The sequence below is a fragment of the Streptomyces sp. CB01635 genome (assembly GCF_002803065.1).
GTDB lineage: Bacteria > Actinomycetota > Actinomycetes > Streptomycetales > Streptomycetaceae > Streptomyces.
Genome location: NZ_NNBL01000018.1, coordinates 55,990 through 169,206, shown reverse-complemented (window position 1 = coordinate 169,206; position 113,217 = coordinate 55,990). Strand labels below are relative to the sequence as shown.

The 113,217-nt window shown below is 71.2% G+C and carries 102 protein-coding genes (1 of these 102 only partly in view); 79 read left to right on the top strand and 23 right to left on the bottom strand.

Annotated features, from left to right (window positions below; all coding sequences use genetic code 11):
• The 4 genes from CG723_RS32800 to CG723_RS32785 all read left to right on the top strand — a co-directional run.
• Nucleotides 1-965, top strand: a 965-nt coding sequence (locus tag CG723_RS32800; protein WP_324905762.1) for a vitamin B12 dependent-methionine synthase activation domain-containing protein, incomplete at its 5' end; no start/stop codon positions are given.
• Nucleotides 966-1,107: 142 nt separating this feature from the next.
• Nucleotides 1,108-1,803, top strand: coding sequence for an HAD family hydrolase (locus CG723_RS32795; RefSeq protein WP_100597129.1), 696 nt, complete (start codon nt 1,108-1,110; stop codon nt 1,801-1,803).
• Between the two features lie 369 nt (nt 1,804-2,172).
• Nucleotides 2,173-3,777, top strand: coding sequence for an ABC transporter substrate-binding protein (locus CG723_RS32790; RefSeq protein WP_100597128.1), 1,605 nt, complete (start codon nt 2,173-2,175; stop codon nt 3,775-3,777).
• Nucleotides 3,778-3,854: 77 nt separating this feature from the next.
• A complete protein-coding gene (locus CG723_RS32785) occupies nt 3,855-5,444 on the top strand; it encodes an ABC transporter substrate-binding protein (RefSeq protein ID WP_100597127.1) in 1,590 nt (529 codons plus the stop codon).
• A gap of 66 nt (nt 5,445-5,510) precedes the next feature.
• Here CG723_RS32785 and CG723_RS32780 read toward each other — a convergent pair whose 3' ends face one another.
• Together CG723_RS32780 and CG723_RS32775 are read right to left on the bottom strand one after the other, a co-directional pair.
• Nucleotides 5,511-6,182, bottom strand: coding sequence for a response regulator (locus CG723_RS32780; protein WP_018535046.1), 672 nt, complete (start codon nt 6,180-6,182; stop codon nt 5,511-5,513).
• Between the two features lie 38 nt (nt 6,183-6,220).
• On the bottom strand, nt 6,221-7,078 hold the full coding sequence (locus CG723_RS32775; RefSeq protein ID WP_100597126.1) for a RecB family exonuclease: 858 nt from the start codon (nt 7,076-7,078) through the stop codon (nt 6,221-6,223).
• A gap of 206 nt (nt 7,079-7,284) precedes the next feature.
• Here CG723_RS32775 and CG723_RS32770 point away from each other — a divergent pair, with 206 nt between their 5' ends.
• From CG723_RS32770 to CG723_RS32760, 3 genes are all read left to right on the top strand, one after another.
• Nucleotides 7,285-8,811, top strand: a complete 1,527-nt coding sequence (locus tag CG723_RS32770; RefSeq protein ID WP_199841988.1) for a site-2 protease family protein — start codon at nt 7,285-7,287, stop codon at nt 8,809-8,811.
• A gap of 61 nt (nt 8,812-8,872) precedes the next feature.
• Nucleotides 8,873-9,778 carry a tRNA (adenine-N1)-methyltransferase gene (locus CG723_RS32765; protein ID WP_100597125.1) on the top strand — a complete coding sequence of 302 codons (906 nt, stop codon included), beginning with the start codon at nt 8,873-8,875 and terminating at the stop codon, nt 9,776-9,778.
• Nucleotides 9,779-9,997: 219 nt separating this feature from the next.
• Nucleotides 9,998-10,576: a hypothetical protein gene (locus CG723_RS32760; protein ID WP_100597124.1), complete on the top strand. Its 579-nt coding sequence runs from the start codon at nt 9,998-10,000 to the stop codon at nt 10,574-10,576.
• A 100-nt stretch (nt 10,577-10,676) separates the two neighbouring features.
• Here the strand turns inward: CG723_RS32760 and CG723_RS32755 are convergent, their stop codons facing one another.
• Nucleotides 10,677-10,991 (bottom strand): ferredoxin, encoded by a 315-nt coding sequence (locus CG723_RS32755; protein ID WP_100597123.1) that lies wholly within the window; start codon nt 10,989-10,991, stop codon nt 10,677-10,679.
• Between the two features lie 254 nt (nt 10,992-11,245).
• Here CG723_RS32755 and arc point away from each other — a divergent pair, with 254 nt between their 5' ends.
• The 6 genes from arc to prcA all read left to right on the top strand — a co-directional run bounded on the left by arc (nt 11,246) and on the right by prcA (nt 17,364).
• Nucleotides 11,246-13,012: a proteasome ATPase gene (arc, locus tag CG723_RS32745; RefSeq protein WP_100597121.1), complete on the top strand. Its 1,767-nt coding sequence runs from the start codon at nt 11,246-11,248 to the stop codon at nt 13,010-13,012.
• A gap of 278 nt (nt 13,013-13,290) precedes the next feature.
• Entirely contained in the window at nt 13,291-14,802 is a 1,512-nt protein-coding gene (gene dop, locus CG723_RS32740) for a depupylase/deamidase Dop (RefSeq protein WP_351256679.1), read from the top strand.
• Nucleotides 14,803-14,922: 120 nt separating this feature from the next.
• Nucleotides 14,923-15,141: a ubiquitin-like protein Pup gene (locus CG723_RS32735; RefSeq protein ID WP_016325855.1), complete on the top strand. Its 219-nt coding sequence runs from the start codon at nt 14,923-14,925 to the stop codon at nt 15,139-15,141.
• A 5-nt stretch (nt 15,142-15,146) separates the two neighbouring features.
• Nucleotides 15,147-15,749, top strand: coding sequence for an endonuclease VII domain-containing protein (locus tag CG723_RS32730; protein ID WP_100597119.1), 603 nt, complete (start codon nt 15,147-15,149; stop codon nt 15,747-15,749).
• Entirely contained in the window at nt 15,701-16,543 is an 843-nt protein-coding gene (gene prcB / locus CG723_RS32725; RefSeq protein WP_100597118.1) for a proteasome subunit beta, read from the top strand. The genes CG723_RS32730 and prcB overlap by 49 nt, the downstream gene beginning before the upstream one ends.
• 62 nt (nt 16,544-16,605) lie before the next feature.
• Nucleotides 16,606-17,364: a proteasome subunit alpha gene (prcA, locus tag CG723_RS32720; RefSeq protein ID WP_100597117.1), complete on the top strand. Its 759-nt coding sequence runs from the start codon at nt 16,606-16,608 to the stop codon at nt 17,362-17,364.
• Nucleotides 17,365-17,430: 66 nt separating this feature from the next.
• On the opposite strand, the gene CG723_RS32715 is transcribed toward prcA, so the two are convergent.
• Nucleotides 17,431-18,465, bottom strand: coding sequence for a LacI family DNA-binding transcriptional regulator (locus CG723_RS32715; protein WP_100597116.1), 1,035 nt, complete (start codon nt 18,463-18,465; stop codon nt 17,431-17,433).
• A gap of 124 nt (nt 18,466-18,589) precedes the next feature.
• On the opposite strand from CG723_RS32715, the gene CG723_RS32710 reads away from it, so the two are divergent.
• From CG723_RS32710 to CG723_RS32625, 17 genes are all read left to right on the top strand, one after another.
• Nucleotides 18,590-19,849 carry an MFS transporter gene (locus tag CG723_RS32710; RefSeq protein WP_100597115.1) on the top strand — a complete coding sequence of 420 codons (1,260 nt, stop codon included), beginning with the start codon at nt 18,590-18,592 and terminating at the stop codon, nt 19,847-19,849.
• Between the two features lie 9 nt (nt 19,850-19,858).
• Nucleotides 19,859-21,220, top strand: coding sequence for a Pup--protein ligase (gene pafA, locus CG723_RS32705; RefSeq protein ID WP_100597114.1), 1,362 nt, complete (start codon nt 19,859-19,861; stop codon nt 21,218-21,220).
• A 143-nt stretch (nt 21,221-21,363) separates the two neighbouring features.
• A complete protein-coding gene (locus CG723_RS32700) occupies nt 21,364-22,380 on the top strand; it encodes an FKBP-type peptidyl-prolyl cis-trans isomerase (RefSeq protein ID WP_100597113.1) in 1,017 nt (338 codons plus the stop codon).
• Nucleotides 22,381-22,439: 59 nt separating this feature from the next.
• Nucleotides 22,440-22,814: an FKBP-type peptidyl-prolyl cis-trans isomerase gene (locus tag CG723_RS32695; RefSeq protein ID WP_100597112.1), complete on the top strand. Its 375-nt coding sequence runs from the start codon at nt 22,440-22,442 to the stop codon at nt 22,812-22,814.
• A 172-nt stretch (nt 22,815-22,986) separates the two neighbouring features.
• Nucleotides 22,987-23,940, top strand: coding sequence for a helix-turn-helix transcriptional regulator (locus tag CG723_RS32690; protein WP_100597111.1), 954 nt, complete (start codon nt 22,987-22,989; stop codon nt 23,938-23,940).
• Between the two features lie 15 nt (nt 23,941-23,955).
• Nucleotides 23,956-24,912 (top strand): helix-turn-helix transcriptional regulator, encoded by a 957-nt coding sequence (locus CG723_RS32685; protein ID WP_100597110.1) that lies wholly within the window; start codon nt 23,956-23,958, stop codon nt 24,910-24,912.
• Between the two features lie 138 nt (nt 24,913-25,050).
• Nucleotides 25,051-25,296, top strand: a complete 246-nt coding sequence (locus tag CG723_RS32680; RefSeq protein ID WP_199841987.1) for a hypothetical protein — start codon at nt 25,051-25,053, stop codon at nt 25,294-25,296.
• A 9-nt stretch (nt 25,297-25,305) separates the two neighbouring features.
• Nucleotides 25,306-25,503 carry a hypothetical protein gene (locus tag CG723_RS32675; RefSeq protein ID WP_100597108.1) on the top strand — a complete coding sequence of 66 codons (198 nt, stop codon included), beginning with the start codon at nt 25,306-25,308 and terminating at the stop codon, nt 25,501-25,503.
• Between the two features lie 255 nt (nt 25,504-25,758).
• Nucleotides 25,759-26,046, top strand: coding sequence for a Sec-independent protein translocase subunit TatA (gene tatA, locus CG723_RS32670; RefSeq protein ID WP_100597107.1), 288 nt, complete (start codon nt 25,759-25,761; stop codon nt 26,044-26,046).
• A gap of 50 nt (nt 26,047-26,096) precedes the next feature.
• Nucleotides 26,097-27,041, top strand: coding sequence for a twin-arginine translocase subunit TatC (gene tatC / locus CG723_RS32665; protein WP_100597106.1), 945 nt, complete (start codon nt 26,097-26,099; stop codon nt 27,039-27,041).
• A 30-nt stretch (nt 27,042-27,071) separates the two neighbouring features.
• Nucleotides 27,072-27,962 carry a diacylglycerol kinase gene (locus tag CG723_RS32660; protein WP_100597105.1) on the top strand — a complete coding sequence of 297 codons (891 nt, stop codon included), beginning with the start codon at nt 27,072-27,074 and terminating at the stop codon, nt 27,960-27,962.
• 138 nt (nt 27,963-28,100) lie between these two features.
• A complete protein-coding gene (locus CG723_RS32655) occupies nt 28,101-30,926 on the top strand; it encodes a DEAD/DEAH box helicase (protein ID WP_100597104.1) in 2,826 nt (941 codons plus the stop codon).
• 627 nt (nt 30,927-31,553) lie between these two features.
• Nucleotides 31,554-33,176: a sensor histidine kinase gene (locus CG723_RS32645; protein ID WP_100597103.1), complete on the top strand. Its 1,623-nt coding sequence runs from the start codon at nt 31,554-31,556 to the stop codon at nt 33,174-33,176.
• On the top strand, nt 33,173-33,580 hold the full coding sequence (locus tag CG723_RS32640) for a roadblock/LC7 domain-containing protein (protein ID WP_100597102.1): 408 nt from the start codon (nt 33,173-33,175) through the stop codon (nt 33,578-33,580). Before CG723_RS32645 ends, CG723_RS32640 begins: the two co-directional genes overlap by 4 nt.
• The gene (locus tag CG723_RS32635) at nt 33,577-33,975 is read left to right on the top strand and encodes a DUF742 domain-containing protein (RefSeq protein ID WP_100597101.1); all 399 of its coding nucleotides are present in this window, start codon (nt 33,577-33,579) and stop codon (nt 33,973-33,975) included. The genes CG723_RS32640 and CG723_RS32635 overlap by 4 nt, the downstream gene beginning before the upstream one ends.
• Entirely contained in the window at nt 33,956-34,588 is a 633-nt protein-coding gene (locus tag CG723_RS32630; RefSeq protein WP_100597100.1) for a GTP-binding protein, read from the top strand. Before CG723_RS32635 ends, CG723_RS32630 begins: the two co-directional genes overlap by 20 nt.
• A 76-nt stretch (nt 34,589-34,664) precedes the next feature.
• Nucleotides 34,665-36,161 carry a cytochrome P450 gene (locus CG723_RS32625; RefSeq protein WP_100597099.1) on the top strand — a complete coding sequence of 499 codons (1,497 nt, stop codon included), beginning with the start codon at nt 34,665-34,667 and terminating at the stop codon, nt 36,159-36,161.
• 18 nt (nt 36,162-36,179) lie between these two features.
• On the opposite strand, the gene CG723_RS32620 is transcribed toward CG723_RS32625, so the two are convergent.
• On the bottom strand, nt 36,180-37,154 hold the full coding sequence (locus tag CG723_RS32620; RefSeq protein ID WP_100597098.1) for an RluA family pseudouridine synthase: 975 nt from the start codon (nt 37,152-37,154) through the stop codon (nt 36,180-36,182).
• A gap of 78 nt (nt 37,155-37,232) precedes the next feature.
• Here CG723_RS32620 and CG723_RS32615 point away from each other — a divergent pair, with 78 nt between their 5' ends.
• The 4 genes from CG723_RS32615 to CG723_RS32600 all read left to right on the top strand — a co-directional run bounded on the left by CG723_RS32615 (nt 37,233) and on the right by CG723_RS32600 (nt 40,682).
• Nucleotides 37,233-37,829 (top strand): GNAT family N-acetyltransferase, encoded by a 597-nt coding sequence (locus CG723_RS32615; RefSeq protein WP_100597097.1) that lies wholly within the window; start codon nt 37,233-37,235, stop codon nt 37,827-37,829.
• 174 nt (nt 37,830-38,003) lie between these two features.
• The gene (locus CG723_RS32610; protein WP_234374647.1) at nt 38,004-38,684 is read left to right on the top strand and encodes a PadR family transcriptional regulator; all 681 of its coding nucleotides are present in this window, start codon (nt 38,004-38,006) and stop codon (nt 38,682-38,684) included.
• A gap of 196 nt (nt 38,685-38,880) precedes the next feature.
• Nucleotides 38,881-39,909 (top strand): ATP-binding cassette domain-containing protein, encoded by a 1,029-nt coding sequence (locus CG723_RS32605; RefSeq protein ID WP_100597096.1) that lies wholly within the window; start codon nt 38,881-38,883, stop codon nt 39,907-39,909.
• Nucleotides 39,906-40,682 carry an ABC transporter permease gene (locus tag CG723_RS32600; protein ID WP_100597095.1) on the top strand — a complete coding sequence of 259 codons (777 nt, stop codon included), beginning with the start codon at nt 39,906-39,908 and terminating at the stop codon, nt 40,680-40,682. The genes CG723_RS32605 and CG723_RS32600 overlap by 4 nt, the downstream gene beginning before the upstream one ends.
• A gap of 32 nt (nt 40,683-40,714) precedes the next feature.
• Here the strand turns inward: CG723_RS32600 and CG723_RS32595 are convergent, their stop codons facing one another.
• On the bottom strand, nt 40,715-41,548 hold the full coding sequence (locus tag CG723_RS32595) for a siderophore-interacting protein (protein WP_100597094.1): 834 nt from the start codon (nt 41,546-41,548) through the stop codon (nt 40,715-40,717).
• A gap of 51 nt (nt 41,549-41,599) precedes the next feature.
• The gene (locus tag CG723_RS32590; RefSeq protein WP_234374646.1) at nt 41,600-42,538 is read right to left on the bottom strand and encodes a 5'-3' exonuclease; all 939 of its coding nucleotides are present in this window, start codon (nt 42,536-42,538) and stop codon (nt 41,600-41,602) included.
• Nucleotides 42,539-42,814: 276 nt separating this feature from the next.
• Here CG723_RS32590 and CG723_RS32585 point away from each other — a divergent pair, with 276 nt between their 5' ends.
• The 4 genes from CG723_RS32585 (at nt 42,815) to CG723_RS32570 (ending at nt 48,023) form a co-directional block, all read left to right on the top strand.
• Nucleotides 42,815-43,939, top strand: coding sequence for a quaternary amine ABC transporter ATP-binding protein (locus tag CG723_RS32585; protein ID WP_100597136.1), 1,125 nt, complete (start codon nt 42,815-42,817; stop codon nt 43,937-43,939).
• On the top strand, nt 43,932-46,550 hold the full coding sequence (locus CG723_RS32580; protein WP_100597093.1) for an ABC transporter permease/substrate binding protein: 2,619 nt from the start codon (nt 43,932-43,934) through the stop codon (nt 46,548-46,550). The genes CG723_RS32585 and CG723_RS32580 overlap by 8 nt, the downstream gene beginning before the upstream one ends.
• Before the next feature lie 160 nt (nt 46,551-46,710).
• Entirely contained in the window at nt 46,711-47,286 is a 576-nt protein-coding gene (locus CG723_RS32575; RefSeq protein WP_100597092.1) for a helix-turn-helix domain-containing protein, read from the top strand.
• Nucleotides 47,283-48,023 (top strand): helical backbone metal receptor, encoded by a 741-nt coding sequence (locus tag CG723_RS32570; protein ID WP_100597091.1) that lies wholly within the window; start codon nt 47,283-47,285, stop codon nt 48,021-48,023. Before CG723_RS32575 ends, CG723_RS32570 begins: the two co-directional genes overlap by 4 nt.
• Here CG723_RS32570 and CG723_RS32565 read toward each other — a convergent pair.
• Entirely contained in the window at nt 47,950-49,107 is a 1,158-nt protein-coding gene (locus CG723_RS32565; RefSeq protein WP_100597090.1) for a TDT family transporter, read from the bottom strand. The two genes, CG723_RS32570 and CG723_RS32565, sit on opposite strands and share 74 nt — an antisense overlap.
• 70 nt (nt 49,108-49,177) lie before the next feature.
• Here CG723_RS32565 and CG723_RS32560 point away from each other — a divergent pair, with 70 nt between their 5' ends.
• Nucleotides 49,178-50,119 (top strand): LysR family transcriptional regulator, encoded by a 942-nt coding sequence (locus CG723_RS32560; protein WP_100597089.1) that lies wholly within the window; start codon nt 49,178-49,180, stop codon nt 50,117-50,119.
• Between the two features lie 15 nt (nt 50,120-50,134).
• Here the strand turns inward: CG723_RS32560 and CG723_RS32555 are convergent, their stop codons facing one another.
• The 3 genes from CG723_RS32555 to CG723_RS32545 form a co-directional block, all read right to left on the bottom strand.
• Nucleotides 50,135-50,830: a gamma-glutamyl-gamma-aminobutyrate hydrolase family protein gene (locus CG723_RS32555; protein WP_199841986.1), complete on the bottom strand. Its 696-nt coding sequence runs from the start codon at nt 50,828-50,830 to the stop codon at nt 50,135-50,137.
• Between the two features lie 23 nt (nt 50,831-50,853).
• Nucleotides 50,854-52,302 carry an ethanolamine permease gene (gene eat / locus CG723_RS32550; RefSeq protein WP_100597088.1) on the bottom strand — a complete coding sequence of 483 codons (1,449 nt, stop codon included), beginning with the start codon at nt 52,300-52,302 and terminating at the stop codon, nt 50,854-50,856.
• A gap of 111 nt (nt 52,303-52,413) precedes the next feature.
• A complete protein-coding gene (locus CG723_RS32545; protein ID WP_100597087.1) occupies nt 52,414-53,139 on the bottom strand; it encodes a FadR/GntR family transcriptional regulator in 726 nt (241 codons plus the stop codon).
• Between the two features lie 86 nt (nt 53,140-53,225).
• On the opposite strand from CG723_RS32545, the gene CG723_RS32540 reads away from it, so the two are divergent.
• From CG723_RS32540 to CG723_RS32520, 5 genes are read left to right on the top strand one after another with little or no spacing between them, the layout of a single operon-like run.
• Nucleotides 53,226-54,596 (top strand): glutamine synthetase family protein, encoded by a 1,371-nt coding sequence (locus tag CG723_RS32540; RefSeq protein ID WP_100597086.1) that lies wholly within the window; start codon nt 53,226-53,228, stop codon nt 54,594-54,596.
• Nucleotide 54,597: 1 nt separating this feature from the next.
• A complete protein-coding gene (locus tag CG723_RS32535) occupies nt 54,598-55,962 on the top strand; it encodes an aldehyde dehydrogenase family protein (protein WP_100597085.1) in 1,365 nt (454 codons plus the stop codon).
• A 6-nt stretch (nt 55,963-55,968) separates the two neighbouring features.
• Nucleotides 55,969-56,748: a 3-oxoacyl-ACP reductase gene (locus CG723_RS32530; RefSeq protein ID WP_100597084.1), complete on the top strand. Its 780-nt coding sequence runs from the start codon at nt 55,969-55,971 to the stop codon at nt 56,746-56,748.
• A 33-nt stretch (nt 56,749-56,781) separates the two neighbouring features.
• The gene (locus CG723_RS32525; RefSeq protein ID WP_100597083.1) at nt 56,782-58,071 is read left to right on the top strand and encodes a hypothetical protein; all 1,290 of its coding nucleotides are present in this window, start codon (nt 56,782-56,784) and stop codon (nt 58,069-58,071) included.
• 28 nt (nt 58,072-58,099) lie between these two features.
• Entirely contained in the window at nt 58,100-59,059 is a 960-nt protein-coding gene (locus CG723_RS32520; protein WP_234374645.1) for a DUF2510 domain-containing protein, read from the top strand.
• Nucleotides 59,060-59,074: 15 nt separating this feature from the next.
• Here the strand turns inward: CG723_RS32520 and CG723_RS32515 are convergent, their stop codons facing one another.
• Nucleotides 59,075-60,277, bottom strand: a complete 1,203-nt coding sequence (locus CG723_RS32515; RefSeq protein ID WP_100597081.1) for an amino acid deaminase/aldolase — start codon at nt 60,275-60,277, stop codon at nt 59,075-59,077.
• 148 nt (nt 60,278-60,425) lie between these two features.
• Between CG723_RS32515 and CG723_RS32510 the strand changes: the two genes are divergently transcribed.
• Together CG723_RS32510 and mycP are read left to right on the top strand one after the other, a co-directional pair.
• Nucleotides 60,426-61,766 carry a hypothetical protein gene (locus CG723_RS32510; protein WP_234374644.1) on the top strand — a complete coding sequence of 447 codons (1,341 nt, stop codon included), beginning with the start codon at nt 60,426-60,428 and terminating at the stop codon, nt 61,764-61,766.
• Nucleotides 61,763-62,932 carry a type VII secretion-associated serine protease mycosin gene (gene mycP, locus CG723_RS32505; RefSeq protein ID WP_100597080.1) on the top strand — a complete coding sequence of 390 codons (1,170 nt, stop codon included), beginning with the start codon at nt 61,763-61,765 and terminating at the stop codon, nt 62,930-62,932. Before CG723_RS32510 ends, mycP begins: the two co-directional genes overlap by 4 nt.
• A 3-nt stretch (nt 62,933-62,935) precedes the next feature.
• Here mycP and CG723_RS32500 read toward each other — a convergent pair whose 3' ends face one another.
• On the bottom strand, nt 62,936-63,817 hold the full coding sequence (locus CG723_RS32500) for a serine hydrolase (RefSeq protein ID WP_100597079.1): 882 nt from the start codon (nt 63,815-63,817) through the stop codon (nt 62,936-62,938).
• 95 nt (nt 63,818-63,912) lie between these two features.
• On the opposite strand from CG723_RS32500, the gene CG723_RS32495 reads away from it, so the two are divergent.
• Nucleotides 63,913-64,644: an SseB family protein gene (locus CG723_RS32495; RefSeq protein ID WP_100597133.1), complete on the top strand. Its 732-nt coding sequence runs from the start codon at nt 63,913-63,915 to the stop codon at nt 64,642-64,644.
• A 13-nt stretch (nt 64,645-64,657) separates the two neighbouring features.
• On the opposite strand, the gene CG723_RS32490 is transcribed toward CG723_RS32495, so the two are convergent.
• Nucleotides 64,658-65,020 carry a DUF1844 domain-containing protein gene (locus CG723_RS32490; RefSeq protein ID WP_100597078.1) on the bottom strand — a complete coding sequence of 121 codons (363 nt, stop codon included), beginning with the start codon at nt 65,018-65,020 and terminating at the stop codon, nt 64,658-64,660.
• A 350-nt stretch (nt 65,021-65,370) separates the two neighbouring features.
• Here CG723_RS32490 and infC point away from each other — a divergent pair, with 350 nt between their 5' ends.
• From infC to CG723_RS32440, 10 genes are all read left to right on the top strand, one after another.
• Nucleotides 65,371-66,096: a translation initiation factor IF-3 gene (gene infC / locus CG723_RS32485; RefSeq protein WP_100597077.1), complete on the top strand. Its 726-nt coding sequence runs from the start codon at nt 65,371-65,373 to the stop codon at nt 66,094-66,096.
• 116 nt (nt 66,097-66,212) lie between these two features.
• Nucleotides 66,213-66,407 carry a 50S ribosomal protein L35 gene (rpmI, locus tag CG723_RS32480; RefSeq protein ID WP_100597076.1) on the top strand — a complete coding sequence of 65 codons (195 nt, stop codon included), beginning with the start codon at nt 66,213-66,215 and terminating at the stop codon, nt 66,405-66,407.
• Nucleotides 66,408-66,504: 97 nt separating this feature from the next.
• Nucleotides 66,505-66,891 carry a 50S ribosomal protein L20 gene (rplT, locus tag CG723_RS32475; RefSeq protein ID WP_100597075.1) on the top strand — a complete coding sequence of 129 codons (387 nt, stop codon included), beginning with the start codon at nt 66,505-66,507 and terminating at the stop codon, nt 66,889-66,891.
• 165 nt (nt 66,892-67,056) lie between these two features.
• The gene (locus tag CG723_RS32470) at nt 67,057-67,902 is read left to right on the top strand and encodes a TrmH family RNA methyltransferase (protein WP_100597074.1); all 846 of its coding nucleotides are present in this window, start codon (nt 67,057-67,059) and stop codon (nt 67,900-67,902) included.
• Between the two features lie 55 nt (nt 67,903-67,957).
• Nucleotides 67,958-69,112 (top strand): sensor histidine kinase, encoded by a 1,155-nt coding sequence (locus CG723_RS32465; RefSeq protein WP_100597073.1) that lies wholly within the window; start codon nt 67,958-67,960, stop codon nt 69,110-69,112.
• A gap of 140 nt (nt 69,113-69,252) precedes the next feature.
• Complete coding sequence (pheS, locus tag CG723_RS32460; RefSeq protein ID WP_100597072.1) at nt 69,253-70,377, top strand: phenylalanine--tRNA ligase subunit alpha; 1,125 nt, start codon at nt 69,253-69,255, stop codon at nt 70,375-70,377.
• The gene (gene pheT, locus CG723_RS32455) at nt 70,377-72,887 is read left to right on the top strand and encodes a phenylalanine--tRNA ligase subunit beta (RefSeq protein ID WP_100597071.1); all 2,511 of its coding nucleotides are present in this window, start codon (nt 70,377-70,379) and stop codon (nt 72,885-72,887) included. Before pheS ends, pheT begins: the two co-directional genes overlap by 1 nt.
• 170 nt (nt 72,888-73,057) lie before the next feature.
• Nucleotides 73,058-74,191, top strand: coding sequence for a PP2C family protein-serine/threonine phosphatase (locus tag CG723_RS32450; RefSeq protein ID WP_100597070.1), 1,134 nt, complete (start codon nt 73,058-73,060; stop codon nt 74,189-74,191).
• A gap of 286 nt (nt 74,192-74,477) precedes the next feature.
• Complete coding sequence (locus CG723_RS32445; protein WP_100597069.1) at nt 74,478-75,818, top strand: transcriptional regulator; 1,341 nt, start codon at nt 74,478-74,480, stop codon at nt 75,816-75,818.
• Nucleotides 75,819-75,892: 74 nt separating this feature from the next.
• The gene (locus CG723_RS32440) at nt 75,893-76,447 is read left to right on the top strand and encodes an NUDIX domain-containing protein (protein WP_100597068.1); all 555 of its coding nucleotides are present in this window, start codon (nt 75,893-75,895) and stop codon (nt 76,445-76,447) included.
• On the opposite strand, the gene CG723_RS32435 is transcribed toward CG723_RS32440, so the two are convergent.
• Entirely contained in the window at nt 76,444-76,701 is a 258-nt protein-coding gene (locus CG723_RS32435) for a hypothetical protein (protein ID WP_100597067.1), read from the bottom strand. The two genes, CG723_RS32440 and CG723_RS32435, sit on opposite strands and share 4 nt — an antisense overlap.
• 226 nt (nt 76,702-76,927) lie before the next feature.
• Entirely contained in the window at nt 76,928-77,788 is an 861-nt protein-coding gene (locus CG723_RS32430; protein WP_100597066.1) for a 3-hydroxybutyryl-CoA dehydrogenase, read from the bottom strand.
• Nucleotides 77,789-77,963: 175 nt separating this feature from the next.
• On the opposite strand from CG723_RS32430, the gene CG723_RS32425 reads away from it, so the two are divergent.
• A complete protein-coding gene (locus CG723_RS32425) occupies nt 77,964-79,172 on the top strand; it encodes a glycoside hydrolase family 10 protein (RefSeq protein ID WP_100597065.1) in 1,209 nt (402 codons plus the stop codon).
• A gap of 18 nt (nt 79,173-79,190) precedes the next feature.
• Here the strand turns inward: CG723_RS32425 and CG723_RS32420 are convergent, their stop codons facing one another.
• Nucleotides 79,191-79,385 (bottom strand): DUF1918 domain-containing protein, encoded by a 195-nt coding sequence (locus CG723_RS32420; RefSeq protein WP_100597064.1) that lies wholly within the window; start codon nt 79,383-79,385, stop codon nt 79,191-79,193.
• A 71-nt stretch (nt 79,386-79,456) separates the two neighbouring features.
• Nucleotides 79,457-80,425, bottom strand: coding sequence for a DMT family transporter (locus tag CG723_RS32415; protein WP_100597063.1), 969 nt, complete (start codon nt 80,423-80,425; stop codon nt 79,457-79,459).
• Here CG723_RS32415 and CG723_RS32410 point away from each other — a divergent pair.
• From CG723_RS32410 to CG723_RS32400, 3 genes are all read left to right on the top strand, one after another.
• Nucleotides 80,424-81,860: an aminotransferase-like domain-containing protein gene (locus CG723_RS32410; RefSeq protein ID WP_100597062.1), complete on the top strand. Its 1,437-nt coding sequence runs from the start codon at nt 80,424-80,426 to the stop codon at nt 81,858-81,860. The genes CG723_RS32415 and CG723_RS32410 overlap by 2 nt on opposite strands.
• A 70-nt stretch (nt 81,861-81,930) precedes the next feature.
• Nucleotides 81,931-82,380, top strand: a complete 450-nt coding sequence (locus CG723_RS32405) for a GNAT family N-acetyltransferase (protein WP_100597061.1) — start codon at nt 81,931-81,933, stop codon at nt 82,378-82,380.
• A gap of 79 nt (nt 82,381-82,459) precedes the next feature.
• Nucleotides 82,460-83,035, top strand: coding sequence for a histidine phosphatase family protein (locus CG723_RS32400; protein ID WP_100597060.1), 576 nt, complete (start codon nt 82,460-82,462; stop codon nt 83,033-83,035).
• Nucleotides 83,036-83,044: 9 nt separating this feature from the next.
• Here CG723_RS32400 and CG723_RS32395 read toward each other — a convergent pair whose 3' ends face one another.
• Nucleotides 83,045-83,491, bottom strand: a complete 447-nt coding sequence (locus CG723_RS32395) for a DUF6314 family protein (RefSeq protein WP_100597059.1) — start codon at nt 83,489-83,491, stop codon at nt 83,045-83,047.
• 170 nt (nt 83,492-83,661) lie between these two features.
• On the opposite strand from CG723_RS32395, the gene CG723_RS32390 reads away from it, so the two are divergent.
• From CG723_RS32390 to CG723_RS32360, 7 genes are all read left to right on the top strand, one after another.
• Nucleotides 83,662-84,909, top strand: a complete 1,248-nt coding sequence (locus CG723_RS32390; protein WP_100597058.1) for a DUF6745 domain-containing protein — start codon at nt 83,662-83,664, stop codon at nt 84,907-84,909.
• A 75-nt stretch (nt 84,910-84,984) separates the two neighbouring features.
• Entirely contained in the window at nt 84,985-85,470 is a 486-nt protein-coding gene (locus CG723_RS32385; RefSeq protein ID WP_199841985.1) for a hypothetical protein, read from the top strand.
• Between the two features lie 81 nt (nt 85,471-85,551).
• A complete protein-coding gene (gene argC / locus CG723_RS32380; RefSeq protein WP_100597057.1) occupies nt 85,552-86,580 on the top strand; it encodes an N-acetyl-gamma-glutamyl-phosphate reductase in 1,029 nt (342 codons plus the stop codon).
• A gap of 88 nt (nt 86,581-86,668) precedes the next feature.
• A complete protein-coding gene (gene argJ / locus CG723_RS32375; RefSeq protein WP_100597056.1) occupies nt 86,669-87,820 on the top strand; it encodes a bifunctional glutamate N-acetyltransferase/amino-acid acetyltransferase ArgJ in 1,152 nt (383 codons plus the stop codon).
• Entirely contained in the window at nt 87,817-88,752 is a 936-nt protein-coding gene (gene argB, locus CG723_RS32370) for an acetylglutamate kinase (RefSeq protein WP_100597055.1), read from the top strand. The genes argJ and argB overlap by 4 nt, the downstream gene beginning before the upstream one ends.
• Nucleotides 88,749-89,951: an acetylornithine transaminase gene (locus CG723_RS32365; RefSeq protein WP_100597054.1), complete on the top strand. Its 1,203-nt coding sequence runs from the start codon at nt 88,749-88,751 to the stop codon at nt 89,949-89,951. The genes argB and CG723_RS32365 overlap by 4 nt, the downstream gene beginning before the upstream one ends.
• 17 nt (nt 89,952-89,968) lie before the next feature.
• Nucleotides 89,969-90,508: an arginine repressor gene (locus CG723_RS32360; RefSeq protein WP_100597053.1), complete on the top strand. Its 540-nt coding sequence runs from the start codon at nt 89,969-89,971 to the stop codon at nt 90,506-90,508.
• 88 nt (nt 90,509-90,596) lie between these two features.
• Here the strand turns inward: CG723_RS32360 and CG723_RS32355 are convergent, their stop codons facing one another.
• The 3 genes from CG723_RS32355 to CG723_RS32345 all read right to left on the bottom strand — a co-directional run bounded on the left by CG723_RS32355 (nt 90,597) and on the right by CG723_RS32345 (nt 93,005).
• Nucleotides 90,597-91,577: a bile acid:sodium symporter family protein gene (locus tag CG723_RS32355; RefSeq protein WP_199841984.1), complete on the bottom strand. Its 981-nt coding sequence runs from the start codon at nt 91,575-91,577 to the stop codon at nt 90,597-90,599.
• A 126-nt stretch (nt 91,578-91,703) separates the two neighbouring features.
• A complete protein-coding gene (locus CG723_RS32350; RefSeq protein WP_100597051.1) occupies nt 91,704-92,414 on the bottom strand; it encodes a L,D-transpeptidase family protein in 711 nt (236 codons plus the stop codon).
• Nucleotides 92,415-92,417: 3 nt separating this feature from the next.
• On the bottom strand, nt 92,418-93,005 hold the full coding sequence (locus CG723_RS32345; protein ID WP_100597050.1) for a pyridoxamine 5'-phosphate oxidase family protein: 588 nt from the start codon (nt 93,003-93,005) through the stop codon (nt 92,418-92,420).
• 253 nt (nt 93,006-93,258) lie between these two features.
• Between CG723_RS32345 and argH the strand changes: the two genes are divergently transcribed.
• From argH to CG723_RS32305, 8 genes are all read left to right on the top strand, one after another.
• Nucleotides 93,259-94,686 carry an argininosuccinate lyase gene (gene argH / locus CG723_RS32340; RefSeq protein ID WP_100597049.1) on the top strand — a complete coding sequence of 476 codons (1,428 nt, stop codon included), beginning with the start codon at nt 93,259-93,261 and terminating at the stop codon, nt 94,684-94,686.
• 189 nt (nt 94,687-94,875) lie between these two features.
• Nucleotides 94,876-95,733 (top strand): DUF4132 domain-containing protein, encoded by an 858-nt coding sequence (locus CG723_RS32335; RefSeq protein ID WP_100597048.1) that lies wholly within the window; start codon nt 94,876-94,878, stop codon nt 95,731-95,733.
• Entirely contained in the window at nt 95,730-100,904 is a 5,175-nt protein-coding gene (locus tag CG723_RS32330) for a hypothetical protein (protein ID WP_100597047.1), read from the top strand. Before CG723_RS32335 ends, CG723_RS32330 begins: the two co-directional genes overlap by 4 nt.
• 283 nt (nt 100,905-101,187) lie before the next feature.
• The gene (locus tag CG723_RS32325; protein ID WP_100597046.1) at nt 101,188-102,372 is read left to right on the top strand and encodes an ATP-binding protein; all 1,185 of its coding nucleotides are present in this window, start codon (nt 101,188-101,190) and stop codon (nt 102,370-102,372) included.
• A 6-nt stretch (nt 102,373-102,378) separates the two neighbouring features.
• Nucleotides 102,379-106,092 carry a vWA domain-containing protein gene (locus tag CG723_RS32320; RefSeq protein WP_100597045.1) on the top strand — a complete coding sequence of 1,238 codons (3,714 nt, stop codon included), beginning with the start codon at nt 102,379-102,381 and terminating at the stop codon, nt 106,090-106,092.
• Nucleotides 106,089-107,897, top strand: a complete 1,809-nt coding sequence (locus CG723_RS32315) for a hypothetical protein (RefSeq protein ID WP_100597044.1) — start codon at nt 106,089-106,091, stop codon at nt 107,895-107,897. Before CG723_RS32320 ends, CG723_RS32315 begins: the two co-directional genes overlap by 4 nt.
• Nucleotides 107,898-108,032: 135 nt before the next feature.
• Nucleotides 108,033-108,584 carry a TetR/AcrR family transcriptional regulator gene (locus tag CG723_RS32310; protein WP_234374643.1) on the top strand — a complete coding sequence of 184 codons (552 nt, stop codon included), beginning with the start codon at nt 108,033-108,035 and terminating at the stop codon, nt 108,582-108,584.
• Nucleotides 108,581-110,131 carry an MFS transporter gene (locus tag CG723_RS32305; protein ID WP_100597042.1) on the top strand — a complete coding sequence of 517 codons (1,551 nt, stop codon included), beginning with the start codon at nt 108,581-108,583 and terminating at the stop codon, nt 110,129-110,131. The genes CG723_RS32310 and CG723_RS32305 overlap by 4 nt, the downstream gene beginning before the upstream one ends.
• A 133-nt stretch (nt 110,132-110,264) precedes the next feature.
• Here CG723_RS32305 and CG723_RS32300 read toward each other — a convergent pair whose 3' ends face one another.
• The gene (locus CG723_RS32300; protein ID WP_100597041.1) at nt 110,265-110,954 is read right to left on the bottom strand and encodes a lysophospholipid acyltransferase family protein; all 690 of its coding nucleotides are present in this window, start codon (nt 110,952-110,954) and stop codon (nt 110,265-110,267) included.
• Between the two features lie 267 nt (nt 110,955-111,221).
• Between CG723_RS32300 and CG723_RS32295 the strand changes: the two genes are divergently transcribed.
• The 3 genes from CG723_RS32295 to CG723_RS32285 all read left to right on the top strand — a co-directional run.
• On the top strand, nt 111,222-112,403 hold the full coding sequence (locus CG723_RS32295; RefSeq protein ID WP_100597040.1) for a glycerophosphodiester phosphodiesterase: 1,182 nt from the start codon (nt 111,222-111,224) through the stop codon (nt 112,401-112,403).
• A gap of 102 nt (nt 112,404-112,505) precedes the next feature.
• Nucleotides 112,506-113,024, top strand: coding sequence for an RNA polymerase sigma factor (locus tag CG723_RS32290; RefSeq protein ID WP_100597039.1), 519 nt, complete (start codon nt 112,506-112,508; stop codon nt 113,022-113,024).
• 37 nt (nt 113,025-113,061) lie between these two features.
• Nucleotides 113,062-113,217, top strand: the 5' end (the start) of a protein-coding gene (locus tag CG723_RS32285) for a GNAT family N-acetyltransferase (RefSeq protein ID WP_100597038.1). 342 nt of this gene lie beyond the right edge of the window; only the first 156 of its 498 coding nucleotides appear in the window; its start codon is at nt 113,062-113,064; its stop codon lies off the right edge, out of view.

Sequence of the window (113,217 nt, the reverse complement as noted above, 5' to 3'; positions counted from 1 at the left end):
ACGCGTTCGAGGGCCTGCGTCTGATGGATGCCCTTATCGCCGTCAAGCGGGGCGTGCCGGGTGCGACACTGCCGGAGCTCAAGCAGCGCCGGGTGAAGGCGGGCAGCGTACAGATCGAGGAGCGGCCCGAAGAGGGGCCCGCACGCTCCGACACGTCCACCGACAATCCGGTCCCCGAGCCGCCCTTCTGGGGCACCCGCGTCATCAAGGGAATCCAGCTCAAGGAGTACGCGTCCTGGCTGGACGAGGGCGCCCTGTTCAAGGGCCAGTGGGGCCTCAAGCAGGCGCGCACCGGTGACGGGCCCACGTACGAGGAGCTCGTGGAGACCGAGGGCCGCCCCCGCCTGCGCGGCTGGCTCGACGAGTTGCACACCAAGAACCTGCTGGAAGCGGCCGTCGTCTACGGCTACTTCCCGTGCGTGTCCAAGGGCGAGGATCTGATCATCCTCGACGACCAGGGCAATGAGCGCACCCGCTTCACGTTCCCGCGCCAGCGCCGCGGCCGCCGCCTGTGCCTCGCGGACTTCTTCCGTCCGGAGGAGTCGGGCGAGACCGATGTCGTGGGCCTCCAGGTTGTCACCGTCGGCTCCCGGATCGGCGAGGCGACCGCGGGGCTCTTCGAGTCGAACTCGTACCGCGACTACCTCGAACTGCACGGCCTGTCCGTCCAGTTGGCCGAGGCGCTCGCCGAGTACTGGCACGCACGCGTCCGCTCCGAGCTGGGCTTCTCCGGCGAGGACCCCTCCGAGATGGAGGACATGTTCGCGCTGAAGTACCGCGGCGCCCGCTTCTCGCTCGGCTACGGAGCGTGCCCGGACCTCGAGGACCGCGCCAAGATCGCTCAGCTCCTGGAGCCCGAGCGCATCGGTGTCCAGCTCTCCGAGGAGTTCCAGCTCCACCCGGAGCAGTCCACGGACGCGATCGTCATCCACCACCCGGAGGCGAAGTACTTCAACGCGCGGTAGCGCGGCGCGGCGGGCGCCCCGGAGACGTCGTCGCGCGCATTGATCCGTATGCGACGTACACTGGTCGGTCCAGTGCAGGCCGGTTGCCTTCCCGTCAAAAGGAGGCAGCCGGCCTTCTCGTCCCTCACGGAGGTGTGCCCGGATGACCAGTACGGTCCCCGCTCTCGGTACCCGAACGGCCGAAGGCTCCGCCCTGCAGGCTGTGCTCCTCGACATGGACGGCACTCTGGTGGACACCGAAGGCTTCTGGTGGGACGCCGAGGTCGCCGTCTTCGGGTCGCTGGGGCACGCGCTCGACGAGGCGTGGCGCGAAGTCGTCGTCGGTGGCCCCATGACCCGCAGTGCCGGCTTCCTCATCGAGGCGACCGGCGCGGACATCACGCTCCCAGAGCTGACCGTGCTGCTCAACGACGGCTTCGAGGAGCGCATCAGCAGCGTCCTGCCGCTCATGCCGGGCGCCGCGCGGCTGCTCGCCGAACTCGCCGCCCACGAGGTGCCCATGGCCCTCGTGTCCGCCTCCCACCGGCGCATCATCGACCGGGTCCTGACCTCGCTCGGTCCCGAGCACTTCGCGCTCACCGTCGCAGGTGACGAGGTCGAGCGGACGAAGCCGTACCCCGACCCGTATCTGCTCGCGGCCGCGGGTCTTGGTGCGGATCCGGCCAGATGTGCCGTCATCGAGGACACCGCGACCGGTGTCGCCGCCGCCGAGGCGGCCGGCTGTCATGTGGTCGCCGTACCCTCCGTCGCCCCGATCGCACCCGCCCACCGGCGCACCGTCGTCCCCTCGCTCGAACACGTCAACCTGCCTTTCCTACATGGCCTGATGGGCTACTGAACCTTCGGTAACACCGCTCGCGCGTGGCCGAAATGCAGCGCCCATCAACCCAGTTGAGCATGTGACCTTTCCCACTCGATGTGGGGTCGACAGGTACACGGACCTGTGCTGCGGCCCCACCCCCCACTCCACCCCGAGTGACCTTGTGTCCCGATTGGTCGGACCCTGAGCCGAAGAGACCCCTGTGGGGTTATCGGTGTGTCCACGCCCGGTTTCGCAGCGTGATGAAGTCGTGGCTCCGGCCCCTTCGGGACCCTTCGCCATGCGCACTAATCTCGTGGCGAGAACATCGCCGTAACCCCTCGTGTCCCGTCGACACCACCCCCGTTGCCGGGCCCACGGGATCGACAGCTCTGGAGAACTTCGAGCATGAACCGCAAGACTTTGGTGTTGCCGGCCGTCATCGGCCTGCTCGCGCCTGTGCTCGCCGCCTGCGGCGGGTCCGACAGCGGGGGCAAGGACGGCAACCCGATCGCCGTCGGTACCACCGACCGGTTCGTTGCCTCGAAGGCGGTCCCGGCCCCGTTCGACCCCGCGTACGCCTACGACGCGGGCTCCTGGAACGTGCTGCGCCAGACCGTCCAGACCTTGATGGCCATGCCGCGCGGCGGCGGCGAGCCGGTGCCCGAGGCCGCCCAGACCTGCGGCTTCACCGACACCGGCAACGAGCGCTTCTCCTGCACCCTGCGCAAGGGCCTCGCGTTCGCCGACGGCACCCCCGTCACCGCCTCGGACGTGAAGTTCTCCATCGACCGTGTGCTCGGCATCAAGAGCGACAGTGGCTCCTCCGCGCTGCTCTCCAGCGTCGACACGATCGAGACCAAGGGCCGCAACGAGGTCATCTTCCACCTGAAGAGCCCCGACGCCACCTTCCCGTACAAGCTGGCCACACCCACCGCCGGCATCGTCAACCCCGACGACTACACGAAGGGGAAGCTGCGCAACGGCTTCTCGGTCGACGGCTCCGGCCCGTACACCCTCGACGCCCAGGTCAAGAACAACACCCTCGTCAAGGCCGTCTTCACCAAGAACCCCCACTACAAGGGGCAGTTGAAGCCGAAGAACGACAAGGTGGAGCTGGTCTCCTTCGCGGATGCCGACGCCATGGGCAAGGCCCTCGAAAAGGGCGACGTCGACATGATGACGCGCACCATGTCGCCGGAGCAGATCAAGCGGCTCTCGGACAACCCGAGCAAGAACATCAACCTGGTCGAGATGCCGGGCATGGAGATCCGCTACCTCGGATTCAACACCAGCGCCCCCGTGGTCAAGAGCAAGGCCGTCCGCCAGGCCATGGCCCAGGTCGTCGACCGCGGCCAGCTCACGGCCGACGTCTACGGCACCTCCGCCGAGCCGCTCTACTCGCTCGTGCCCGCCGGCATCACCGGCCACACGAACTCGTTCTTCAACAGGTACAGCGAGCCGAGCCGCTCCAAGGCCGCCTCGATCCTTTCCCGGGCCGACATCACCACGCCGGTGAAGCTGACCCTGCACTACACGACCGACCACTACGGCTCCGCCACCAAGCGGGAGTTCGAGTTGCTCAAGCAGCAGCTCAACTCCAGCGGCCTGTTCAAGGTCGGCATCAAGGGCGACGCCTGGGACACGTACCGCGCCGCCGAACTCAAGGGCAAGTACGACGTCTACGGCCTCGGCTGGTTCCCCGACTTCCCCGACGCCGACAACTTCATCGCGCCGTTCCTCGACAAGGACAACTTCCTCGCGTCCCCGTACGCGAACAGCACGATCCGGGACCAGCTCATCCCCGAGTCCCGTCGTGAGGCCGACCGGCTGACCGCCTCCAAGAGCCTCACGAGCATCCAGAACATCGTCGCCGACGACGTGCCGGTCCTCCCGCTCTGGCAGGGCAAGCAGTACGTCGCCGCCCGCGACGACATCACCGGAGTCGAGTGGGCGCTGAGCTCCTCCTCGATCCTTCAGCTCTGGGAGCTCGGCCGCGGAGTGAGCGGCTGATCCCAGCGCGAGCCGGCCTTCCCGTCAAGGGCGGCCGGCTCGCCCGATTTCCGCACCACTGACGACAAGGCACGTACGTGAGAATGCGCAACCAGTGGCTGGTCCTGCCCCTCGGGACGGGACTCACCGCGGCCCTGCTGGCCGGCTGCGGCACCGACCAGGGCGATGCCGCCGGGCAGGGCGGGGCCGTGGTCATGGGAATGTCCGACGACATCCAGGCCACCGATCCGGCGTCCGGCTACGACCCGGGGTCGTGGCTGCTGTTCAACAACGTGTTCCAGTCGCTCCTGAGCTTCCCCAAGGGCAGCACGGAGCCGGAACCCGAAGCCGCCAAGGAGTGCTCCTTCACGGACTCCGGCACCCGCGTCTACTCCTGCACCCTGCGCGACGGCCTCACGTTCAGCAACGGCCACAAGCTCACCTCGAAGGACGTCAAGTTCTCCTTCGACCGCATGATGAACATCGGTGACGACGCCGGCCCGGCGATCATGTTCCCCATGCTCGACAAGGTCGAGACGCCGAACGCCAAGACGGTCGTCTTCAAGCTGAAGCACGCGGACGCCACCTTCCCCAGCAAGATCGCGTCCGGCGCCGGATCCATCGTCGACCACGCCGCCTACTCCATGGACGGCTTGCGCACGGACGGCAAGGCCGTCGGCTCCGGCCCCTACAAGCTGGACTCCTTCGACAAGAAGAAGGCCGTCTTCTCGGTCAACCCGGACTACAAGGGCACCGCGAAGGTCCAGAACTCCGGCATGACCATCAAGTTCTTCCACGGCGACCAGGCGGGACTGAAGAAGGCCCTCGTCGGCGGCGACATCGACCTCGCCTACCGCGGACTCGCCGCCAAGGACATCGCCGGCATCGAGAACTCCACCTCGACGAGCAAGCCCATGGACGTCGTCGAGGGCACCAGCGCCGAGGTCCAGCACCTGGTCTTCAACATGAAGGACCCCGTCGCCGGACGCCTGTCCGTGCGCAAGGCCATGGCCTACCTGATCGACCGGGACGCCCTGGTCGACGAGGTCTACCAGGACACCGCCACCCCGCTGTACTCGATCATCCCGGCGGGCATCAGCGGCCACAACACGGCCTTCTTCGACACCTACGGCGCCCACCCGTCGCCCGCCAAGGCCCGCGCCGCGCTGCGTGCCGACGGCATCACCGGCAAGGTGAAGATCACCCTCTGGTCGACGCCCTCGCGCTACGGCCCCGCCACCGACCAGGAACTCGCGGCCGTCGCCAAGCAGCTCAACGCGAGCGGCCTGTTCGAAGCCGACATGAAGTCCATCGAGTTCGGCCAGTACGAGAAGGACATCAAGACCGGCAAGTACGGCGTGTACGTGAAGGGCTGGGTCCCGGACTACCCGGACCCCGACAACTTCACCCAGCCGTTCTTCGGCGCCGGCAACGTGCTCGGGAACAACTACACCAACAGCACCATCACCGGGAAGATCATCCCGGAGACCGGGGCGCAGAGCGACCGGGCCTCCACCGACCGGGACTTCGAGCAGCTCCAGAACATCGTCGCCGACGAGCTGCCGGTCCTGCCCGTCTGGCAGGCCAAGCAGTACGCCGTCGTCCGTGACAGCGTCTACGGCCTGGAGTCGTGCCTCGACGCGTCGACCGTGTTCCGCTTCTGGGAGATCAGCAAGGGCACCGAGTAACAGAACGGTGGCCGCCTCCTTTCGCGGGAGGCGGCCACCGGCCTGGTCATTGAGCTGTTGCCGTTCCTACTGGGCGCCGGGACGCACCAGACCGCTCTCGTACGCGTACACCGCCGCCTGCACGCGGTCGCGCAGCCCCAACTTCGTCAGCACATGGCCGACATGGGTCTTCACCGTCGTCTCACTGACGAACAGATCCGCCGCGATCTCCGCGTTCGACAGGCCACGGGCCACGAGCTTGAGGACCTCGACCTCACGCTCGGTCAGCGTGTGCAGTGTGTCGGGCACCGGCTCGTCGCCGGACGGCAGATGGTCCGCGTACTTGTCGAGCAGCCGACGCGTGATGCTCGGCGCGAGCATCGCCTCGCCCGCCGCGACCACCCGGATCGCCTGCACCAGCTCATTGGCCGGAGCGTCCTTCAGCAGGAAGCCACTGGCGCCGGCGCGCAGCGCCTCCACCACGTACTCGTCGAGGTCGAACGTCGTCAGGACGAGCACCTTCGCCGGACCGTCCCGTCCGGGGCCCGTGATCTGCCGGGTCGCCTCGACACCGTCCATCCGCGGCATACGGATGTCCATCAACACCACATCGGGCTGCAGGGCACGTACCTGGTCGAGCGCCTGCAGGCCGTCTCCGGCCTCGCCGACGACCGCGATGTCCTGCTCGGCCTCCAGAATCATCCGGAACCCGGTACGGAGCAGCGGCTGGTCGTCGACCAGTAGGACGCGGATCGCCACGTAACTCTCCTTAGGTAGTCCCGGCCCATTCTGCCCTGCTAGCTGCTCTCCGACCCGGGCACCCCGATCTGAAGCGGATACGGCGGGGGAGTCCCACCGAACTCCGGGCAAACCGCCTGATGGTCACACCAACCGCACAGCTTCGTCGGGCGCGGCCGCCACTCGCCCGTCTCCGTGGCCAGCTGGATCGCCTCCCAGAGCGCGTGCAGCTTGCGCTCCACCCGCTCCAGGTCCGCCACCACCGGGTCGTACGTCAGTACATCACCGCTGCCCAGATAGACCAGCTGGAGCCGCCGCGGCACGACCCCCTTCAGGCGCCACACCACCAGCGCGTAGAACTTCATCTGGAAGAGCGCGCCCTCCGCGTACTCGGGGCGCGGGGCCTTGCCCGTCTTGTAGTCGACGATCCGGACCTCGCCCGTCGGCGCCACGTCGACCCGGTCGATGATGCCGCGCAGCTTCAGGCCCGAGTCCAGCTGGGCCTCGACGAACAGCTCCCGCTCGGCGGGCTCCAGACGCGTCGGGTCCTCCAGCGTGAACCAGCGCTCGACGAGCTGCTCCGCCTCGCCGAGCCAGCGCGCCATCCGCTCGCCCTCGCCGTCGTCCGCGAACAGCTCGGCCAGCTCCGGCTTCACCTCACGCAGCCGATCCCACTGGCCGGGAATGAGCGACTTGGCCCGCGGGGCCGTCCGCTCGCCCGCGGGCGCGTCGAACAGTCTCTCCAGCACGGCGTGCACCAGCGTGCCGCGCGTCGCCGCCTCGCTCGGCTTCTCGGGCAGCTTGTCGATCACCCGGAACCGGTAGAGCAACGGGCACTGCATGAAGTCGCTCGCGCGCGACGGCGAGAGCGACGCAGGGCGAGCGGCCGCGGCGGCCCCTTCGGTGCTGGTTTCCATGACGACAGACCTTACGGGCAGCCACTGACAGTCAGGTACGAACGCGTCACGGGCGTCCTGGGAAGCGGAGCCCTGCGGCGCCGCAGGGGAGTCGGCGAGGGCCGCGCCACACCGGACGCATACCATCGACGGCAGACCCCCTCGCCCTGCATGATCGTGCAACGGCAGGAGCGAGGGATTTCTAACGAGGGGACCGAGGGATCACCGTGGACGACAGCGGCCGGCCGCAGCCCGGCAGCGGCACGACGGACGACCACCAGGCCGCCCGCCCCGGCCCCACGCCCCCCGTGCCCCCAACACCCGTGAACGGCGCGGCCCGAGCGAACTCCGTGCCGCACGCGCCCCAGGACCCGGAAGAGCCCCCGCACACGGAACACCCCGACCCCGCCGCCCCGGCCGACGGCGAGGACACCACCCCGGCCGACCCGAGCGAGACCTCCGACAGCGCGCCTGACACCGCCCCCGGCCCGGACCCGTTCACCGAGCCCGCCTCCGCCGACGGCGACGACACGCGCCCGGCCGACCCCGAGCCCCCGGCCCGGACCCCCGCGACAAGCGGCCGCCGCCCCACCAAGGCACCCGAACCCCGAGGCGGACTGCTCATGGGCCGCCCCTTCGGCGTCCCCGTCTACGTCGCGCCCAGCTGGTTCCTCGTCGCCGCCCTCATCACCTGGGTCTTCGGCGGCCAGCTCGACCACGTCCTGCCCGAACTCGGCGCCGCCCGCTACCTCGTCTCCCTCTTCTTCGCGGTCGCGTTCTACGCCTCCGTACTCGTCCACGAACTCGCGCACACCGTCGCCGCGCTCCGCTTCAAGCTGCCGGTGCGCCGCATCCAGCTGCAGTTCTTCGGCGGCGTGTCCGAGATCGAGAAGGAGTCCGAGACACCGGGACGCGAGTTCGTGCTCGCCTTCGTCGGACCTCTGCTCTCCCTCGTCCTGGCCGGCGTCTTCTACCTCGGCATGCTCGCCGTGGAACCCGGCACCGTGCCCGGCGTCCTGCTCGCGGGACTGATGATCTCCAACCTCATCGTCGCCGCGTTCAACCTGCTGCCCGGCCTGCCCCTCGACGGCGGCCGCATGCTGCGCGCGATCGTCTGGAAGATCACCGGCAAGCCCATGAGCGGCACCGTCGCCGCCGCCTGGGTCGGCCGCGCCCTCGCCGTCACCGTCCTCCTCGGACTGCCCCTGCTCACCCAGTCCGGCGCCCTCGGCGAAGGCCCCGCGGACGTCAGCGGCATGGACACCGTCACCGACGCCCTGCTCGCCGCCATCCTCGCCGCGATCATCTGGACCGGCGCCGGCAACAGCCTCCGCATGGCCCGCCTGCGCGAACACCTCCCGGAACTGCGCGCCCGCACCCTCACCCGCCGCGCCGTCCCCGTGGAGAGCGCCACCCCACTCTCCGAGGCCCTGCGCCGCGCCAACGAGGCGGGCGCCCGCGCCCTCGTCATCGTCGACGCCGACGGAGAACCCAGGTCCCTCGTCCGCGAGGCCGCCATCGTCGGCGTACCGGAACACCGCCGCCCCTGGGTCGCGGTGAGCGGCCTCGCCCAGGACCTCACCGACGGCATGCGCGTCTCCGCGGAACTCGCCGGCGAGGAACTCCTCGACACCCTCCGTGCCACCCCCGCCACCGAGTACCTCGTCGTCGAGGAGAGCGGCGCCATCTACGGCGTCCTGTCCGCCGCCGACGTGGAGCGCGCCTTCGTCAAGGCCATGGCCCGCCCCTCCTGACCGGGCCCGCACCCCCGCGCCCCTGGTCCGCGGGCCCCCAGCGGACCGGTAGGCTGGTCACATGTCCGAACCGACCGGTGCCGCCCGCCGACGCGGGCCCTTCAAGGTCGGGGACCAGGTACAGCTGACCGACCCCAAGGGCCGCCACTACACGTTCACGCTCGAGGCCGGGAAGAACTTCCACACCCACAAGGGTTCCTTCCCGCACGACGAGCTGATCGGTGCTCCCGAGGGCAGCGTTGTCCGCACCACCGGAAACGTCGCCTACCTCGCGCTGCGCCCCCTGCTCCCCGACTACGTCCTGTCCATGCCCCGCGGCGCCGCCGTGGTCTACCCCAAGGACGCGGGGCAGATCCTGGCCTTCGCCGACATCTTCCCCGGCGCACGCGTCGTCGAGGCAGGCGTCGGCTCCGGCTCGCTGAGCAGCTTCCTGCTGCGCGCCATCGGCGACGAGGGCATGCTGCACTCCTACGAGCGTCGCGAGGACTTCGCCGAGATCGCCACGCAGAACGTGGAGCGCTACTTCGGCGGCTCGCACCCCGCGTGGCAGCTCACCGTCGGCGACCTCCAGGACAACCTGAGCGACGCCGACGTGGACCGCGTCATCCTCGACATGCTCGCCCCCTGGGAGTGCCTCGAGGTCGTCTCCAAGGCCCTCGTCCCCGGCGGCATCCTCTGCTGCTACGTCGCCACCACCACCCAGCTCGCACGGACCGTCGAGTCCATCCGCGAGATCGGCTGCTTCAACGAGCCGACGTCCTGGGAGTCGATGATCCGCAACTGGCACGTCGAGGGCCTGGCCGTCCGGCCGGACCACCGCATGATCGGCCACACCGGCTTCCTCCTCACCGCCCGCCGCCTCGCGGACGGCGTCGAGCCGCCCATGCGCCGCCGTCGCCCCGCCAAGGGCGCGTACGGCGAGGACTACTCGGGCCCGAACGCGGACGGCGGCAACGCCGGGCGCTGACCCGAACACCCGAGACAACGCACAGGCGCCGCCGTCGAGTTCCCCGCATATCGGGGGAACTCGACGGCGGCGCCCGTTCGTTGAGAAGTGGCGCGCACGATACGGCAAGGACACGTGAGGAAGCTGAGAATCAGCGGACCCTGACGTTCCCCCACGGTGTGAGGTATGGCACGATGCTGGCCACCCCCACCGGCACAGCCCTCACAGGAGACACTCCTAGTGCAGCACCCCGCCGTCCCGGAACTGGCGCACACAACCACCCGCCCCATCCACTGGCTCGCGACCGCCGCGGCCGTATCGGCCGTCGTCGCGGTCTCCTCGTTCCTGCAGCCCGGCGCGGCCACCGCGGCCCAGCCGGCAACACAGTCCGTCGGCACCAGAACCACCGCCGCACCGCCCGACCCGGCCGCCGTCCACTTCCCGCTCGAGTGCGGCCCCGCCAAGATCCTCGTGGTGAAGAAGGCCACCGGGGACCTCGACGGTGACGGCAGGCCGGAAACCGTCGCCGTGGTCCGCTGCGACGCCGGCTCCGGCACCCCGCCGAACGGCGTCTACGTCCTCACCCAGCCCCACGAGGCCAACGCCGCGCCGCGCATCGTCGCCACCCTCGTCGACCCGAAGGACCGGCTCACCGCCGACGACGTAGCGGTACGCGACAAGGCCGTCACCGCCACGCTCCTCGGCTACTCCAGCGCCGCCGTCCCCAGTTGCTGCCCCGACACCCAGGACAAGGCCAAGTGGCAGTGGAAGGGCGACGCGTTCGTGCGCTCCACTCCCGCGGAGGCCCGCAGCATCTGACGCGCACCATACGAAAGGGGCCCGTGCCCGCCGGGAACGGCGGCACGGGCCCCTTTCGTTGGCCCTTCCCTACGTCGAGTGACGCCCAGGAACCTCGCGGTCACTCCGCGTCAGGACCGTAGACCTCCACCCTGTCCGAAACACGACGTACATGAATGCAGTCGCCCGGGCACTCCTTCGCGGAGTCCACGACATCGTTCAACAGCGGCAGCGGCACCGGGGTGGTGGCCCCCTGCGCCTGCAACAGCTCGTCCTCCGCGCCCTTCACATAGGCCAGTCCGTCGATGTCCAGCTCGAAGACCTCCGGCGCGTACTGCGCGCAGATCCCGTCGCCGGTGCAGAGGTCCTGGTCGATCCACACCTCAAGGGCGACACCGCTGTCGATGCCGGATCCGGCCTCCTGCTGCACGCTCATATCTCCTGCCGTTTCCTGCCTCGAACCGCCCCGCGTACCAGCAAGTCGGGCCAGCTCCGACGGGTGTTGAACACTTCGACCCTACAACCGCCCGCTTCCCAATCATGTTGGGTGGGTATTCCCCTGGCGTGAGGGAGAGCGCAAGGGTGAAGATCGGACACACCCCCATCGTCTTTTTGATCTAGGGGTTTCAATCGACACCCACCCAGGTAGGGTCTGGAAGCGTCCAGCTCCCCTTGGAGGAGGTGAGGACCGTGGCAGCCCACGACGACGACATGAACCGCGGCATCCGCCCGGGAAGAGGGTCCGACGACCCCGCCGGTCAGATTGCCTATCTTGAGCAGGAGATCGCCGTCCTGCGACGCAAGCTCGCCGACTCTCCGCGTCATACGAGGATTCTCGAAGAGCGGATCGTCGAGCTGCAGACCAACCTGGCCGGCGTGTCCGCACAGAACGAGCGGCTCGCCAACACGCTCAGGGAGGCCCGCGACCAGATCGTGGCCCTCAAGGAGGAAGTCGACCGGCTCGCACAGCCGCCGGCCGGCTTCGGAGTCTTCCTCGTGGCGAACGAGGACGGTACCGCCGACATCTTCACCGGCGGCCGCAAGCTCCGGGTGAACGTGAGCCCCAGCGTGGAGCTCGAAGAGCTCAGGCGCGGCCAGGAAGTGATGCTCAACGAAGCGCTCAACGTGGTCGAGGCCATGGAGTACGAGAGCGTCGGCGACATCGTCACCCTCAAGGAGATCCTCGAGGACGGCGAGCGCGCCCTGGTGGTGGGGCACACCGATGAAGAACGCGTGGTCCGGCTCGCCGAACCTCTCCTCGACATCAACATCCGCCCCGGCGACGCCCTCCTGCTCGAACCCCGATCCGGCTATGTCTACGAAGTCGTACCCAAGAGCGAAGTCGAAGAGCTCGTCCTCGAAGAGGTCCCGGACATCGGCTACGAGCAGATCGGCGGCCTGGGCAACCAGATCGAACTGATCCGCGACGCGGTCGAGCTCCCCTACCTCTACCCGGACCTGTTCAAGGAGCACGAGCTGCGGCCGCCCAAGGGCGTCCTGCTCTACGGGCCTCCCGGCTGCGGCAAGACCCTGATCGCCAAGGCAGTGGCCAACTCCCTTGCCAAGAAGGTCGCGGAAGTGACCGGACAGGCCACGGGCAAGAGCTTCTTCCTCAACATCAAGGGTCCCGAACTGCTCAACAAGTACGTCGGCGAGACCGAGCGGCAGATCCGCCTCGTCTTCCAGCGAGCGCGTGAGAAGGCCAGCGAGGGCACACCCGTCATCGTCTTCTTCGACGAGATGGAATCCCTCTTCCGCACCCGTGGATCCGGCGTCAGCTCGGACGTGGAGAACACCATCGTCCCCCAGCTGCTCGCCGAGATCGACGGCGTGGAAGGCCTGGAGAACGTGGTCGTGATCGGCGCCTCCAACCGTGAGGACATGATCGACCCCGCGATCCTGCGGCCCGGACGACTCGACGTGAAGATCAAGATCGAGCGCCCGGACGCCGAAGCGGCCAAGGACATCTTCGCCAAGTACCTGACCGCCCGCCTCCCGCTGCACTCCGACGACCTCGGAGAGCACGGCGGCGACCGCGCCAGCACGGTCCACGGAATGATCCAGACCGCCGTGGAGCAGATGTACGCGGAAAGCGAGGAGAACCGCTTCCTCGAGGTCACGTACGCCAACGGCGACAAGGAAGTCCTGTACTTCAAGGACTTCAACTCGGGCGCCATGATCGAGAACATCGTCGGACGCGCCAAGAAGGCAGCCATCAAGGCCTTCCTCGAACACAACCAGAAGGGCCTCAGGGTCTCCCACCTCCTCCAGGCTTGCGTGGACGAGTTCAAGGAGAACGAGGACCTGCCGAACACCACCAACCCGGACGACTGGGCTCGCATCTCCGGTAAGAAGGGCGAACGGATCGTTTACATCCGTACGCTCGTCACCGGAAAGCAGGGCGCAGACACCGGCCGCTCCATCGACACGGTGGCGAACACCGGGCAGTACCTGTAAAAGGCAGGGCGGCTGCGGGTGCCTCTACCGGGTACCCGCAGCCGACTGTTTTCCAGGCAACAATTCCGGCCGACTTTCCGGTTTCCCGGCAACGGCCGACTCGCAGGCACAGCGACAGCAATGACGGTAATGATCTCCCCACCGGCGCATAGGCGTTCTAGGCTCTTCGGTACCGCCGAGTCGCGCAGCGCGGGGACGGGCACCGCACGCGCACTGGAGAACCAGCGGTACTTGAGCGCCGCCCCCGAACGGGGGCGCCGCCGGGCAAGGAGGGCCGCATGACCGTACGGCGAGTAATGGGCATCGAGACGGAGTACGGGATCTCCGTCCCCGGCCACCCCAACGCCAATGCCATGCTCACCTCATCCCAGATCGTCAACGCCTACGCGGCGGCGATGCACCGGGCGCGCCGCGCCCGCTGGGACTTCGAGGAGGAGAATCCGCTGCGCGACGCGCGAGGCTTCGACCTCGCCCGTGAGGTCGCCGACTCCAGCCAGCTCACCGACGAGGACATCGGCCTGGCCAATGTCATCCTCACCAACGGTGCCCGCCTGTACGTCGACCACGCACACCCCGAATACAGCGCCCCCGAGGTCACCAACCCGCGGGACGCCGTCCTGTGGGACAAGGCTGGCGAGCGCATCATGGCCGAGGCCGCCGAGCGCGCCGCCCAGCTCCCCGGCGCCCAGCCGATCCACCTCTACAAGAACAACACCGACAACAAAGGCGCCTCCTACGGCACGCACGAGAACTACCTGATGAAGCGGGAGACCCCCTTCTCGGACATCGTGCGCCACCTGACGCCCTTCTTCGTCTCCCGCCAGGTCGTCACCGGCGCGGGCCGCGTCGGCATCGGCCAGGACGGCCACGAGCACGGCTTCCAGCTCAGCCAGCGCGCGGACTACTTCGAGGTCGAGGTCGGACTGGAGACGACCCTCAAGCGCCCCATCATCAACACCAGGGACGAGCCGCACGCCGACGCGGAGAAGTACCGCCGCCTGCACGTGATCATCGGCGACGCGAACCTCTCCGAGATCTCCACCTATCTCAAGCTGGGCACGACGGCCCTGGTCCTCTCCATGATCGAGGACGGATTCATCGCCGTCGACCTGGCCGTGGACCAGCCCGTACGCACCCTCCACCAGGTCTCCCACGACCCCGGCCTGCAACACCTGGTCACCCTCCGCAGCGGCCGCACACTCACCGCGGTGCAACTCCAGATGGAGTACTTCGAGCTGGCCAGGAAGTACGTCGAGGAGCGCTACGGAGCGGACGCCGACGAGCAGACCAAGGACGTCCTGACCCGCTGGGAGGACGTACTCGGCCGCCTGGAGACCGACCCGATGAGCCTGGCCGGAGAGCTCGACTGGGTCGCCAAGCGGCAGCTCATGGAGGGCTACCGCCGCCGCGACAACCTCGACTGGGACGCCGCCCGGCTCCACCTCGTCGACCTGCAGTACGCCGACGTACGGGCCGAGAAGGGCCTGTACAACCGTCTCGTGGCCCGCGGCAGGATGAAGCGGCTCCTGGACGAGTCGGAGGTCGAGAGGGCCCGTACGAAGCCACCGGAGGACACCAGGGCGTACTTCCGAGGGCGCTGCCTCGAGCAGTACGCGGACGACGTCGCCGCGGCCTCATGGGACTCGGTGATCTTCGATCTCCCCGGCCGTGACTCCCTGCAGCGCGTCCCAACCCTCGAACCCCTTCGCGGAACGCGTAATCACGTGAAGGAGCTGCTCGACCGGTGCCGCACGGCCGAAGATCTGGTCCGGGTGCTGTCCGGAGGCTGAAAAGCCGGCGGCAGGGGAATCACATGGGTGGGCCTCGCACGTTGGACGAACTGCGGGGCCGATGTCGGACCCGGCTTGTAGGGTCTGATCAAGAACGTCGAACCGAGCGGGGTGAGGTAGATGGCGACCAAGGACACCGGCGGCGGACAGCAGAAGGCGACGCGTTCCACCGAGGAGGTCGAGGAGCAGGCGCAGGACGCGCAGGCTTCCGAGGACCTCAAGGAACGCCAGGAGAAGCTGAGCGACGACGTGGACTCCGTGCTGGACGAGATCGACGATGTACTCGAGGAAAATGCCGAGGATTTCGTGCGCTCATTTGTGCAAAAAGGCGGTCAATAACGGGCATGCCGGACTCGCTCGACAAGTGGTGCAGCGGGTGCAGGCGAACGCTGCCGCATAAGTCGTTCGCCGCAGACAGGAACCGACGGGACGGACTCCAGCCGCGCTGCCGGGAATGCGTAGCCGAATACAGTGCCGCGCATTACCGGCGCCGCCGGGAGGCCATCGGCAAGACGGTGCGGGAGAGCGTGCATGTCCCGCCCGGGCACAAGCTGTGCCGGACGTGCGGAGTGGTCGAACCGCACAGCGATTGGCATCGCAACGCCACTGCTTCTGACGGCCTTTCGACGCGCTGCAAGGCGTGCCGCGCCATCCAGGGGCGGGGGGACCATCTCAAGCGCAAGTACGGCATCACCGAAGTCGAGCGAGATGAGTTGATCGCCTCACAGATGGGCATCTGTTGCATCTGCCTGGCCGCACCGGCGGCACATGTGGATCACTGCCACGAGACGGGTAGGGTCCGTGGCGTACTGTGCTTCAGCTGCAACGCAGCCCTGGGGCAGTTCAAGGATCGGCCCGATGCCATAAGGCGGGCCGCCGCCTACGTGGAAGGAATCGCGTGGAAGCCAACACTCGTAGCACCGGGCGTCTACCAGCTGCCTTCCTGACGCCCGGGTCGTCGTCCTTTGTGGACTTTCTGGCCGTGCACCAGCCTGAAATCCTGCCCGGGAACCGCGCGTTGCCGGTGAAGGGTGCGATCGAGGCGCCGCACGGGACGACGATCGTGTCCGTCACGTTCCCCGGCGGTGTGGTCCTCGCCGGTGACCGCCGGGCCACCATGGGCAACATGATCGCTCAGCGCGACATCGAGAAGGTCTTTCCGGCGGACGAGTACTCGGCGGTGGGCATCGCCGGTACGGCCGGTCTGGCCGTGGAGATGGTGAAGCTCTTCCAGCTGGAGCTGGAGCACTTCGAGAAGGTGGAGGGCGCCCAGCTGTCGCTGGAGGGCAAGGCGAACCGGCTCTCGACCATGATCCGGTCGAACCTCGGCATGGCCATGCAGGGCCTGGCCGTGGTGCCGCTGTTCGCGGGGTACGACGTGGACCGCGGCAAGGGCCGCATCTTCTCGTACGACGTCACGGGCGGGCGGAGCGAGGAGCACGGGTACGCGTCGACGGGTTCCGGTTCGATTTTCGCGCGTGGGGCCATGAAGAAGCTCTACCGCGACGATCTGACGGAGTCGGAGGCGACGACGCTGGTCGTGCAGGCGCTCTACGACGCGGCGGACGACGACTCGGCGACGGGTGGTCCCGATGTGGCGCGCCGGATCTATCCGATCGTCACGGTGATCACGGACGACGGGTTCCGCAGGATCACCGATGAGGAGGGTTCGGAGATCGCCCGTTCCATCCTGGAGCGCCGGCTGGAGCAGCCCGACGGCCCGCGGGCCGCGCTTCTCTGACTGGCCCGTATTCGCCGCAGACTTGAGTCACTGAGTCACTGACAGAAAGGGACGGTCAGCCGGTGTCGACGCCGTTCTATGTCTCACCCCAGCAGGCCATGGCCGACCGGGCGGAGTACGCCCGTAAGGGCATCGCCCGCGGTCGCAGCCTGGTTGTGCTGCAGTACGCCGATGGCATCGTGTTCGTCGGCGAGAACCCGTCCCGTGCGCTGCACAAGTTCAGCGAGATCTATGACCGGATCGGTTTCGCGGCCGCCGGTAAGTACAACGAGTACGAGAATCTGCGGATCGGCGGTGTGCGCTACGCCGACCTGCGGGGTTACACCTACGACCGCGACGATGTGACGGCGCGTGGCCTGGCGAATGTGTACGCGCAGACGCTGGGCACGATCTTCTCGAGCAGCGCCGAGAAGCCGTACGAGGTGGAGCTGGTGGTCGCCGAGGTCGGGTCCGAGCCCGAGGGCGACCAGATCTACCGCCTTCCGCACGACGGCTCGATCGTCGACGAGCACGGCTCGGTCGCGGTCGGGGGTAACGCGGAGCAGATCAGCACCTATCTGGATCAGCGCCACCGGGACGGGATGACTCTCGCGGAGGCGTTGAAGCTGGCGGTGCAGGCGCTGTCGCGGGACACCAATGGCAGTGAGCGGGAGATCCCCGCGGAGCGGCTCGAGGTGGCGGTTCTTGACCGCACGCGCCCGCAGCAGCGGAAGTTCAAGCGCATTGTCGGGCCGCAGTTGTCGCGGCTGCTCGAGGCCGGTGCGGCGACGTCCGCGGAGCCGGTGGAGAGCGGGGACGCGGAGTCCGACGACGAGGAGTGAGCAGGGTTTCCTGCTGAAGTGTGCGGCGCCCCGATCGCAGTAGTGGTCGGGGCGCCGTTCGTTGTATCAGCGGGCGGGCGCGGCTGTGGAGCCGCGGACGACCAACTCGACGGGGAGTGCGGTGGTTTCCGGGGCGCGGCCGTCCAGGACGGCGAGGAGTGCGGCCATGCCTCGCTCGCCGAAGAGTTCCGCGGGGAGCCGGACGGTGGTGAGTTCGGGTTCGACGGCGGTGGCGAGGGAGAGGTCGTCGAAGCCGGTGACGGAGAGGTCGTCGGGGATGCGCAGGCCCAGTGTGCGGGCGGCTTTGTAGGCGCCGGTGGCGAGTTTGTCGTCGTCGCAGACGATGGCGGTGGGGCGGGGGCCGGGGGCGGTGAGTGCGGCCTGTGCGGCGGTGCGGGCTGCCTCGACTGTCAGGTGTGAGTGCACGGTGTGGACGTGGGTGTCGGGGACGCGGGCGGTGCGGTCGGCGAGTTCGTGGGCGCGTACGTCGAAGGTCCAGGAGGGCACGGCGGACGCGAGGTGCAGGAACCGGCGGTGGCCGAGGGCGAGCAGATGGTCCGTCACCTGGCGCATTCCGTCGGCGATGTCGAGGTTGACGGTGGCGGCTCCGGTGGTGGCCGTGTCGTCGGGGTCGCTGTCGAGCATGACGAGGGGGAGTCCGTCGCCGCGGATGGCGGTGACGGCGTCGGAGGCCATGGAGGAGGCGAGTACGCCGTCGAGGGCCGCGCGTGCGGAGTCGAAGGGGTCGCGGGCGGGGCCGATGCCTTCGGGGGAGGGGTAGAGCACGACGCCGAAGCCGTGCTGGGCTGCGACGCGGGCGGCGCCGGTGTAGACGCCGGCGAAGAACTCGTTGGTGAGGGCGGGGACCACGAGGAGGGCGGTGCGGGTGCGGCCGAGGCGCAGGTTGCGGGCGGCGAGGTTGGGGCGGTAGCCGAGGTCGCGGGCGGCGGTGCGGACCCGTTCGGCGGTGGCTTCGGCGACGCGGCCGCGCCATTTGTCGCCGAGCACGAGGGAGACGGCGGCCTGGGAGACTCCGGCGGCGCGGGCGACGTCGCGGCTGGTGGGGCGCGCGGGGGCCGTCTCGTCTGACCCGGTCGTCACTTATGCCTCCGTGGGGTGTGTGGCGGGGCCTTCGGGTGGACCCGTGGCCTGCGGACATGGTACGTATGACCCTCGAAGTTATACGTAAAACTTAGGGCGCCTCGGGGCGGCGAGAGGGCGGGCGATGGCCGCGGGATATGCGGAGATCCTCAAGGCGCGGCACGCGACGCGGCTGCTGGTGGGCACCCTGGTGGGGCGGCTGCCGAACGCGACGGCCGCCATCGCGATCGTGCTGTTCGTCCGCGCGGAGGGCGGCACGTACAGCCTGGCCGGGGCGCTCGCCGCGGTGTACGGCGTCGCCAACGCGGTGGGGCAGCCGCTGCTCGGCCGGCTCGTGGACCTGCGGGGGCAGCCGAGAGTGCAGCTCCCGGCGGCGCTGGCGTCGGCACTCGCCATGACCGTCTTCGCCTTCGCCGGGACCGGATCACCGGCGCTCGCGTACGTCGCGGTGGCTGCGGCCGGCCTGTTCACGCCGCCGCTCGAGGGCGGACTGCGCGCGCTGTGGCCGAATGTGCTGCCGCGCGAGGATCAGGTGCACACCGCGTACGCGATGGACGCCGTGGCGCAGGAAGTCATGTTCACCGTCGGGCCGTTGCTCGTCACTGTGTGCGTGTCCCTGTGGTCGGCGCAGGCCGCGCTCGTCGTCCTGAACGTCGTCGGTGTGCTCGGCGCGCTCTCGGTGGTGGTGTCGCAGCCGTCGCGCGCGTGGCGCTCGGCGCCGCGTGAGGCGCACTGGCTGGGCGCCCTGCGCTCGCCGGGACTCCTGGCGCTCCTCGGTGCGTTCCTGTTCATCGGGACGGCGCTGGGCTCGATCACGGTGGCGGGTGTCTCGTACGCGGACGGGCACGGCGGTGACGTGACGTACGGCTGGCTGATGGCGGCGCTCGGGCTGGGCGCGCTGGCCGGTGGCTCCGTGTACGGGGCGCGGCAGTGGGCCGGCGTCCCAGAGCGGCGGCTGCGGTGGCTGGTGGCCCTGCTGGCCCTCTTCTACGTGCCGCTGGTGCTGATGCCGGGCGTCGTGGCGATGACGGCGCTGACGGCGCTCGCGGGTGTGTTCCTCGCCCCGTCGATCGCGTGCGCGTTCATCATCGTGGACCGGCATGCGCCGCGGGGCACGGTGACGGAGGCGTTCTCGTGGCTCGTGACGACGTTCACGGTGGGTACGTCGGTCGGAACCGCCGTGGCCGGACCGGTCGTCGAGTGGGGCGGTACGGTGTGGGGCTTCGCCGTTCCGGGAGCGGCCGGGGTGGCCGCGCTGCTCGTGCTCCTCGCCACCGGAGGGGTCCTCGCAGCTCCCCGTGGCGCCGGGCGTGTCGCGGGCTCATCGGAAAATGATCGAAACGGTGCTGTCGAACCCGGTTTCAGCACAGGGCATCAGGCGTAATGTTCACTCATGGACCGCCGCATTTTCGGGCTGGAGAACGAGTACGGCGTCACATGTACGTTTAGGGGACAGCGCCGCCTGTCTCCTGACGAGGTGGCGCGGTACCTCTTCCGCCGTGTCGTGTCATGGGGCCGCAGCAGCAATGTCTTTCTGCGGAACGGCGCCCGCCTCTATCTCGATGTCGGGTCACATCCGGAATACGCAACTCCTGAATGTGACAACGTGACCGAGTTGGTCACGCACGACAAAGCGGGCGAGCGCATTCTGGAAGGCCTGCTCGTCGACGCCGAACGCCGCCTGCACGAGGAGGGAATCGCGGGCGACGTCTATCTCTTCAAGAACAACACCGACTCGGCGGGAAACTCCTACGGCTGCCACGAGAACTATCTGGTGGCCCGTCACGGGGAGTTCTCGCGACTCGCGGACATCCTCATTCCGTTCCTGGTCACGCGGCAACTGCTGTGTGGCGCGGGCAAGGTGCTGCAGACTCCGCGCGGTGCCGTGTACTGCGTGAGCCAGCGTGCCGAGCACATCTGGGAGGGCGTGTCCTCCGCGACCACGCGTTCCCGCCCCATCATCAACACCCGCGACGAACCGCACGCGGACGCCGAGCGCTACCGGCGCCTGCACGTCATCGTCGGCGACTCGAACATGTCCGAGACGACGATGCTCCTCAAGGTGGGCGCGACCGACCTCGTGCTCCGCATGATCGAGGCGGGCACGGTCATGCGTGACCTCACACTGGAGAACCCGATCCGGGCCATCCGCGAGGTCAGCCACGACATCACCGGTCAGCGCAAGGTGCGTCTGGCCAGTGGCCGCGAGGCATCCGCCCTCGAGGTGCAGCGCGAGTACTACGAGAAGGCCGTGGACTTCTGCGAGCGCCGCGGGATCCGCACCGGCACCGTCGAGCAGGTCCTCGAACTGTGGGGCCGCGTTCTCGACTCGATCGAGGCCGAGGACCTCGACCGGATCGGCACCGAGATCGACTGGGTGATGAAGTACAAGCTCATCGAGCGGTACCGGGCCAAGCACAACATGACCATGTCGCATCCGCGGGTCGCGCAGATAGACCTCGCGTATCACGACATCCACCGCCGCAGGGGCCTCTACTACCTTCTGGAGAGGAAGGGACAGGCGGCCCGCATCTGCAATGACCTCAAGATCTTCGAGGGCAAGTCGGTGCCGCCGCAGACCACGCGCGCGAGGCTGCGGGGCGACTTCATCCGCAGGGCCCAGGAACAGCGCCGTGACTTCACGGTCGACTGGGTGCACCTGAAGCTGAACGACCAGGCGCAGCGGACGGTGCTGTGCAAGGACCCCTTCCGGTCGGTGGACGACCGGGTGGAGAAGCTGATCGCCGGAATGTAGGACGACCGGCTCACCGTCGCCCGGGGCCCCGTACATGATCCGTGTACGGGGCCCTTTGGTGCGTGTGCGGTACCCCGGGTGAGGGACGGGAGGGCCTACAGTGGCTGAACCGTACTCACGTAACCCGCAACCTGAGGATCACTGTGCGACGCCGACTTGCTGCTCTGCTCATCGTCCCGGCTCTGGCGCTGACCGCGACGGCGTGCGGGGGTGATGACAACAAGAAGAGCGACACGGACAAGGCGGATTCGGCGTCCGCCTCGCCCAAGGCCGAAGCGGCCGCGCCCAAGCCCGTCGACTCGGCGTCGCCCATGCCGGAGATCAGCGGCGACTTCGGCAAGCAGGCCACGATCACCGTGCCGAAGGCCGAGCCGAGCGGCAAGTTCGTCGTGCACACGCTGTCGCAGGGTGACGGCGCCGTGGTCAAGAAGGACGACCTGGTGTCGATGAACTTCACCGGCAAGGTCTGGAAGAGCGGCAAGGACCTCGGCAGCTCCTACCAGTCGGGCGGCAGCCCGCAGCTGATCACCGCGGGTTCGAAGTCCGTCATCCCGGCGTTCGCGGACGCCCTGGTCGGTCAGAAGGAGGGCAGCCGCGTCCTCGTCGTCGCGCCGCCCGCCGCCGGTTTCGGCAGCCAGGGCAACCAGCAGGCGGGCGTCACCGGCACCGACACGCTGGTCTTCGCGATCGACGTCGGCAAGGTCACCCCGAAGATGGTGACGGGCACGCAGGCGCCCATCCCGTCGAACCTGCCGCAGATCAAGGCCGACAAGCCGGAGCCCGCGACGATCTCCGTGCCGAAGAACGACCCGCCGAAGAAGCTGGTCGACCAGGTCCTGATCCAGGGCAAGGGCGCCGAGGTCAAGAGCGGCAAGACGGTCACCATGCAGTACAGCGGTGCCGCCTGGAAGATCAACGAGGGCAAGCCGAAGGCGACGCTCTTCGACTCGTCGTGGAACACCGGCCAGCCCTTCACCACGGTGATCGGCCAGGGCCAGGTCATCCCGGGCTGGGACAAGGGTCTCGTCGGCAAGCACGTGGGCGACCGCGTCCTCCTGGTGATCCCCGCCGACCAGGCGTACGGCAAGGAGGCCAAGGGCGACACGCTCCCGGCCAACTCGACGCTCGTGTTCGTCGTCGACATCCTGGCCACGTCCTGACCCTGCGGGATGCAAGACTGTCCGGGTTGCCCAACCGTTTAGCAGCAGGAGCAAGAGACGTGAGCATCGAGAAGCCCGAGATCGACTTCCCCGAGGGCCAGCCGCCGGCTGACCTGGAGATCAAGGAGATCTGGGAGGGTGACGGCGCTGTCGCCAAGGCCGGCGACTACGTCAAGGTCCACTACGTGGGCGTGGCCTTCTCCACCGGTGAGGAATTCGACGCCTCCTGGAACCGCGGCAACCCGCTGGAGTTCCAGCTCGGCGCCGGCCAGGTCATCACCGGCTGGGACAAGGGCATCCAGGGCATGAAGGTCGGCGGCCGCCGCCGGCTGACCATCCCCGCCCACCTCGCCTACGGCGAGCGCGGTGCCGGCGGCGGCGTGATCGCCCCCGGCGAGACGCTGATCTTCGTCTGCGACCTGGTCGCGGTCTGATCGTCACCGACGCGGTCGCACTCTGATCAGGCTGTGACCGCAAGCGGTCAACCCTGGGCCCATGCCTTCTGGCATGGGCCCTCGGCTTTTGCCACGACACCCCGGAGCGGTACGGTCGACGTTCGGATGGGGGAGAGCCAGGGGGCTCTCGAAGAGAGGACGTAGGGCGTCGATGGCCATTGCGAAGGCCGAGCGGCTGATGAATCTGGCGCTGTGTCTGCTCGGGACGGGACGCCCGCTCAGCAAGCGTGAGCTGCGCGGTTCCATCGAGGCCTACATGGAAGCGGGCTCCGACGACAGCTTCAACCGGATGTTCGAGCGGGACAAGGACGACCTGCGCGAGCTCGGCCTGGTCATCGCGACCGTGGAGAGCCTCGACGGCGAGATCGGCTACCTCGCCCGCCGCGACAGCAACCGGCTGCCGCCCGTCACCCTCGACGCCGAGGAAGCCGCAGCGCTCGGCCTCGCCGCGAAGGTCTGGCAGCAGGCCCGCCTCGCCGGCGCCGCCAGCGGAGCCCTGCAGAAGCTGCGGGCCGCGGGCCTGCCCGAGGACGTCGACCCTTACGAGGCGCACTCCGCCCTCGAACCACGCATCCCGGCGCACGAGGCGTCGTTCGAGCCGCTGATGCTGGCCTGCCGCGACCGCCGGCCCGTCGTCTTCGACTACCGCAAGGCCACCGCTGCGCGGCCCGAGCAGCGGCATGTCGAGCCGTGGGCGCTCGAATGCTGGCGCGGCCACTGGTATCTCGCCGGCTGGGACCGCGACCGCGGTGCCGAACGCGTCTTCCGGCTCTCCCGCATCACCGGCAAGGTCCGCTCCCGCGCCGGCCGTTTCACCGCCGACGTGCCCGACGTCGTGACCGTCCGCGAGACCGTCGCGAGCTGGGCCGGCGAGACCGCCGACCGCACGGCCCTCATCAGGCTGCGCTCCGGCTCCGGCTATCCGCTGCGCGCCAAGGCCTCGGCCGTACGCGATCTCGGCGACGGCTGGGACGAGCTGGAGATTCCCTACGGGCACGGGCTCGACGCCTGGCTGGTCGAGTTCGGACCCGACGTGGTCGTACTCGAACCCGCCGAGCTGCGGGCCGAGGTCGTCGACCGGCTGCGCGCCGTGGCCAAGGGCTGAGGGGAACGAGGACCAATGGCCACGAACGCCATCGACCAGACCCGGCGGATGCTGTCCCTCGTGACGTATCTGCGGGAGCGCCCCGGAGCGCGCGTCGGGGATGTCGCCCGCGCCTTCGGGATCACCGAGGACGAGCTGATCTCGGACCTCGACATCCTGCCGCTGTGCGGGACGAGCTTCCGTGGGGGCGACCTCCTCGACATCGACACGGACGGCGACCGCATCTGGTGGCACAACCCGGACGACGTTGCCGCGCCGCTGCGGCTCGCCGCCGACGAGGCGACGGCGCTGCTCGTTGCCGCGCGCGCCGTGTCCACGCTGCCCGGCCTCAGGGAGAGCGACCGGCTCGCGCTGCTTCGGGCCACCGCGAAGCTGGAGGCCGCGGCCGGCGAGGCGGCCGGGGCCAGCGCCCGGCTGTCCGTGACCTTCGAGTCCGAGGGCGGCGTCTTCGCCGACGTCGACCGGGCCATCTCGGAGCGGCGCCGGCTGTGGATCCGCTACTACTCCCCGGCCCGTGACGAGCTCACCGAGCGGGAGATCGACCCCATCCGCCTGGTGAGCGTCGGCCACACCTACGTGGAGGCCTGGTGCCGGCGCTCCGAGGCGCGGCGCACCTTCCGCCTCGACCGGGTCGCCGAGATCCGGATCCTGGACGAGGCGTCCGCGCCGCCGCAGATCGAACTGCGGGACCTGTCCGAGGGGCTCGTGCAGCCCGCGGCCGAGGACCCCGAGGTCGTGGTCGAGGTCGGTCCTGGCGGACGCTGGGTCGCGGAGTACTACCCGCACGACAGCGCCGAGGAGTTGGCGGGCGGCGGCCTGCGGATCACGCTGCGCACGCCGGACCCCTCCTCGCTGAAGCGGCTGGCGCTCCGGCTCGGCCGCGACGGGCGCATCGTCTCGCCGGTCGGGGTCGCCGAGAGTGCGCGGCAGGCCGCCGGGGAGGCGCTGGCCGCGTACGACGGGCAGGGGTAGGGCCGTTGGCCGCGGGCGGGGTCTGTGGCGACCCTCATGCGCGCGGTCCGGTGAGAAGGGTGGGCGTGCCGTTGACCGCGGTGCGGCCCGGGGGGTGCCAGAAGTTCGGGAAGTTCTGAAAAGTCTGGGATGGTCGAAATGGGTGGATTGTCTGCGGTGGTGGGCCCGGTGCTGTTCAAGGCCGCCTGCCCCGACTGCCGTGAGCGCTTCGAACTCTCCGCAGGGGCCCTGCGCCTGGCGATCGGCGCCACCCGCCGCACCACGTTCTACTCGTTCACCTGCCCCGAGTGCGGCGCCTCCGTACGCAAGCCGGCCGGGGAGCGCATCATCGAACTCCTCACCGGTGGAGGGGTGAGCACGCTCCGCCTCCATCAGACCGTCTAGGCTCGGCGCATGTTCTGGGCGATGCTGGCGATTGCTGTGGGGTTCGTGGGACTCGCCGTGCTCGGCGTACTCGCGGTCAAGGTCTTTGTCGAGGCCCAGCGCCTCGGGCGCCAAGTCGCCGACACCACACAGCAGATCAACCGCGCGGCGGAGGACCTGGAGCGGGCGGCGACCAGCGCGGCCCGCACGAGCCGCGAACTGCTGTAAGCCGCACCGCGTGTGACGTGCGCAACGGGATGGTAAGCGCTTTACCCGTGTGGCCTGTCCGGTTGTCGGGGCGGGCGGGTACGCTGCCAGACGCGGCCCGAAGAGCGAGGCGCGGCCCGCAACTGGGAGTACGCAGAGGGATTGCCCCCTGTTCACCCCCACGGGATACGATCGCTGCCAGCACGGTGGTCGGACATCAGTCCGACCTGTACCGGCAGCCCCGCCCCTGCCGCCTCGGTGAGAAGGTAAACGCATATGTTCGGAAAGATCGGCGCCCCTGAGATCATTCTGATCCTCGTCGTCATCGTCCTGCTGTTCGGCGCGAAGAAGCTTCCCGACATGGCGCGCTCGCTGGGCAAGTCGGCCCGCATCCTCAAGAGCGAGGCCAAGGCGATGAAGTCCGACGGTCAGCAGACCGCGCCCACGGACCCGCCGAAGAACGACGAGCAGCCCCCGGCTCAGCGCACCATCAAGGCCGCCCCCGGCGACGTGACCAACGCGCGCCCGGTCGCCGAGCCGACCGACCAGACTTCGCAGCGCTGATCCCGGGCCGCCCCGCGAAGGCGGCCTGTCGCACGAGATGAGGACGTGGGTTGCTCAAGTCTGCCCGCAAGACGGAGAAGGATCCCGAGGGGCGGATGCCGCTCGCGGAACACCTGCGTGAGCTTCGCAACCGGCTCACGAAGGCCCTGCTGGCCATCGTCGTCGTCACGATCGTCGCCGCCTTCTTCTACAAGGACATCATCGAGTTCTTCACCAACCCGGTGCTCGACTCGGTGGGCTGCAAGTCGAGCTTCGCCGAGCTCGCCGAGCAGGCGAACAAGGGACAGCACGACGAGACGTGCGCGCGGATCGTGCTCAACGGTCTGCTGACGCCGTTCACGCTCGCGCTGAAGATCTCGCTGATGGCGGGTGTCGTCCTCGCGTCGCCGGTCTGGCTCTACCAGCTGTGGGGCTTCGTCGCGCCGGGCCTGCACCGGCACGAGAAGAAGTACGCGACCGCCTTTGTCGCGACCGGCTTCCCGCTGTTCCTGTGCGGCGCCTTCTTCGCGTACAAGACCCTCCCCACGATGGCGAGGGTGTTGCTCGACTTCTCGCCCGGTGGAGTCGACAACCAGCTGCCGCTGGACGATCTGCTCGACCTGATCACACGCATGGTGGTCGTCTTCGGGCTCTCATTCGAGCTGCCGCTGCTGCTCGTGATGCTCAACCTCACCGGGGTGATCACGGGCAAGCGGATGATCGGCTGGTGGCGCGGCATGATCATGGGCATCACGGTCTTCGCGGCCGTGGCCACGCCCAGCACCGACCCGCTGAGCATGTTGGCGCTCGCCGGACCCATCTGGGTCCTGTACTTCGCGGCCGCCGGTTTCTCCTTGCTCAACGACCGCCGCAAGGCCAGGGACCGCGAAGACCTCGACGACGACGAGGCCTCGAACGTGGACCTCACGCCCGAGCCCGTCTCGGCCAGCCGCGCGCTGCCCGAGCAGGCGAGCTCGGACCATGACCGGGTCAACGGTTATGACGACGTGACCTGACAGGGCGGCACGATCTTGTAAGGTCCGCCCGTGACCAGCGAGATCACCCTCTTCGTCAATCCCACCGCCGGACGCGGCCGGGGCGCCCAGGCGGCGCAGCCGGCCGCTTCCGCGTTGCGGGCGGCCGGCTTCTCCGTGCGTACGGTCGTGGGGGAGGACGCCGATGATGCCCTCACGCGCGCGCGTGCCGCGGTCCGCGACGGCACCGGAGCCCTCATTGCCGTCGGCGGTGACGGCATGGCCAACCTCGCGCTTCAGGCCGTCGCGGGCACCCGCACCCCGCTCGGCGTGATCGCCGTCGGCACCGGCAACGACTTCGCCCGCTCCCTCGGACTGCCCGTACGGGACCCGGCTGCCGCAGGCGCCCTCATGGCCGACGCTCTCAAGGGGGCGCGGATCCGCGAGCTCGACCTGGGGCGGGCCGGAGGACACTGGTTCGGCACCGTCCTGGCCTCGGGTTTCGACTCCCGGGTCAACGACCGGGGCAACCGGATGCGCTGGCCCGGCGGCCGCTTCAAGTACGACCTCGCGATCCTCGCCGAGCTCGCCGCGTTCAAGCCCATCCCGTACCGGATCACCCTGGACGACGGCCCCGCGCTGGAGGTCGAGGCCACGCTCGTCGCCGTGGGGAACGGGACGTCGTACGGGGGTGGCATGAAGATCTGTGCCGGCGCCGACATGACGGACGGGCTCTTCGACATCACGGTCGTCGGGGACTGCTCGCGTACGACGCTGCTCAAGGTCTTCCCGCGCGTCTACAGGGGGACTCACCTCGACCACCCCGTGGTCACCGTCCACCGCGCGAAGAAGGTCGAGCTGGCCGCCGAGGGGATCACCGGCTACGCCGACGGGGAGCCGCTCGGAAGCCTGCCCCTGACCGCCGAGTGCGTGCCGCAGGCCGTCCGGGTCATAGGGCCCTGACCCCCTGAGATCCTGGGGCCCAGACCCCTGAGATCATGGCGCCCCGACCCCGGAAATCATGGGCCCCCGGCCCTGGAAGGGGCCGATCACAATAAAGATCGTCCGTTGTCAGTGGTGGCCGGTAGTCTCGAAAGCACGATGACAGAGGACCTCTCACCGGCCGAGCGGTACGCGGCAGCACGTAAGCGCGCTGCCGAGCAGGCCACCGCGCTCGCCGACTTCCGCGAGATGTACGACTTCGGCCTCGACCCCTTCCAGATCGAGGCGTGTCAGGCTCTCGAGACGGGCAAGGGCGTCCTGGTGGCCGCGCCCACCGGCTCCGGCAAGACGATCGTCGGCGAATTCGCCGTCCACCTGGCCCTCCAACAGGGCAAGAAGTGCTTCTACACGACACCCATCAAGGCGCTGTCGAACCAGAAGTACGCCGACCTCGCCAAGCGGTACGGCGCCGACAAGGTCGGCCTGCTGACCGGCGACAACAGCGTGAACGCGGACGCTCCGGTGGTCGTCATGACCACCGAGGTCCTGAGGAACATGCTGTACGCGGGCTCACAGACCCTCCTCGGCCTCGGCTACGTGGTCATGGACGAGGTGCACTACCTCTCCGACCGCTTCCGCGGCGCCGTCTGGGAAGAGGTGATCATCCACCTCCCGGAGTCCGTCACCCTCGTCTCCCTCTCGGCGACGGTGTCGAACGCGGAGGAGTTCGGCGACTGGCTCGACACCGTGCGCGGCGACACCGAGGTGATCGTCTCCGAGCACCGGCCCGTGCCCCTGTTCCAGCACGTGCTCGCCGGGCGCCGGATGTACGACCTCTTCGAGGAGGGCGAGGGCCGCAAGAAGGCCGTCAACCCGGATCTGACGCGCATGGCCCGCATGGAGGCCAGCCGTTCGTACAACCCGCGCGACCGCCGCAAGGGCAAGATGGTGCGCGAGGCGGACCGCGAGCGCGAGCGCAGACAGCGCTCCCGGATCTGGACGCCCGGCCGCCCCGAGGTCATCGAGCGCCTCGACAGCGAGGGGCTGCTGCCCGCGATCACGTTCATCTTCAGCCGCGCCGCCTGCGAGGCCGCCGTACAGCAGTGCCTGTACGCGGGCCTGCGGCTCAACGACGAAGAGGCACGCGCCCGCGTCCGCGAGATCGTAGAGGAGCGCACGGCCGCGATCCCCGACGAGGACCTGCACGTCCTCGGCTACTTCGAGTGGCTCGAAGGCCTGGAGCGCGGCATCGCCGCCCACCACGCGGGCATGCTGCCGACGTTCAAGGAGGTCGTCGAGGAGCTCTTCGTACGGGGCCTCGTGAAGGCCGTCTTCGCGACGGAGACCCTCGCCCTCGGCATCAACATGCCGGCCAGGTCCGTCATCCTGGAGAAGCTCGTCAAGTGGAACGGCGAGCAGCACGCCGACATCACACCCGGCGAGTACACCCAGCTCACCGGCCGGGCCGGCCGGCGCGGCATCGACGTCGAGGGCCACGCGGTCGTCCTGTGGCAACGCGGCTTCAGCCCCGAGCACCTGGCGGGACTCGCGGGCACGCGCACGTACCCGCTGCGCTCCAGCTTCAAGCCGTCGTACAACATGGCGGTGAATCTGGTCGAGCAGTTCGGCCGGCACCGCTCGCGCGAGCTCCTCGAGACGTCCTTCGCGCAGTTCCAGGCCGACAAGTCGGTCGTCGGGATCTCCCGCCAGGTCCAGCGCAATGAGGAGGGCCTGGACGGCTACAAGGCCTCCATGACCTGCCACTTGGGGGACTTCGAGGAGTACGCGCGGCTGCGCCGCGAGCTCAAGGACCGCGAGACGGACCTCGCCAAGCAGGGGGCGGCCCAGCGGCGCGCCGCGGCGGCGGCCGCCCTGGAGAAGCTCAAGCCGGGCGACGTCATCCACGTCCCCTCCGGCAAGTTCGCCGGCCTCGCCCTCGTACTCGACCCCGGCATCCCGGCCGGCCGGTCGAACGGACACCGTGGGTTCGAGCAGCACGACGGCCCGCGCCCGCTGGTCCTGACCGCCGAACGCCAGGTCAAGCGGCTCGCGTCGATCGACTTCCCGGTGCCCGTCGAGGCGCTGGAGCGGATGCGGATCCCCAAGTCGTTCAACGCGCGCTCGCCCCAGTCGCGGCGGGACCTCGCGTCCGCGCTGCGCACCAAGGCCGGCCACATCGTGCCCGACCGGCACCGCAAGAACCGCGCGGCGGCGGCCGACGACCGGGAGATCACGCGGCTGCGCGCCGAGCTGCGCGCCCACCCCTGTCACGGCTGCGACGAGCGCGAGGACCACGCCCGCTGGGCCGAGCGCTACTACCGCCTGCGGCGTGACACGCAGCAGCTGGAGCGCCGCATCGAGGGCCGGACGAACACGATCGCCCGCACCTTCGACCGCATCGTGGCCCTGCTGACCGAGATGGACTATCTGCGCGGCGACGAGGTCACGCAGAACGGCAAGCGCCTCGCGCGCCTCTACGGCGAACTCGACCTGCTCGCCAGTGAGTGCCTGCGCGACGGGATCTGGGAAGGCCTCAGCCCGGCCGAACTGGCCGCGTGCGTCTCGGCGTTGGTGTTCGAGGCCCGCGCCGCCGACGACGCGCTCGCACCCAAGCTACCGTCCGGCAAGGCCAAGGCGGCGCTCGGCGAGATGGTCCGCATCTGGGGCCGGCTCGACGCCCTGGAGGAAGAGTTCAAGATCAGCCAGACCGAGGGCGTCGGCCAGCGCGAACCCGATCTGGGCTTCGCCTGGGCCGCGCACCAGTGGGCGTCCGGCAAGGGGCTCGACGAGGTCCTGCGCGAGGCGGACATGCCTGCCGGTGACTTCGTGCGCTGGTGCAAGCAGGTCATCGACGTGCTCGGCCAGATCTCGGCCGCGGCGCCGGCCGTCTCCGGCGCGGGGGGCGGGGACACGGTCGCCAAGAACGCCCGCAAGGCGGTGGACGCGTTGCGGCGCGGCGTGGTGGCGTACTCGTCCGTCGGGTAGGTTGCGGCCGCTTGTGGCCGGTCGGCCGGTGTCCCCGCGCCCCTGACGGATGCGGGGACACCGGCCGCCGTGCTGCATGCCGCCGAACTCAGGGACATCCTCGGGCAGTTGCAGCTGTCAATCGACCAGGTCCTGCGCTCGCCGAGGGTGAACTCTCCCCTCGTACCGATCTGCTCTCCGGCGTGACCGAAGGCGTCATTCTCGTGCACCGCTGCGATCCCGAACGCTCCGTACCGGTCGGCGCCCCGGTCCTCGCTGCGGCGGCTGCGCACCCGGCCTCGCGCATCGCGGGCCTCTGACCTCACACACGTCACGCGCCGAGGGCCCAACGGCCCCGCAGCGACGGGGATTTCGCACGGGCGGACGTGATCACTCCATGTGTGCGAACCGCCGCTGAGCGTGCAAATGGAGCCGAGTGTATTCCTCCCGTCCGGCCATTTCAGGTGCTTGCGGAATATGACACAGCGGTGATTCCACGGGACTAAGCTCGCCCGCAGCGCACCGAGTTGGCACATATTCGTGCGTTTGTTCCCAATCTTGCAGATGGTTCTAGTTCACCCCCACGCGTACGTCAGCACGTATCCCGTAACGCACATTTCCCCCGATCCGACCGTTCAGAGGGCATACATGGTGAGTGTTCAATCGCCTCCCGGTGGCCGAGAAATCCCCTACACACGCGTGCTGTTGCTGCCCGCCGTGGCCATGGCCGCGGCGACCGGAGCCGCCGTCGCGGTGGTGGCGCAGCCCGCGCGGCTCGCCGTCGCCCTGTGCGGCGGCCTCGCCACGCTTCTGCTGATCCTGGTGGCCGCCGAGGCGGTACGCCGCGGTCGCACGATCAAGTGGGAGCGCGCCCAGTCCGCCCGGCATGTCGAGCACCTGGAACGCAGCCTCGCCGCCCGTGACGACGAGGCCCAGTGGATGGCCAGGTATCTGCTGCCCGAGTCCCTGTACCGGCTGCGCTCCGGCGACACGGCCTCCGAGGCCGTCAAGGTCGTGGTCGAGGCCGACCCCGCGCACTCCCAACTCCCCGACGCGCAGCGCAGGTTGATGGCCGAGGTGCTCAACGTCATCGACCGCGAGGAGAACATGCGCGACGCCGCGCAGCGCGCCTTCGTCTCCATCGCGCGCCGCGTCCAGTCCATCGTGCACAAGCAGAACGCCGAACTGCGCGAGATGGAGGAGGACCACGGCCGCAATCCCGAGGTCTTCGACGACCTCCTGCGCATCGACCACGGCACCGCGCTGATCGGCCGCCTCGCCGACTCCATCACCGTCCTCGGCGGCGCCCGGCCCGGCCGCCAGTGGCCCCGGCCCGTGCCGCTCTACAGCGTGCTGCGCGGCGCCATGTCGCGCATCCTCGAATACCCCCGCATCGAGCTGCACTCGATCGCCAAGATCGCCATCCGCGGCATCTCCGTCGAGCCGCTCATCCACGCGCTGGCCGAACTCATGGACAACGCGACGCGCTACTCGCCGCCCCAGACCAAGGTGCACGTCACCGCGGTCGAGGTGCAGACCGGCATCGCCATCGAGATCGAGGACGGCGGCGTCAGCCTCAGCGAGGAGGCCCGCGGCCGCGCCGAGGAGATGCTCGCCCGCGCCAAGGCCGGTATCGACCTCAACGACCTCGGCGAGAACCCCCGCCTCGGCATGGCCGTCGTCGGCCGGCTCTCGCAGATGTACGACATGCAGATCGCGCTGCGCCAGTCCGCGTACGGCGGTGTCCGCGCCGTTCTCATCGTGCCGCGGGTCATGGTGACGAGCGACGCCGCGCCCGGTCTCGCCCACGGCATCGGCGCCTCCGGTGTGCCTCGCGTCAACAACGACGGCGAGCCCATCGTGGAGGAGCCCCGTAAGAAGAAGCTGCGCCGCCCCACCACGGGCCCCCGCCCCTCCGCGCCGCTGGTGGCCGCCATGGAGGACGACGTCCCCGTCGTCACCGAGTGGCGCGCCAACGGACTGCCGCAGCGCCGCAGGAAGGTCGACACGAAGGTCATCGACCAGCAGATCATCGTGACGCCCAGGGCGCCCGAGAACGGCAGCGGGGCGGCGCCCCGTGCGGACCAGCCCCCGCAGTGGACGCCCATCCCGGTGCCGGCCTCCGAGGCCGAACCCGAGAAGCCGGACCAGCCCGAACCGGGCCTGTGGGTCGAGGCGTTCATGAACGGGCTCAAGGGTGACGGGCAGGGCGACGCGTCGGGCAAGACCGGCGAGACCAATCAGCAGGTCGACGAGGGAGACCGCCAGTGATCCAGCAAAGGGCAAACTTCGACTGGATGCTCAAGGAGCTCGCCGACGGCGTGCCCCAGACCCGGCAGGTCGTGGTGCTCTCCGCTGACGGCCTGCGCATCGCCCGCTACGGCGGAGACCCCGACGCCGCCGACCGCATCGCCGCCGCCTGCGCCGGACTCCAGAGCCTCGCCACCGCCGTGGCCAGCGAGATCCCGGACAGCGACGGCCGGATGAGCATGGTCATCATCGAGGTCAGCGGAGGGTTCTTCTACCTCATGGCCGCGGGCAAGGGCGCGTACCTCGCGGTCCTCGCCGACGCCCACGTGGACGCCGGACTCATCAGCAACCGCATGCGCGACCTCGTCGTACGCATCGGTGCGCACCTCACCAGTCCGCCCCGGCGCAACGGGCAGACCGTATGACACACCCCCCGCAACCCTCCCGAGAGCAGCCGCCGCAGCGCGAGCGCCGCGGGCCGGACGGCAAGGGCGCCAACCCCGAACGCCTGTACACCATCACGGGCGGCAGCGAGGGGGCCGAGCGCGCGCCGCTCGACCTGGTCACCTTGATCATCGCGCGCGCCGACCCCCCGCCCGCGGCGCCGCCCGAGCAGGCAGCCCTGTTACGGCTGTGCAAGTCACCCCTGTCCACGGCCGAGATCTCGGCCTACCTCAGTCTGCCGTTCAGCGTGGTCACCGTGCTGCTCGGCGAACTCCTCGCGGCTGAACTGGTTCAGGCGCGCGCCCCCGTCATCCGCGGCGCCGTCGCCGACCGTTCCCTCCTCGAAGCGGTGATGCATGGACTTCAAAAGCTCTGACACCCTCCGGGACGGACCCCGCATGCCGGGGCCCCGGAGCGAGGACCACCTGCCCGACACGGTCTCGGCCGCCGTGAAGGTCGTCATCGTCGGCGGATTCGGCGTGGGCAAGACCACGATGGTGGGATCCGTCAGCGAGATCAGGCCGCTCACCACCGAAGAGACCATGACCCAGGCGGGCATCGGAGTCGACGACAACTACGGCTCCGAGACGAAGACCGCCACCACGGTCGCCATGGACTTCGGACGCATCAGCATCACGGACGAGCTGGTGCTCTACCTCTTCGGTACCCCGGGCCAGGAGCGCTTCTGGTTCCTGTGGAACGGCCTGTTCGAGGGCGCACTCGGCGCCGTCGTGCTCATCGACACCCGCCGCCTCGAAGTCAGCTTCGACGTGATCGGGCGCCTGGAGGAGCGCGGCGTGCCGTTCGTCATCGCCAACAACGCCTTCCCCGACGGCCCACGCTACCCCGCCGACGAACTGCGCCAGGCCCTCGACCTCGACCCGGACGTCCCGATCCTCGAGTGCGACGCCCGGCGCCGTGCCTCCAGCCGGGACGTCCTGATGACGCTGATGAGCTATCTGCACGAACTGGCGCTCGCCCGCGTCTGACCCGGCCGGTGCCGGCCCCCTCTGCGTCAACACAGCCTTTTCCACACAGCCTTTCCACACCACCGGAGCGATCACCGTGACGACTCCCTCCCACTCACACGCCGGCACGGACGAGGCCGCGCTCAGTCCGCCGCCCGGCTGCCCGGCCCACGCCCTGGGCCCCGGCGGCCTGCGCCGGCTCTACGGTCCCGAGGCGGACGACGACATCGCGGCCGTGTACGAGAAGCTGCGCGCCGAACACGGCCCCGTCGCCCCCGTCCTGATCCACGAAGACGTGCCGATGTGGGCGGTCCTCGGGCACGGCGAGAACCTGCACATGGTCCGCTCGACCTCGCAGTTCAACCGCGACGCGCGCCACTGGAACGCGGTCCTCGACGGCAGCGTCACGCCCACCAACCCCCTCGCGCCCGTCTTCAGCTGGCAGCCCATCTGCAGCTTCGCCGAGGGCGCCGACCACCAGCGGCTGCGCGGGGCGGTCACCGGGGCGATCGGCACCATCGAGTCCCGTGGCCTGCGGCGCTTCATCAACCGCGCCTCGAACGAGCTGGTCAACAAGATCTGCGAGATCGGCGAGGCCGACGTCGTCAGCCAGTTCGCGGAGCATCTGCCGATGATGGTGATGTGCCGGATCTTCGGCATGCCCGAGGAGTACAACGAGCGGATGGTGCAGGCCGCCCGCGACATGATCAAGGGCACCGAGACCGCCATCGCCAGCAACGAATACATCATGGGCGTCCTCACCAGGCTCACCGCCCGTCGCCGTGCCAACCCCGAGGCCGACTTCACCAGTCACCTCATCGCCCAGCCCGCCGCACTCGGCGACGACGAGGTGGCCCAGCACCTGCGTCTCGTCCTGATCGCCGCGTACGAGGCCACGGCCAACCTCATCGCCAACGTGCTGCGCGTGGTCCTCACCGACCCCCGCTTCCGCGCCCAGCTCAACGGCGGCCAGATGACCGTGCCCGAGGCGGTCGAGCAGTCCCTGTGGGACGAGCCGCCGTTCAGCGCCATGGTCGGCTACTTCGCCAAGGAGGACACCGAGCTCGGCGGCCGGCACATCCGGCGCGGCGACGGCCTGATCTTCGGCATCGCGCCGGGCAACGTCGACCCCGTCGTACGCCCCGACCTGTCCGCCAACATGCAGGGCAACCGCTCGCACCTCGCCTTCGGCGGCGGACCGCACGAGTGCCCCGGACAGGACATCGGCCGCGCCATCGCCGACATCGGCGTCGACGCGCTCCTGATGCGCCTGCCCGACGTCGAACTCTCGGTGCACGAGCACGAGTTGCGCTGGCGCTCCTCGATCCTCTCGCAGCACTTGGTGGAGCTGCCGGTCAAGTTCGAGCCGCGCCCGCCGCAGGACGTCGTCGCCAAGCCCGGCCACCGGCCGATCCCGGAGCAGCGCGACGAATGGCAGGTGTCGACGCACGCCCCGCCGGCCCCGGCCCCGCAGCCCGCCCCCGTTCCGGCCGGCGCCCCGGCACCGGAGCAGCGGCCCGCCGCGTTCCCGGAGCCCGCCGCACCGCCGCAGGGCGCCTGGCGTCGCTTCCTGCGCTGGTGGCGCGGCTACTGACCGTGCCGTATCCAGGCGTTACGAGGGGTGCGCGGGCGCCGTCGGACTGCCGCCCGCCCACTCCTCGTGCGCCGACCAGGCCTCCAGCACCCGCCCGCTGTCGAACCGGTGCTCCCGGCCCGTCATCGGGTCCCTGAACTCCAGGGTCCGCGCGAGGAGTTGGAGCGGGCGGCGGAAGTCGTCGGGCGCCACCGCGTCGGCGACCACGGGGTAGATCGGGTCGCCGAGGATCGGCAGGCCGAGCGCGTTCATATGGACCCGCAGCTGGTGGGTGCGGCCGGTGTGGGGGAGCAGCCGGTAGCGGCCGAGCCCGCCGCGCTCCTCGACGAGCTCGATCCGGCTCTCCGCGTTCGGCTCGCCGCCCGGCACCTCGCGCGCGGCGAGCACCCCGCGCTCCTTCTCGATCCGGCTGCGCACGGTCCTCGGCAGCGCGACTCCGGGGTCGTGGGCGGCCACCGCCTCGTACTCCTTGCGCACCAGCTTGTCGCCGAACAGCGTCTGGTACGCGCCGCGTTCCGCGGGTCGGACGACGAACAGGACGAGGCCGGCGGTGAGCCGGTCGAGCCGGTGCGCCGGCCCGAGCGCGGGCAGGTCCAGCTCCTGCCGCAGGCGCGCCAGCGCGGTCTGCGTGACATGGCTGCCGCGCGGCGTCGTGGCCAGGAAGTGCGGCTTGTCGGCGACCACGATGTGCTCGTCCCGGTACACGATCCCGATCGGGAACGGCACGGGCACCTCGGGCGCGAGGTCGCGGTGGAACCACACCCAGGCGCCCGGGACATACGGCGCGTCCGACGTCACCGCGGCCCCGTCCGCGCCCACGATCCGCCCGTCGCGCAGCATCGCGTCGATCACCCCGGGCCCGGCCGCGAGCCGTTCCACGAGGTGGTCGCGCACCGTGCTCCAGGCGCCGTCGAGCGGCAGCATGACCCGGAAGGCGTCGATGCCGTCGCGCTGCGGCAGCGGGGAGGGCGGAATGCGCCGCTTACGTCTCATCGCGGCCCAGCCTACGGGCGGCCGCCTGCCCCCATGAACCACGGACGGAGGCCGGCCGCCGGGGGCAGGATGGGGCGCATGCCGATGACGATTTCGCAGGTCCTGGCCGCCGGCACGCTCGCCCGCGGCCCCCAGCCCACCATCGAGGCCGAGGGCGGCCTCCTCCTGCGGCCCTGGCGGGACGAGGACATGCCGGCCGTGTATGCGGCGTTCCGTGACCCGACGATCCAGCACTGGCACGTGCGGGTCGCGGAGTCCGAGGACGAGGCGCGCGGCTGGATAAGGGAGTGGCGGGACGGCTGGGACGGCGAGCAGAGGGTCGGCTGGGCGGTCGCCACGGCGGACACCGACGAGGTGGTGGGCCGCATGGGGCTGCGCTCCCTCTCGCTGCACGAGGGGGTGGCCGAGGTCGCGTACTGGGTCCTGCCCGCGGCCCGGGGTGCCGGTATCGCCCCGCGAGCCGTCGCCGCACTGTCTCGCTGGGCGCTGGACGAGGTCGGCTTCCACCGTCTCGAACTCCAGCACGCCGTCGGCAACATGGCGTCGTGCCGGGTCGCCCTCAAGTCGGGTTTCGCCCTGGAGGGCACGAAGCGCAGCGCGCTCCTGCACGCCGACGGCTGGCACGACTCCCACCTCCACGCGCGCGTGCAGGGCGACCCCCTTCCGGGGGCGTGACGCTGCCGTATCGGGCCCGCCGAAGTCCCACCCCTTGCGCGTCCACATCATTCGCGATACATCGTGTGTTGACGCGTTGTCGTCTATCGCGATATGTTCGGCTACGGATATTCGGATACGAGGTGCGGCGCTTCCAGGTGAGGGGCGCAAGGTCCGAGGGGAGAGGTGAGTTCGGTGGCCACCAAGCGGCGCAAGCTGGGCAATCCGCTGGCCCTCGCGGTGATGGTGCTGCTCATGGAGAAGCCCATGCACCCGTACGAGATCGCGCAGACTCTGCGCCGGCGTGGCAAGGACACCACGACGAAGATCAACTACGGCTCGCTCTACACGGTCGTCCAGAACCTGGAGAAGCACGGCTTCGTCGAGGTCGCGGACGTGCAGCGGCAGGGGAACCGGCCGGAACGCACGCTCTACGGGATCACCGACGACGGCAGGGAGGAAGCGCTCGAGTGGCTCTCCGACCTGCTCGCCGTGCCCGCGCGCGAGTATCCGATCTTCGAGACGGCGCTGTCCCTCATGGGGGTCATACACCCCGACGAGGTGACGCGGCTGCTGGAGGAGAGGCTCGCCTCGCTGGAGGTCCAGGCGGCGAGCGTGCGTGGCGGACTCATGAAGCTGTACGAGACGCTGCCGCGGATCTTCCTCGTGGAGACCGAGTACCAGCTGCACATGGTCGAGGCGCAGGCCGAGTGGATCCGGGGCTTCCTGCGGGAGGTCAAGGAGGACACGCTCGACGGCGTCGAACAGTGGCGGACGTTCCAGGAGACCGGTGAAGTCCCGCCGGAATTCGCGGAGTTGGAAGACGCTCGCCCCGACGAGAAGAGAACCAAGAGGGAATCAGACCGAGAGAAATAAACAGACCCTGGCAGGACTGTTGCACCAGTCCCGCCAGGGTCTCGAACCCCGGACCGACCCACCGTGCGGCGAGCCAGGCGATCGAGGTGCGGCACACCCAGGATAGCCCGGCGCTCTTCACGTGGATCTCGGCCGTCGTCCGCTCACACCCGCGAGCGGATCCACCGTCGTCCGCTCACACAGGAGAGCCGTCGTCATGAGCACCCGTGCGCCCGCAGTGCAGGCGCGTCAACTCGTCAAGACCTATCCCGGCGATGTCACCGCCCTCAGCGGCATGGACATCACCGTGGAACCCGGCACCGTCTTCGGCCTTCTCGGCCCGAACGGCGCAGGCAAGTCCACCACCGTCAAGATCCTCACCACCCTCGCCCGCCCCGACTCCGGGACCGCCACGGTCGCGGGCCACGACGTACTGCGGCACCCCGACCGCGTGCGCCGCGCCATCGGCGTCGTCGCCCAGAAGTCCGGCGCCGACCCCGTCGCCACCGGCCGCGAGAACCTCCAGCTCCAGGGCCGGCTCTACGGCCTGCGCGGAGCGGACCTGAACCGACGTGTCACCGAACTCCTCGACCGCTTCCGCCTCACCGACGCCGCCGGACGTCAGGTCAAGGGCTACTCGGGCGGCATGCAGCGCCGCCTCGACGTGGCGCTGGGCCTCGTCCACCGGCCCGAGGTGCTCTTCCTCGACGAGCCGACCACGGGCCTCGACCCGGAGGCCCGCACCGCGATGTGGGACGAGATCGCGCGCCTCGCCGGCGACGAGGGTCTGTCCATCCTGCTCACCACGCACTACCTCGAAGAGGCCGACCGGCTCGCCGAGCGCGTCGCCGTCGTCGACCGCGGACATGTCGTCGTCGAGGGCACCCCCGACGGCCTCAAGGGTGAACTGCGCGGGGACGCCGTCCACTTGGAGCTGCGCGCCGCCGTCCAGGACGCCGGCCGCACGCTCCTGGAAAGCGCGCTCGCCGCGCTGCCCGGAGTGCGCGAGACCCAGTTCGACGGCCGGCGCGTCAGCGTCCGCGCCGACGACGGGGCCGCCGCCGTACCCGCCCTGCTCGCCGCGCTGGAGCGGGCGGGCGTGGCGGTCACCGCCGCCACCGTCGCCCGTCCCTCGCTCGACGACGTCTATCTCCGCTACGCCGGCCGCCGCTACTCCGAGGCGCAGGCCGCCACCCTGGACGAGTCCGCCGCCGACACCCTCGCCCCCGCCGGAGGTGCCCGATGAGTACCGCGATCCCGCAGACCTGGTACATGACGCAACGTCAGCTCATGGTGTTCCTGCGCCAGCCCGCGTATCTCCTGATCACCCTGATCCAGCCGGTGGTATGGCTGTTCCTGTTCGGCAACCTGTTCAAGAAGGTCGTCGAGCTCGGCGGCTTCGGCACCACGACCTATCTCGACTACCTGATCCCCGGCGTCGTCGTGATGAGCGCGCTCAGCTCCAACATGTGGGCGGGCATGGCGACGCTCGACGAGATCCAGCGGGGCACGCTCAACCGGTTCCTCACCACACCGGTGAGCCGCGGGGCACTGATGAACGGCAACGTGGTGAGCAACGGTCTGGTCACCGCGCTCCAGTCCGTCGTCATCGTGCTGCTCGGCCTCCTCGGCGGGGCCGAACTTCCGGGCGGGGCGGGCGGAGTGCTGATCCTCGTCGTCGCCGCGGTGCTCCTCGGCACCGTGTTCGGGGCGCTGTCGAACGCGCTGGGCATGCTGGTCAGGGAGCGGGAGTCGATCATCGGGATCAACACGTTCCTGCTGCTCCCGCTGACCTTCCTGTCCTCGGCGTTCATGGCCCCGTCGCAGATGCCGTCGTGGATGCGGCACATAGCCGACTTCAACCCGCTCAACTGGGCCATGGTCGCGGGCCGTTCGGCGATGTCCGACGACCCGGACTGGGGTGACGTGCTGACCCGCGGCGGGGCGCTCCTGGTGCTGGCCGTCGCCGCGGTGTGGCTGTCGACCCGCACCTTCCGCTCGTACCAGCGATCGGTCTGAGCGCCACGCCGCAGCGGAGCGGGAGATGGCTGCTACGCCGTCTCCTGCTCCGCCTCCACCTGCGCGTTCCAATCCCGCTTCGAGGCCTGCCAGCCGTCCTCGTTGTGACCGAGGCGCCAGTAGCCGGAGATCGAGAGGTCCTCGCGCGGGATCTCGCGCTCGGTGCGCAGATGGCGGCGCAGCTCCTTCACGAAGCCCGCCTCGCCGTGCACGAAGGCGTGCACCCGGCCGGCCGGGAACGCGAGCCCGCGTACGGCCTCCACCAGGGCCTCGCCCACCGGCCGGCCGCCGCGGTGCAGCCAGACGACCTGCGCGGCGGAGTCGATCTTCTGCTCCTCGGTGGCGTCGGAGACCTCCACGAAGGCGTGGGCCACGGCGTCCTCGGGCAGCGCCTCCAGGGCGGCGGCGATCGCGGGCAGGGCGCTCTCGTCACCGGCGAGCAGGTGCCAGTCGGCGGTCGAGTCCGGGGCGTAGGCGCCGCCGGGACCGGCCAGGTGCACGCTCGCGCCGGGCTGTACGTCGCGTGCCCAGGGACCGGCGATGCCCTCGTCGCCGTGCACCACGAAGTCGAGCGTCAGCTCGCGCGCCACCGGGTCCCAGGCGCGCACGGTGTACGTACGCGTCACGGGCCACTGGTCGCGCGGCAGCTCCTCACGGATCCGGCCGAGGTCGAACGGCTCGGGGTAGGTGACCCCGTCGAGCGGGAACTGCAGCTTCACGTAGTGGTCGGTGCAGCCGCCCGCGGCGAAGGCGGCGAGGCCGTCCCCGCCGAGGACCACGCGCTGCATGTGCGGGGTGAGCCGCTCGGTGCGCAGGACCTCGCCCCGGTGTGCCGTCGGCTTCCTGCGTTCCGGACGTTCCGCCATGGCGGCCTCCCCTGAAGATCACTGGCTACTTAGGTTTACCTAAGTTAACACTCAGCGCTCCAGGGTGGTGAGTAGCCGCTGCAAAGATCCGCCCAAGCCCCAGCGCTCCGCGAGCTTCTCGAGGGCCTCGGGGTCGCGAGCCTCGCGCGGCAGCGCCGTGTCCACGTCCGGCAGGGGCACGTCCCCGGCGACCCGCACGACCGTCGGCGCCACAGCGATGTACGGCCGCGACTCGTCCAGGCGCTTGCGCTGCGACGGGGTCAGCTTCGACTTCGGGTCGTCGACGGCGGCCATGATCCCGGCCAGGTCCCCGAACTGCGCGAGCAGCTTCGCGGCCGTCTTCTCGCCGATGCCGGGCACGCCCGGCAGGCCGTCGCTCGGGTCGCCGCGCAGGAGGGCCAGATCCACGTAACCGGAGCCGTCGACACCGTACTTCTCGCGCAGCAGCTCCTCGTCGGTGATCTGGAGGGTGCCGACGCCCTTGAGGGGGTAGAGGACGCGGCGCTCGCGCGCGTCGTCGACGAGCTGGTAGAGGTCACGGTCGCCGGTGACGATGTCGACCGGACCGGTGGCCCGCCCGGTGAACGTGCCGATGACGTCGTCCGCCTCGTACCCCTCGACGCCCACGCGGGCGATGCCCACCGCGTCGAGCACGTCCTCGATGATCGGGACCTGGGGGGAGAGGGTGTCGGGGATCTCCTCTTCGTCCGGCCCGGTCTCCGTCTCCTGCGCGACGCGATGCGCCTTGTACGAGGGGATCAGGTCGACCCGCCACTGGGGGCGCCAGTCCGCGTCCATGCAGGCCACGAGGGAGTCGGGGTGGTGGTCGTGCACGAGCCGGGTGATGAATTCGAGCAGGCCGCGCACCGCGTTGACCGGCGTCCCGTCCGGGGCCTTCACGGAGTCGGGGACCCCGAAGTAGGCCCGGAAGTACAGGGACGCGGTGTCGAGCAGCATCAGGCGATCGGTTCGCTGGGTCACGTCGCACATCCTGCCGCACGGCACCGACAGTCACGGCCGCTCGCGGATGTGGCGGACGGGCCGGCACGGAGGGATGTGGCGGATCCAGTTCCGGAAGTGAATGCGATGTGAACTGGAACACTCTTCCGTTTGATCTGCATAAGCGAGGGCAGGCGCGCCCCCGGAGCGAACCCGGTCCCTCATTCAACCAATGGATGTGTTTCCGGCCTGCGAGCGGACCTCGCATCGCTCCACGGCCCGCCGGCGGGGGAGGCGGGCCGTCATGGTTCTACCCGAGAGGTGTATGTGTCCACGCTGCAAGCCGAAGACCTGTACAAGGTGTTCGGCAGACGACCCGATGAAGCGGTGGAGAAACTCCGCCACGGAGCAGACCGTGAGGAACTGCGCGCAGGCGGCACCACCGCTGCCGTGATCGACGCTTCCTTCACCGTCGAGCCGGGCCAGATCTTCGTCGTGATGGGTCTGTCGGGCTCCGGCAAGTCCACGCTTCTGCGCATGCTGAACGGACTGCTCGAGCCCACAGCAGGGCATGTCCGCTTCGACGGCCAGGATCTGACCGCACTCAGCCCCCGCGAGCTGCGCGCCGTGCGCTCCAAGAAGATCAGCATGGTCTTCCAGCACTTCGCGCTCTTCCCGCACCGCAGTGTGCTCGAGAACGCCGCGTACGGTCTCGAGGTCCAGGGCATTCCGCGCAAGGAGCGCGAGAAGCGCGCCGTCGAGGCGCTGCGCCTGGCCGGTCTCGCCGGCTGGGAGAAGTCCTGGCCCGACGAGCTCTCCGGCGGTATGCAGCAGCGCGTGGGCCTGGCCCGCGCGCTCGCCACCGACGCGGACCTGCTCCTCATGGACGAGTCGTTCAGCGCGCTCGACCCGCTGATCCGCCGCGACATGCAGGACCAGCTCCTGGAGCTCCAGAAGACCCTGAAGAAGACCATCGTCTTCATCACCCACGACCTGAACGAGGCCATGCGCCTGGGCGACCGCATCGCCGTCATGCGCGACGGCCGCATCGTCCAGATCGGCAGCGCCGAGGACATCCTCGTCACGCCGGCCAACGACTACGTCGCCTCGTTCATCCAGGACGTGGACCGCTCCCGCGTGCTGACCGCGGGTGCGATCATGACCTCCCCCGACAAGGGGTACGACCCGTCCGACGCGCCGGCGACGGTCACCGAGGACACCCCGGTCATCGAGCTGTTCACGCCGTGCTCCACGGGTGGCGTCGCCGTCGCCGTGACCGACAAGAGCGGCAAGCTCACCGGCGTCGTGACGCGGGAACGGCTCCTCGCCGTGCTCGGTGAGCCGATGAAGCCCGGCGCGCAGACCTCCATGACGAAGACTCCGACGGACGCCGTCCCGACGCCGCGTGGCGAGGGCGACGAGCCGGTGAAGAAGGTGAGCACCGGTGCCTAGGATTCCCTTCGGTGACTGGGTCAACGACGTCGTCGAGTGGCTGCTGAGCAACGCGGCCTGGCTCTTCGACTTCTTCAAGAACGTCTTCAACGGTGCCTACGACGGCATCAACTGGGTCCTCCAGGCCCCGCAGCCGCTGATCCTCGCGGGCATCTTCGCGGTGATCGCCTTCTGGCTGCGCGGCACGGTGGCCGGTGTCCTGACCTTCGTGGGATTCGCGTTCATCGACTCCCTCGAACTGTGGGACCACGCGATGATGACGCTGTCGCTCGTCCTCGTGGCGACGATCATCGCGCTGGTCATCTCGGTGCCGGTCGGCATCTGGGCGTCGCGCTCCAACCGGGTCAGCGCGGTCGTGCGCCCGGTCCTGGACTTCATGCAGACGCTGCCCGCGATGATCTACCTCATCCCGGCCATCCTGTTCTTCGGCTCGGGCGCCCCCGCGGGCATCGTCGCGACCCTGATCTTCGCGCTGGCCCCCGGCGTCCGTATGACGGAGCTGGGCATCCGGCAGGTCGACAAGGAACTGGTCGAGGCCGCCGACGCCTTCGGTGACACCCCGCGCAACACGCTGTTCCGCGTCCAGCTGCCGCTCGCGCTCCCGTCGATCATGGCCGGTGTCAACCAGGTCATCATGCTGGGCCTGTCCATGGCCGCCATCGCGGGCATGGTCGGCTCCGAGGGCCTCGGCGCCGACGTGAACGAGGCCATCGGCCAGCTGAACATCGGCCTCGGCTCCGAGTCCGGCGTCGCCATCGTGATCCTCGCGATCTACCTCGACCGCATGACCAGTGCGCTCGGCACCCAGTCGTCCCCGATGGGCCGCCGCGCGCTCGCCAAGGTGCGCGCCGCGCACGGTCTGACGGTCTGGAACTATCGTCCGCAGGCCGCGGTCGCGGTCGTCGGTGTCGTCATCCTCGCGCTCGTCGCGGGCGGCATGGGCATCTTCGGCGGCTCGAAGAGCGAGAACCCCGTGGCCGACGCGTCCGACGTCGGCCAGGGCAAGAAGATCTCCATCGGCTACATCCCGTGGGACGAGGGCGTCGCCTCCACCTTCCTGTGGAAGGAGATCCTCGAGCAGCGCGGATTCGACGTGCAGGTCAAGCAGCTCGAAGCCGGGCCGCTGTACACGTCGCTGGCTTCCGGCCAGATCGACTTCGAGACCGACTCCTGGCTGCCGACCACGCACGCCCAGTACTGGAAGAAGTACGGCAAGCAGCTCGACGACATGGGTTCCTGGTACGGCCCGACGTCGCTGGAGCTCTCCGTGCCCGCGTACATGAAGGGCATCGACTCGCTCGAGGACCTCAAGGGCAAGAGCGGCACGTTCGGCGGCAAGATCACCGGCATCGAGTCCAGCGCCGGAATGATGGGGATCCTCAAGGACAAGGTCCTCAAGGAGTACGGCCTCGACAAGGAGTACAAGGTCGTCGACAGCTCCACGCCGGCGATGCTGGCGCAGCTGAAGCGCGCGTACGCCAAGAAGCAGCCGATCGTCACGACGCTCTGGTCCCCGCACTGGGCGTACAGCGACTACAAGCTGAAGAAGCTCAAGGACCCGAAGGGCGCCTGGGGCAAGGGCGACGGCGTGCACACGCTGTCCCGCAAGGGCTTCGCCGACGACAACCCCGAGGTCGGCAAGTGGCTCAAGAACTTCAACATGACCGAGAAGCAGCTCACGAGTCTTGAGGCCGAGATCAACAAGGCCGGCAAGGGCAAGCAGCAGGACGCCGTCAAGACCTGGCTGAAGTCCAACCCCGGCGTCGTCGACAAGCTGGCCCCGGTCAAGAAGTCGTCGACGGCCGGCGGCAAGGGCGAGGCCGCCCGTCCGGTGAACGTCGCCTGGTTCCCCTGGGACGAGGACGTCGCGGTCACCTATCTGTGGAAGCGGGTCCTCGGCGACCGCGGCTACAAGCTCAACCTGAAGCAGATGGACGTCGGCCCGGTCTACACGGGTCTCGGCTCCGGCGACCTGGACGTCAACTTCGACGCCTGGCTGCCCTATGCCCAGAAGAACTACTGGGACAAGCACAAGGACAACCTGATCGACCTGGGCTCCTGGTACAGCCCGACGTCGCTCGAGATCGCCGTGCCGTCCTACGTGAAGGGCGTCAAGTCCCTCGAGGACCTCAAGGGCAAGGGCTCCACCTTCGACGGCAAGATCATCGGAATCGAGCCGGGCACCGGCGAGATGAACCTGCTGAAGAAGAACGTCCTGCCGGGCTACGGCCTGGACAAGGAGTACAAGGTCGTCGACGGCTCCACGCCCGCGATGCTCGCCGAGCTGAAGCGCGCGTACGCCAAGAAGCAGCCGGTCGCCGTCGTGCTCTGGTCGCCGCACTGGGCGTACAGCGAGTACAAGCTCAACAAGCTGACCGACTCCAAGAAGCTCTTCGGCGAGGGCAACACGATCCGCACCATCGCCAACAAGAGCTTCCCCTCGAAGTACCCGCAGCTCACGAAGTGGTTCAAGAACTTCAAGCTGAGCGAGAGCGAGCTGGGCAGCCTCGAGGCGGAGATCAAGAAGCGCGGTCAGGGCCATGAGGAAGAGGCCGTGGACGCGTGGCTGAAGACGCACAAGGGTGTCGCGGACCGGATGGCTCCGCAGTAGTTCCCGAGTACGTTCCGAAGCAGTACCAACGCGCGTGGGCGGCCGGTGTTCAGCACCGGCCGCCCACGCGCGTTCCGCCGCTCACGTGAAACCGTCCGGTGAACCTGCGTAGGGTGCAAGGAACCGAACAGGTGACGACGCGCGGGAGGGAGCCGGAGGGATGGACGAACACAAGGAGACTCTTCGGGTGGGCGCGGCCGTGCGGCGCAGGCGCCGGGGCCAGGAGCTCACCCTTGCCACCGTGGCCGAGCGAAGCGGCCTGTCCGTCCCGTTCCTGAGCCAGGTCGAGAACGAACGCGCCCGGCCGAGCCGGCGCTCCCTGGAGAAGGTCGCCGACGCGCTCGGCACCACGGCGGTCGAGCTGCTTGCCGCCGCGGACCCCGCCCACACCGTGGACCTGGTGCGCGCCGACGACACCACGGTCGTCGAGGAAGCGTCCCCCGACTCCGTCGTGCGCTCCCTCGTGCGAGGTCATCACCAGCTGCACGCCGAGGAGTTCATCGGCGACCACGACCCGGGCCGCGAGTTCCAGCTCCGCAACGACGTGCTCATGTACGTCACCGAAGGGGCCGTCGAGGTCGAGGCCGAGGGCCGGGCCTATCGCCTGGGCCGCGGTGACACCCTGTATCTGACCGGTGGCGTACGGCACCGGTGGCGGGCCACCGGTGCGGACGCCCGCGTGCTCGTCGTCGCGGTGGCCGAACACATCGAGGCACTGGACGAACCCGGGCGGTGACCGTTCCCCGCGGCCCGCGCGTCGTCTCCCTCGTCCCCTCGCTGACCGAGGCCGTTGCCGTCACCCTGCCCGGAGTGCTCGTCGGGGCCACGGACTGGTGCACGCACCCGGCGGACCTCGGCAGCGGCCTCGTCCGGATCGGCGGCACGAAGAACCCCGCCGTGGAACGGATCGTCGCCCTCGCCCCCGATCTGGTCATCGCCAACGAGGAGGAGAACCGCGCGCCCGACCTCGCGGCCCTGCGCGCCGCGGGACTCGATGTCCTCGTCACCGAGATCCGCGATCTGCCGGGCGCGCTGCGTGAGCTGGAGCGGGTCCTCAGGGCCTGCGGTTCGCCACGCCGGCCCGGCTGGCTGGACGAGGCCGCGGCGGCCTGGGACGGGCTGGAACCGCCCTCCCGGCGGCTGCGGGCGGCGGTGCCGGTGTGGCGGCGCCCCTGGATGGTGCTCGGCAGGGACACCTTCGCCGGTGACGTGCTCGCCCGGCTCGGCGTGGACAACGTGTACGCGGACCACGGCGAGCGCTATCCGCGCCTGGCGGCCGACGAGTTGCGCTCGGCGGACATCGACCTGGTGGTGCTGCCCGACGAGCCGTACCGCTTCACGCACGACGACGGGCCCGAGCAGTTCCCGGTGCCCGCCGCGCTCGTCAGCGGGCGTCATCTCACGTGGTACGGGCCGTCGTTGGCGCGGGCGCCGGAGGTACTGGGCGCGGCGCTGCGAGCAGCTCTCCGCTGATCAGGCCGCGAACCGTGGGCGCGGCGGCGAAGGCCCAGGCCGCGACGAGCACGGCGTACAGGACGACCGCGAGCACGTCGTACACCGCGAGCCCCGTGTGTGTGGCGAGGCCCTCCGCGCCGGTGACACACGTGCCGATGGGGAAGGTGAACGCCCACCACGTCATCGAGAACCGCATGCCGCGGCGTCGGGCCCGCACCACGAGCGCCGCCGCGAGCGCCAGCCACAGCAGCGCGAACCCCATCACGGGGACTCCGTACAGGACGGCGAAGACGCCGAACCCCTCGGCGTACGGGGCCGGCAGGACGCCCGGCGCGGTGTCCGCGAACTTGTTGACGGCGGTCGTCGACTGGCCGAGGGGGCCGAGCACGAGGAACAGCGCCGGCGTGAGCATCAGCGGCAGCGGTCCCGCCGTCACCAGGCGCGCGAAGATCACCGGAAGCATCACCGCGGTGGCGATCAGGCTGAGCCCGAACATGGCGACACAGGCGAGGAGCAGTGTCTGCTGCCACTGGCCCGACGGGAGATGCGGCACCAGGAGCGGACCGACGGCCGCGGACACCATGGGCGCCACGACGGGGAGCAGCCACACGGGGGACGCCTGGCCCGGCTCGATCCGGTGCCTGGCCACCATCAGGTACGGGACGGTCACCGCCGCGGCGAGCCCGATCACCGTCCCCGCCGTGAAGAGCACCGTGTCCAGGGCGACCGCCGCCTGCGTACCGATCCAGTCCTGGCCGACGAGCATCGTGCCGCCGCCGACAGCGAGCAGGGCCATCGCGAGGCAGCCGTAGAAGGGGGCCACGGCCGGGTCGAGCAGATGCTCCTTGGCGCGGTCGCTGTGGTGCGTCCAGTGCAGGGCGCGGGCCGTGAGGAGGGCGAGGAGCGCCACGAGGGACAGCGCCCACATCGCGGTGCACAGGGCCCGCAGGCCCGGAACGTGTACGGGAAGCGCGGCGCCCGCGTTCGCGATGATCGCGGTTCCCATCACGGACGCGTACCAGTTGGGGCCGAGATGGCGGACGGCGGGACATCGAAGGGACGGGATGCGGGCGGCCGTGAGCGGCTGGGCGGCGGTGACCATGACACCACGGTCGCGGCGGGCGGCTCCCCCCACCAGGGACCATGTCTCTATGAGGGCATAAGCTGGATTTATGAGTGGCGATACGGCGGGTGCGGCGGACGGTTCGACGACGGGGGCGGGGCTCGCCCACCGGGTCCCCGACCTCGGCGCCCTCGAACTCCTCCTCGCCGTGGCACGACTCGGCAGCCTCGGCCGGGCCGCCCGCGAGATGGGCATCACGCAGCCCGCGGCCAGCAGCCGTATCCGCTCCATGGAACGCCAGCTCGGGGTCGCCCTGGTCGACCGGTCGCCGCGCGGCTCACGGCTCACCGACGCGGGCGCGCTCGTCACGGACTGGGCGCGCCGGATCGTCGAGGCGGCGGCGGCCTTCGACGTGGGGGCGCAGGCGCTGCGCGACCGCCGTGACTCGCGGCTGCGGGTCGCCGCGAGCATGACGATCGCCGAGTACCTGCTGCCGAACTGGCTGCTCGCGCTGCGCGCGGAGCGCCCCGACACGGCCGTGTCGCTCCACGCGGGCAACTCGGCGGCGGTCGCGGAGCGCCTCCTGTCCGGCGACGCGGACCTCGGCTTCGTCGAGGGCCTCGCGGTGCCCGCGGGCCTGGACGCCACCGTCATCGCCCACGACCGGCTCATCGTGGTCACCGCCCCCGGACACCCGTGGGCCCGGCGCAGGAAGCCGCTGGCGGCCGACGAGCTGGCGGCGACCCCGCTCATCCTGCGCGAGCGCGGCTCGGGCACCCGCCAGGTCCTCGACGCCGCGCTCGGCGGCCTGGCCCGCCCCCTCATCGAGCTGTCGTCGACGACCGCGGTGAAGGCGGCCGCGGTGAGCGGCGCGGGCCCCTCCGTCCTGAGCGAGCTCGCAGTCGGCGAGGAGCTCGCCGCCCGCAGGCTCGTCGAGATCCCGCTCGAAGGCGTACGGCTGCGCAGGGACCTGCGCGCGGTCTGGCCGACCGGTCACCGCCCGGTGGGGCCGGCCAGGGAGCTGCTCGCGCTCACCCGCGGACCGGCCTGAGCCTCACCCGTAACGTCAGGAGCCGCCCCGCGCCGCCGCGTGTATCAGGCCGCCCATGACGCGCGCGTCCTCGCCCATCTCAGGGTGCCACTGCACACCGAGCACCCAGGTGAGGCCCTGGAGTTCGACCGCCTCGACCGTCCCGTCCGCCGCGTGCGCCGACGCGACCAGACCCCGGCCGAGACGGTCGACCGCCTGATGGTGGTACGTCGGAACGTCCGACTCCTCGGGCACCAGCTCGCCGTACCGCGTCCCGGGCACGGGCGTCACCGCGTGCTTCCCGAAGACGCCGATGTCCTTGACGTGTCCCTCGATGTGCTGGGTGAGCGTGCCGCCGAGCGCCACGTTCAGGAGCTGCATGCCCCGGCAGATGCCGAGCAGCGGCTTGCCGGACGCCAACGCCGCACGGATCAGGGCCAGTTCCCACGCGTCCCGCTCCACCGCGGGCGGCCCCGTGCGGTCCTCGCGCTCGGCGCCGTAGCGGCCCGGCTCCACGTCGGGCCCGCCCGAGACGACGAGCCCGTCGAGCCGCGCGACCACCGAGGGCGCGTACTTGGGGTCGTCCGGCGGCACCATCGCGGCGAGGCCGCCCGCGGACTGCACGAGCCGCGGGTACCCGGCGGGCAGCAGCGCGGCGGGCAGCTCCCACACACCCCAGCTCGCCTTCTCCTCCAGGTAGGTGCTGACCCCGATCAGCGGCCTGCTCAACATCTGCCCGTGCTCCCTCACCGTGGTCAATCCCGTTCCAGTTCGGCCTCTGCCGCCGCGAGCGCCGCGAACTCCTCCTCGGGGGCCCGCGCCACCAGATGCCTGCGGCTGTAGGCCCCGAAGTACCCGATCGCCACCGCGTACACCCCGAGCGCGATCAGCGCCGCCGTGACGTCCACCAGGAAGGTGGCGACCAGCGCCGCGCACGCGAGGACCAGCGCCACGGAGGACGTGAGCACGCCGCCCGGAGTGCGGTACGGCCGCTCGAGGCCCGGTTCCCGGCGCCGCAGCACGATGTGCGACAGGGACATCAGAGCGTACGAGATCGTGGCGCCGAACACCGCGACGTTCAGCATGCGGGCACCGTCGCCCGTCGCGGCCGCCAGCGCGAAGCCGATCGCGCCCGGCACGAGCAGGCCGAGGTAGGGCGCCTTGCGCCGGTTGGTGAGCGACAGGAAGCGGGGGAGGTAGCCCGCGCGGGAGAGCGCGAAGAGCTGGCGCGAGCCCGCGTAGATGAGCGAGAAGAACGACGCCACCAGGCCCGCGAGCCCCGCGTAGTTCACGATGCGGCTCAGCGCGGTCGCCTTGCCGCCGGGCTGGAGCGCCTCGACGAGCGGGTTACCCGCCTCCTGGATCGCGGCCGAACCGCGCGCCCCCGACGAGGCGAGGAACGTCAGGACGGCGAGCACGACGAGGATCGCCATGGACCAGCGGATGGCGCGCGGCAGGGTGCGCGCCGGGTCCTTGGTCTCCTCGGCCGCGAGCGGCACGCCCTCCACACCCAGGAAGAACCACATGCCGAACGGGAACGCCGCCCAGATGCCCAACAGGCCCATCGGAAGCCAGGAGTTGGCGCCGAACGCTCCGGTGTCCACCGGGATGTCGTTGAGCCTCGACGCGTCGAAGTCGGTGAACGCGGCGACCGCGAAGACGAGCAGCGCCGCGACCGCGATGCCGGTGACCACGAAGCTGAAGCGCAGCGCCTCGCCCACGCCCCACAGGTGGATGCCGATGAAGACGACGAAGCAGGCCAGGTGGACGGGCCAGCCGGAGGTCAGGCCGAACAGGCCGAGCGACTCGACGTAGTCGCCGATGAAGATGGAGATGGCGGCCGGCGCGAGGACGTACTCGATGAGGATCGCCGTGCCGGTGAGGAAGCCGCCCCAGGGGCCGAGGGCGCGGCGGGCGAAGCCGTAGCCGCCGCCCGCCGTGGGCAGCACCGAGGACAGCTCCGCCAGCGAGAACACCATGCACGCGTACATGACGCCCATCAGGGCCATCGCGATCCCGAGGCCGCCGAAGCCGCCCTGCGCCAGGCCGAAGTTCCAGCCCGAGTAGTCGCCGGAGACGACGTACGCGACGCCGAGCCCGGTCAGGAGCAGCCAGCCCGCGCTGCCGCGGCGCAGCGTTCTGCGTTCCAGATAGTCGTCCCCCGTATCACCGGTGGGGCGGGTGTTCTGGGTGTCCAAGGTCATGGCGCGGGCTCCCCGTCGTGCGGTGGATGCTCAATGGAGTGGATCCATACCTTTGCGGGGAGCGTGCGAAGAAATCAAGACCCCTGCGTTACGCGCCGGTTAATCACGGGCTCAGGTCAGGAAGCCCCGCAGGAGGGCGGCCGTGCCGGCGCAGTGCTCGCGCATCATCTCCCGTGCCCCGTCCGCGTCCCCGTCGAGCACCGCCTCCACCAGGGCCGTGTGCTGGCGCTGCGAATGCTCCAGGTTTCGTACCAACAGCGGGATGCAGTCGAGGAGGTCGTTCACCGTCGCGCGGACCGCCGCGTACTGAGCCGTGAGCGAGGGTGACCCGCACAGCTCGGCGAGCGTGAGATGGAGCAGCGTGTCGAGGCGGCGGTAGTCGGCGAGGGGTGCGTCATGGGTGCGCGCGAGGGCGCCGCGCAGCCGTTCGGTCTGTTCGTCGGTGAGACCGTGCGCGGCGCACAGGCCGGCCGCTCCGACCTCCAGGACCTCGCGGAAGCGCAGCGCGTCCTCGACGTCGACGCCCTTGAGGCGGCGGCGCAGCTCGTCCTCGCCCGGCGTGTCCGTGCGCGCCACCACGAACGTGCCGCCGTAGCGCCCGCGCCGCGACTCGACCAGGCCCTGGTCCTGGAGCACCTTCAGGACCTCCCGCAGCGTCACCCTGCTGATCCCGAGCCGGTCCGCCAACTCCCGTTCGGACGGCAGGCGTTCACCCCCCGACACCAGGCCGAGCCGGACGACCTGGAGGATCTGCTCCAGGGCCTCCTCGAATCCGTTGCCCGCCCGCACGGGCCGCAGCACCGGCGTGAGCCGGTCCTCGTCATCGGTGTGCGACATATGGCCGTACCCCCTTCCCAAGCAATGGTTCTCCGCAATACCTTATGGCTTCCGGCTGACCGAAGAAGCCCGAAGGAGGCCTTCCCGTGGCAGACCGCACACCCCCGCTCGGCGTCGAGGAGCTCACGTCCCTCGTCGAGAGTGGAGAGATCGACACTGTCGTCCTGGCCTTCCCCGATATGCAAGGGCGGCTGCAGGGCAAGCGGTTCGCCGCCCGTTTCTTCCTCGACGAGGTCCTCGCCCACGGCACGGAGGGCTGCAACTACCTCCTCGCCGTCGACACCGAGATGAACACGGTCGACGGATACGAGATGTCCTCCTGGGACCGCGGCTACGGCGACTTCGCCATGCACGCCGACCTCTCCACCCTGCGCCGCGTTCCCTGGAACGACGGCACCGCGATGCTCATCGCGGACCTCGCGTGGAACGACGCCTCGCCCGTCGTGGCCGCGCCCCGGCAGATCCTGCGCCGCCAGCTCGACCGGCTCGCCGAACACGGCTACACCGCCCACGTCGGCACGGAGCTCGAGTTCATCGTCTTCAAGGACACCTACGAGCAGGCCTGGGACGCGGGCTACAAGAACCTCACCCCGGCCAACCAGTACAACATCGACTACTCGGTCCTCGGCACCGGACGCATCGAGCCGCTCCTGCGCCGCATCCGCAACGACATGGCGGCGGCCGGGCTCGTCGTCGAGTCCGCCAAGGGCGAGTGCAACCCGGGCCAGCACGAGATCGTGTTCCGCTACGACGAGGCCCTCGTCACCTGCGACCAGCACGCCATCTACAAGACGGGCGCCAAGGAGATCGCGGCCCAGGAGGGTGTCTCGCTCACCTTCATGGCCAAGTTCAACGAGCGCGAGGGCAACTCCTGTCACATCCACCTCTCGCTCCAGGATGCCGACGGCACCAACGTCATGGCGGGGACCGCGGACGACCCCGGCGGGATGTCGCCGGTGATGCGGCACTTCCTCGCGGGCCAGCTCGCCGCGCTGCGTGACTTCTCGCTGCTCTACGCGCCCAACATCAACTCGTACAAGCGGTTCCAGCCGGGCTCCTTCGCGCCGACCGCCGCCGCCTGGGGCCACGACAACCGCACCTGCGCGCTCCGCGTCGTCGGCCACGGCCGCTCGATGCGCTTCGAGAACCGCCTGCCCGGCGGCGACGTCAACCCGCACCTCGCGGTCGCCGGACTGGTGGCCGCCGGCCTGTACGGCATCGAGCAGAAGCTCGAACTGCCCGAGGAGTGCACCGGAAACGCCTACACCGGCGAGTACGAGCACGTTCCCACGACGCTGCGCGAGGCCGCCGAGCTGTGGGAGACCAGCCCCGTCGCCAAGGCCGCGTTCGGCGACGAGGTCGTCGCGCACTACCGCAACATGGCGCGCGTCGAGCTGGAGGCGTTCGACGCAGCCGTCACCGACTGGGAACTCCGCAGGTCGTTCGAAAGGCTCTAGCGTGCACGACATCCTCAACCCGGCGACCGAAGAAGTCATCGCCACGATCCACGCGACCTCCCGCGACCAGGTCGACACCGCGGTGTTGCGGGCCCACCGGGCACAGCGCGAGTGGGCGGCCGCGGCCCCCGCCGACCGGGCCCGCCTCCTGCGCCGCTTCGCCGCCGTCGTCGACGAGCACGTCGAGGAACTGGCCCGCCTGGAGGTGCGCGAGGCCGGACACACCATCGGCAACGCCCGCTCGGAGGCCGGCAACGTCCGCGACCTGCTCGACTACGCGGCCGGGGGAGTGGAGCGCCTCACCGGCCGGCAGATCCCCGTCGCCGGCGGTCTCGACATCACGATCCTCGAACCCCTTGGCGTCGTCGGTGTCATCGCGCCCTGGAACTTCCCCATGCCGATCGCCGCGTGGGGCACGGCCCCGGCCCTCGCCGCCGGGAACGCGGTGATCCTCAAGCCCGCCGAGGCGACGCCGCTCACCGCGCTCCGCCTCGCCGAACTCGCCCTGGAAGCAGGGCTTCCCGAGTACCTCTTCCAGGTCCTGCCCGGCGCGGGGGGCGTGGCGGGAGCCGCCCTCGTCGAGCACCCGGGCATCGCCAAGATCGTGTTCACCGGCTCCACCCGCGTCGGCAAACAGATCATGGCCAAGTGTGCCGACCAGGTGAAGCGCGTGACCCTCGAACTCGGCGGCAAGAGCCCGAACATCGTCTTCGCCGACGCCGACATCGAGGCGGCGGCCGCCGCGACCCCCATGTCGTTCCTCGACAACGCCGGCCAGGACTGCTGCGCCCGCACCCGCATCCTCGTCCAGCGGTCCGTGTACGACCGGTTCCTCGGCCTGCTCGCGCCCGGGATCGAGTCCGTCGTCGTCGGCGACCCCGCCGACGAGAAGACCCAGATGGGCCCGCTCATCTCCAAGTCACAGCTGGAACGGGTCCGTTCGTACGTCGACGGGGGAGCGGCCGCCATGCGGGGCAGCGCCCCCGAGGGCGCCGGATTCTGGTTCCCGCCGACCGTCCTCACCGAGACGGCACCCGACGCGCCCGCCGCGGCCGAGGAGGTCTTCGGGCCCGTCGCCGTCGTCCTGCCCTTCGACGACGAGGCCGACGCGATCCGGCTCGCCAACGCCACCGAGTACGGGCTCTCCGGATCCCTGTGGACCCGTGACGTGGGGCGCGCCCTGCGCGTCGCCGGTGCGGTCCGGGCCGGGAACCTGTCGGTCAACTCCCACTCGAGCGTCCGCTACTCGACCCCGTTCGGTGGGTACAAGCAGTCCGGCGTCGGCCGCGAACTGGGCCCCGACGCCCTCACCGCCTTCACCGAAACCAAGAACGTCTTCATCAGCACGGAAAGCACGGAGGCCTGAAGCACCATGACCGAGAACATTTGCCGCCGCCTCGTGGGCCGCACCGCCGTCATCACCGGAGCCGGCAGCGGCATCGGCCTGGCCACCGCCCGCCGCCTCGCCTCCGAAGGGGCGAACGTGGTCTGCGCCGACATCGACGAGAGCGCCGGCAAGAAGGCCGCCGAAGACGTCGGCGGCACCTTCGTCCAGGTCGACGTCACCGACGCCGAGCAGGTCGAGGCACTCTTCAAGACCGCGTACGACACCTACGGCTCGGTCGACATCGCCTTCAACAACGCCGGGATCTCGCCCCCCGACGACGACTCCATCCTGGACACGGGACTTGAGGCCTGGAAGCGCGTCCAGGAGGTCAACCTCACCTCCGTCTTCCTGTGCTGCAAGGCCGCCATCCCCTACATGCGGCAGCAGGGCAAGGGCTCCATCATCAACACCGCCTCGTTCGTGGCGCGCATGGGCGCGGCGACCTCCCAGATCTCGTACACGGCCTCCAAGGGCGGCGTCCTCGCCATGTCCCGCGAGCTCGGCGTGCAGTTCGCCCGCGAGGGCATCAGGGTCAACGCCCTGTGCCCGGGCCCGGTCAACACCCCGCTCCTCCAGGAGCTGTTCGCCAAGGACCCCGAGCGCGCCGCGCGCCGCCTCGTCCACATCCCGGTCGGCCGCTTCGCGGACGCCGACGAGATCGCCGCCGCCGTGGCCTTCCTCGCGAGCGACGACTCCTCGTTCGTGAACGCCACCGACTTCCTCGTCGACGGCGGCATCTCGGGGGCGTACGTCACGCCTCTGTAGGGGACGTGTCATATAGGTGTACGGTCCCCAGGCATGCGTAACAGAGATGTTGCCGCGTGGACTTCAGCCGTGGTCACCGTCCTGGTGGCCACGGCTCTCGTCTCTCCTGCGGCCGCCGCCACGTCCGCTCCCACCCCCGACCGGGCCTGCCCGCAGCTCTCGGAGAAGCTGCCGTGGCACGGGCAGAACCGGGCCAGGCTCCAGCGCATGATCGACGAGCGCGGGACCTGCGAAGGCCACCACGGCCCCCGCCCCGTCGCCGCGTTCGACTGGGACAACACCGTCTCCAAGAACGACGTCACCGACGCGACGATCGCCTGGTCGCTCAAGCACGACAAGATCCTTCGGCCCGCGAGCTGGAAGAAGACCAGCAAGTGGCTCACCGACGACGCCGACAAGGCCCTCACCGCCGCCTGCGGCACCGCCGTCCCCGTCGGCGCACCCCTGCCGACGTCCACCGACACCGACTGCACCGACGAGATCTTCAACATCCGTGAATCCGGCAGAACCATGAGCGGCGCCGCCGCGTTCGCCGGCGAGTGGAACCACCGCCGCACCGTGCCCCAGTACGCCTGGGTGCCACAGCTCTTCGCCGGACACACCGTCCCCGAACTGGAGTCGTACGCCGCACAGGCCCGCCGCGAGGCCCTCGCCGCCCCCGTCGGCTCGACCCAGACCCTCGGCACGCACACCATCCCCGGCTACGTGCGCTACTACGAGCAGCAGCGCGACCTCATCCGCACACTGCAGAAGGCCGGGTTCGACGTCTACATCGTGTCGGCCGGATCCGAGCCCGTGACCGAGGTGTGGTCGCGCGGCCGGGGCGGCGTCGGCATCGACCGCGCCCACACCATCGCCATCCGCTCCGTCCTGGACGGCAAGGGCCGCATCACCACGTACAACGAAGGCTGCGGCGAGGTCGGACGTACCCAGGGCGAGGCCATCCCGTACATCGACGGCAAGCGCTGCTGGATCAACCAGGACATCTTCCACATCAAGGGCAAGTCTGCCTGGGAGAAGCAGCGTTGGGGCAAGCGCATCGCCCTCGGCGGCGGTGACGCCGACACCGACGTCACCTTCGTCGGCGACGCCACCGGCGCGCACCTCGTGCTCAACCGCAACAAGAACGAGGTGATGTGCCGCGCCTACGACAACGCCGACGGGCACTGGGTCGTGAACCCCATGTTCATCGAACCGCTCCCGCGCAAGTCCGGCAGCTACCCCTGCTCCACGGCCGCGTACAACAGGCCCGAGGGCGGCTTCGGCCCGGTCCTGCGCCCGGACGGCTCCGTCGTGCCGGACCAGGCGGACGCGGTGTACTGACCTTCCCCGCACAACTTAGAGTGCCGGGATGAGCATGACGCCCCCGCCCGGCTGGTACCCGGACCCCACGGCCCCGCCCACCGAGCGCTGGTGGGACGGGGCCGCGTGGACCGAGCACCGACGGCAGCCGCAGAACACCCCGGCCGCGCCACAGGCTTTCGGGCCGCCCGTCGAGCCCCCGCTCCCCGCCGCGGGCCCGCAGCGCCCGCCCGCCGCACCGGGCCGCGGCGCGAAGACCATCGCCCTGGCCGCCGCCGGCATCGTGCTCGTCGCCTCCATCGCCACCGGTGCCGTCCTGCTCGGCCGTGGCGACGACGACCCCAAGTCCCGCACGGCGCCCACCTCGAGCGCCCCGGCACCCACGGACCCGACCGCCACGGCGAGCAGCGCCGAGCCCACCCCCACCGAGGACGCGTCCACCGCCGTCGACCAGCTCAACGGCATCACGCTCCCCGTCCTCGACGGCTGGCAGAAGGCCGAGAACGTCGTCGACGACGACATGCTGATCACCACCCCGCGCACCTACGACTGCCCCGGCGACTCGGGCCTGTGCCGGCACGGCACCGTCGTCTCCCGCACCGTCACCGGGACCGACGAGACCTCGCCCGAAGTCATCGCCAAACGGGACATCAAGGACGCCGCGGACGCCTCGTACGACAAGAACGGCATCAACCAGCAGCCCTTCGGCGGCATCGAGTCGCACCAGCAGATCGCCGCCCGCCAGACCGCGGTCGCCGGGCGCGCCGGCTACCTCGTCCGCTGGAAGGTGAAGACCGCGAAGGGGCCCGGCGGTTACGTCCAGTCCGTCGTCTTCCCCTCCAGCGCCGGCTCCGAGGCCCTGGTGACCGTCCGCATCACCGTCGACGCCGGCCAGGACGCGCCACCGCTCTCCGACATGGACCGCATCGTCAAGGGCATCAGGGCGGCGGGCGACAGCGGGTCCGACGGCGGCGTGGGCAGCAGCATCGGCCCCACCGTCACGCCGTGAACCGTCCCGGGATCCTCAGAGGAACGTGTAGCCCTCACCGCGGTACGTCGGCACGGTCGCCGTCACCGTGTCGCCCTCCACCAGGCGCAGCACGTCGAACCGCTCGCACAGCTCGCCGGCCTTCGCATGCCGGAACCACACCTTGTCGCCGATCAGCAGATCGTCGGCGGGTGCCCCGAGCAGCGGTGTCTGGACCTCGCCCGGGCCCTCTTGGGGGTCGTAGCGCAGGCCCTCCGGGAGATACGGCACCGGCAGCCGGTCGGCTCCCGCGGCGCCCGACGCCGGGTAGCCGCCGCCGAGCACGGTCACGACCCCGACGCCCGGCCTGCGCACCACGGGCTGCGCGAACAGGGCGGCGGGCCGGCCCGTGAACGACGTGTAGTTGTCGAACAGGCGCGGCACATAGAGCCCCGACCCCGCCGCGATCTCGGTCACCGCGGGCTCGGCCGCGGTGTGCTGCACACTGCCCGTGCCGCCGCCGTTCACGAACTCCAGGTCCGGCGCCACCGTGCGTACCGCGCGCACCACTTCGGCCCGCCTGACCGTCAGCTCCTTACGGGCCGCGGCCTGCATCAGCCGGATCGCCCGGGAGCGCACCGGCCGCCCCGCGACCGCGTCACCGACACCCGCGACATGACCCTCGTACGCCATCACACCCACGAGCCGGAACCCCGGCCGCCGGGCCACGGCGCGTGCCATGTCGGCGACCTGGGCGGGGGAGCGGAGCGGGGAGCGGCGGGCGCCGACCCGCACGCGCCCGCCGAGCACCTGCCACGAGGTGTCCAGTTCCAGACAGACCCTGATCTCCTCGCGCCCGCCGTCCCGCGCGTCGTCGATCAGCCGCAGCTGGGCCGGGTCGTCGACCATGACCGTGACCGCCGCCGCCGGCTTCGGATCGTGCGCGAGCTCCGCGAAACCGGCCCGGTCCGCCGACGGATACGCGAGCAGCACGTCCTCGAAACCGGACCGCGCCAGCCACAGGGACTCCGCGAGCGTGAACGACATGACCCCGGCGAAACCGTCCCTGGCCAGGACCCGTTCGAGCAGCGCGCGACAGCGCACCGACTTGCTCGCGACGCGGATCGGCTTGCCGCCCGCCCGCCGCACCAGATCGTCCGCGTTGGCGTCGAACGCCTCCAGATCGACGATCGCGACCGGGGCGTCGAGATGAGCGGTGGCCCGGTCGTAGCGGGCCCTGTCGGCTGCGCGGGGTGTCATGACCGAAGCCTGCCAGACACGATTACCGCGGGGTAGGGGGAGGATCCGGGCAGATCGTCCTGACCTGCGATACGGGGTCCCTGCGGGGCCGCGTCAGCCCGTAGAGTGACGCGGACGCAGGACGAGAACGGGACGGAAACGGGGAGGCATGAGCACGCAAGCGCGCCGCGCGCCGATCCCGCCGCGCCCCTCCCAGCCGCCCACGCGGCGCGACGAGTTGGCCGATGCCTCGGCCGGCCCGGACGCGTCGATACCCCCGCGCCCCACGCACACTCCGGCGCCGGGCCAGACACCTCCGCCGCCCCCCGCCTCGGCTCGCTTCCCGGACATCCCGCCCGTGCCGGGCACGCCCGCGGCCCCCGTGTCCGACCGGCCGGCGCACCCCGGCCCCCTGCCGCCCGAGCGCCCGACGGAGACCACGACCAGGCTTCGGCCGATCAGGGACACCGCCGCGCAGAGCCCCGACGGCACGCCCCCGCCCCACCCCGCCACACCTCCCGCGACAGCGGTCCCTCGCCGTCCCGCCACGCCGCCGCGCGCCCCCGGCGAACCGCACGCCACCGTCCCCCGCCCCGCCGCGCCCCCGCGCATCCCCGGCGAGCCCCCCGTCGGAAGGCGCCCCGTCGGGGCCGTCGACCTCACCCCGGGACCCGGCGCCGGCCGCCCCTTCGTGTTCTTCGCGCGCCCCGCCTCGTACGACGACAGCACCACCCGCCTGCGCCCCATCGGCTCCCGGATACGGCCCCGCGTCGCTGCCGCCGCGGCCTGCGCCGTGCTCGGACTCGGCCTCATCGGCGGTGCGGCGACCGGGAGTTGGCTGACCGGGGACAGCGGCGGCAGCGTCGGCTCACCGAGCTCGTACGCCGCCGCGGGCACCCTCTGGCACAGCGTCCCCGTCGACCGGCTGTTCCCGCCCGTCATCAAGGGCGACGGAGCGGGACCCGGCGGCGCCGACCGCACCTGGACCCGTATCGCCGTCGCCCCGGACAGCACCTGTGAGAACGCCTTCGACCCGCTGCTGCAGAAGGCGCTCAGGCCCGCCGGCTGTCTGCGCCTCCTGCGCGCCACCTACACCGACGCCACCCGCAGCCATGTCACCACCGTCGGCCTGCTGTTCACCAAGGCGGACACGGAGGCCATGAAGGCGCTGCGCACCCGGTTCACCGAGGACGGCCTCGACCGCAGGACCGACCTCGTGCCCCGCCCGTACGCGGCGAAGGGCACCCTCGCCGCCGGGTTCGGCGACGCCCAGCGCGCCTCCTGGACCATCTCCGTCCTCACCGACGCCCCCGTTGTCGCCTACGCCGTCTCCGGCTTCGCCGACGCCCGTACCGTCACCGACCCGCAGCCCGCCGCCGAGGCCATGAAGTCCGGCAGCGTCGCGACCCCCGCGCAGGCCGGCCTCGGCTTCGAGGCGCAGGGCATCGCCGACCGTGTGGAACGAAGCCTGCGGGCCGCCGTCGCCAAGGTCACCGAGGAGCCGTCATGACCCGCACGGCCGCCGCCTGGCGGAACGCCGCCACCGCGCTCACGGCCGCCGCGGCCCTCGCGCTGCTCCCGTCGACCACCGCCCACGCCGACTCCGTCCGCGCCCAGCAGTGGGGCCTGGACGCGATGCACACCGAGGACGCCTGGCGCACGACCAAGGGCAAGGGCATCACCGTCGCCGTCCTCGACACCGGCGTGGACGGCACCCACCCCGACCTCAAGGGCAACGTCCTGCCCATCAAGGACCTCGTCGGCTTCGGCGCCAAGAGGGGCGACCGTTCCTGGGCCCGGCACGGCACCGCCATGGCCGGGATCATCGCCGGTCACGGCCACGGCCCGGGCGGCGACGACGGCGTACTCGGCATCGCGCCCGAGGCGAAGGTCCTGCCCGTCCGCGTGATCCTCGAGGACGGCGACCCGGCCCGCAAGGAAGCCCGCTCCAGCCGGGGCAGCGCACTCGCCGACGGCATCCGCTGGGCCGCCGACCACGGCGCCGACGTCATCAACCTCTCCCTCGGCGACGACTCCGCCACCGCCCACCCGGAAGCCACCGAGGACGCCGCCGTCCAGTACGCGCTGAAGAAGGGCTCCGTCGTCGTCGCCTCCGCGGGCAACGGCGGCAAGAAGGGCGACCACATCTCGTACCCGGCCGCGTACCCCGGAGTGATCACGGCCACCGCCGTCGACCGCTACCTCCACCGCGCCCCCTTCTCCACGCGCCGCTGGTACGCCACCGTCAGCGCCCCCGGCGACGCCATCGCGATCGCCGACCCCGACCGCACGTACTACTCGGGCTGGGGCACCAGCGCCGCCTCGGCCTTCGTGTCCGGCGCCGTCGCGCTGGTCCGCGCCGCCCACCCGGGGCTCACGCCCGCGCAGATCAAGCAGCTCCTGGAGGACACCGCCCGCGACGCCCCCTCGGGCGGCCGCGACGACTCCCTCGGCTTCGGCTTCGTCGACCCGGCCGCCGCGATCCGCAAGGGCGACTCCCTCAAGGCCGAGGGCCTGCGCTCCACCACGTACTCGGAGAAGTTCTTCGGCACGGGACCCGACACCCCCGACGGCGACGCGGGTACCGGCTGGGTGGGCCCCGTCGCGGGCGGCCTCGGCGTCGTGCTCCTCGCGGCCGCCGTCTACCTGTGGCGCGGGCGTCGCACGGTCCTCTGAGCCTCAGCCGGTGAGCACGGAGACGGCCGCCGTCGCGACCCCCTCCACGAGCGCCACCCCCACCTCCTTGGTCGCGTTGCCGTCGGAGAGCACCGAGACCAGGTACGGCTTCCCTCCGACGGTCACCCGCCCCACGCTGTTGATGTCCCACAGCCCGGTCGCGGTGCGCGGCAGCCACCCGTTCTTCAGCGCACACCCGGACACGGAGTCGGCGGCCGCGGACACACCCCACCGCTGGTCCGCAGCGGTCCGCCCCATCAGCCCGACGACGTAGGCGCGCGACGCCTCGCTCAGCCCCGAGCCCTCCGTGCTGAACACGGCGCGCAGCAACGTCAGTTGATCCTCCGCGGTCGTCTGCGTCAGACCCCACTCGCCGCCCGCGCCCGCCCTCGTCCCGGTCAGCCCCAGCGTCAGGTTCGCCGCGTCGAGCCCGTCCGCGCCGCCGATCGAGTCCCACAGGGCCGTCGCGGACGCGTTGTCACTGTTCTCGATCATCGCCGTCGCGTATGCGCGCTCCTGCGACGTCAGCGCCCGCCCTGCGTCCTGTGCCCGCAGCAGCAGCGCCGCGAGGATGTCGACCTTGACGATGCTCGCGGTGTCGAACGCGGACGCGCCGTCGTACACGGCGCCGTCCGCCGACCCGTCGAGCGCGGCGACCGCCACCGAGACCCGCGCGTCACCGTCCGAAAGCAGGGGCTTCAGCGCCTTCGCGAGCGCGTCGTCACGGTCCACGGAGACCTCCTCGTCGGATGCGGGTACGGACGCCGACGCCGTGGCGGCGACCGGAACCGGCTGCTCCGCCCCGCCCGGCGAGCAGCCTATGAGGGTCCCCACGAGGGTTCCCGCGAGAAGGGCGGCGCACGCCGCGAGTCCGTTCCGGTCCATGCCCGGATGCTCGGCGCCCGTCCTGTGCGCACCGTGAGACCCGGCTCAGGGTCCGCTGAGAAGATCGCGCCGCCCGGTCGGTAGGGTCGGTGAACGTGGCGAACAAGAACATTCCCGACCCCGGCTTCTCCGACGACGACGGCTCCGCGGACCCGCGCTTGAGCGCGGCCCTCGCCGCGTGGGCCGAGGACCGCACGGCGCACGGCCCGGTCCTCGAGGCGCTCAAGGAAGCACGGCTCCTCGTCCCCGTCGTCGCCGTGCTCGGCGAAGTCGAGGAGGACGAGAACGGGCTGCGCCGCGAGAAGACCAGCGACATGGCCGTGCCCACGCTCAAGGCCGGCGACCGCAAGGCCCTGCCCGCGTTCACCTCCACCGCGGCCCTCGCCCTGTGGGACCCCGAGGCCCGCCCCGTCGCCGTCCCCCTGCACCAAGCGCTTCAGGCCGCCGCGCACGAGCAGGCCGACACGATCGTCATCGACCTCGCGGGCCCGGTCGCCTACGAGCTCAGCGGCGCCGCCCTGCGCGCCGCGAACGAGGGCCGCACCAGCGTCGAGCCCCTCGCCGACCCGGCCGTCACGGAGGCGATCCGCGCCGCCGTCGCCGCCGAGCCCGGCGTGCTCCGCGCCCACCTGGGCCCGGGCAGCGCCGACGGCATCCTCGCGCTCGTCCTCGACCCGTCGGCCGCCCCCGCCGAGACGGCCCGCGCCGTCGCCGCGCGCATCGCCGCCGACGAAACACTGAGGGCCCGCCTGGTACGGGGCCTCGACCTGGCACTCCTGCCGGCCGAGACCACGCCACCCGGCGAGCCCCTCTACGTACGCGCGTGAACTACCGGAACGATCAGCCGTAGACCGGGCCCGTGTACTTCTCGCCGGGGCCCTGCCCCGGCTCGTCCGGCACGAAGGACGCCTCGCGGAACGCCAGCTGCAGCGACTTCAGACCGTCGCGCAGCGGCGCCGCGTGGAACGAGCTGATCTCGGTCGTGCTCGCGTCGAGCAGACCGGCGAGGGCGTGCACGAGCTTGCGGGCCTCGTCGAGGTCCTTGTGGGCGTCGCCCTCCTCGGTGAGGCCGAGCTTCACCGCGGCGGCGCTCATCAGGTTGACCGCGACCGTCACGATCACCTCGACGGCGGGGACCTCGGCGATGTCCCGGGTCAGGGCGTCGTAGTCAGTGTTTTCGGCGGCGGGGGTGGCGTCATTCATGTGCCCCACGATATGCCGCCCGCGCACTCGGTTGGGCCCACCCCCCGGGAGCTGCTAACCTTGTGTAACGACCGGCCGGACACGCACGCCACTGGCTTGAGTGACCGGCCCACAAGTGGAGGCTCCGATCTCCCACCTGGCCGCTCCTCAGGGGCGGCGGGTCACCGGTCAGACGGCCCCCATCGTTCCGTACGGACGATGGAGCCGTCCGATGTGCGCCCCACGGTCACCCGTGGCGGTGCTCCGGTAGTCCTTGGAGCCCCGCCTGTGTACCGTCCGGGGCATTTTTTGTGTTTCGGTGCGGTTGGTACTACGAAAACAGACGTTACGCGGCGGTCCGCCAGACCGTCGTGTGGTGCTACCGAGGAGGATCCATCAGCGCCGAGCCCCGCATCAACGACCGGATTCGCGTTCCCGAAGTGCGACTTGTCGGTCCCAGCGGCGAGCAGGTCGGGATTGTTCCGCTTGCCAAGGCCCTTGAGCTTGCTCAGGAGTACGACCTCGACCTCGTCGAGGTGGCGGCGACAGCCCGTCCGCCCGTCTGCAAGCTCATGGACTACGGCAAGTTCAAGTACGAGTCGGCCATGAAGGCCCGTGAGGCGCGCAAGAACCAGGCGCACACGGTCATCAAGGAGATGAAGCTCCGGCCGAAGATCGACCCGCACGACTATGACACCAAGAAGGGTCATGTCGTCCGGTTCCTCAAGGCGGGCGACAAGGTCAAGATCACGATCATGTTCCGTGGTCGCGAGCAGTCCCGCCCCGAGCTGGGTTTCCGACTGCTGCAGCGTCTCGCTTCGGACGTCGAGGACCTCGGGTTCATCGAGTCGAACCCGAAGCAGGACGGCCGAAACATGATCATGGTTCTCGGTCCGCACAAGAAGAAGACCGAGGCCATGGCCGAGGCCCGCGAGGCCCAGGAGGCCCGCAAGGCCGAGCAGAAGGCTCTGCCGACGCACGGCCGCACGCAGCGGGCCAGCGACGACGCCGCGGAGTCGGAGTCCGAGGCCCCGGCCGAGGCGACCGACGAAGCCCCTGCCGAAGAGGCCACGGCCGAGGCTTCCGCCGAGGCCTGATCCGGTCACGTACAGCCCGTACGGACCGGATGCCATCGATACATCTGGACGTTCCGTATGCCGGTCCGCACCCCGGACCGGCAGGGGAACGCCACTGACGAGGAGAGAACGGCGCTATGCCGAAGAACAAGACGCACAGCGGTGCCAGCAAGCGCTTCAAGATCACCGGCTCCGGCAAGGTGCTCCGTGAGCGCGCCGGCAAGCGCCACCTGCTCGAGCACAAGTCGTCCCGCGTGACGCGCCGCCTCACCGGCACGGTCGAGCTGGCCCCGGGCGACGCCAAGAAGATCAAGAAGCTTCTCGGCAAGTGAGTTCGGGCGCGCACCAGCGCGCCGGAGTTCGGACCGGGACCAATTCGTTTTCGGGTCGTGTGAGTCCAACCACGGCCCCGCTACAAGGAGTTAACAAGTGGCACGCGTCAAGCGGGCAGTGAACGCCCACAAGAAGCGCAGGGCAGTCCTCGAGGCCGCCAAGGGTTACCGCGGTCAGCGCTCGCGCCTGTACCGCAAGGCCAAGGAGCAGGTCACTCACTCCCTGGTCTACAACTACAACGACCGCAAGAAGCGCAAGGGCGACTTCCGCCGTCTGTGGATCCAGCGCATCAACGCCGCTGCCCGCGAGAACGGCATGACGTACAACCGCCTCATCCAGGGTCTGAACGCCGCCAACATCGAGGTGGACCGCAAGATCCTCGCCGAGCTGGCCGTCAACGACCCGAACGCGTTCGCCGCGCTCGTCGAGGTTGCGCAGAAGGCCCTTCCGGCCGACGTGAACGCGCCCAAGGCTGCCGCCTAAGCGTTGCACTTCGCTGAGCCGGATTCGATCGGACCCGCAAGCCGTTGGCTTGCGGGTCCGATTGCGTCGTCGGCTGCGGGCCGTGGGGGCTGATCGCGCCCACGCGGCGGATCCGCACATGTCACAGCCCCGCGCCCCTTTGGGGCCGTACCCGAAAGTGAGTCAATGGCCGCCGCCCCCGAGTTGATCTCCCCCAAGTCGCCCCGCGTCAGTGCCGCGCGGCGGCTTGCCAAGCGGAACTTCCGGGGCAAGGAGCGGCTGTTCCTGGCCGAGGGGCCACAGGCCGTGCGGGAGGCCGCCGGGCACGCGGACACCCTCGTCGAGCTGTTCGCGACCCTCGACGCCGCCGAGCGCTACGCCGACATCGTCGCGGAGGCGCGCGACGCCGGCGCCCGGCTGCACCTCGCCGACGAGGACGTCATCGCCGACATCTCGACGACCGTCACCCCGCAGGGCCTCGTCGGTGTCTGCCGGTTCCTCGACACCCCGTTCGAGGACGTCCTCGCCGCCCGCCCCAAGCTCGTCGCTGTCCTCGCCAACGTCCGCGACCCCGGCAACGCCGGCACCGTGCTGCGCTGCGCCGACGCCGCGGGCGCCGACGCCGTGGTCCTGACCGACGCGTCCGTCGACCTGTACAACCCCAAGTCCGTGCGGGCGTCCGTCGGCTCGCTGTTCCATCTGCCGGTCGCCGTCGGCGTACCCGTGGAGCGGGCCGTACAGGGGCTCAAGGACGCGGGCGTACGCATCCTCGCCGCCGACGGCGCGGGGGAGGACGACCTCGACACCGAGCTCGACCGCGGCACCATGGGCACCCGCACCGCCTGGATCTTCGGCAACGAGGCCTGGGGGCTCCCCGAGGAGACCCGCGAACTCGCCGACGCCGTCGTACGGGTCCCGATCCACGGCAAGGCCGAGAGCCTGAACCTCGCCACGGCCGCCGCCGTCTGCCTGTACGCCTCCGCGCGGGCACAGCGAGCCCCGGGAGGGTGCCGCTCCGTCACCCCCAGCTAGTAGTGTGGCGAGCTCGGAGGCCACAGCGCCCTTCCGAGAGGCGGGATACGGGGATATGAGCGTCGGCACGAGCAGAGCACCGGGGGCACGGGACACCCTGCGCCCGCCCGCGCCCCGATGCGGCCCCGACGACCTCACCACTCTCGCCGACAGCGGCCTCCACCCCGACGACCTGCCCGACGGACTCGTCGTCGCCGACGAGACCGGGCATGTCATCTGCTTCAACGCTGCGGCCGTCCGGATCACCGCCGTTCCCGCCGCCGACGCCCTCGGCCACCCGCTGGAGCGCGCGCTCCCCTTAGAGGACCTCGAAGGCCGCCGCTGGTGGCAGCTGACCGACCCGTACGGCGGCCTCGCCATCCGCGTCGCCCAGCCCGAGCGCAATCTGCTGCTCCCCGGCGGGCGAGAGGTCCTCGTCTCCGCGCGGTACGTACGCACCGCGCCCACCGGTCCCGTCCGCCGCGTCGTCGTCTCCATCCGTGACACCGAGGCCCGCCGCCGCACCGAGCGCAGCCACGCCGAGCTGATCGCGACCGTCGCCCACGAGCTGCGCTCGCCCCTCACCTCGGTGAAGGGCTTCACCGCGACCTTGCTCGCGAAGTGGGAGCGGTTCACCGACGACCAGAAGAAACTGATGCTGGAGACCGTCGACGCCGACGCGAACCGCGTCACACGGCTCATCGCCGAGCTCCTCGACATCTCCCGCATCGACTCCGGCCGCCTCGAAGTGCGCCGGCAGCCCGTCGACATCGGCGCCGCCGTGGGCCGCCACATCCAGGCCCACGTCGCCTCAGGACAGCCGGCCGACCGCTTCCTCGTCCGGGTGGAACAGCCGCTGCCCGACCTCTGGGCCGACCCGGACAAGATCGACCAGGTGCTCAGCAACCTCCTGGAAAATGCCGTGCGCCACGGCGAGGGAACGGTCACCATCGACGTCATGCCCTCGGCATCACCCCGCGAGCGGGAGTGCGCCGGCACGTCGGTCACCGTGAGCGACGAGGGGCCCGGCATCCCGGAGGAGTCCATGAACCGCGTCTTCACCCGCTTCTGGCGGGGCAGCAAGCGCGGCGGCACCGGACTCGGCCTGTACATCGTCAAGGGCATCGTCGAGGCCCACGGCGGAACGATCACGGTCGGCCGCGGGCCCGGCGGCGGCGCACAGTTCCGATTTATGTTGCCCGTGGGGGCCCCGGCGTATCTGAACGCCTGAGCGGGCCCCCACGGGCGCATCGGCACACCCCACCCCCGTTAGACTCGGTCTTTGGCACTTTGCGTCCCAATCCTGAGACGAATCGTCTCCGAGTCGTGGACGGGGACCATCCGCCAAACCAACCGGAAGCACGGGAAGAGATGTCGGCACCGAATAAGTCGTACGACCCTGTTGAGGTCGAGGCCTTGAAACCGGAAGAGATCGAGCGCATGCGGGACGAGGCGCTCGCCGCCTTCGCGGCCGCGGACTCCCTCGGCGCGCTCCAGGAGGCCAAGGTCGCCCACACCGGCGGCACCTCGCCCCTGTCGCTCGCCAACCGCGAGATCGGCGCCCTGCCCCCGCAGGCCAAGGCCGAGGCCGGCAAGCGCGTCGGCATGGCCCGCGGCGCCGTCAGCAAGGCGCTCGCCGCCCGCCAGACGGAGCTCGAGGCCGAGCGCGACGCGCGCGTCCTGGTCGAGGAGGCCGTGGACGTCACGCTGCCCTACGACCGGACCCCGGCCGGCGCCCGCCACCCCCTGACCACGCTCTCGGAGCGCATCGAGGACGTCTTCGTGGCCATGGGCTACGAGGTCGCCGAGGGCCCCGAGGTCGAGGCGGAGTGGTTCAACTTCGACGCCCTGAACATCGGTCCCGACCACCCCGCGCGCGGGATGCAGGACACGTTCTTCGTCGAGGGGCCCAAGGGCCGCGAGACGGAGTCGAACGTCGTCCTGCGCACCCACACGTCCCCCGTGCAGATCCGGTCCATGCTCGACCGCGAGCCGCCGGTCTACGTGATCTGCCCGGGCCGCGTCTACCGCTCCGACGAGCTGGACGCCACGCATACGCCGGTGTTCATGCAGGTCGAGCTGCTCGCCGTCGACGAGGGCCTGACGATGTCGGACCTCAAGGGCACCCTCGACCACATGGTCCAGGCGCTCTTCGGCGAGGGCATGAAGACCCGCCTGCGGCCGAACTTCTTCCCGTTCACCGAGCCGTCCGCCGAGATGGACATGGTCTGCTACGTGTGCCGCGGCGAGTCCGTCGGCAACCCGGACCGCCCGTGCCGCACCTGCTCCTCCGAGGGCTGGATCGAGCTCGGCGGCTGCGGCATGGTCAACCCCAAGGTGCTGACCGCGGCGGGCATCGACCCCGAGAAGTACAGCGGATTCGCCTTCGGGTTCGGCATCGAGCGGATGCTGATGTTCCGCCACAACGTCGAAGACATGCGAGACATGGTCGAGGGTGACATCCGGTTCACCCGGCCGTTCGGGATGGAGATCTGATGCGTATCCCGCTTTCCTGGCTGCGGGAGTACGTCGATCTCCCCGCCACCGAGACAGGCCGTGACCTGCAGGAGAAGCTCGTCGCCACCGGCCTCGAGGTCGAGACCGTCGAGCAGCTCGGCGCCGGCCTCAAGGGCCCCCTCGTCGTCGGTCAGGTCCTGACCATCGAGGAGCTGGAGGGCTTCAAGAAGCCCATCCGCTTCTGCACCGTCGACGTCGGCCAGGCCAATGGCACCGGCGAGCCGCAGGAGATCGTCTGCGGCGCCCGTAACTTCGCCGTCGGCGACAAGGTCGTCGTGGTCCTGCCGGGCGCCGTGCTGCCCGGCGACTTCGCGATCGCCGCGCGCAAGACGTACGGCAGGACGTCGCACGGCATGATCTGCTCCGGCGACGAGCTGGGCATGGGCGACGACGGCTCCGGCGGCATCATCGTCCTGCCGCCCGAGCACGAGGTCGGCACCGACGCGATCGAGCTCCTCCAGCTCGTCGACGAGGTCCTCGACATCGCCGTCACCGCCAACCGCGGCGACTGCCTGTCCCTGCGCGGCGTCGCCCGCGAGGCCGCCATCGCGTACGGCCTGCCGCTGCGCGACCCGGCGCTCCTCGACGTGCCCGCGCCGAACGCGAACGGCTACCCGGTCCAGATCTCCGAGCCGGCCGGCTGCGACCGCTTCACCGCGCGCACCGTCACCGGTCTCAACCCCGAGGCCCGCTCCCCGATCTGGCTCCAGCGCCGGCTGCAGAAGGCGGGCATGCGCCCGATCTCGCTCGCCGTCGACATCACCAACTACGTGATGCTGGAGCTCGGCCAGCCCCTGCACGCCTACGACCGCTCCCTCGTCCAGGGCACGATCGGCGTGCGCCGGGCCGAGCAGGGCGAGAAGTTCACCACCCTCGACGGCGCCAAGCGCGTGCTCGACGCCGAGGACCTGGTGATCACCGACGACCGCGGTCCCATCGGCCTCGCGGGCGTCATGGGCGGCGCCAACACCGAGATCGCCGACCACGGCGCCGACGCCGGGACCACCGACGTCGTCATCGAGGCCGCGCACTTCGACCCCGTCTCGATCGCCCGCACCGCGCGCCGCCACAAGCTGTCCTCCGAGGCGTCCAAGCGCTTCGAGCGCGGCGTCGACACGGAAGCCGCGTCCGCCGCGGCCCAGCGCACCGTGGACCTGCTCGTGCTCCTCGCGGGCGGCACCGCCGACCCCGGCGTCACCGAGGTCATCGCGCCCTCCGGGCCGCACACCATCACGCTCCCGGCGGACCACCCCGACAAGGTCGCGGGTGTCACGTACGGCCGCGAGACCGTCGTGCGCCGCCTCCAGCAGGTCGGCTGCGACGTCTACGGCCAGGACAACCTGACGGTCACCGTGCCGTCGTGGCGTCCCGACCTGAGGGAGCCGAACGACCTGGCCGAAGAGGTCATCCGGCTCGAGGGCTACGAGAACCTGCCCTCGACGCTGCCGAGGCCCCCGGCGGGCCGCGGCCTCACCGAGCGCCAGCGCCTGCACCGCCGCGCCGGCCGCGCCCTGGCCGGTGCCGGTTACGTCGAGGCGCTGAACTACCCGTTCATCAGCGACGAGACGCTCGGCAAGCTCGGCATCGAGCAGGACGACCCGCGCCGCACCACGGTCAAGCTGGTCAACCCGCTCTCCGACGAGGAGCCCGCGCTCCGTACGACGCTGCTGCCGGGCCTCCTGGAGGCGCTGCGCCGCAACGACGGCCGTGGCTCGCACGACCTGGCGCTGTTCGAGACCGGTCTGGTCTTCCGGCCGACCGGTGACGAGCCGCAGGCCGTACGGCTGCCGATCGACCGGCGTCCCACCGACGAGGAGATCGCCGGCCTCGACGCCGCGCTGCCGCGTCAGCCCCGCCACGCCGCCGTCGTCCTCACGGGCGCCCGCGAGCAGGCCGGCTGGTGGGGCAACGGCCGCCCGGCCGAGTGGGCGGACGCCGTCGAGGCGGCCCGCACCATCGCCCGCGAGGCCGGTGTCGAGCTGATCGTGCGCGGCGACCAGCACGCGCCCTGGCACCCGGGCCGGTGCGCCGCGCTGTTCGCCGTGGTGGACGGCGCGGAGACCCTCGTCGGCCACGCCGGTGAGCTGCACCCGCGCGTCATCAAGGCGCTGCATCTCCCTGAGCGCAGCTGCGCCATGGAGGTCGACCTCGACCGCATCGAGCGGGCCGGCACCGGCGCGCTCCAGGCGCCGCGGATCTCCACGTTCCCCGTGGCGACGCAGGACGTCGCGCTCGTCGTCGACGCCTCCGTGCCGGCCGCCGACGTGGAGCAGGCGCTGCGCGAGGGGGCGGGCGAACTCCTCGAGTCCCTCCGCCTGTTCGACGTGTTCACGGGCGAGCAGCTCGGTGAGGGCCGCAAGTCCCTCGCCTACGCGCTGCGCTTCCGTGCCGGCGACCGCACGCTGACCGTCGACGAGGCCTCCGCGGCCCGCGACGCGGCGGTGGCGCTGGCCGCCGAGCGCACCGGGGCGGTGCTGCGCGGGGCCTGATCCCGGCAGAGCGAGACGCAGTGAGGGGCACCTCCGGACCACCGGAGGTGCCCCTCACTCGTTCGGGTGAGAAGTGGTGGTGATCCGGTCCGATCGGGGCAGGCGGTCGACAGAATCATTGCGGCTGCAGGGCCGACCGCGCTGAACAGGGCCTTAGGGAGGCCGTCGGCATGATCCGTAACCATCCGAGGACGCCCTCCCGACCACCCCGCACCTTCTTCAGATCCCGGCTCGCCCGCTCCCGCTCCCTTCGCGTCCGCCGCGCGCTCGATCTGGTGCTGCCCACGGCCTGGGGCGCCGTGGCGATCACCTTCAAGCTGGCCTGTCCGCTCGCGCAGCAGACCGGACTCGGGGCGCGCATCGCGTCGAGCGCCGTGTTCTTCGCCGTCGGCACGGGTCTGATCCTCCATGTGCGGCGTGGCCTCCAGCGCGAACTGCGGCAGCTGCGCAGGATCGCGGGGGCCGCACAGAACGTGCTGCTGCGCCCGCTGCCGCCCCGCATCGACGGACTGGCCGTCGCGGCGGGACAGCTCTCGGCCGACCGGGGCGCCACCGTGGGCGGGGACCTCTACGAGGCCATCGCCACCGACCACGGCGTGCGGGTCGTCATGGGGGACGTCCGCGGGCACGGCCTCGACGCCCTCGCGACCGTCGCCGCCGTCCTCGGCAGCTTCCGTGAGGCGGCGCACGACGAGGCCGAACTGACCTGCGTACTGAGGCGACTTGAGCGTGCCATGGCCCGGCATCTGCGCGAGCGGTCACGGGACGAGCACCCCGCGGCCGGCGGCGCCGACCCCGTCAGTCCGGTCGCGGAGGAGTTCGTCACCGTGCTGCTCCTGGAGATCCGGCAGGACGGGGAGGTGCTGGCGCTCAACTGCGGGCACCCGTGGCCGTATCTGCTGCGCAGCCATGTGGGTCCCGCGGCTGTCCCGCGTGGCTACGCGGAGCTGGTCGTGGGCGGTGAACCCCTGCCGCCGCTCGGCCCGTTCCCGCTGCCGGCCGAGCTGCCCGTCGTGGCGTGCGGGCGGCTCCTTCCCGGGGAGGGGCTGCTGCTCCACACCGACGGGCTCGAGGACGCGCGGGACGCCCGCGGCCGGTTCTTCCCGCTGCCCGACGCGCTCGCCGAGGCCGTGCGCGTCCAGCCGGTCGTGCCCAAGGCCGTCATCCGTACCGTGTACGCCCAACTCCTGCGCCACGCGGGCGGGTTGCCGACCGACGACGCCGCGCTCCTCGTCCTGCGCAACGACCGCAAGCGAGTCCCCTCGCAGCACGGGGAGCTCCGCGTCCACAGTGCTGCCAAGTGAACGGTGCCACCGAGTGACCTGATCCCGGGGGCTCCCGATCCCCGGGGCGCGCCGTCCGCCGGCCGCGGGGTGTCGGGCAGGCAGCCGGTCGGACGGCGCGAAACGGGCCGCCGCACTGTACGAGGGGGAGCCGGCGGCCCGGCCGGCCTCTTGCGAGGCAGTTCAGTCAATCGAGTTGCATCACGCCACAAAAGAGTGCGCAACACCCGGATTCGGGCACTCCGTTCACACCCCGTGTGAAGCCCGCTCCACTAGGCTGACGGCACCGAGCCACCGGAGGGCCTCCATGCAGCCCAACACCTTGCTCGACGCGATCCTCGACGAGGCCGGGATCTCCCATGCGGGCCTCGCCGCACACGTGAACCAGGCGGGCCGTGCCAGAGGACTCGCCCTGCGCTACGAACACACCGCCGTTGCGCGGTGGTTGAAGGGACAGCGGCCACGGGGCCAGGTGTCCGACCTCATCTGCGAGGTCCTCGCCGCCCGCCTGCACCGCCCCGTCACCCTCGACGACATCGGCCTGGGCGTGCCCGGCGAACCGGCCAGCCCGCACGGCCAGAGCCTGTCCGGATTCGTCGAGCGGGCCACCGCCCTGTGGCGCTCGGACGAACAGCAGCGGCCCCACATACTGGGCGCCCCCGCCGTCACCGGGACCCCGGCCGTGATGCCCGTGTGGGAGTGGGAGAACCCGCCCGAGGACACCGATGTGTCACGCGGCGGACGTCACCGGGTCAGCGCCGCGGACCTGGAGATGATGCGCTCGGCCCGCACGCACTACGAGCAGATGTACCGCAAGGCCGGCGGCATCGCGACGCGCACCCGCATCGTCGGCTTCCTCAACACGGAGGCGGCGCCCCTGCTGCGCGGCAGTTACACCGACGAGACGGGCCGCCAACTGCACCGCGCCACCGGCGGCCTGGTCGCGATCGCGGGCATCTGCGCCTACGACTCCGACGCGCACGGCCTCGCCCAGCGCTACTTCCACCAGGCGCTGCGCCTCGCCAAGGCGAGCGGTGACCGCGGGCTCGGCGCCTATGTCATCGCCCTCCTGGTCAACCAGTCGCTCCACATGCGGCAGTACCGGCAGTCGGTGGCCTTCGCGGAGGCCGCGCTGCGGGCCGCTGGACGGCACATCACGCCCGCGCTCGCATCCGATCTGTACGCGATGCAGGCCAAGGCGTACGCGCACCTCGGCGACGGCACCAGTGCCCTGTCCTGCATCCGGCGTGCCGAGTCGGCCGCCGACCGCATCCGGCGCGGCCACGAACCGGACGAGACGGGCTATGTCCAGCCCGGACTCGTCAACGTGCAGGTGGCGGAGGCCCTGTTGAGCCTCGGCGACCTCACCTCGGCGCGCGAGCACGCGGCGGCGGCCGTGCACAACCCCGCCCACGACCGGGGGCGCGTGCACCGCCTCGCCATGCTCAGCCAGATCGAGCTGAGACAGGGCAATGCCGAGAAGGCCGTCGCGATCGCCGTGGAGATGGCAGAACAGGCACGGGGAATGGAGTCGCAGCGGCTGCGCGACAGACTCCGGGCGGTACGCGAACACCTGGTGCGCAACGGCTGCGCCGGCACGGCCGAGGCCGCCGAACTCATCGACGGGGCACTGCGCGTACCGCTCTGAGCCCGACCCGCACCGCTCTCTCACGCTCCGCTGCTGGGATATTGCCATCTAACTCGGCGGAAGGTGGCAGAACCGTGCAGTGGACGAAACAGAACGAACAAACTGTGTATGAAAACCGCTGGTTCCGGGTCAATCTCGCGGATGTCGAGCTCCCGGACGGCCGGCATCTCGACCACTTCGTCATACGACTGCGGCCGGTCGCCGTGGCCACCGTGGTCAATGAGGCCAACGAGGTGCTGCTCCTGTGGCGGCACCGCTTCATCACCGACAGCTGGGGCTGGGAGCTCCCGGCGGGAGTGGTCGAGGACGGCGAGGACATCGCCGCCGCGGCCGCCAGGGAACTGGAGGAGGAGACCGGCTGGCGGCCGGGACCCTTGCGCCATCTGATGAGCGTGGAGCCGTCCAACGGTCTCGAGGACGCCAGGCACCACGTCTACTGGGCCGAGGAAGGTTCGTACGTCGGCCATCCCGAGGACGACTTCGAGTCGGACCGCCGGGAGTGGGTCCCTCTCAAACTCGTCCCCGACATGGTCGCCCGTGGCGAGGTCCCGGCCGCCAACATGGCGGCCGCACTGCTGATGCTGCACCATCTCAGGCTGGGGCAGGACGCCCCTGGCCTGCGGCGCTAGCGTCCGAACGCCTGCCAGACGGCAAGGCCGAGGGCGCCGGCCGCGGTGATCGCGGCGATGGCCTGCAGCGGCCATCGGGTGTGCTCGAGCGCGGCGACCCGAGTGTTCAGGTCGTCCTGATCCTTGACGCTCTGTTCATCGCGCTGGGTGAGCAACGCCAGCCTGCCGTCGACGCGGGCGAGACCCACATCGAGGCTGCGGCGTAACTCCGCGAGTTCTTCCGGGACCACGGGACGCTCGGGGTCGGCGGTCACGGGTCGGCTCCTTTCCGTAGTGGGCAGATCCGTTGTCCTACGCACGGAAAGTCAACTCGCCTGGTGGGTACGGCGGGAGAGTGTGCGATGGGCATATGCGGGCCCGGTGCGCACACGGTGTGCGAATGGTTCGGGCCCGGCGCTCCGAAGAGCGCCGGGCCCGAACTTTCGATTACGCAGAGTCAGTGCGGCGTCGAACCGCGCGCGATCACGAGTACTGGCGCGATCACGAGTACTGGTAGAAACCCGAGCCCGTCTTGCGGCCGAGACGGCCCGCGTCGACCATCCGCTGGAGCAGCGGGGGAGCGGCGTACAGGGGCTCCTTGAACTCCGCGTACATCGAGTCGGCGACCGAGGCGACGGTGTCGAGGCCGATGAGGTCGGCGAGCTTGAGCGGGCCCATCGGGTGGGCGCAGCCGAGCTCCATGCCGTTGTCGATGTCCTCGCGGCTGGCGATGCCCGACTCGAACATCCGGATCGCGGAGAGCAGGTACGGGATCAGCAGCGCGTTGACCACGAAGCCGGAGCGGTCCTGGGCGCGGATCGCGTGCTTGCCGAGGACCTTCTCGACCAGGGCCTGGGCGCGGCTGATCGTGCCCTCGGAGGTGGTGAGGGCCGGGATCAGCTCGACGAGCTTCTGCACGGGCGCCGGGTTGAAGAAGTGGATCCCGATGACGTGATCGGGGCGCGAGGTCGCCACGGCCAGCTTGACCAGCGGGATCGAGGAGGTGTTGGACGCCAGGATGGCGTCCTGCCGGGTGACGACCTGGTCGAGCACCTGGAAGATCTCGGTCTTGACCTGCTCGTTCTCGACGACGGCCTCGATGACGAGGTCCCGGTCGGAGAACTCCCCGAGGTCGGTGGTGAAGCTCAGGCGGGCCTGGGTCTCGGCCAGCTCCTCCGCACTGATCTTGCCGCGCTCGGCCGCCTTGGAGAGGGAGTTGTGCAGCCGTGTACGGCCGATCTCCAGGGCCTCACCGGTGGTCTCCGCCACCATGACGTCCAGACCGGCGCGGGCGCAGACCTCCGCGATCCCCGCTCCCATCTGGCCGCAGCCCACCACTCCGACGCGCTGGATGTCCCCCATAGGGTCGGTCACCTCGTGCCTTTCGCTGTTCTCCGGCCGGCAGGACTCCCGGGTTCCGGCGCCTGCCTCGGCCTTGCACGTTACTCGGAACCTCCCGTACACGGCGGGCCGGGTCAGGCATGCTGTCCCCAGTGCGGCCCGGAGAGGCCGGGGCTGTTGGCCAGGGGGTGGGCGGATGAGGCATTTGTCACGCAGGGGCTTCGCGGTGGCGGCGGCGGCCGCGCTGACCGGGCTCGCCGCCGGGGACGCGGTCGCCTCCGGGTCCGGCCATGCTCCGGTGGCCCGCGACATGCGGGGCATGTGGCTGGCGACGGTGGCCAACCGCGACTGGCCCTCGAAGCCGGGCCTGAGCGCCGCCCAGCAGCGTACGGAGCTCATCGCGCACCTCGACACGGCGGTGGGCCGGCGCCTGAACGCCGTGGTCTTCCAGGTGCGGCCGACGGCCGACGCGCTCTGGCCCTCCCCGTACGAGCCCTGGTCGGGCGTCCTCACGGGGGTGCAGGGCAAGGATCCGGGCTGGGACCCGCTCGGCACGGCCGTCGCGGAGGCGCACCGGCGCGGGCTCGAACTGCACGCCTGGTTCAACCCCTACCGCATCGCGAACCACACGGACCTCTCCCGCCTCGTGCCCACGCACCCGGCCCGCCGGCACCCCGACTGGGTCGTCCCCTACGGCGGGAAGCTCTACTACAACCCGGGCCTGCCCGAGGTGCGCAAGTTCGTCCAGGACGCGATGCTCGACGCCGTCCGCCGCTACGACATCGAGGCCGTGCACTGGGACGACTACTTCTACCCGTATCCGGTCGCGGGCCAGGTCTTCGACGACGACGCGGCCTACGCGGCGCACGGCGGGAACTTCCCGGACCGGGCCTCATGGCGGCGCGACAACACCGACCGGCTCGTGCGCGAGATGGCCGCGAGCGTGAAGCGGATCAGACCGCGCACCCAGTTCGGGATCAGCCCCTTCGGAGTGTGGCGCAACGCGGCGACGGACCCGCTCGGCTCGGACACGCGGGCCGGGGTGCAGACGTACGACGACCTGCACGCCGACACCCGCAAGTGGGTGCGTGAGCACTGGATCGACTACATCTGCCCGCAGATCTACTGGAACATCGGCTTCGCCGCCGCGGACTACGCGAAGCTCGTGCCCTGGTGGTCGGACGTCGCACGCGGGACGGGGGTGCGCCTCTACGCGGGCGAGGCGCTCTACAAGGCGGGCGATCCGGCGCAACCCGCCGAGTGGCAGGATCCGGCCGAGCTCTCCCGCCACCTCACCTTCGCCGAGCGTTATCCGCAGGTGAACGGACACGTGTTCTTCTCGGCGAAGGAGGTGCGCGCCGACCGGATCGGTGCCATGGCCCGGGTGGTCGAGGACCACTACTAGGGCCTTTCGTCCGGAGGGCTAGGGGGCCGGCTCCTCGTGCTGCACGACGGAGTCGGGACCCGGTGACATCACCGCCTCGTGGCCGTCCTGGAAGCGGACCCTGAACGGCGGCTCGCCGTCGTGGCCCATGATTTCGACGATTTCCGCGACCCGGTCGTGCTCGCCCACGGTCCTGCCGTGCACCCGCAGATGGTCGCCCTTCGTGGCACGCATCGTGAGTGACCTCCTCGTCCGTCGTCGGCCCGTATCTCAAGAGTAGGACCGGGTCCCGGGGTTGGAGACCCTCAGCCGCGTGACCGTTGGGTCACTGCGATGCACACGAGAACGGCCGCCGCGGTCAGGGGCGCGGCGGGGGAGAGGTGCTCGCCGAGCAGGAACACCGACCAGACCAGGGTGAGCAGCGGCTGGGCCAGCTGGAGCTGGCTCGCCTTGGGGATGCCGATCTCCGCCATGCCGCGGTACCAGACGACCAGGCCGAGGAACTGTGAGCCCACGGCCACCCAGAGCAGCCCCGCGACGGCGTGCCCCGTCAGGTGCAGCGGCTCGTGGCCCAGCGCGACGACGGCCCCCGGCACGGCGAGCGGCAGACACCCGACGAGCGCCCAGGCGATGACCTGCCAGCCCGGCATGACACGGGCCAGGCGGCCGCCCTCCGTGTAGCCGGCGGCGCAGACGAGGAGCGCGCCGAAGAGGTACAGGTCGGCGGTGGTGAGCGTGCCGCCGCTCTGCTGCACGGTGAACGCGATCACCGCGGCGGCGCCCGCGCAGGCCGCGATCCAGAAGCCGCGCGAGGGCCGCGCGCCGGTGCGCAGCGCCGAGAGCAGCGCGGTCGTCAGGGGCAGCAGGCCGACGACGACGGCGGAGTGCGCGGTGGTGGCCGTCTCCAGGGCGAGGGTCGTGAGCAGCGGGAACCCGAGCACGACGCCCACGCCGACGACGGCGAGACCGGCCCAGTGCCGGCGCTGGGGTACGGGGACGCGCAGGACGAGCAGACAGGAGCCGGCGATCACCGCGGCGAGGACGCTCCGCACGGTGACGAGGCTCCAGGGCCCGAACCCTTCGAGTCCCCAGGCGGTGGCGGGGAAGGTGAGCGAGAAAGCGGTGACGCCGAGCGCGGCGAGGACGGTCCCGCCACGTGTCGCCTTCGGCGTGAGAGGGGTGGTGGCAGGACGTGGTGACGGGCCCGGCGCGGGGGCCGCGCCGACGTCAACTGCTATCCCTGTGGCGATAGTAGCGCTATTCTCTGTACTCATGCATGAGCGTAGCAGTGTGGGTGAGCTGGCGGAACGGCTGCGAGGGGAACTGGATCGCTACTCTCCAGGTGGAAAGCTGCCGTCCAGCCGGGCTCTCGTCGAGCGGTTCCGGGTGAGCCCGGTGACCGTGTCGCGCGCGCTCGCGCAGCTCGCCGCGGAGGGGCTCGTCGTGACGCGACCGGGAGCCGGTGCGTTCCGCGCGCAGCCCCGTGCCGCGGCACAGCCGGCCGGTGACACCTCATGGCAGGCCCTCGCGCTCAGCGCCGACTCCGCGACCGAGCTGGTGCCGCGGGCCGTGGACGCCTCCGGAGTCCTGGTCACGCTCTCCGCCCCGCCACCGGGAGTCGTCGAGTTCAACGGCGGCTATCTGCACCCCTCGCTCCAGCCGGAACGCGCCATGGCCGCCGCGCTCGCCCGCGCGGGCCGCCGCCCCGGCGCGTGGGGGCGGCCCCCGATCGACGGCATCCCCGAGCTCCGCGAGTGGTTCGCACGCGGTATCGGCGGCGCCATCACCGCCGCCGAGGTGCTGATCGCGTCCGGTGGCCAGTCCGCCCTGGCCACCGCGCTGCGCGCCCTCGCCCCGCCCGGTGCCCCCGTCCTCGTCGAATCACCCACGTATCCGGGCATGCTGGCCATCGCGCGTGCGGCGGGGCTGCGGCCCGTGCCCGTGCCGGTCGACACGGACGGGGTACGTCCGGAGCTGCTCGCCGAGGCGTTCCGGGCGACGGGCGCGCGCGTGTTCGTGTGCCAGCCGCTTTTCCAGAACCCGACCGGCGCGGTCTTGTCCGCGCAGCGGCGTCCCGAGGTGCTGCGGATCGCCCGCGAGGCCGGGGCGTTCATCGTCGAGGACGACTTCGTGCGCCGCCTCGTCCACGAGGACGCGGGACCGCTGCCCAGGCCGCTGGCCACCGACGACCACGACGGCGTCGTCGTCCATGTCTGCTCCCTGACCAAGGCGACCTCGCCGAGCTTTCGCATCGGCTGCCTCGCCGCGCGCGGCCCCGTCCTCGAACGGCTGCGCGCGATTCAGGTCGTCGACCACTTCTTCGTGCCGCGCCCGCTCCAGGAGGCCGCCCTCGAGCTGGTCGGCTCACCGGCCTGGCCGCGCCACCTGCGTACCGTGGCCGCCCACTTGAAGGTGCGCCGCGACACGATGACGGCGGCCCTGCGCACCACCTTGCCCGAACTCACCGTGGGGCACGTGCCGTCGGGCGGCTATCTGCTGTGGCCGCGGCTGCCCGACGGCACGGACGAGGCGGCGCTCGTCGCGGGAGCACTGCGTGCGGGCGTCGCCGTCGCGCCCGGGCGCCCCTACTTCTCCGCCGAGCCCCCGGCCCCGCACATCCGGCTGAGCTTCGCGGCGATCGCCGGGCCCGCGGAGATCACGGAGGGCGTCCGCCGGCTGCGGGCCGCGTGCGACGAGGTACTCGAGTGAGCGACGGGAGCGACGATCGGCGCCCGAAACCGGCTCGACGGACACCGGCCCCGCCTGCAAATCTCGCGTCATGACCGACACCCACGCCACAGCCCCCGCACTCCCCGACGGCTACGAGATCTCGGCCGACACCGCCCGCATCGACGCCGAACGCGTGCACCGCTGGCTCTCCACGGACGCCTACTGGGCCATGGACCGCGCCCGCGAACACCAGGACCGGGCGATCGCGGGATCGCTGAACTTCGGGGTGTACGACTCGGCATCCGGCGAGCAGGTCGCGTACGCCCGTGTCGTGACCGACCACGCCACCTTCGCCTGGCTCTGCGACGTCTACGTGGACCGGGCCGTCCGCGGCAAGAACGTGGGCACCGCGCTCGTCGCAGCCGTCCGCGACCACCTGGAGCCGCTCGGCCTGCGCCGCATCATGCTCGCCACTCAGGACGCGCACGGGGTGTACGAGAAGGTCGGCTTCGCGGCCCTCGCCGAGCCGGGGAACTGGATGGCACTCGTCCTGCGGTGAGCGCGCGGCGGGGCGCATGCGGCTGGCATACGCCCCGTGAACCCTTGACCGCAGCCGTGGCACACCCCACGATCACCGCATGCCCGTTCGCGTGACGCTTCTGGCCGCCGCGCGCAGCGCCTCGCTGCTCGCCGAGCGCTTCGACGACGACCGGCCCCTCGACCACACCGGCTGGCACGAGGTGGAGCTGGCCTCGCCCGCGCTGGTGCCGCTCGCCGCGGCGGAGCTGCGCTACTGCGCGCCCACCGCCCGCAGCCGCGGCACCGCCGAGGCGCTGGGCCTCGCGCCCCTGTCCCAACTCGCCCTGCGTGACTGCGACATGGGCCGCTGGCGCGGGCGCACGCTCGCCGAGGTGACGGCCGTCGAGCCGGGCGCCGTCGACGCCTGGCTGCGCGACCCGCGCTCGGCGCCGCACGGCGGGGAGTCGCTGCTCGCGTTCATATCCCGGGTCGGCGGCTGGCTCGACACGCGGCCGAACGACGACGGCGCGACCGTCGTGGCGGTAGCCGAGCCGGCCGTCGTACGGGCGGCCCTCGTCTACGCGCTCAAGGCGCCCCCGTCGACGTACTGGAACATCGACGTCCGCCCCCTGTCGACCGCCGTCCTCACGGGGAGCGCGGGCCGCTGGAGCGTACGGCTCGACGCCGCGGCCTGAGTCAGGCAGTCAGGCCGCTGCGCGCGTGTACTCGGTGGTGAGCACCAGGTCCTTCGCGGGGCCCTTGACCCGCCACTCCATCCGCCAGTAGTCCGGTCCCGTCACCTCGAACCCGCCGCGGTAGAGGTCCGCCGCGCAGGGGTGGTCCGCCGTGTGGCGGCCGGTGCGCAGGTCCAGATCGTGGAAGAAGCGGCCGTCGGAGAACCGCACGACGGCCGTGCCCGGGGTGTCGCCCGGCAGGAAACGCAGGTTGCGCTCGGCGGGCCGGGCGGCGCCGTGCCACACGAAGGTGCCCGCCTCGTGGTGCAGCAGCCCGCCGCCGTCCTCGTACGTGAAGTCGGTGGTCCCGGAGAAGGTGCCGCCCGCGTCGCCGGCGAGGTCGCGCACCGTTCGCTCGACGTGCCAGCGCCCCGCCAGATGGGCCAGCACGTCGGGAACCGGCCAGGCCTCACTCATCTCGTCCCACCCATCTCGTTGCACGTGCTTCCCATTTTGCCGCTCGCCGGGACCCCGCCCGGCGACGGGGTCCCGCCGCCGGAAATCCCTTGCGTCAACCGCGCGGCCTCTGTCACGCTCTGCCGCATGACGACTGGAAAGGCGGACACCGCCACCCTTCGGTGAGCCCGGTGACGCGTCCCCGCAGGGGACCCTCGAAGATCACGTCCACCCCACCCCGCTCCTCAGGCGAGCGCGTCGAGCTGGCGGGGATCATCGCAGCCGACTGGCTCCGCCACGCACTGTCCGCGGGCCCCTCCGACCGGGCGCGCGCCGAAGCCGCCGTCACCGGCCTGTACCGGCGGCTCGGCGAACCCGCCCCCGACTTCGTCTGGGTGCCCTCTCCCGCCGCCGCGCGACCGGTTCTGCTCGACGCGCCGCACCGCTTCCGCCCGCCGCGCCTGCGCGGCACCCAGGCCCCCCGGCGCCCCACCGACTGGCCGCTGGTCTCCCGGCTCGCGAACCTGGTCGTCGACCTCCGCGACCGCCTGGACGAACGGACCGGGTCGGCCATCGCCTGGCAGTCCTGGTACGGAACCACCGCCCCCAGGACCATGACCGTCCCCGAGGCACTGGCCGCGGGATTCCCGGTGCGCGACGTGGTGGACGCTGTCGGCCGCCACCCACTGCGCACGACCGTCGACGACGCGGTCCGCGCCCCGATCCGCGCGGAACTGATGCGCACCGAAGGGGAGGCGGCCGCCCTCACCTGGTACGGGCAGCACGACGCCGCGTGGATCGCCCACTACGACATACGTGCCCGCGTCGGCCTCGCCACCTACGCCCACGACGACGTGGCGCATCTCGGCCTGTGGGCCGAACTCGCCCGCTCCACCGGCTGGTGGTGGCCGGGCCAGGGCGTCTGCGTCATGTCCGAGCGGCCGGCCGAGATCCATACGGAATCCCAACCGGGCGCGCTGCACGGTGAGTCGAGGCTGCACCGTGACGACGCCCCGGCCGTCCGTTACGCCGACGGCGCCGCCGTGCACGTCCTGCACGGCGCCCACGTACCGGAGTGGGTCCTCACCGACCCGACCCCCGAGCGCATCCACGCCGAACCGAACATCGAGGTCAGGCGCAGCGCCATCGAGCGCATCGGCTGGGCGCGCTACATCGGGCGCGCCGGGCTGCGTCTCGTGAGCTCGGCACCCGACCCCGGCAATCCGAACTCCGAGCTGCAGCTGTACGACGTGCCGCTCGCCCTGTGGGGAAGGCCCACGCGGCTGCTGCTCGCGGTGAACGGATCCGTCGAACCCGACGGGCACAGGCGCCGATACGGGCTGAGCGTCCCGGCCCACTTCGACGACCCGGTCGCGGCGGCCGGCTGGTCGTACGGCCTCTCCGGCGAGCACTACGCACAACTCCTGCGCCGCACGTGAGCAGTGACCACGCAGTGAGCGTCGACCACGCACGTGAGCGTTGACCCACCCCTTCACGCACCCGAGGTGATGAACATGACCATGACCCTGCCCACGCCCCCGACCGCCCCGCCCACCCTCGCCGACCTCACCGCGCGCACCGGACTCGACGTCCTCGACCACCTCGAACGCGAGGTGACCATCCCGGTCGTCGACGGCCTCCAGGCCCAGGGCGACCTGATCGTCATCCCCTACGCGTTCGTCGCGCGCCATCTCCGCGAACCGTGGCGCTCCGACTGGCAGCGCGTCCCCGCGGCCGGGATCGAGCTCCTGCGCAGCGCCGCGGGCGGCCATCCGCACACCCTCGTCGCGGACGAGGGTGTGTGCCGGTGGACGGCCCGCGTCGTCGACGCCACGGGCCTCGCGCTCGGCATGATCGAGAACACCGCCGTCGCCTATCTCATCCACCCCGAACACGGCGGCACCGGCATCGCCCCCGGCCGCTACCTCGTGCGCCGCCAGCGCGAACGCGCCGCGTCGCGCCAGGGGTGGCGGGGCGGGGACATGCTCGTCGCCGACTGACGGTCCGCGTCCGCGGCGATCACCCGCATTGCATAAACGTGCATCGGTGCGTATAGTCATGCCATCCAAGAGGAGGGTTCCATGGCGGTACGCGTAGCAGTGGCAGGGGCAAGCGGATACGCGGGCGGAGAGCTGCTGCGTCTGCTGCTCGCTCATCCCAATGTGGAGATCGGCGCCCTGACCGGCAACTCGAACGTGGGGCAGGTTCTCGGTGCGCTCCAGCCGCACCTGGTGCCGCTGGCCGACCGGATCCTCGAGCCGACGACCGCCGAGGTGCTCTCCGGGCACCACGTGGTCTTCCTCGCGCTGCCGCACGGGCAGTCCGCCGCCGTCGCCGAGCAGCTCGGCGAGGACACGCTCGTCGTGGACATGGGCGCCGACTTCCGGCTGAAGGACGAGGGCGACTGGGAGAAGTTCTACGGCAGCGCGCACGCCGGGACCTGGCCCTACGGCCTCCCCGAGCTGCCCGGCGCGCGCGCCGCGCTGGAGGGCACCAAGCGCATCGCGGTGCCCGGCTGCTACCCGACCGCCGTCTCCCTCGCGCTCTTCCCCGCGTACGAGGCCGGGCTCGCCGAGCCGGAGGCCGTGATCGTCGCCGCGTCCGGGACGTCCGGTGCGGGCAAGGCGCCCAAGGCGAACCTCCTCGGTTCCGAGGTGATGGGCTCCATGTCCCCGTACGGCGTGGGCGGCGGCCACCGGCACACCCCCGAGATGATCCAGAACCTGGGCGCCGTCGCCGGTGTGCCGGTCTCCGTCTCCTTCACGCCGACGCTGGCCCCGATGCCGCGCGGCATCCTCGCCACGTGCAGCGCCAAGGCGAAGCCGGGCGTGAGCGCCGAGAGCGTACGGGCCGTCTACGAGAAGGCCTTCGCCGACGAGCCGTTCGTGCACCTGCTCCCGCAGGGGCAGTGGCCCGCGACCTCGTCCGTGTACGGCTCGAACGCCGTGCAGGTGCAGGTCGCGTACGACTCGGCGGCCGGCCGGATCATCGTGATCAGCGCCATCGACAACCTCACCAAGGGCACCGCGGGCGGCGCCCTGCAGAGCATGAACATCGCCCTCGGTCTCGACGAGACCACGGGGCTTACCACGATCGGAGTCGCGCCGTGAGCGACGCGCGCGCAGCCGCCGGGCCGCAGACAGGGACGAGAGCCGCGCCGCTGCGCCGCGCGGGCGGAGAAGCGAACGAGGAGACAGCGTGAGTGTGACGGCAGCCAAGGGATTCACGGCCGCGGGTATCGCCGCCGGGATCAAGCAGAACGGCAACCCGGACCTGGCCCTCGTGGTCAACGACGGGCCCCGCCTGGCCGCCGCGGGCGTCTTCACCTCCAACCGCGTGAAGGCGGCGCCGGTCCTGTGGTCCGAGCAGGTCCTCAAGGGCGGGCTCGTGTCCGCCGTGGTCCTCAACTCCGGTGGCGCCAACGCCTGTACGGGCCCGAAGGGCTTCCAGGACACGCACGCCACGGCGGAGAAGGTCGCGGAGGCGCTCGGCCTGAACGCGGGCGAGGTCGCCGTCGCTTCGACCGGCCTCATCGGCGAACTCCTCCCCATGGACAAGCTCCTGCCCGGCGTCGACACGGCGGTCGCCCAGCTCAGCGCGCACGGCGGTGAGAAGGCCGCCGTCGCCATCAAGACCACCGACTCCGTGCACAAGACCGCGGTGTTCGAGGGCGACGGGTGGACGGTCGGCGGCATGGCCAAGGGCGCGGGCATGCTCGCTCCCGGCCTCGCCACCATGCTCGTCGTCCTGACGACGGACGCCGACCTGGAGGCCGACGTCCTGGACAAGGCCCTGCGGGACGCCACCAAGGTCACCTTCGACCGTGTCGACTCCGACGGCTGCATGTCGACGAACGACACCGTGCTGCTCCTGGCCTCCGGTGCCGCCGAGGTCGCCCCCGAATACGCCGAGTTCGCCGAGGCCGTCCGCACGGTCTGCGACGACCTCGGACGCCAGCTCATCGGCGACGCCGAGGGCGCCAGCAAGGACATCAGGGTCGACGTCGTCAACGCCGCGACCGAGGACGACGCCGTCGAGGTGGGCCGCTCCATCGCCCGTAACAACCTCCTCAAGTGCGCGATCCACGGCGAGGACCCCAACTGGGGCCGGGTGCTGTCCGCGATCGGCACGACGTCCGCCGCCTTCGAGCCCGACCAGCTGAACGTCGCCATCAACGGCGTCTGGGTCTGCAAGAACGGCGGCGTCGGCGAGGACCGCGAGCTCGTCGACATGCGCTTCCGGGAGGTCGTCATCACCGCCGACCTGGCGGCCGGCTCCGAGACCGCGACGATCTGGACCAACGACCTGACCGCGGACTACGTCCACGAGAACAGCGCGTACAGCTCATGAGCACGACGCGGAAGCACACCGCGCTGCCCAAGGCGCAGATCCTCATCGAGGCGCTGCCCTGGCTCACCCGGCACCAGGGCAAGACCGTCGTCATCAAGTTCGGCGGCAACGCCATGATCGACGAGGACCTCAAGGCCGCCTTCGCCCAGGACGTCGTCTTCCTCCACCACGCGGGCCTCAAGCCCGTCGTCGTGCACGGCGGCGGACCGCAGATCAGCAAGGCCCTCGACCGGCACGGCATCGTCAGCGAGTTCAAGGCGGGCCTGCGGGTCACCACCGAGGACGCGATGGACGTCGTGCGGATGGTCCTGGCCGGCCAGGTGCAGCGCGAGCTCGTCGGGCTCCTCAACGAGCACGGCCCGCTCGCCATCGGCCTCACCGGCGAGGACGCGCACACCATCACCGCCACCAAGCACAAGCCCGAGATCGGCGGCGAACTGGTCGACATCGGCCGGGTCGGCGAGATCACCGAGATCGACACCGGCGCCATCGAGGCCCTGCTCGCCGACGGCCGCATCCCGGTCGTCTCCTCGATCGCCCGCTCCCAGGACGACGGACATGTCTACAACGTCAATGCCGATACGGCGGCTGCGGCACTCGCTGCGGCGCTGGGCGCCGAGACGCTGATGGTCCTGACCGACGTCGAGGGCCTCTACGAGGACTGGCCGAACTCCGACGAGGTCATCAGCCGGCTCACCGCCAGGCAGCTGGAGAAGCTCCTTCCCGAGCTGGCCAGCGGCATGGTCCCGAAGATGGAGGGCTGCCTGCACGCCGTACGCAATGGCGTGACGACCGCCCGCGTCATCGACGGCCGGGTCCCGCACTCGATCCTGCTGGAGATCTTCACCGACGAGGGCATCGGCACGATGGTCGTGCCGGACGCCCCCGAGGCCACCGACGTGAGCGCCATCGACGCACAGGGGGAGTCATGAGCAACCAGGAGCTGACCGCGCGCTGGCAGGGCGCGCTCATGGACAACTACGGCACGCCCCGGCTGCCCCTCGTCCGCGGCGCGGGCGCCAAGGTGTGGGACGCCGACGGCAAGGAGTACGTCGACTTCGTCGGCGGCATCGCGGTCAACGCCCTCGGGCACGCGCACCCCGCCGTCGTCCGGGCGGTCACCGAGCAGATCGCCTCCCTCGGCCATGTCTCGAACCTCTTCGTCGCGGAGCCGCCCGTCGCGCTCGCCGAACGGCTCCTCCAGCTCTTCGGCCGGTCCGGCCGCGTGTACTTCTGCAACTCGGGCGCCGAGGCCAACGAGGGCGCGTTCAAGATCGGCCGCCTGACGGGCCGTTCGCACATGGTCGCCACCCAGGGCGGCTTCCACGGCCGGACGATGGGCTCCCTCGCGCTGACGGGCCAGCCCGGCAAGCAGGAGCCGTTCGTACCGCTGCCCGGCGACGTCACGCATGTCCCGTACGGCGATGCCGAGGCGCTGCGGGCGGCGGTCACGGAAGAGACCGCGCTCGTGATCATCGAGCCGATCCAGGGCGAGAACGGCGTCGTCGTGCCGCCCGCCGGCTATCTCAGGGTGGCCAGGGAGATCACCCGGGCCACCGGCACCCTCCTCGTCCTCGACGAGGTGCAGACCGGCATCGGCAGGACCGGCCACTGGTTCGCGTACCAGGCGGAGGAGGGCATCGACCCCGACGTCGTCACGCTCGCCAAGGGGCTCGGCGGTGGACTGCCCATCGGCGCGACCGTCGCGTTCGGCGAGGCGGCCGAGCTGCTCAAGCCCGGTCACCACGGCACGACGTTCGGCGGGAACCCCGTCGCCTGCGCGGCCGGCCTCGCGGTGCTCGACACCGTCGCGGGCGAGGGCCTCCTGGAGAACGTGAAGCGCGCCGAGGCGCGGTTGAGGGACGGAATCGCCTCTCTCGGGCACCCGCTCGTCGGCCACGTAAGGGGCGCCGGGCTCCTCCTGGGTATCGTGCTCACCGAGCCGCGCGCGCCCCAGGTGCAGCAGGCGGCTCAGGACGCCGGCCTCCTGGTGAACGCGCCCGCCCCCGATGTCGTACGGCTCATGCCGCCGCTCAACCTCCGCGACGACGAGGTGGACACCTTCCTCCAGGCGCTGCCCGGCGTTCTGGACAAGGCCCTCGAAGGGGCCGACGGGGAAGGACGATCCTGAGGAATGGGACGACGACGATGAGTCAGGCGCAGGACAACGAGCACGCCGCGGGACCCGCCGTGCCGCAGACCCGCACCGCGCGCCACCGCCGGATCGTGGACATCCTCAACCGGCAGCCGGTGCGCTCGCAGAGCCAGCTGGCGAAGCTGCTCGCCGACGACGGCCTCACGGTCACGCAGGCGACGCTCTCCCGGGACCTGGACGAGCTGGGCGCGGTCAAGATCCGCAACACCGGCGGCGAGCTGATCTACGCGGTACCCAGCGAGGGCGGCTTCCGCACCCCGCAGGCCCCGCTCGGCGGCTCGGCCAAGGAGGAGCGGATGCGGCGGCTCGCGGGGGAACTGCTGATCTCCGCGGAGGCGTCGGCGAACCTCGTGGTCCTGCGCACCCCGCCCGGCGCCGCCCAGTTCCTCGCGTCGGCGATCGACCAGGCGGAACTCCAGGTCATTCTGGGCACGATCGCGGGTGACGACACCTTGATGCTGATCAGCCGCGACCCGGCCGGCGGGCAGGCGCTCGCCGACCATCTGCTGCGGCTCGCCCAGAACGACCACTGAGTGCCCTGGATCCGCGTGCGCTGAATCGTTCTGGCTCGCGCCCCGGACCGCCCGTTGTTCACGGGTGGTCCGGGGCGCTGTCGCGTTCTCAGGCCTGCTCGGCGCGGCGCGCCCGGTACGACATCCAGGCCGCGACCAGGGCGCCCGACACGTTGTGCCACACGGAGAACACCGCCGCGGGGAGCGCCGCTAGCGGGCTGAAGTGGGCCGTGGCGAGCGACGCGGCGAGCCCCGAGTTCTGCATGCCGACCTCGAACGCCATCGCGCGGGACGCGGGCGCCCCGAGGCGGGCGAGCTTTCCGGCGCCGTAACCGAGCGCGAGGCCGAGACCGTTGTGGAGGACGACGGCGAGCAGGACGAGCCCGGCCGCCGACTTGATGGCCGTCGCGCTGCCCGCGACGACCACGGCCACGATGACGGCGATCGTCAGCGCCGACAGCCAGGGCAGGAAGCCGAGCACCCGGTCGACGTACCGGCCGAGGACCAGGCGTACGACGAGCCCCGCGACGACCGGCAGCAGCACGGTCTTGAGGATGTCCGTGACCATCGACCCCGCGTCCACGGGCAGGAACTCGCCCGCGAGGAGCAGGGTCAGCGGCGGCGTGACGAGCGGGGCGAGCACGGTCGAGACGGTGGCGACGGAGACGGACAGGGCCACGTCGCCGCGCGCCAGGTAGGTCACCACGTTGGAGGCCGTACCGCTGGGGGCGCAGCCCACGAGGATCACGCCCGCCGCCAACTGGGGCGGCAGGTCGAGGGCGTTGGCTATCAGCCAGCCGAGCCCCGGCATGATCACGTAGTGCGCGACGAGCCCGAGGCCGACGGCCCAGGGCCGCTTCGCGACGCCCTTGAAGTCGTGCGGGGTCATCGTGAGCCCCATGCAGAACATCACCACACCCAGCAGGTACGGGACGTTCGTCTTCCAGCTCACGAAGGCGTCCGGCAGCGCGAGCCCGATACCGCCCGCCGCGAGCACGAGTACGGGGAACACGGTGACGGCCAGGCGCGCCGCGCGGTTGCCGGTGTCCGTCGGCCGGGTCTGCTGAGGGGTCAGTTGTTCGGTCTGCACCGGGCGATGCAACGCCGCCGGCCGGTGTGCCCGCAACCCCGTCTCGTTATGTGGTCCCTACATCTTCATGGGATCGCCACACATTCGCCTTCAGGGGTGGGCGCAATCAGTGGCGAAGGTGCCGCCTCAGTAGTTCGTGATCGCCGTCGGGCCGCTCGCCGTCCCGATTGCGATGTGCGGTCGCCGGCCGGGCTCGGCCCAGCGCAGGATGCGCCGCATCGCGTCCGCCGGGACCGACACGCACCCGGCCGTCGCCCCGCGCCCGTTCACGTGCAGGAAGATCCCCGCTCCGCGGCCGTGCACCGGCTTGTCGTAGTTGTAGGCGATGACGAAGGCGTGTGCGTACTGGGTCGCGTACGACACGAGGTGTTCGGACTCGGCGGCGCGGCAGTCGGCCGGGCGCGGCTCGGTCCAGCGGTTGTAGGACCGTGAGTCGTTGTCCTGGCACCACCATGAGTCCTGGTGCACGCGCCGGTAGGCGGTGGCCGTGCCGATGGGCGCGGGCTCGATCCCGAAGGCGTAGGGCAGGCCGTACAGACCCGTGGGTGTCGTGTACGTGCCCTGCTTGCGCGAGCCCCCGTCGGCGAGGCCCTTCGACCCGAACCGCGCCGCCGCCGAACCAGCCGCGACCCACTGCCCGTCGCGCCGGTCCCACCAGGTGACGGTGCCTGTGGTGGAGCCCGTGCGCGCGGCCTGTGCGGTGACGAGCTGGGAGCCGCCGCCCGTGTCGGCCATCCGCGCGGGCAGCGGCGCGGGCCCGCCGGGCGGTGCCGCACCCAGGATCAGCAGGGCGGTCGTCGCGGCCAGGGACGCGATGGTGACGGATCGTGAACGCATGTGTCAGACGGTAGTCGGAGGCAGCGGAAGCGGCAGCCCCGGAAGTCCGTCGATGCTGTGCTCGATGTGTTCCTTCTTCTTGAAGTACTCGCTCAGGGAGGCGTCGTCCTCACGCGCGAAGCGCTTCCCGTGCAGATCGCGGTCCGCGTCGTACGACATGAAGGGGACCGCGTATCCGCAGCTGTCGCGGACGAGCTCGGCTGTGACGACGATGATCGCGCGCAGGCCGTGCCGGGTCGGGTCGATATGGGGGAAGTGTTCGAGCAGCTCCTTGAACCTGGCGTCGTCACGGAAGACAGGTTCGCCGTGGCCGTGCACCCGGACGATGTTCGGAGGGCCCTGGAAGGCGCACCACATGAGGGTGATGCGGCCGTTCTCGCGCAGGTGCGCGATGGTCTCGGCGGTGCTTCCGGCGAAGTCGAGATAGGCGACGGTCCGCTCGTCGAGCACGGCGAAGGATCCGGTCAGCCCCTTGGGGGAGAGGTTCACCGTGCCGCCTTCGGAGAGGGGGGCCGTCGCGGTGAAGAACATGGGCTGCGCCTCGATGAAGGTGCGCAGCCTGCCGTCTATGCGTTCGTAGGTCTTTCCCATGGTTCTGGATTATCGACCCGAGATCGTTCGCCTGTCTAAGAATTTCGCGCGTCTCGGTCCGTGGAGAGCTCGATTCGGGGGTCGATTGACGAATCATGCAGTCCAATGCATACTCATGCATGACGTCATCGACGTCTTCGCCCTGTCCTCGAAGAGCGCGGCGAAGCGCGACCTCGCCTGATACCCGTTACGGGAAGGGGCGGGACGGGGAAGAGAAAACCCGCCCCGCGTCACCGCACATCTAGGAGCAACCGTGAGCAGCAACACCGGCGATGTCCGCCTCTGGGGCGGCCGGTTCGCCGACGGCCCCGCCGAGGCCCTGGCGAAACTCTCCGCCTCGGTCCACTTCGACTGGCGCCTGGCGCCGTACGACATCGCCGGCTCCCGCGCCCACGCGCGCGTGCTGCACAAGGCGGGCCTGCTCACCGAGGACGAGCTGACCCGCATGCTCGCCGGCCTCGACCAGCTCGAAGCGGACGTGGCGGACGGCTCGTTCGTCGGGACGATCGCCGACGAGGACGTCCACACGGCGCTGGAGCGCGGCCTGCTGGAGCGCCTCGGCGTCGACCTCGGCGGCAAGCTGCGCGCCGGCCGGTCCCGCAACGACCAGGTCGCCACGCTCTTCCGGATGTACCTGCGTGACCACGCGCGCGTCATCGGCGGCCTCGTCACCGACCTCCAGGACGCGCTCGTCGGCCTCGCCGAGGCGCACGCCGACGTCGCCATGCCCGGCCGTACGCACCTCCAGCACGCCCAGCCGGTCCTGTTCGCGCACCACGTCCTCGCGCACGTCCAGTCCCTGTCCCGGGACGCCGAGCGGCTGCGGCAGTGGGACGAGCGTACGGCGGTCTCGCCGTACGGCTCCGGCGCCCTGGCAGGTTCGTCGCTCGGCCTCGACCCGGAGGCTGTCGCGAAGGACCTCGGCTTCGAGCACGGCTCGGCCGCCAACTCCATCGACGGCACCGCGTCGCGGGACTTCGTCGCGGAGTTCGCCTTCATCACCGCGATGATCGGCGTGAACCTCTCGCGCATCGCCGAGGAGATCATCATCTGGAACACGAAGGAGTTCTCCTTCGTCACTCTCCACGACGCCTTCTCCACCGGCTCCTCGATCATGCCGCAGAAGAAGAACCCGGACATTGCCGAGCTCGCCCGCGGCAAGTCCGGCCGCCTGATCGGCAATCTGACCGGCCTGATGGCCACGCTCAAGGCCCTCCCGCTCGCGTACAACCGCGACCTCCAGGAGGACAAGGAGCCGGTCTTCGACTCCTGCGACCAGCTCGAGGTCCTGCTGCCCGCGTTCACCGGCATGATGGCCACGCTCACGGTCAACCGGGAGCGGATGGAGGAGCTCGCCCCGGCCGGCTTCTCGCTCGCCACCGACATCGCCGAATGGCTCGTCAAGCAGGGCGTGCCGTTCCGCGTCGCGCACGAGGTCGCCGGCGAGTGCGTCAAGGAGTGCGAGCAGCACGGCATCGAGCTCGACCAGCTGACGGACGACCAGTTCGCGAAGATCTCCGAGCACCTCACGCCCGAGGTGCGCACCGTCCTCAACGTGCAGGGCGCGCTCGCCTCGCGGGGCGGCCGGGGCGGCACCGCTCCTTCGGCCGTCGCGGTGCAGCTCGCCGAGGTGAAGGACGACCTCGCCGTGCAGCGCGCATGGGCCGAAGCCAAGTCCTGACCTGCCTCTTGTGCGGCCCGGCCCTTCAGGGGGCCGGGCCGCGCTGCGTTGTCAGTGGCTCCCCCTAAAGTTTCCGGCAGTTGATCAACGCCGGCTCACAACCGGTGCTCGTGACGCGTGCCTTCGGCGCGCGCCCACGACCGGTGGTCGACATCTGGGCACGGAAAATCGGCTGTCGGGGAGGCAGTGGTGGGGTGGATGCGCGCGGGTGACTATGAAGTCGCCCTGGACGACGGCGGCAAGGTCGTCTGCCGCAACGGCAAGGGGCGGCTCCTGAAGTCGGTGCCGCCGAAGATCGCCGACGAGCAGGCCGTCATCGGGCTCCGGCAGCTCACCGAGTGGCTGGAGCGCCACGAGCGCGACTGCCGGGAGCGCGCCGAGCGCTGGATGACCCGCTCCCTTCCCGTACCGGCCGCGGTGCTCGCCGAGGTCTGGCCCGACCCGGCCTGGCGAGCGGCCCTGAAGGACCTGGTCGTCACCGGCGACGACGGCGAGGTCGCCGGGTTCCTGCGCGACGCCGACCCCGAGCGCGGCATCGGCCTCGTCGACCTCGACGGGGACACCGTGCGCATCCGCCCGCGGCAGATCAGCATTCCCCACCCGGTCCTCCTGGACGACCTCGGCGAACTGCGCGAGTTCGCCGTCGAGTTGGGGGTCGACCAGGGCGTCCAGCAGCTGTTCCGCGAGATCTGGACACGCGGCGCCGGCCGCGACCCGGCCGCGCAGGCCGTCGACGACTACGAGGGCGGCACCTTCAAGGAGCTCCGCTTCCTCGCCGGCCGCGCCACGTCCCTCGGCTACCGCGTGCGCGGCGGCCACGCCGTCCAGCCCGTGCTGGAGGCCGGGCGCACGGTGGAGGCCCGGGTCTGGATCGGCGACTACGAGGGCTACGCCGAGACCGAGACCGGGCCGCTCACCTGGACCACCGAGGCGGGACAGGCCATCGCCCTCGGTGAAGTCGGGCCGGTGGCCTGGTCGGAGGGCATGCGCATGGCCGCCGCCCTCTATGCGGGCCGCGAGCTCGAGGACGGGGAGCAGGTGGCGTGAGCACGGCGGTGAGCGGCGCGGGCGCGGGTCTGGGTGCGGGTTCGGGCGCGGCAGGCACGACCAGCACAGCGGGTTCGGTGGGTTCGGTGGGCGAGGCGGCAGGGGAGCGGGGCACGATGAGCACGGGTGACGGCACGGTGGACACGGGAGCGCTCCTGGAGGCGGGCGCCGTCCTGCTCCCGGGCGCACACCGCGGTGAGGACGCCGACGACCTGACGGCCCGCGCGTACACCCACCCCGTTCTTGAAGGGCGCGCGGTCGTCCGCCTCGTGCCCGGCACGCTCGGCGACGCCGAGGACCTCGCCCTGGACTTCCTCGGGCTGCGGCGCGAGAGCGTCCGTGACGGGCTCGGCCAGGTACGCCGCGAAACCCTCGGCTTCCCCGCCTGGGCCCTGGTGAACGACCCGGACAACGGGCACCACGCCCTCGCCCTCGTCAAGGACGTCGAGCGCCTCGCTCGCATGGCCAAGACCCGCGCGGGCGCCGCCAAGGACGGGTTCGAGGAGCTCGGCGAGCGCCTCGGCCGCTCCGTCCCGCACTTCCTGCCCACGTACTACGAGGAGGCGGGCCGCGCCTTCCTCCGGCACGAGAACACCACCTACGGGGCCGCCCTCTTCGGCAAGGCACGCGAGGCCGAGCGCGTCCACAGCCTCGACGTGGACGAGCAGCGGCAGCGTGCGGTGTTCCTCGAATTCGCCTTCGCCGGGGCGCTCACCGTCAAGGCGCTCAAGGACCATGTACGGGACCTGACGCAGCGTCTGGCACCGCAGGCGGCCTGGGAGCAGTACCGCAGGCTCGTCGTCGAGCGGTGCGGTGCCGGGATGCCGCCGTACGCGGCCCTGCCGCAGGACGCCCGCAAGCTCATCAGGGCCGCGGACCTTGACCGGGTCGAGGAGGAGTGCCGGCTGCTCGCCGACCTGCTGGCCTCCCCAGCGGTCGTACGCGCACCCGGCACGTTCTGGACGGCGTACCGGCCCACCCTCCTGGTCCTCGCGGCGCAGGAACCGGCCGTCCGTAAGCGGCTCCTGGAGATCATGCCGACGGGGTACGGACACGACAACGGCTCCGAGGGCGACTGGCTGGAGCTGCTCGCCGAGACCGGCGCCGAACAGCTCCTCACCGACCCGGCCCCGGACGCGGCCGTCGACGCGGGGGACTGGCTGTCGCGCTGGTCCACCCACCTGAAGGGCGGCTGGCGCGGGGTGCGCCGCTCCCCGATGACGTACGACCTGGTGGAGCGCATGGCGGCCCGCCTGCGCGCCGAGGGGCGGCCGGTCGACCTGTTCCGCGGGCGCGGCTGGCGCAGCTGGGCCGACCTGGACCTCATCGACGTGTGCCTCGCGTCGGGTGTCGCTGTGGTGGATCCCGCGCCCCGCACGGACGGCCACGGGATCGGCCTCGACGACTGGTTCGGCGGACCGGACACAGGCCGCGGCGATCTCGCCGCGGTGGCCGCCGACGCGCGGTTCAGGCCGCTGCTCAAGGAGGCGATCGGCGGCAACTCCCACCGCAGCGTGGGCAGTCGCAAGACCATCGCTGTCGCCGAGCACCCGGTGCTTCGCCCGCTGCTGGCCGAATGGCTCACCGAACAGGCCGACGCGTTCACGGCGGCGGCGGGTCTGCCCGGCGCCCGCGCCGCGCTCCAGCGCCTCCGGCGCTTCCGGTCGGTCGCGGCGGACGTCGCGCCGGGGGCCGTCGCCCGCGTCCGCGCCCACGATCTCAGCGGCAACCTCGGCCGCACCCTGCGCGCGGGCATCGTCGACGAACTGGGCTGGCCCGCGCTCGAAGAGGCCATGGAACTGCTCGGGCCCGTACCCGAACAGCGCCACGGCGACGGGCTCACTGTCCAGGAGGCCTGGCCCGCGCTGATCGTCGCCCACCGGGACAAGGCCGTCGTCGCGGGACCCGACGGCATCCTCCTCGAACACGACCTGCGCATCCCCGGCAAGCCCGACCACTGGCGGCAGCCCGCCTTCCGCTTCACCGGCGGTGAACTGCTCGTCACCTGGTGGCACGAGGGCAAGCAGCGCGCGTACTGGTCCTCGCGCCCCGCCGACATCTTCCACCTCGGCGGCGAGTCCGCCACCCAGTGGCGCGCACACACCCTGGACGCCTCCCTGCCCCTGCCGGACGGCGGCCGCAGCACCGGCGCGCGCCCCCTGCACGCGGGCGACACCGCCCTGCCCAAGGAGCACCGAGTCAGCGGCGACGGCGTGAACCACTGGCGGCTGCGCACCACGAGCACGACCAGCACCTGGATCGAGTACGACCCCGCCACCGGCGCCACCGGCCGCGCCTCCCTGCCACCGCTCCTCGCGGGCGCCGTGCGCGACGGCGGCCGGCTGCGGCACGCCGACTGCCAGGTGCTGCCCCTCCAAGCGGGCCTGGAGAACAGCCCGCTGGGCACCGACGGTGCGGTCCTCGGCCGCTGGGTCCGCGGCGACGGCGCCCGGGACGGCGCGGAAGAGCGGCTGACGGCGGGGACGCCCGACGGCCGCGAGGTCGCGCTGCCCGCGCGCTTCACCAGCGGCCGCACCCCCGTGCCGCTCGGCGCGCTGCGCCTGCCCGGCGGAGCGGCGCCCGTACTCGCCCTCGACGGCAACGAGTTGGGTCTCTACGGGGACGGTGCCGGGCCCGCCGACGGATCGTTCGGCGACACCGTGATGTCCCGGGCGGGCGCTCAGTACGCGGCCGGCACGCCGCTGGTCCCGCCGACATCGTTCTGGCACGCCATGCGGGCCCGCGACGAGGACGGTTCCAAGGCGCTGCGCGCGTTCGCGGACGAGCAGGCCGCCGCACTGGCGGACGAGGCGGCGGCCGCGCTGGCGCGGCACCGGAGGAAGACCACGGGCGAGGCCAGGACGGCCCTCATGGACGAGCAGAGGCAGGCCGCGTCCGACCGGTTCGACCGCGACCTGCTCGCCGCGACCGAGCGGGCCTTGCCCGCGATCGGGCACCCGTCGCTGCAGGCGGGCGTCGGTGCCATCACGCTCGCCATGGTCCAACTCCGCGAATCCGTGGCCGAGTTCACCGATCCCCAGGCGGTGGCCGCACGGCCCGTCGCGGCGCGCAGGCAGGAGATGTTCCACGACTTCTCGCCCAGCGACGGCGACGACCGGACCCTGCTGAGCGCGATCCGCGGCGTCCTCGGCCACACCGTCTTCGGCAACTGGAGCGCCGACACCTGGAGCACACTGCGCCAGATCAAGTCCGTCGGCCACCTCATCGCGGGCAAGGCAGCGGAAGGCACCCCGCTGCCCAGCGGACACGACCTCGCGACGCTCTCCGGTGGCTGGACCACCGACGAACTCACCATCCCGAGCTGCACGTCCACCTGGCTGCGCGTCCTCCAGCACCTGCCCGCACTGGCGTACCGCGCGACCGTCCCCGGCCTGGACGAAACGGATAGATCCGCGCTCCTGCACCTCCTGGACGCCGTCGCCGAAGGCGCCCTCACGGACCCGGGCCGTCAACTGCGCAGCGTCGAACTCGGCGAGAAGGGCGCCTACCGGCCGCGCCCCGGCCAGGTCCTCCGCCTCGGCGACCGCACCGTCGCGATCCTCGCGGCGGCCCGCAGGCGCGGCCACGACGACGGGGTGGACTGGCTGGCCCTGGACCACGACCCGTCGGGCGAGTTCAAGCCCGTCGCCCACTTCACGACCCGTGAGGCACAGCGGATCCCCGGCACACTCGCCGGCGACCGGATCGCGTCACTCGCCGCCCTCGTGCGCGAGCGCGGCGCCACGCCCTGGCACGCGGAGAACGCGACCGCACTGGCGGCGGCGCCCGGCTGCGGCCCCGTCCAGGCGGAGCTTCTCCTCGCCGGTCGACCCTCCGGCGTCCTCGCCGACGACGTCGGAACCGCCGAGTGCCAGGCCCGCTCCGGGCTCACCCGCACGCAGGTGGAGGCGGGCCACGACCGCCTGACCGCGCTCACGTGGCAGGGCCGTGTCGATGTCGTCGCCGCGCTGCTCCCCGAGACCGCCGCCGACCTCTGGGAGACCGGGCCGGCCGTCGAGGCCGCCCGGGAGGTATGGACGAAGCGGTTCGGCGCCCTCGTACGCTTCCCCGAGGACGTGGAGATCTCGCTGAACGGGGTCTCCACCATCGGCAACGCCGAGGCCGTACTCAACCCCCTGCACACCCCGTGGCTCAGCCGCACCACCGTCCAACGACTCGACACGGACGGCCGGTTGACGGGCGATGACCCCACCGCGGTGCCGCATGTCAGGGACCTGGTGCCCGCCGTGTCCGCGCTCGGCGCGCTCGCGTACGGCCTGCCGTACGGGCATCCGCTGCGCGCCGCCCTGCCCGCCGCCCTCGACGCGCTGCGGACCCGGCTCGCCGATCCGGAGCTGCTGCTCCAGCTCGGCCTCGACTGGACCGAGAAGGGCGACGCCACCGCGCCCGAGCTGCGCAAGGCGCATGGGATGCCCGAGACGGGCGGCGCCGGAGCGGACGGGCTGACGCGCGTGGGCGAGGCGTTCGTGGTCCACCCCTGGCACCAGCAGGAGGCCGTCCTCCTGCGCCCGGCCGCCCTCACCGGCCCCGACGACCCGGCGCTCGGCCTGATCGAAGGCCTGACCGGATCTCGCGCGGACGCCCCACTGCGGGCGATCAGGGCGGTATTGGGGGAGGGGCTGCGCCGCGCGGTGTCCGCGGGCGTGCCGGGTGTGGACGGACAGGTGGGTGGACCGGAGCCGGACCTCGAGGGATACGCGCAGGACCCCACGCGCGGTGTCCCCGGCCTCGTCACTGAGGTCGCCGAAACGCACGCCATCGGCGAGGACGCCGCCGCCCTCTACCTGCAACTGCTCGCCCTGCCCGACCCGAGCGACCGCAACAGCACGCGCTGGACCGGCTGGAAGCCCGCCCGCATGAAGCGGGCCCGCGCCGAACTCGCCGCGACCGCACTGGTGGTGGAGGCGAAGCGCGCCCGCGCGGGCCGCGGCCTGTTCCTGCCCGGCGCCTGGCTGGCACTCAAGGCGCCCGCACTGCCTGTCGAGTCCTGGAAGCAGGCCCTGTACGACATTCCGGGCAACACGGCGACGGTCCCGCTGCTCCCGGTCCCGGAACTGTTCACCCGCGCGTGGGAACGAGTGCGCGCCGGCGACGTCCCTGCCTTCGAAGAACTCACGACCCGCGCGACCCGGAAGGGGCGGCGCCGATGACGACCGGGGCCCGCCGAGCCACCTCGGCCATGCGCGGCCTGCCCCGTCGGGTCGCGCAACGGCCAATGACGACCAGGGCCCGAGTCACCCCGGCGATGCCTGACATGCGCCGTCGGGTCGCGCAGCCGCCGATGACCACCACCACCGATTCCGTTCCGGCTGCGCCGTGTGTGCGGTGCGGGGGCATGTGGCCGTTGGAGTGCCGTCGGATGACCGTTACCACTACGACCGATTCTGTCCTGGCCGCGCAGTGCCGGGTCACGCAGCCGCGGGAGCGTCGCCGATGAGTACCACGACCGACACCGTTCAGGGCGCGACGTCTGCCGCGCCGCGGCAGATCGTGCCGCCTGAGGAGTTGTACTCCGACGAGCTCGCGTTCCTCGCCGCGTACGACACCGGGCCGCGTCCGCCCGGCTGGTGGCTCACCCCGCGCGCCGTCGTCACCTTCGTGATGGGCTCCGGCGAACCGCTGCGCCTGCCCGAGGGTGCCGATGCCGGCGAGGGCGTGCCGCGCCGCCTCGCCGTCCGGCGGAAGTTCGTCGGCGAGCGCGCCCTCGTGGAGCGCTGCGTCGTCACGCTCGCCGGCGAGCGCGGACTGCTCCTGGTCGGGGAGCCGGGCACCGCCAAGTCAATGCTGTCCGAACTGCTGGCCGCCGCCGTCAGCGGCACCAGCGCGCTCACCGTCCAGGGCACCGCGGGCACCACCGAGGACCAGCTCAAGTACGGCTGGAACTACGCCCTGCTGCTCGCCCAGGGCCCGAGTCCCAAGGCACTCGTCCCCTCACCCGTCCTCGCCGCCATGACCCAGGGCGCCGTCGCACGCGTGGAGGAGGTCACCCGTTGCCTCCCCGAGGTGCAGGACGCCCTGATCTCCCTCCTCTCCGAACGGCGCATCGCCGTCCCGGAGCTGGCCGGTACGGACGCCGCCCAGGCGCACGCGGCCCCCGGGTTCAACGTCATCGCCACCGCCAACCTCCGCGACAAGGGCGTCTCCGAGATGTCCGCCGCGCTCAAGCGCCGCTTCAACTTCGAGACGGTCGGCCCCATCGGCGACTTCGACGCCGAACTCGACCTCGTGCGCCGCCAGTCGAAGGCCGCCGTCGAGCGGGCGGGCGCCGCGTACCAGCTCGACGACATGGTCCTCGACGTCCTGGTCACCGCGTTCCGCGAGCTGCGTTCGGGCCGTTCGGCCGAGGGCTGGGAGGTGGAGCGGCCGTCCACCGTGATGAGCACGGCCGAGGCCGTCTCCGTCGCCACGGCGCTCGGCGTCGCCGCCGCCTACTTCCCCGGCGACCGAGACGCCCTCGCGCTCCTGCCGGGCCACCTCACCGGCGTGGTCCGCAAGGACGACCCGGCGGACGCGGCGCGGCTGCTCGGTTACTGGGACGGCGCGGTGCGGCGCCGGGCCGAGGAGGGTTCCGCGACCTGGCGCACCCTGTGGGACCTGCGCTCCGTCCTGGAGGGCTGACCCGTCATGACCACCGACGCGGGCGTGGCCATCGGCGCGCTCACCCATCCCGACGGGCCCTACCTCATCGGCGTACGCCACCACGCGCCGTCGCTGGCCGCCGTCGTCCCCCGGCTCCTCGACGAGGCGGCCCCGGACGTCCTGCTGGTCGAACTTCCGGCCGAGACGCAGGAGTTGCTGCCGTGGCTGGCGCACGAGGAGACGGTGGCGCCGGTCGCGCTCGCGGCGGTGCTCGACAGGGAGGGGGAGTCGGGGCCGGCGTTCTACCCGTTCGCGGACTTCTCACCGGAGCTCGCGGCGCTGCGCTGGGCCGCACGGAACGGCGTCCCGGTGGTCGCCTGCGATCTGCCGCTCGCGGAACGGGCTTGGAGGGAGCCACAAGTACCCCGCCCCGCCGCACGCGCCGAACACCCCCGCCGCCCGGGCGGTGGAGACGCGCCGCGTCTGGGCGACGCCGTACGTGGACGGCTGACCGGCCGCGACGGCGACGACCTCTGGGACCGCCTGGTGGAGGCCCCCGCCCCGGGCGCCACCCCGCAAGCCCTGCGCCGCGCAGCGCTCCTCACCGGCTGGGCCCTGCGCCGCGACGCAGCGGACGGCCCGGGAGTCGACCCGCTCGACCTCGCCCGGGAGCGCTGGATGCGGGCACGCCTGCGCGAGGCGGCGCGCGAGGGACGCAGGGTGGCGGCGCTGATCGGAGCGTTCCACGCCCCCGCGTTGAGCGCGGGGGCGCTGCGGGACGAGGCGCAGGAAGAACCGATCGCGGGGCCGTCGGACAGGACGCCCGCCGAGTCGCAAGCCCGGGTGACCGCCGAACCGCACACGGAAGCCCCGGCGGCGCCCACCCCCGCCGTCTCCCTGATCCCGTACACGTACGCGCTGTTGGACGCCCGTTCCGGATATCCGGCCGGGATCCGTGACCCCGAGTGGCAGCACCAGGTCCTGGAGTCGGCGGGCGACCCGGCCGCGGTCGGCGAGACGGCCCTGCACTGTGCCGTCCGCGTCACCAGTGAACTGCGCGCCGAGGGCCACCCGTCGGGACCGGCGGACGCCCGCGAGATCCGCCGCGTCGCGGGCGACCTCGCAAGCTTGCGCGGGCTGCCCGCGCCGGGCCGGAGCGAGTTCGTCGAGGCCGTGCAGACCGTGCTGGCCCAGGGCGAGCCGCTGGGCCGCGGGCGCGCCGTCGCCCGCGCGCTGGAGCGGGTCCTCGTCGGCGAGCGCACGGGCCGCGCCGCCCCCGGCGCACCGCGCGGCGGACTCGCACCCGCCGTCGAGACGGAGCTGGCCTCGCTCGGACTGCCGGGCCCCGCAAGTGGTGGGCAGGAGAAGGAGCTTCGGCTCGATCCCCTGCGTTCCGACCTGGACCGCAAACGTGAGGTGCTGCTGCGCCGCCTCGCGCTGTGCGGCATCCCGTACGCGCAGGAGACATCCGTCGGCGGGGCGGGCGGGGCCGACGCGCTCACCACCCGCTGGACCGTGCGCTGGACACCCGCCACCGCGGCGGTCCTCACGACAGCGACCACTCGGGGCGTCACGCCGGCGCAGGTGGCGGAGGGCGTGCTTCGCGCGCGCGTCCGGGCCGCCCACGCGGAGGGCGGCCCGACCGCGGCGCAGGCGCTGGCCGTGCTCGGCGAGGCGGCCCGGTGCGCGCTGCCGGCGCTCGCGGCCGAGGCCCTGGCAGAGGTGACGACCGTGCTCCCCGCGATCGGCACGCTCCCGGAACTCCTGACGGGCCTCGCCCTCACGGACCGCCTCAGCGCGGGCCACATCGCGGGTCTGGCCACGACGGATCCCGTAACTGACCCTGCCGCGAGCCCCGCCCCCGCCACCCCCTGGCACCACGCGCCGGCCGACTGCGCCGACCTCCTGACCGTCGCCGCCGTCCGCAGTCTCGATGGGCTTACCGGCTCCGAGGACCCGGAAGACGCCCGTGCCCTGGTCGAACTCGCGCGGCGCGCCGACGTGTTCGGCGGGATGCGGCTCGCCGACTCGCTGGCGCGGCTGGCCGACGGCGGGACGCCGCTCATGCGCGGCGCCGCAGCCGCGGTACGGGTTCTGCTCGGACACACCCCGGCCACCGCCCTCGGCGTACGCGCGGCGTCCTGGGTCGACACGGCCGGCGGCCCCGGCACGCGCGCGGAGCTCACCGCCCGGCTGACCGGCCTGCTCACCGCCGCGGGCTCCCTCCTCGAAACGGCTCCCGAGGCACTCGCCCCGCTGCTCGACCGCGTCGGCGAACTGCCCGACAACCCCTTCCTCGAACGGCTCCCCGCTTTGCGCGGCGGTTTCGACACGCTCAGCCCGGCCGCCCGCGACCGGCTGCTCACCGTCATCGAGGAACGCATCGACGGCACCCTGGACGCCGACCTTCCCCCGGACACGGACGCGCGGACGCTGGCCGCGTGGACGGCGGCGGACCTCGCCGCCCGCGAGGCGCTGGCCGCGCTCGACCTCCTGCCCCCGACGCCGGACGGACTCGTGCCCCCGACGCCGAACACACTCCCGCCCACGACGCCGGACACGTCCGACCGGCCTCACGCGGCGTCCCCGTCCGCTGCCACCTACGCCCCCGTCCGCACTCCCGCCTCCGTCTCCCCACCCGGTGGCCCCCGCATCGCCCCCGCCGAACGCTGGCGCCTCGTGCTCGGGCGGCGAGGGGATCAACTCCCGCAGGGCATCGCTCCGTTGGCGACCGCCCTGGACGAGCTGTACGGGAGGGGCCGTGGCGAAGGCGCGCGCGGCGATCTGCCGGGCGGCGCAGGCGGGCGTGTCGGGCGAGAGGCTCCGTACCCCGGCGTACGCGAATGGGCCGAGGAACTCACGACGCTCTTCGGCCCCGGCATCCGCGAGGAGGTCCTCGCCGCCGCGGCCACCCGAGGCCGTACAGACGTCGTGTCCGCCCTCGACCCCGAAGCTGTACGCCCTTCAGTGGAGCTGCTCCGCACTGTGCTCCAGCACGCGGGCGGGCTGCCCGAGGCCAAGCTCGCCGCCCTGCGCCCCCTCGTACGGCGCCTCGTCGACGAGCTCACCCGCGCCCTCGCCACGCGCATGCGGCCCGCGCTCACCGGCGCGGCGACCGCCCGTCCCACCCGGCGCCCCGGCGGCAGACTCGACCTCGCCCGCACCCTGCGCGCCAACCTCGCCACGGCCCGGCGCACCGACGACGGACGTATCCACGTCATCCCGGAGCGCCCCGTGTTCCACGGCAGAGCCCAGCGCTCGGCGGACTGGCGGCTGATCGTCCTCACGGACGTGTCCGGCTCGATGGAGGCGTCCACCATCTGGTCGGCGCTCACTGCGTCGGTCCTGGCCGGCGTGCCCGCGTTGTCCACGCACTTCCTGGCGTTCTCGACGACGGTCCTCGACCTGACTGAACACGTCCACGACCCGCTGGCCCTCCTCCTGGAGGCCCGTGTCGGCGGCGGCACCCACATCGCCGCCGGGCTGCGCCACGCCCGCACGCTCGTCACCGCGCCCTCCCGCACCCTCGTCGTCGTGGTCAGCGACTTCGAGGAGGGCTACCCCGTCGGCGGAATGCTCGCCGAGGTACGCGAACTCGTCGGCGCGGGCTGCCATGTGCTGGGCTGCGCGAGCCTCGACGACGCTGGGCGCCCCCGCTACTCCACCGGCATCGCGGGACAGCTCGTCGCCGCCGGCATGCCGGTCGCCGCGCTCAGCCCGCTCGAACTCGCCCGCTGGGTAGGGGAGAAGATCCGTTGACGTCGACGCACTCTCAGCCGCAGTCTCACCCGACGCCGCAGCTTCCTCCGGTACCGCCCGAAGTCACCGCCGCCGTCGTGGCCGCGCTCTCGCCACGCCTGCGCAAGCGCCTGGACGCCGCCGTGGAGAAGCTCGCCGCGCGACCGATGACGTCCGACGACGGCATCTGCCGTATCGCGGTCGACGACGAGACGTTCGTGGAACTGCACGCTCCCGGCGGCACGGTCGCGGCTGAGGACGCGATCCGCTGCGGCTGCCTGCTCGCCCCGGCCTGCGTCCACCGGGCCGCGGCGGCGACCCTCGCGCCGATCGCGGACGACGCACCCACGCAGGCCCCCGCCGACGCGCCCGACCAGCCATCCCCGCCCGCCCCGGACGAGGTGGGCGCGACCGCACAGACCACCGAGCCGACCGAAGCCCCCACGTCTACGCCCACCACCCCGACCCAAGCAGCCGCCGCCGAAGCCCTGTGGCAGGCAGCCGTTCTCGTCCTGGACGCCGGGGTCGACGGCGCCGGTGCCGTGCTTCAGGCCGGTCTGCTCAGGGCCGCCCACTCCGCCCGCCTCGCGGCGCTGCCCCGCCCCGCGGCCGCCGCGATCCGCACGGTGAACGGCCTGCGCGCGGCCCGCGCCGCCGAGCCCGACCACCGCACCTCCGAACTGGCCGACGCCCTCGAGGAGTTGCTCGCCACCGCGTACGGGCTGCGCCGCCCCGACACCCCGGACGCGCACGCCGCACTCCGGGGAACGGCGCGCCGCGCCTATGCTCCGGGCGGTTCGCTCAGGCTCTACGGACTGTTCACCGAGCCCGTCCTCACCGCGACCGGCCACGCGGGCGTGGTCACCTGGACCGCCGACGCCGCCGGCCGCCTCTACACCGTCCCCGACGTGGCCCCCGGAGGACCGGGCAGGGCCAGAACCGCCGGTGACCGAGCCGTCAGAATGGGCGACACCGCACTCACGCACCGCGACCTGGCCGGCGCCGGGCTCGTGGTCTCGGGCGCGACCGTCTCCGCCGACGGGCGGCTCGGCGCGGGCCGGGGCGTCCGGGCCGCGGCCGCCGCGGGAGCCGACTGGGCCGAGGAGCCGCTCGCGGCCCTGTGGTCCGTCCCCGTGGCGGAACAGGTGGCGCGGGCCCTCGCCACCGGACAGGACCTGCTGTTCCTCGACGCCACGCTGACCGGCGTGGCCCGAGAGGCGGGCGGCGACTGCCTCCTGGCCGAGTGCGACGGGCTCACCGTGCGGCTGACCACCGCCGACGACCACCCCGAACTGGCCCACCGCGAGAACCTCGCCCTCCTCGCCACGGCCCCCGGGACCAGGGTCCGCGCCATCGCGCGCCTCGTCCCCGCCGGGCACCCCCGGGCCGCTCTCCTCGCCGTCCGTCTCCCCACGGGCCGGCACGACCTCGGCCTGGACCGCCTCCAACGCCAGGACGTGACCCCGACGACGCACTCCAGATCACCTCGGTCGGCGCCCGCACCCACCCCCTCCGTCCCCCTCCACGTCCTGCGCCGCCGTATGGAACAGGTAGTCATCGCGGGCCGCCGCGCCCTGACGCACACAGCACCCGCCGGAGGGCCGCACACCACGGCACCCGACACCACGCTCCTGCGTCGCGCGGGCCTGTCCACCGCCGCCGAGCTGCTCGACGCGCTGCGCAGCTCCGCGGCAGAGCGGGGCCGCGACGGATTCGGCCGCCTCGGTTCGGCGGACACCGACGCGTTCGCCCGCGCCTGGCTCGCCACGGCCCGCTACCTCGACGAGGCGTCCGCAGCCCTGTGCCGCGGCGCCTGGCAGACCTGACCCGCACCCACCTCACTCGCACACCCCACCCCCGTCGCCGAGCGATTCACTCGCTGTCCGTATATATCCACCGACTCATGAGACGCCCGCGCCCTTGATGAGACAAATATGTCTCACATGGACTACCCTCGTCTCATGTCAGTCGACCGAGAACAGGTGCTGCGCACCGCCGCCGCCCTGCTCACCCGCAAGGCCACGGCCACGATGGACGAGGTGGCCAGGGCGGCTGGTCTCAGCCGCGCCACGCTGCACCGGCACTTCGCGGGCCGGGACACACTCGTCAGGGCCCTGGAAGAACTCGGGATCCAGGAGTGCGAGGCCGCCCTCGACGCGGCCCGGCTCGACGAGGGCGGTGCCGACGACGCCGTACGCCGGCTGGTGACGGAGATCCAGCCGTGCGCCGGACTCCTCGCCTTCCTCGTCACGGAGAACCAGCTCTTCGAGGGCGAATCGCAGAACGAGGGCTGGGCCCGGCTCGACGCTCGCATCGCCGCGCTGTTCACGCGCGGCCAGGAGCGCGGCGAGTTCCGGATCGACCTGACACCCGCGTGGCTCACGGAGGCGCTCTACAGCCTGATCGGCGGGGGCGCATGGGCCGTACAGGACGGCCGGGTGGCCGCCAAGGACTTCCAACACATGATCGTCGAGCTTCTGCTCGGCGGCGCCAGACGGAGAGTGGAACCATGACCAGCACACACCAGCGCACATCCGCGGCGGAGGTGGAGCCGAGGCCCGGGCGAGGACGATGGCTCGCGCTCTCCGTCCTCGTGCTCGCGGTGCTCCTGGTCGCGGTCGACGCGACGGTGCTCGGTCTCGCGACGCCGTATATCAGCGAGGACCTGGAACCGACCGGCACGCAGCTCCTGTGGATCGGTGACGTCTACTCGTTCGTGATCGCGGGACTCCTGGTCTCCATGGGCAGCCTCGGTGACCGCATCGGCCGTAAGAAGCTGCTGCTCACGGGCGCGGTCGCGTTCGGCGCCGTCTCGGTGCTCAACGCGTACGCGACGACCCCCGAAATGATGATCCTGGCCCGGGCCCTGCTCGGCGTCGCGGGCGCCACCCTGATGCCCTCGACCCTCGCCCTGATCCGCAACATCTTCACCGACCCGCGCGAGCGTTCCCTCGCCGTCGGCATCTGGGGCGCGGCGGCCTCGGCGGGCGCGGCCGTGGGCCCCGTCGTCGGCGGATTCCTGCTCGAACACTTCTGGTGGGGCTCGGTCTTCCTGATCAACCTGCCCGTCATGGCGGTCCTCGTCGTCGTCGGCATCAAGCTGCTGCCCGAGTCGAAGAACCCGGCCGGCGGGCCGTGGGATCTGATCAGCGTCGTCCTGTCCCTCGTCGGCATGATCGGTGTCGTCTACGCGGTCAAGCAGGCCGCGTCGCACGGCCTCGGCTGGGAGGTGCCGGCGTCCGGCGTGCTCGGACTGGCCGCTCTGACCTGGTTCGTCCGCCGCCAGCTCACGCTGCCCGCACCGCTCCTCGACATGCGGCTGTTCCGTCACCGCGGATTCTCGGCCGCTGTCCTCGCCGACCTGCTCACCATCCTCGGCCTCTCGGGCCTGGTGTTCTTCCTCTCCCAGTTCCTGCAACTGGTCCAGGGACGTGGCCCGTTCGAGGCCGGTCTCGCCGAACTGCCCGCCGCCATCGGCGCGGTGGCGGCCGGACTGGTCGCGGGTACGGTCGCGCGCCGGTTCTCCGTGCGCTCCGTCGTCGCGGGCGGCCTCGCCGCCGTGGGCTTCGCCCTGGCCGGGCTGACCGGACTCAGCCAGTCGACCGGCTATCCGCTGCTCGGGGCCGTGCTCCTGATCGTGGGCGTCGGCGCAGGGTTCTCGTTCACCGTCACGGCGGACGTGATCCTGTCCAGCGTGCCGAAGGAGCAGGCGGGCTCGGCGTCCGCGGTCTCCGAGACGGCGTACGAACTGGGCGCGGCTCTCGGCATCGCCCTGCTCGGCTCCATCGTCACGGGCGTCTACCGGGACTTCACGGCCCCGGCCGGCACCCCGCCCGAGGTGGCGTCGGCCGCCCACGAATCCCTGGGCGGAGCGGTCGAGTCCGTCTCGGCGCTGCCCGCGCACACCGCGAGCGAACTGCTGACGGCAGCGCAGGGCGCCTTCGTCGACGGGCTGCGGGCCGCCGCGGGCGTCGGCGCGGCGGTGCTCCTCGCGACGGCGGTGGCGGCGTGGTTCCTGCTGCGCGGCCAGAAGCTGGAGGACGGCGTCGAACACCCGTGACGGACGCGTCCGCACGGATGACGACGCGGCCGTACGGATGACGCACTTTCAGCGGGCGTCCGGACGGCCATACGCATGACGAAGGGCCGCACCCACCGGGTGCGGCCCTTCGTGACGCTCAAGTGCTACCGGCTCAGGCGGCCTTCGCCTTGGTCGCGTACATGTCCACGTACTCCTGGCCGGACAGGCGCATGACCTCCGCCATCACCGAGTCCGTCACGGCGCGCAGCACATAGCGGTCGCGGCCCATGCCGTCGTAGCGCGAGAACTCCATCGGCTCGCCGAAGCGGACCGTGACGCGGCCGGGCCGCGGGAGGCCGCTGCCGCCCGGCTGGAGCTTGTCCGTGCCGATCATCGCGAACGGTACGACGGGCGCGCCCGTCATCAGGGTCAGCCGGGCGATGCCGGTGCGGCCGCGGTAGAGCCGGCCGTCGGGGGAGCGGGTGCCCTCGGGGTAGATGCCGAAGACCTGGCCCTCCTCCAGGACGCGGCGGCCGGTCATGAGCGCCGCGACACCGCCGTTGGCGCCGTCGCGGTCGACCGGGATCATGCCGACGCCGGTGAAGAACCACGCCATGACACGGCCCTTGAGGCCCTTGCCGGTGACGTACTCGTCCTTGCCGATGAACAGGACCTGACGGTCACACACGATCGGCAGCACGATCGAGTCGATGAAGGTCAGGTGGTTGCCCGCGAGAATGACAGGACCGGTGCCCGGGATGTTCTCGGCGCCCTCCACCCGGGGGCGGAACATCAGGCGCATGATCGGTGAGAGCACTGCCTTGATGAACGCGAAACGGGACAACGGGCCCTCCGGTGTCAAGGGTGGCGGCCTAAGCCGTGGCTGGATGAGCTGAAGTCTGTGCAGGTGAGGACGATACTCGCGGCCCCCGGCCTGTTGCACATCGGGTTCACGCACTCGATACGCAGTGTTGACCCTCATTTACGCTCCGTTGGCCGTCACGCGGCGCGCAGGAGTCACCCCGCATCACCTTTCCGTTCGGCCCAAGGTCTCCCACTGGACACTCCCGCACACCTACGATCGGTGCGCTTTGACAGGTGCAAGGCAGCGATGTGGGAGGAGTGCTCAATGGGGATGCGGAAGTCACAGGAGTCCCGGGGGTCGCAGCTCGGCCGCCGTTCGGTACTGGGTGCGGCGGTGCTCGGCGCGGGCGGAGCCGTCCTGGGCGCGCCCGGCGTGGCGAGCGCCGACGAGCGCGGCAGTGGCGGACATCACGGCGGTGGTGGCTACAAGAGCCTGCCTGTGCCCACCGTCATCGCCCACCGCGGTACGAGCGGCTACCGCCCGGAGCACACCTTCGGCTCGTACCAGCTGGCCCTGGACATGGGCGCGCACGTCATCGAGGCGGGCGACCTCGTGCCCACCAAGGACGGTCACCTCGTATGCCGTCACGAGCCGGAAATCGGCGGGACGACCGACGTCTCCGCGCACCCCGAGTTCGCCGGCCGCAAGACCACCAAGAGCCTCGACGGGGTCGCCACCACCGGCTGGTTCACCGAGGACTTCACGCTCGCCGAGCTGAAGACCCTGCGCGCCAAGGAGCGCATCCCGGCCAACCGCCAGCGCAACACCCTCTACGACGGCCGCTGGGACATCCCCACCTTCGAAGAGGTCCTCAAGTGGCGGGAGCGGCAGAGCCGCGAGCGCGGCAAGGAGGTGTGGATCCACGTCGAGACCAAGCACCCCACCTACTTCCGCAAGCTCGGCCTCGGCCTCGAGGAGCGCGTCGCCCCGCTCCTGCGCAAGTACGGCGTGAACAGGAAGAATTCGCCCGTCTTCCTCCAGTCCTTCGAGCCGACCAGCATCCAGCGCCTGAACAAGCTGGTCGACAACCCGCTCGTCGTGCTCCTGTCGACCGCGAACTCCCGCCCCTGGGACTTCGTCGACGCCGGTGACCCGCGCACCGTCGCCGACCTCATCACCCCCAAGGGCCTCGACGAGATCGCCTCGTACGCCCAGGGCATCGGCCCCACGCTCGACCTCGTCATCCCCAAGGACAAGGACGGCAAGCTCCTCGCGCCCACCACGCTCGTCGAGGACGCGCACGCCGCGGGCCTGATCCTGCACCCGTACACGATGCGCAACGAGAACACCTTCCTGCCCGCCGACTTCAAGAAGGGCACCGACCCGAACGCCTACGGCGACGCGTTCGGCGCCTTCAAGGCCTATCTGGCCACCGGCATCGACGGCATCTTCTCGGACAACTGCGACACGGCGCTCCTCGCCCGCGAGGACTTCCTGAAGGCCTGACCTCCCTCAGTTCACCGTCAACACCGCGCACCCCGGCCCCGGTTGGGGTGACGCGCGGCCGCCCCGGCAACCGCACGTCCGGGCGGCCGCGTCCCGCCCGGCATGACGTACGACCTGGTCATCGACGCCCTGCGCCCACTCATCGCCGCCGAGGTCTCGGCGGAGACCGCTGACGGCGCGGGCGAACCCGGCGACCTCGAACAGGCAGTCTGGCTGCGCCTGCTGGAGCGCATCGACACCGACGGCCCACCCGCCGACCCAGCGGCCTGGCTCACCGCCGCCGTCAGATCCGAGGCGCGCCGCACCCGCCACGCCGCGCTGCGCGAGATCCCGTACGTCACGGAGCCCGCCGACGACTTCGAACACGGCCCGGAACAGCGGGCGCTGGCCGGCGACCGCCACCGCGCGCTGCACGCCGCCGTGCGCAGACTGCCCGGGCGCTGCCCCCGCGTCGTGGCCGCTCTCCTGTCACCACAGGACCTCACCTACCGTGAGATCGCAGGGGAGTTGGGTATCTCACAGGGCAGCCTCGGTCCGGAACGTTCCAGATGTCTGGGATGCCTGCGCAGAATGCTGGCAGCAGAGGTTGCGGCTCCTGAACCCTGGGGAAAGGAGCGATAGACAACCGGCGGAGCAGGTGAGCGGGAGGCATGCACACATGGGCATGAGCGTGATCATCTCTGCGGCGACCGAGCAGGACGCCGAGAAGATCCTCAAACTTCAGTACCTGTGCTACCAGAGCGAGGCCGAGCTCTACGGCGACTACTCCATCGAACCGCTGACGGAACCGCTCGCCTCGGTCAGGGCCGAACTC

Bases quoted from the DNA above. Each gene is read 5' to 3' on its own strand.
- CG723_RS32795 (WP_100597129.1), top strand. From the start codon at position 1,108: ATGACCAGTACGGTCCCCGCTCTCGGTACCCGAACGGCCGAAGGCTCC.
- CG723_RS32790 (WP_100597128.1), top strand. From the start codon at position 2,173: ATGAACCGCAAGACTTTGGTGTTGCCGGCCGTCATCGGCCTGCTCGCG.
- CG723_RS32775 (WP_100597126.1), bottom strand. From the start codon at position 7,078: ATGGAAACCAGCACCGAAGGGGCCGCCGCGGCCGCTCGCCCTGCGTCG.
- CG723_RS32765 (WP_100597125.1), top strand. From the start codon at position 8,873: ATGTCCGAACCGACCGGTGCCGCCCGCCGACGCGGGCCCTTCAAGGTC.
- CG723_RS32755 (WP_100597123.1), bottom strand. From the start codon at position 10,991: ATGAGCGTGCAGCAGGAGGCCGGATCCGGCATCGACAGCGGTGTCGCC.
- dop (WP_351256679.1), top strand. From the start codon at position 13,291: ATGACCGTACGGCGAGTAATGGGCATCGAGACGGAGTACGGGATCTCC.
- CG723_RS32735 (WP_016325855.1), top strand. From the start codon at position 14,923: ATGGCGACCAAGGACACCGGCGGCGGACAGCAGAAGGCGACGCGTTCC.
- CG723_RS32730 (WP_100597119.1), top strand. From the start codon at position 15,147: ATGCCGGACTCGCTCGACAAGTGGTGCAGCGGGTGCAGGCGAACGCTG.
- CG723_RS32710 (WP_100597115.1), top strand. From the start codon at position 18,590: ATGGCCGCGGGATATGCGGAGATCCTCAAGGCGCGGCACGCGACGCGG.
- pafA (WP_100597114.1), top strand. From the start codon at position 19,859: ATGGACCGCCGCATTTTCGGGCTGGAGAACGAGTACGGCGTCACATGT.
- CG723_RS32690 (WP_100597111.1), top strand. From the start codon at position 22,987: ATGGCCATTGCGAAGGCCGAGCGGCTGATGAATCTGGCGCTGTGTCTG.
- CG723_RS32685 (WP_100597110.1), top strand. From the start codon at position 23,956: ATGGCCACGAACGCCATCGACCAGACCCGGCGGATGCTGTCCCTCGTG.
- CG723_RS32680 (WP_199841987.1), top strand. From the start codon at position 25,051: ATGGGTGGATTGTCTGCGGTGGTGGGCCCGGTGCTGTTCAAGGCCGCC.
- CG723_RS32675 (WP_100597108.1), top strand. From the start codon at position 25,306: ATGTTCTGGGCGATGCTGGCGATTGCTGTGGGGTTCGTGGGACTCGCC.
- tatA (WP_100597107.1), top strand. From the start codon at position 25,759: ATGTTCGGAAAGATCGGCGCCCCTGAGATCATTCTGATCCTCGTCGTC.
- CG723_RS32655 (WP_100597104.1), top strand. From the start codon at position 28,101: ATGACAGAGGACCTCTCACCGGCCGAGCGGTACGCGGCAGCACGTAAG.
- CG723_RS32645 (WP_100597103.1), top strand. From the start codon at position 31,554: ATGGTGAGTGTTCAATCGCCTCCCGGTGGCCGAGAAATCCCCTACACA.
- CG723_RS32635 (WP_100597101.1), top strand. From the start codon at position 33,577: ATGACACACCCCCCGCAACCCTCCCGAGAGCAGCCGCCGCAGCGCGAG.
- CG723_RS32630 (WP_100597100.1), top strand. From the start codon at position 33,956: ATGGACTTCAAAAGCTCTGACACCCTCCGGGACGGACCCCGCATGCCG.
- CG723_RS32620 (WP_100597098.1), bottom strand. From the start codon at position 37,154: ATGAGACGTAAGCGGCGCATTCCGCCCTCCCCGCTGCCGCAGCGCGAC.
- CG723_RS32615 (WP_100597097.1), top strand. From the start codon at position 37,233: ATGCCGATGACGATTTCGCAGGTCCTGGCCGCCGGCACGCTCGCCCGC.
- CG723_RS32605 (WP_100597096.1), top strand. From the start codon at position 38,881: ATGAGCACCCGTGCGCCCGCAGTGCAGGCGCGTCAACTCGTCAAGACC.
- CG723_RS32600 (WP_100597095.1), top strand. From the start codon at position 39,906: ATGAGTACCGCGATCCCGCAGACCTGGTACATGACGCAACGTCAGCTC.
- CG723_RS32595 (WP_100597094.1), bottom strand. From the start codon at position 41,548: ATGGCGGAACGTCCGGAACGCAGGAAGCCGACGGCACACCGGGGCGAG.
- CG723_RS32590 (WP_234374646.1), bottom strand. From the start codon at position 42,538: ATGTGCGACGTGACCCAGCGAACCGATCGCCTGATGCTGCTCGACACC.
- CG723_RS32575 (WP_100597092.1), top strand. From the start codon at position 46,711: ATGGACGAACACAAGGAGACTCTTCGGGTGGGCGCGGCCGTGCGGCGC.
- CG723_RS32565 (WP_100597090.1), bottom strand. From the start codon at position 49,107: ATGGTCACCGCCGCCCAGCCGCTCACGGCCGCCCGCATCCCGTCCCTT.
- CG723_RS32560 (WP_100597089.1), top strand. From the start codon at position 49,178: ATGAGTGGCGATACGGCGGGTGCGGCGGACGGTTCGACGACGGGGGCG.
- CG723_RS32555 (WP_199841986.1), bottom strand. From the start codon at position 50,830: ATGTTGAGCAGGCCGCTGATCGGGGTCAGCACCTACCTGGAGGAGAAG.
- eat (WP_100597088.1), bottom strand. From the start codon at position 52,302: ATGACCTTGGACACCCAGAACACCCGCCCCACCGGTGATACGGGGGAC.
- CG723_RS32545 (WP_100597087.1), bottom strand. From the start codon at position 53,139: ATGTCGCACACCGATGACGAGGACCGGCTCACGCCGGTGCTGCGGCCC.
- CG723_RS32530 (WP_100597084.1), top strand. From the start codon at position 55,969: ATGACCGAGAACATTTGCCGCCGCCTCGTGGGCCGCACCGCCGTCATC.
- CG723_RS32525 (WP_100597083.1), top strand. From the start codon at position 56,782: ATGCGTAACAGAGATGTTGCCGCGTGGACTTCAGCCGTGGTCACCGTC.
- CG723_RS32520 (WP_234374645.1), top strand. From the start codon at position 58,100: ATGAGCATGACGCCCCCGCCCGGCTGGTACCCGGACCCCACGGCCCCG.
- CG723_RS32515 (WP_100597081.1), bottom strand. From the start codon at position 60,277: ATGACACCCCGCGCAGCCGACAGGGCCCGCTACGACCGGGCCACCGCT.
- CG723_RS32510 (WP_234374644.1), top strand. From the start codon at position 60,426: ATGAGCACGCAAGCGCGCCGCGCGCCGATCCCGCCGCGCCCCTCCCAG.
- mycP (WP_100597080.1), top strand. From the start codon at position 61,763: ATGACCCGCACGGCCGCCGCCTGGCGGAACGCCGCCACCGCGCTCACG.
- CG723_RS32500 (WP_100597079.1), bottom strand. From the start codon at position 63,817: ATGGACCGGAACGGACTCGCGGCGTGCGCCGCCCTTCTCGCGGGAACC.
- CG723_RS32490 (WP_100597078.1), bottom strand. From the start codon at position 65,020: ATGAATGACGCCACCCCCGCCGCCGAAAACACTGACTACGACGCCCTG.
- rpmI (WP_100597076.1), top strand. From the start codon at position 66,213: ATGCCGAAGAACAAGACGCACAGCGGTGCCAGCAAGCGCTTCAAGATC.
- CG723_RS32470 (WP_100597074.1), top strand. From the start codon at position 67,057: ATGGCCGCCGCCCCCGAGTTGATCTCCCCCAAGTCGCCCCGCGTCAGT.
- CG723_RS32465 (WP_100597073.1), top strand. From the start codon at position 67,958: ATGAGCGTCGGCACGAGCAGAGCACCGGGGGCACGGGACACCCTGCGC.
- pheS (WP_100597072.1), top strand. From the start codon at position 69,253: ATGTCGGCACCGAATAAGTCGTACGACCCTGTTGAGGTCGAGGCCTTG.
- pheT (WP_100597071.1), top strand. From the start codon at position 70,377: ATGCGTATCCCGCTTTCCTGGCTGCGGGAGTACGTCGATCTCCCCGCC.
- CG723_RS32450 (WP_100597070.1), top strand. From the start codon at position 73,058: ATGATCCGTAACCATCCGAGGACGCCCTCCCGACCACCCCGCACCTTC.
- CG723_RS32445 (WP_100597069.1), top strand. From the start codon at position 74,478: ATGCAGCCCAACACCTTGCTCGACGCGATCCTCGACGAGGCCGGGATC.
- CG723_RS32430 (WP_100597066.1), bottom strand. From the start codon at position 77,788: ATGGGGGACATCCAGCGCGTCGGAGTGGTGGGCTGCGGCCAGATGGGA.
- CG723_RS32425 (WP_100597065.1), top strand. From the start codon at position 77,964: ATGAGGCATTTGTCACGCAGGGGCTTCGCGGTGGCGGCGGCGGCCGCG.
- CG723_RS32420 (WP_100597064.1), bottom strand. From the start codon at position 79,385: ATGCGTGCCACGAAGGGCGACCATCTGCGGGTGCACGGCAGGACCGTG.
- CG723_RS32410 (WP_100597062.1), top strand. From the start codon at position 80,424: ATGCATGAGCGTAGCAGTGTGGGTGAGCTGGCGGAACGGCTGCGAGGG.
- CG723_RS32415 (WP_100597063.1), bottom strand. From the start codon at position 80,425: ATGAGTACAGAGAATAGCGCTACTATCGCCACAGGGATAGCAGTTGAC.
- CG723_RS32405 (WP_100597061.1), top strand. From the start codon at position 81,931: ATGACCGACACCCACGCCACAGCCCCCGCACTCCCCGACGGCTACGAG.
- CG723_RS32400 (WP_100597060.1), top strand. From the start codon at position 82,460: ATGCCCGTTCGCGTGACGCTTCTGGCCGCCGCGCGCAGCGCCTCGCTG.
- CG723_RS32395 (WP_100597059.1), bottom strand. From the start codon at position 83,491: ATGAGTGAGGCCTGGCCGGTTCCCGACGTGCTGGCCCATCTGGCGGGG.
- CG723_RS32385 (WP_199841985.1), top strand. From the start codon at position 84,985: ATGACCATGACCCTGCCCACGCCCCCGACCGCCCCGCCCACCCTCGCC.
- argC (WP_100597057.1), top strand. From the start codon at position 85,552: ATGGCGGTACGCGTAGCAGTGGCAGGGGCAAGCGGATACGCGGGCGGA.
- argB (WP_100597055.1), top strand. From the start codon at position 87,817: ATGAGCACGACGCGGAAGCACACCGCGCTGCCCAAGGCGCAGATCCTC.
- CG723_RS32365 (WP_100597054.1), top strand. From the start codon at position 88,749: ATGAGCAACCAGGAGCTGACCGCGCGCTGGCAGGGCGCGCTCATGGAC.
- CG723_RS32360 (WP_100597053.1), top strand. From the start codon at position 89,969: ATGAGTCAGGCGCAGGACAACGAGCACGCCGCGGGACCCGCCGTGCCG.
- CG723_RS32350 (WP_100597051.1), bottom strand. From the start codon at position 92,414: ATGCGTTCACGATCCGTCACCATCGCGTCCCTGGCCGCGACGACCGCC.
- CG723_RS32345 (WP_100597050.1), bottom strand. From the start codon at position 93,005: ATGGGAAAGACCTACGAACGCATAGACGGCAGGCTGCGCACCTTCATC.
- CG723_RS32325 (WP_100597046.1), top strand. From the start codon at position 101,188: ATGAGTACCACGACCGACACCGTTCAGGGCGCGACGTCTGCCGCGCCG.
- CG723_RS32320 (WP_100597045.1), top strand. From the start codon at position 102,379: ATGACCACCGACGCGGGCGTGGCCATCGGCGCGCTCACCCATCCCGAC.
- CG723_RS32310 (WP_234374643.1), top strand. From the start codon at position 108,033: ATGTCAGTCGACCGAGAACAGGTGCTGCGCACCGCCGCCGCCCTGCTC.
- CG723_RS32305 (WP_100597042.1), top strand. From the start codon at position 108,581: ATGACCAGCACACACCAGCGCACATCCGCGGCGGAGGTGGAGCCGAGG.
- CG723_RS32295 (WP_100597040.1), top strand. From the start codon at position 111,222: ATGGGGATGCGGAAGTCACAGGAGTCCCGGGGGTCGCAGCTCGGCCGC.
- CG723_RS32290 (WP_100597039.1), top strand. From the start codon at position 112,506: ATGACGTACGACCTGGTCATCGACGCCCTGCGCCCACTCATCGCCGCC.